Origin of the sequence: Sulfurimonas sp. ST-25, assembly GCF_048079205.1 — a bacterium.
In the GTDB taxonomy this organism is placed as follows: domain Bacteria; phylum Campylobacterota; class Campylobacteria; order Campylobacterales; family Sulfurimonadaceae; genus Thiomicrolovo; species Thiomicrolovo sulfuroxydans.
Map to the genome: position 1 here is coordinate 2,189,507 of NZ_CP182225.1, position 115,343 is coordinate 2,304,849.

Below are 115,343 nucleotides of genomic sequence, written 5' to 3' on the forward strand. Positions count from 1 at the left end.
CATGGAGAGGTAACGGCTCACCATGGCGCGCATCGCCGCGACGTCGCCGCCGCACTCCCGGATAATGGCGATCCCCTCTTTTGAACCGAGCAGGGCATAAAAGACATGCTCGATCGTCAGGTATTCATGCCGCTGATCTTTGGCATACAGCAGCGCTTTTTGAAAGACGGCATTAAGTTCGGCACTGATCATCACGCTTCCTCCATCGTTGCCTTGAGCGGGTACCCATGCTCCCGGGCCAGGCGGCTTACCTGCATCACTTTGGTCTCTGCCACTTCGTAGGTATAGACGCCGCAGATACCGCGGTCCTGGCGGTGGATATCGAGCATAATCTGCTCCGCTTCCTGATAATTTTTATGAAAAATACTCATCAAAACCTCGACGACGAAATCCATCGATGTGTAGTCGTCGTTGAGCAAAATCACTTTATATTGTCCCGGCTCCTTGAGCAGCAGTTCACCCTCAAGTTCAAGCTCTTTTTTGGTACTCAAACATTGTCCTTAAAACGTGCATTCCACTGCTTCTGCGGTGAAAATGCATAAATCGGTCTTGTTCTTTACTAACGCCAGTTAGATTAGCAGGGATTGTGTAAGCAACGACTTAAGAATGCAGATTAACGGCGGAGGCCCCGGGAAAGCCTGCCGCGGGAAGAAAAATCAGAGTTTGACGACGTCTTGCGTGTAGTCGCGCAGGGGAACGGTTTCGGCGCGTTCGGCCACCTTGGCTTTCGCCTTGCGTTTGCTGCCGAACTGCTCTTTGAGCTCGCGGCGGAAACTGCCGAAAAACTCGTGGAATTTGTCTTTGCCCAGGACGCCTACCGCCCAGAGGGTGTTGTCGCTGCCGACTTCGAGCACGATGGCCGCCAGCGGCTGCGGCGCCTTTCCCTCCTTGACCCGGCAGCCGCGCTCCGCGTCGTAGACGGACGTATGCCCGTCGCAGACGATATCCCCCGCAAAACGCTCTCCGGGATTGCGGAACGTGATGAAACTGTCATTTTTGTTGATGTGCGTCAACTGGTGCGGGCAGATCCCGCTGTAGGCGACAATCGTTCCCTTGCTGCCGACACCGCCCTTCCAGACGTATTCGTTCCCGAATTCGTCGGTCAGTTCAACGTCTTTCGCCGTCGGCATCGGCAGATTCACCAGCAGGCATGATGTGCCGGCATAGGGGTAGTTAAAGACGTAATTCTCGCCCGTTTTCAGCGCATCGGCCTTCAAAGGAGCGCCGCTGCCGTCGACAAGCTTCACCTTGGCGTACCGTTTGTAGAGGGCGCCGTCCTTGGCCATCAGGGTCTGTCCGATCGTGGAAGGGTTGATCGCGATCACCGCACCCGTCGCACTGAGTACCTTTAAAAAATTTCTGCGTTCCATTCCTTGCCTCCTATGCGTTGAACATGTCGCGGTACATGCCTTTGGCCCACTCCATCAGGCCACGACCGTTGTTGATGCCGACACGCCCGTCCCATGTCTCGTTGGTGTAGACATTGGCAAACGTAAAGCGTTTGGCCTTCGCATCGTAAGCGTACCCGGCGTTGATTGAAATGGCCAGGACCGGATCGCTGGCAACGGCCGAGTAGCAGATCGTCAGCGGCGATTCCCACGGCGTCTCCTCTCCCCCGTTGATTTTGGCGGCGATCCGTTTGGCGATGTAGACGCCTTCCGTATTGGCGGTGTTACCGGACTTGCTGAAGCCCATCGGGCGGACGTCGCCCCCGCAGTAGATCTCCGGATGGCCGTTAACCTCGTAGGTCAGCACGTTGATATCGGCCTCCATCTTGTTGAAGATGCTGTCCTTCGCGACCCCCGCGACCTCCAGGATCTTACCGCCGCGCACATGCGGATAAAACGCGGCATCTTCAAAGGCGATAACATCATCGTAATCGGTCATCACCTCTTTTTTGTCCAGATCGAAATGCGCGATCTTCGTCCCCGGATGATAGTCGATGTACTCCTTGTAAAGCTTGTCAAAGGCCGAGTGGAACCCTTCGGCCTTGATCGTGATATCGTCATTTTCATCGATCAGGACGACCTTCCCCTCGATACCCTCTTTTTTGAAATAATCCGCGATGAGACAGGCCCGTTCATAGGGTGCGGGCAGACAGCGGTAGTTTCCGCCGGGCACCGTCAGAATGAAGTTGCCCCCTTCAAAATCCAGCACTTTGTTACGCAGGGTGAGGTGCTCCGAACCCGGTTTGAAGCCCGCCGGGAACTCCGTACGGAGCCGACGTTCCAGCGCCGGCTCCTTCGTCCACTCTGAATAGTCGTAATCAATACCGGGGGCAAGGACGAGGTAATCATAGGTAAGATCGCCGTCGCTCGTCATGACCGTTCGCTTTGCCTTGTCCACACCTACGACCGTGGCGTTGAAAAAGGTGTAATTGTTTTCCCGCGCGGCCTGAAGGTAGTCGTGTATCAGGAAGTCAAGCTCCACCGCCTCGACCAGCCAAAGGTTGCTGACCGGGCAGGACATGAATTCGCCGCGCTGTTCGACCAGCACGACGTCGGCGTTCGGCGCATACTTCTTAACGTACTTGGCCACCGTCAACCCGGACCATCCGCCGCCGACGACGACCACCCGCGGTGCATCGGTTTTCGGCAGCGCCGCTTCCGTTCCGACACCGACGCTCCCGGCATTCGTCGTCTCCTCTTCATCCGGCCCGAGTCCCATCTGCGAGCACCCCGCAGCCCCAATCGCGGCAGCGGCGGCACCGGAAAGTTTGAGCAGATCTCTGCGTGACAATCCCATGATTCCCTCCTTGTACAATTCATGTGGCATACTCAACCATTTTTGGTGAACACCCATTGTCACTATTTCAAGCTTAAAGGAAGAAGAAATTATTACTGAAAATAATATATTACATTTTACTTATTATTAAAAATTAAATTATATTGATTTTTATTGTCGTGAAAATTGAGAGAGTGTATACTCCGGCTTCACGGCTCGAGGATGAGCCGGAAACCGGTGGTTTCACTGCGGAAAGTAGGGATATTGACGTCGCGGTAGGAGGGTGAGAGTTCCTCTGCACTGCTCTTGATGGATCCCCCGCGGATGATCTTCATCGCCGCATTGTCGGAGACGAGACTCTCCGCTTTGGAAGGGGCGCTTTTATAATCGGGGGTCGCCCCGTCCTGACACCACTCGGCCACATTCCCGACCATGTCGAAGAGACCGAAAGCGTTGGGCTGCAGCAGGCCGCGGGAGTGCACGAATCCGTGGGCATTGGTCGCCACCCATCCATACTGGGCGGCATTGGCGGCACTGTCACCCCACGCATAAAGCGTATCGCTGCCGGCGCGGGCGGCGTACTCCCACTCCGCTTCTGTCGGCAGGCGGTAATGCTTGCCCGACATCTTGCTCAGCCACTCGGCATACGCCATGGCCTCTTCCCAGCTGACGTACGCGACCGCCGCACTCTCGTTTTTGAGCAGTTTTTTCTTGCGGTACTTCGCCCCCGTTGCCTTCAAAAAGGCGCTATAGGCTCTGTTGCTGACTTCATAGGCGCTCATTTGCAGCCCCGCTTTGACCGTCACCATATGTACGGGTTTGCTGTTTTCAAACTGCTCGGAACCCATCAGGAAAATCCCTTCGGGGATCGCCACCATCTCCGCCGGTTCTATGTATTGGGGGGCTTCATCCGCGGCCTCTGTGCCTCCTACCAGCGCCTGCTGCTCCGCTTTCAGGCGTGCAAGGGCTTCTTGCTGCGCTTTGAGCTCTGCTTCTACCTTCTCCAGCTCCTGGTTCTTGGAAGTGACCGCCCCTTTGTCGGCGGCGGTGCTCTTCTCTTTGGCTTTGAGCGCGTTGATCCGGTTGGCTGCTGTCTGATTATATGCCGACTCGGGATAGGCGATCAGAAAGGCTTCATAGCCGACGACGCTGTTTTTGGCTTCTGCACGCTGCCACGCTTTGTCCGCGGGCGTCAGCAGCTTGGCGGGAACATTGAAGTAGAAATCCGACGCGGCAATACGGGAGTGGACTCCCGCCTTGGAGAGCTTGTCGGCCAGTGCATCCATATCGTCATGGCCTTTTCCGACCGTCTGCATAAGATGCCCGAAAAACGGAGAGCTTACCGATTTACCGTTCCAGCGCACGAGGGTATCCGCCTCCTTGACGTCCTTGACGGCGTCAAGGATCAGCTCTCCGTCCGTCGTATTCGCTTTGCCGCTGTAACGAAACGCATCGACGATGCCCAGGCTGACCCGGGGAGTGTGGCGCTGCAGCTTCTGAAGCAGAAAATCAAAACTGACGGCGGAGAGGCGCAGTTGGGGCAATCCCTCCAATTTCATCCGTGCCGGCATCATCCACGCCTGTGAATCATGGACGACCATCCGTCCGCTGTAGGCAAGGGTAATGACGGCATTGGGAGTGATCCCTTTGTCAAAACTGCGGAAGGTTTTAATGAGCTCCGCCCGGTCAAGATTGAAGGCCGTGACCGTCGTGAAGCCCTTGGATTTCAAAAAAGACGCCAATGCCTGTGCCGACGCAACCGCCTTGTCGTCGTTCGTCTCGGTAGTCAGTCCGTTCGCGATCACCAGAGCATAACGCTTCTCACTCTTCATCTGCTCCACGGTGGCGGAAAAGAGTAACGAAACACCCAGGAACAAAAAGAGGAAAATAGTACGCATCATAAGCCTTGCAGGGGTATCAAAAGGTCTATATTATCATTTCCTTAAGCTTACAATCTAATTAAATCTAACAACCTATGGCTGCTAACGGCTTTTGTGAGCCTCCCTGACGCACCTGCGCGCCGTTACTCGGCCGCCGTGATAAAATCCCTGATCAGGTCATCGGGGTTCTCCAGCCCGACCGATACACGGATCAGACCCGGCGTGATCCCGAGAAACGCGCGCTCATTGTCGCCGAAGTCGCTGTAGATCGTCGACGCCATATGCAGTGCCAGTGTCCGGCTGTCGCCGATATTGGCCGTGATCGTCACCAGTTTCGTTTTGCGCAGAAAATCGTATGCGGCCTCCGCGCTTCCCATATCGATCGTAAAGAGCGGTCCCGTCCCGTTACTGAACTGCGTGGTATAGCGGTCATGGTGCGGGTGATCCCTCAAGGCCGGGTGGTTCACATTCAGCCCCGCCTCTTTCAGGGCGTGCACGACTTTTTCGACACTCTCAATGATCCGGTCCAGACGCAGGGGCAGCGTCTCGAGCCCCAGCATCGTCAGGTAGCTGTTGAACGCCGACGGGCTCATACCGAAGTCGCGCATCGCCCGTTTTTTACCGACGGCGACGAGGGCCATCGCCCCCATTTTGTCGATAAACTTGTGAATCGACGCATAGCGCGGCGTCTTGAACTTGTCTTTGCCCTCGCCGATCGCCCGGAAAACGGCGGCGCCGCCGAGGGCCGACGCGTTTCCGGCGATCAGCTTCGTCGTCGAGTAGACGACGATGTCCGCGCCGAGCTTCAGCGGCTGGATGCTCAAAGGCGTCACGGTATTATCCACCATCAGTGCGATCCCGTGGGCATCGGCGATCGCCGCAACGGCCTCAATATCCGGCAGACGCATGTTCGGGTTTCCGACGCTTTCGAGGTAGATCAGCTTTGTCTTGGCCGTGATAACCGCTTCGACCTCTTCGAGGGCATCGACGTCGAAAAAGGCGGTACGTATGCCGAAGCGTTTCAGGGTCTCCTCAAAAAAGGAGTACGTCCCCCCGAACAGACCGCCGATGCTGATGATCTCGTCCCCGCTCTCCAGCAACGACATGACGGCCAGGGTCGTCGCCGCCATGCCCGAACTTGTCGCGATGGCGCCGACGCCACCGTCCATCTGAGCCAGGAGGCTTTCCAGTTTTCCGGACGTTGGATTGCCCACACGGGCATACAGCGGCTTTTTCACGCTGCCGTTGAAGATCCCCTCCGCCGTCTCCGGATCTCCGTACGCGAAGGCTGCCGAGTTGGCGATGACAGGCGAGATTGCCCCCTCTTTCGCCCCGCTCCCCTGCACGATCTGTGTCGTAAACGCTTCAAAACGATTCATTTCTTTAAACCTGTTGACTGTAAAATAGGGTCACATTATAGCCGAAAGAGGTTTAGGTGGCGCAACACATTTTTATCACAGCGACCAATACGGAGATAGGCAAAACTTATACGACCGTCAAACTGATGCATGCACTGAGTGCACGCGGCCTCCATGTCGGCGTTGTCAAACCGATCGAGACCGGCGTCACCACCGCTCCGGAGGACGGCACCCTGCTGCTGCAGGAGCTCAAACAGCTCAACCCCCAGGCCTGGGCGCTCGACATCGACGATATCGTCCCTGTGCAGTTCCCCCTGCCCGCGGCCCCCTATGTCGCCAAGGGAGAGGCCGCCATCGACTGGCATGCCATCGACCGTGCCGTCGAGGCGATGGACGCGATCTGCGACGTCTGCCTGATCGAAGGAGCCGGCGGACTGCTGGTGCCCGTTGATTCCCAGACCGATATGATCGACCTGATCCCCCGGTACCGGGCTAAAGCGCTGCTCGTTGCCCACTGCCGTCTTGGCGGCATCAACGATCTGCGTCTGAGCCTTGAAGCGCTAAAACGGCGCGGCATCGAATCAGAATGGGTATTGAACTGTCGGAAAGGGGATAACGGGTTCGATGCGACCTCCCGTCCCTGGTTCGATACCGCCGCGCCGGGATGGTTCAATCTCGAAGAGGACATTGGGCAACTTTGCGACGCGCTTTTGCTATAATTCTCCAAAAATAAAGAGGGTCCATGCAGCATCTCATCCGTACCGACGACTTCAGCACTGAAGAGATTCTCTCCCTCTACGATGACGCGGACCTCTACGCCCGGGGCGGTTTTCACCGCATTCTGCAGGACCGTATCATCATCACCCTCTTTTTCGAAAACTCGACACGCACCCGCAGCTCCTTTGAAATCGCTGCAAAACGGCTCGGCGCCGAAGTCGTCCACCTCGATGTCGGCAAAAGCTCCACGAAGAAAGGAGAGACCCTCGTCGATACGGCGATGAACCTTGACGCGATGGGACCGGATGCCATCATCGTCCGCCATGCCAATGCCGGGGTCCCGAAGATCCTCTCCAACCACACCCGTGCCGCGATCATCAACGCCGGTGACGGGGCCCATGCCCATCCGACACAGGCCCTGCTCGATCTGTTTACCCTGCGCAAACATTTCGGGGACGTCAACGGCAAACGCATTGCCATCGTCGGTGATATCAAGAACTCCCGGGTCGCGAACTCCAACATCGAACTGCTGCAGCGCTTCGGTATGAAGGTCACCCTGGTCAGTCCGCCCCAATTCATGCCGCAGACCGACCTGCCCTCCACCTATCACCTGCAAGACGTGATTGACAACGTCGACGCCATCATGAGTCTCCGCACCCAGACGGAGCGCCACTCCCAGCCCAGCTACGCATCGCTGCAGGATTATGCCAGCGACTTCTGCATCACCAAAGAGCTTGTCGGCGACCGTGACATCATTATCCTGCATCCGGGGCCGGTACACCGCAATATCGACATTGATGATGACCTCCTGGCCGATCCGCGCTGCAAAGTCCTTGAACAGGTCTCAAACGGCGTCTCCGTACGCATGGCCGTGCTCAAGAAACTGATCCTTGATGGCAACCGCTAGTCTTAACTCTCTCTGCGAACAGTCCATCCCTTTCTTTTTTCTCTCAGACTTTGAAGGGAAGGAACTTACCTGCTATCCCCTCGATACGTTGGCCGAAGAAGATATCGAATTTGCATTCCATGCGACAGGCACCCCCCACGATTCCAATGTGGAGAAATACCCTGTCAGTTTTAAGAGTTATAGAGAGAAACTTCTGAAGGTACAGGAGCACATTAAAAACGGCGAAACCTATATGCTGAATCTGACCCAGCCCACACCGATAGAATGCAGCGATAGTCTGCATACCATTTACGCCAAAGCCAATGCACCCTTCAAACTGCGATTCCGAGATCAGTTCGTCTGCTTCTCCCCGGAAAAATTCATTGAGATCATCGATGATAAGATCTATACCTATCCGATGAAAGGCACAATAGACGCCGCACTGCCTGATGCAGAGACAACGATCCTTGCCGATGAAAAAGAGATGGCGGAGCACTTGATGGTCGTCGACCTCCTTCGCAACGATCTCGGTATCGTCGCGACCAATATACGTGTAGAAAATTTCCGATATATCGACAGGATAAAAGCCGGTTCCAAAGAACTTCTGCAGGTCAGTTCCAAGATCTCAGGAGAACTGGAAAACGCATGGCCTTCGCGAATTGAGGAGATACTACGTTCCCTTCTGCCGGCAGGGAGTATCAGCGGTACACCGAAAAAACGTACCGTGGAGATCATCAAAGAGATCGAGGGTTATGATCGCGGAAATTTCACCGGCGTTTTCGGCTATTTTGATGGAAATAACCTTTACAGTGCCGTATCTATCCGTTTTATTGAAAAGACAACTGGTGGACTTGTGTACAAGAGCGGCGGCGGCATCACTATAGACAGTGACGTAAAGAAAGAGTATGAAGAGCTTATAGACAAGATCTATATCCCCTAAATACATATCAAAACAGCTCTATGAATTAGACGAAGAGTCTAGACACATAGTTTAGTTTTAGAGATAGTTCAAAGTAAAAAGATTGTTGATTGATTTGATTAAGGAGGAAGTAAATCCGAGAACCAGGCGGCGACCTACGTTCCCAACCCTGAAAGGGTCAGTATTATCAGCGATGAGAGGCTTAGCTTCCGGGTTCGGAATGGGGCCGGGCGTTTCCCTCTCTCTATAGCCACCTGGACAATCGGATCTAAAGGCTCCGGTGAGCGCTTAGATCCGACTGTGTCGGGAAGTTTTCATTGTTAAAGTCAACGTTACAACTACAGGGATTACAGCCTCTCATATTCAGTAAGGCAGTAAGACACTAATTTTAGGGAAAAAAGACGAACGGACTATTAGTACTGGTCAGCTAAATGCATTGCTGCACTTACACACCCAGCCTATCAAGCTTGTAGTCTTCAAGCGTCCTTCAGGGAGAGTTCATCTTGGAGTTGGCTTCCCGCTTAGATGCTTTCAGCGGTTATCACATCCGAACGTAGCTACCCGGCGGTGCCCTTGGCAGGACAACCGGTGCACCAGTGGTTCGTCCAACCCGGTCCTCTCGTACTAGGGTCAGCTCTCCTCAACTCTCCTGCGCCCACGGAAGATAGGGACCGAACTGTCTCACGACGTTCTGAACCCAGCTCGCGTACCGCTTTAAATGGCGAACAGCCATACCCTTGGGACCTGCTCCAGCCCCAGGATGCGATGAGCCGACATCGAGGTGCCAAACCTCCCCGTCGATGTGAGCTCTTGGGGGAGATCAGCCTGTTATCCCCGGCGTACCTTTTATCCTTTGAGCGATGGCCCTTCCACACAGAACCACCGGATCACTATGACCGTCTTTCGACTCTGCTCGACATGTACGTCTCACAGTCAGGCTGGCTTATGCCATTATACTCTACGATGGATTTCCAACCCATCTGAGCCAACCTTTGTAAGCCTCCGTTACTTTTTAGGAGGCGACCGCCCCAGTCAAACTACCCACCAGACATTGTCCTGACAGAGGATAACTCTGCGCAGTTAGCTATCAGAATATTCAAGGGTGGTATCTCAAGGGTGCCTCATATACAACTGGCGTCATATAATCAACGGCTCCCACCTATCCTGCACATGAATATCCCAATAGCAGTGTCAAGCTATAGTAAAGGTGCACGGGGTCTTTCCGTCTTTCCGCGGGTAGGAGGAATTTTCACCTCCACTACAATTTCACTGGATCCCTGGTTGAGACAGCTCCCATCTCGTTACGCCATTCATGCAGGTCGGTATTTAACCGACAAGGAATTTCGCTACCTTAGGACCGTTATAGTTACGGCCGCCGTTTACTCGTGCTTCAATTCACCGCTTCGCAAAGCTAACGGATCCTTTTAACATTCGAGCACCGGGCAGGCGTCACACCCTATACATCCACTTACGTGTTGGCAGAGTGCTGTGTTTTTGGTAAACAGTCGGGAGGGACTCTTTGCTGCGACCCGCTTCTGCTCCACCCGCAGGGGTTTCACATACAACGGGCACACCTTATTCCGAAGTTACGGTGCTAGTTTGCAGAGTTCCTTAACCAGGGTTCTTCCACGCGCCTTAGAATACTCATCTCACCCACCTGTGTCGGTTTACGGTACGGGCGACTGTAGATATGCTTAGAAACTTTTCTCGGCACGACGGCATCAACGATTCTGTTTCTGCTCCGAAGAGCGTCGACAGCCTGTCAGATCTCGGTCTCATGTAAGGCGGATTTGCCTGCCTTACAACCTACATCCTTCGAGCCACTATTCCATCAGTGACCTCGTTTAGCCCTATGCGTCCTTCCATCACGCTCTACAGTCGGTATCGGAATATTAACCGATTTGCCATCGTCTACCCCTTTCGGACTCGACTTAGGTCCCGACTAACCCTACGATGACGAGCATCGCGTAGGAAACCTTGGGTTTACGGCGAAGCAGATTCTCACTGCTTTTATCGCTACTCATGCCTGCATGCTCACTTCCATCCGCTCCAGCACTCCTTGCCGGTATACCTTCAACGCTGAATGGAACGCTCTCCTACCACTTAGTAAAACTAAGTCTAGAGCTTCGGTGTACATCTTAGCCCCGTTATATTTTCGGCGCAGAATCGCTAGACCAGTGAGCTGTTACGCTTTCTTTAAAGGATGGCTGCTTCTAAGCCAACCTCCTGGTTGTTTCAGCAACTCCACATCCTTTTCCACTTAGATGTAACTTAGGGACCTTAGCTGCTAGTCTGGGTTGTTCCCCTCTCGACGATTGATTTTATCACCCACCGCCTGACTCCCGAGGTTAGGCATACAGTATTCGGAGTTTGATAGGGTTTGGTACCGCGGTGAGCAGCCCTAGCCCTGTCAGTGCTCTACCCCTGTATGCTAATAACTCGAGGCTATACCTAAATATATTTCGGAGAGAACCAGCTATCACTGAGTTTGATTGGCCTTTCACCCCTATCCACAAGTCATCCGGAGGCTTTTCAACGCCTATCGGTTCGGTCCTCCACTAGCTCTTACACCAGCTTCAACCTGCTCATGGATAGATCACTCAGTTTCGGGTCTGCAGCATCTGACTAATCGCCCTATTAAGACTCGCTTTCGCTACGGCTTCGCGTTCGCTTAACCTTGCCAGATACCACAACTCGCAGGCTCATTATGCAAAAGGCAGTCCGTCACCCCTCATAAAGAATGGGGCTCCGAATGATTGTAAGCTATAGGTTTCAGGTTCTATTTCACTCCGTTCACCACGGTTCTTTTCACCTTTCCCTCACGGTACTGGTTCGCTATCGGTCTGGTAGTAGTATTTAGCCTTGGAGGGTGGTCCCCCCATGTTCAGTCAAGATAACACGTGTCCCGACCTACTCGAATAACATGTAGATAGTTTTCGCTTACAGGGCTATCACCTTCTATGGCTCCTCTTTCCAAAGGATTCTGCTAACACACTACACGCTTTAGGGCTAGTCCCATTTCGCTCGCCGCTACTCTGGGAATCTCGGTTGATTTCTTTTCCTCAAGGTACTGAGATGTTTCACTTCCCTTGGTTCGCCCCCCGAAGGGTGACACGATTCGCACCGTGCCGGGTTGCCCCATTCGGAAATCCCCGGATCAAAGCTTCTTGGCAGCTCCCCGAGGCTTATCGCAGCCTAGTACGTCCTTCATCGCCTCTACCAGCCTAGGCATCCACCTATAGCTCTTAATATCTTTATTCTAATTAGCGCTTACTGCCTTACTCAATATGAATAAGACTGTAATCTTCAATTGTAGTTGCATATAGTAATTTCTTACTATATTTGTTGACTTTAACAATGATAATTCAATGAACGATTTAGACTCTTATACACTAAGAAGTCTAATATGAATACTTCATCAAGTACTCGTATTAGGCTTCATCCGTGGTGGAGAATAGCGGGATCGAACCGCTGACCTCCTGCGTGCAAAGCAGGCGCTCTCCCAGCTGAGCTAATTCCCCACATAGTGATCCTGGTGGGCCTAGGAGGACTTGAACCTCCGACCTCACCCTTATCAGGGGTGCACTCTAACCAGCTGAGCTATAGGCCCCTTCTCGGCATTTCTAATTCAATAGAACACAGATCACTGAAAACTAAGCAAGCAAGCGGACAGACACAACTCTGTGTGAGATTTTCTCTTCGGGCCCTCAAACGAATGAGGCCCGGTTACTCTAGAAAGGAGGTGATCCAACCGCAGGTTCTCCTACGGTTACCTTGTTACGACTTCACCCCAGTCGCTGATTCCACCGTAAGCGGTAGCCAGTTTGGCATCCCGATTTCGGGTGAAATCAACTCCCATGGTGTGACGGGCGGTGAGTACAAGACCCGGGAACGTATTCACCGTAGCTTAGCTGATCTACGATTACTAGTGATTCCAGCTTCATGCACTCGAGTTGCAGAGTACAATCCGAACTGAGAGACGCTTTATGAGATTGGCTCCACCTCGCGGTATCGCAACTCTCTGTACGTCCCATTGTAGCACGTGTGTAGCCCTGGCCGTAAGGGCCATGATGACTTGACGTCGTCCTCACCTTCCTCCTCCTTGCGAAGGCAGTCTCCTTAGAGTGCCCAGCCGAACTGCTGGCAACTAAGGACGAGGGTTGCGCTCGTTGCGGGACTTAACCCAACATCTCACGACACGAGCTGACGACAGCCGTGCAGCACCTGTTTTCAAGCTCCAGTAAACTGGCACTACCGTATCTCTACAGTATTCTATCAATGTCAAGGCCAGGTAAGGTTCTTCGTGTATCTTCGAATTAAACCACATGCTCCACCACTTGTGCGGGTCCCCGTCTATTCCTTTGAGTTTTAATCTTGCGACCGTACTCCCCAGGCGGAATGCTTAATCTGTTAAGTGCATCACCGAAACTACAAGAGCCCCGACGACTAGCATTCATCGTTTAGGGCGTGGACTACCAGGGTATCTAATCCTGTTTGCTCCCCACGCTTTCACGCCTCAGCGTCAGTTATGTCCCAGCAGATCGCCTTCGCTTTCGGTATTCCTAGTGATATCTACGGATTTTACCCCTACACCACTAATTCCATCTGCCCCTTCCATACTCTAGGTTCCCAGTTTCAAGTGCAGTTCTATGGTTGAGCCATAGGATTTCACACCTGACTTAAAAACCCGCCTACGCGTCCTTTACGCCCAGTGATTCCGAGTAACGCTTGCTCCCTCCGTATTACCGCGGCTGCTGGCACGGAGTTAGCCGGAGCTTATTCATTAGGTACCGTCATTTTCTTCCCTAATAAAAGGAGTTTACACACCGAAATGCGTCATCCTCCACGCGGCGTTGCTGCATCAGGGTTTCCCCCATTGTGCAATATTCCTCACTGCTGCCTCCCGTAGGAGTCTGGTCCGTGTCTCAGTACCAGTGTGGCGGATCATCCTCTCAAACCCGCTATGTGTCATCGCCTTGGTGAGCTCTTACCTCACCAACTAGCTGATACAATATAGGCCGATCCCTCAGCGAAAAACCTTTCCCTGCGAACAGGAGTATCCGGTATTAATCACCGTTTCCAGTGGCTATCCCAGACTGAGGGGCACGTAACCTATACATTACTCACCCGTGCGCCACTCGTCAGCAAAAGAGCAAGCTCTTCCCTGTTACCGTTCGACTTGCATGTGTTAAGCACGCCGCCAGCGTTCACTCTGAGCCAGGATCAAACTCTCCATAATTGAAAAGACGTTTCCGAAGAAACGATTACTGATCCAGCCCAAGATATAAAATCATTGGCTGTATAGTGTCTATCACTATTATATAGTAATAGACGGTTAAATTGTGTCTTATCTAAGTAAGACTTCCAGACTCGCATCTGTCCATCCCACTTGCTTAGTTTTCAATGATCTCAAACTTCCCAAATCTTCAACTCGAAGACCCGGCTGATCGGCTTCTTTCGATGCCTCTCATCGTTTGTGGACGGGAATTATAGGGGATTCCTAAAGCAATGTCAAGAGGTTTCTGCGCAAATTTTCGAATTTTGTGAAATTTCTTCGAATTGGCCAGTTTTTGCTTCTAATTAGTCTTGCCTGACGCCCTAATAATGCACCCGCTCTGTCTTACTTAGGGGACATCCCTTCCGTCTATCGTTGCCACTTTTACAAAACCTGTTTCTTTGGTTATCGTAACCGTAGCATTGTGATCATCTTTCGTCGTCAAAGTAATTGTGCAGTCTGCTGTCAATAGACTGCCAATCGCCCCATACGGTCTTCCTATATGATCAAACGCAATATATTTGTTTGCTGCTCCAGGGTAGCACCCTGCAGAGAACGTCACTGAATCCACACCATACTTTTTCCATAAAAGGACATCATCATTTGTTTCTGCGTCCTCATTACAGTTATTGGAGTAGAGTTTTTTCTTCGTCAACGGATCAATCGCCGCTTCACCTACACTATTGACGTTACCGCCACCGTTACGGTCTGCATAAACATCATAGCAGTCACCATTATGTGCGGCAGAATGTGTAAATGCAATTTGCCACAATGTTGCATTCCAATCTACACCAACAGGCGCATCATTAATGCGGTCCTCAACTAAAGCATGGTGCTGAGCCAAACGAATATGGCGCGCGATCTGATAAGCGGCTTCTCCCGCATTGTCACGTTCAAAACGTGGAATAAACACAGAAGCGAGAATACCGATGACGACGATAACGAATACAAGTTCCAGCATTGTGAATGCAGATTTTTTCATAGAAAACCCTATCGCAAATTTGTATGATAGGTCATTATAACATAAGAAAACAGAAGCGGGGATGGTGAAGATTGTGGGAAGAAATCCGGGGAAGTGCGCGTTGCGCTTCCCCGGAGGCATTACATTTTGTCGAACGGTGCTTTTTAAAGCTCTTCCGCTTTTTCGACGTTGTAAAGAATGTCGTCCATCGGGTGGCGGTACATCGGCATACCGAGACGTTTTTCGTCCAGGATATGACCGATGAAGCCAATCGAGCGGCCGACGACGAAGAATGCATTCAGGGCACCCGCGTCGATGAAGCCGTCGATTTCCTCTTCGGAGTAGCCGAGCGCACGCCACATATCGACCATCAGGATACCGATCGTACCGTCGACGTTCAGGATCAGGTTATCCTTCTTGGACGTCGTCAGCTTCTCGACTTCGAGGGCGAAATCAAGCAGCGGAGTCGCCGGGAAGTTTTCAGCTGCAAACTTCTTCAGACCGGAAACGCGCAGGTCCGGGTTACGGACGGACTTGATACGGTGACCGATACCGGAGATCGTTTTGCCCTCTTTTTTCATGTAGGCGATGAACTCTGCCGGGCTCATACCGTTGTCGTTCGCATACTTGAAGTAGCGCGCCGCGTCATCGATCGCACCACCGAAGCGCGGTCCGATAGTCAGAAGACCAGTGACTAGCGCAGAGATAACGTCTTTGCCGGCACGCGCGGTGACTTTCGCGTTGTGTGCACCGGAAACCGCCGGGCCGTGGTCTGCAACAGTTTTCATAACCGTTTCGATGTAATCCGTCGCCCATTTCGGGTAGCGCTTCTTGAACCAGAGCAGGGAGACGACGTCACCGATACCGAAACCGGTGTCCGGTGTCGCAACGGAGCTGATCGGATGACCCGCATAGGTTGCTTCTTCACCGCGGTCGTCGGAGATCGTACAGATGAACTGTTTTGCACGGCGGACTTTCGGTACTTCGCGCAGTGCCGGCTCTTCGATCTCGCCGATAACACCTTCGGCTTTGAGCTTGTTGTACACCTCGTTGATCTTCGCCGGAAGATCGTTGAAGGATTCCGGTACATAGATACCGGCTTCCGCCATCGCTTTGTTCTTCGCCGCCGCTGTTTCAGCATCGGCATTGGCAGAGGCACCCGCGTGTCCGAACTGGACACCGGAGCTGAAGTGCTTGGCAATCGTACCGATACACCATGCGATGATCGGTTTCGTGATCTTGCCGGACTTCACCGCCTCGATCACTTTGTACTCTTCCGTACCGCCGACTTCACCGAGCAGGATCATGTATTTGACCTGCGGGTTGTTCTGCATACGCAGGAGGTTGTCGATGAAGACGGAACCGACGAAGCGGTCACCACCGATCGCAACACCCTCTGCAATACCGTCGGCATTGATGGAGATAATGTTGGAAAGTTCGTTGAACAGACCGCCGGAACGTGTGACAAGGCCACACGAACCTGCACGGTGCAGTTTGGAGTTGATGATATTCTCGATCGTACCGCCGACGTTCGCGATCTTGAACGCGCCCGGTGCGATACCGCCGACCGTCGCAGGCCCGATAACCGTGACACCGGCATCACGTGCCGCCTGGTTCATACCGCGAGCCAGACGCTCCGGGATACCTTCCGCCGTCACCATGATCGTTTTGAACTGGCCCTTCAGACCGATCGCTTCCATCGTGACGTCATACGCCGTACGGAAAGAGGCGAAGTTCAGCAGAACATCTGCGTTCGGGAACGCGCTCGCCGCATCGGTTGTGTTGCGGAAAACCGGGACCATAATTTCGTCCGGCCCGTAGAAGAACTTCTCGAATTTATTGCTGGAAGTCGGTGCAACGATTGCCGCTACCGACGGTGTCGCACGATTGATGACAAAGTCATAGTCGAGCATGCGCTGGATCGCGCTTGCGTTGTTGTTCCAGAAAATTGCTTGTGTGTCTTTTGTAAACAGTGCACCCATTCTTCTCTCCTTACTTCTCAAGTGCCATACGCACGATATCGGTGACGTGTGTTTCCGGCCCGTAGACTTCGATGGACAGACCGAGACGGTCCGCCGCTTCTTTAATGTCTTTGAGACCTTTTTCGTAGTTCGGTCCGCCGCGGCGTACGTAAATGCGCGTATTGTGCGCTTTCATCTTCTCTGCATACTCTTCGAAGGACTGGATGATACCCGTAAAGGTCTTCGCAACGTCGGTGAAGTTCGCGATCGCCCCGCCGATGATGAGGATTTTATCGCGGCCCTGCGCATCTTTGTGGCGCGTCATCAGGTCAAGGAGCGTATCGGCGTAGAACTTCGTTTCACCCGTCGTCGGACCACCGGAGTATTCACCGTAGTTTGCGAGCTCTTTGACATCACCGGAAAGGTCTGCAATCGTATCCGCATAAACAACAGAAGCACCGCCGCCGGCAACCATCGTCCAGATACGGCCAAGCGGGTTGAGGATCGTCAGTTTCAGTGATGCACCGGATTTGGCATCGGCTTCAGCAACAGCCTTCTCTTCCGGGGACTGGTCTTCCATACCGAATGCGGTCGGATACTCTGCACCGCACCATGCGTCACCCATCATAAAGCCGGCCGTGTCGTCCAGGCGAGCGACGAGGTCAAGGATCGCCATATCATTGTCTTTGAGCATAACGATCGGGTTGATCTCAAGGTAAGCGAAGTTCAGGTCGCGGTAGAACTTGAAGAATGCAATCGCGAAAGATGTAAATGATTCTTTGTTCTCAGCCGGAATGTCTGCAGGTACGTTAGCACGGACCGCATGTTCCATATCCGCATCACTCATATTGATCGGGATATGAACCTCGTTGACTTTTTCGTCCCAGCCCTCTTCGACTTCCATGCCGCCCTCTGCGGACATGTAAAGGACATCGTCTTCGCCGACAGTTGTCGCGGAGATGTAGTACTCCTGCTCCTGGGTATGCGGCGTGAACGGCTCAACGACGAAGTGCGTCAGTCTGCCGTGCTGACCGGAAAGCAGCGTCACGTCATGTGACATCTTCTCATCGATCCATTTGGCGGCATCGTCCAGTGTGACGTCACCAGGCTTGTTCGTTTTAAAAAGAACGAGATCGTTTTTACCGCGTTTACCGAACAGCATATCCGGTTTCGCGACGAGCGGCTCCTGCTTCAGCCATTCGAAACCGTGTTCCTCGGCTTTCGCTTTCAGTTCCGCACCGCTGGTGACAAGAACCGATTTGAATCCATAGTGAAAACCGCTGAAATATTTTTCCCAGTGGCGGGCAAAGATGGCTTTACCGTCGTATTCACGAATCGCTCTTTGAGCCATTTCAACTCCTTGAAAATCTTTTGGCTGGATTATATCACGTATGATCTCCCAGCCCGGCTTGAGACTTTCTCAGCGGATCGTGGAATTAATTTTTGGGTATATTTGTAACACTAAAAACAGCTACTGGAACATTATAGTAACGAATTGTTACACTTTTGGGGTCTGCCAGGCGTTCGGAACGGATAACCGTCCCTTCGCACTCCTCCACCCCGTAGAACCGTACCCGCAGCTGCATGGAGCGGTTATGCGGGAAGGTCGCGCAGGTGATACCCCGCGCCTTGAGTGCATCCGCCAGCTCTTTGGCGACATGGGCGCGGTAGGCAAAATAGCGGGAGGGTTCGTCCAGGAAAAGGTAGGCCGCTTTATTAAAGAAAACAGCCCCCGCATTGATCACAAGCAACGCGGTTGCGAGGGTAAACAGTAGACGGTAACGTTTGCGGAAAGGCCGCAGCCGCACCCGGTAGGAGTGGTAGAAGGTCTGCATACCCAGCGGCAGGGCCGCCATCAGGAAAGGCGCGAACTGTTCGATCTCGATCCGTTGCCTGAAAGAGAGCAGCAGCGAGAGAACCAGCGCCGTCGCTGCGATAGAACAGAGCAGGTCGGCCTGCCCCGTCACGTAACGCCTGTAAAGCACGTAAACAAGGTAGACAAAAACGACAGGAGAAAAGACCGCGGCATAGAGCCCCATCATATCAAGGAACTGATTCTGCGGCAGTCCTCCTGTATTGAAGCCCAATACCCAGACCGTGAGCACGGTAAGGAGCAGATAGGCACCGACGTAGCGGTGGCGCTGTTCCCTGTAGGCCTGTACAGCCAATCCCATGAACAGCAGTGCAAACGCGACATCCATCACTGCCAGCAGCGGCAGCAGCAGGTCTGCCCGCCTGCCGAACCGCTGCTCCAGGAAGAGGTAGAGGAAAAGCCCGAGCGTCACCAGTGCGGCCTCGTCCACCAGGAGCGAAGAGCTGATCACCCCCGGCAGCAGCAGAAAAACCGCCACGAGCCAGACGCGCTCCCGGGCATGCCTGCCGTAGGGTTTCGCCACGTTGTAGAGCAGCAGCGCACTGACAAGGTTCATCACGATCATCGGCAGGCGCAGCGCCACGTCGTTCTGCCCGAATAGTGCAATCGAACCTTGGATGATCCGCGTCATGACGGAAGGCTCATAATCATACAGGAGCCTGGCTCCGTGGAAGGTCAGTGAGAGGGAGGAGGCCTCAAACAGGAGGATGGCGGCATCGATCCCGAGTAGGAGAAAGAGCGCCAGACGAGGGGTCATAGTTTGAGGAAATTGTCCAGAATCTCGTGCCCGAACTCGCTCATGATCGATTCGGGGTGGAACTGTACGCCGTAGATCGGCTTGTCTTTGATCTGCAGGGCCATGATCTCACGATCGTCCTGACTGTAGGCCATCGGTTCGATGGCGTCGGGCAGCCCCGCTTTTTCAACGATCAGCGAATGGTAACGGGTGGCCGTGAAGTACTCCGGCAGGTGCTTGAAGATCGCACAGCCAGGTTCGCACTCCATCACCGACGTCTTACCGTGCATCATCTTCCCCGCTCGCACGACTTTGCCGCCGAAGACCTGAGCGATGCTCTGATGCCCCAGGCAGATACCGAGAATCGGCACCGCATCCTTGAACCGGTCAATGACGGCGAGGCTTACCCCCGCTTCGTCCGGCGTCGCCGGCCCCGGGGAGATGATGATCTTCTCCGGCTGCAGCGCCGCGATCTCTTCCACCGTCATCTCGTCGTTGCGGATGACCTTCAGGTCTGCGCCGAGCTCGAGGCAGTATTGCACGATGTTGTACGTAAAACTGTCATAGTTGTCGATCATTAATACCATGGGCTGATTATACCTTACCAGACTTTCAGTTCGTTATAGAGGCTATCGCGTTCGACAGGGGTGAACCCGCTCTCTTTGATCAGGTGCACGAACTCCTCGAGATCGACGCCGTTGGCGCTTTTGGCGCCGGCGGCAGAGTTGATGGACTCTTTCTCGATCGTGCCGTCGAGATCGTTGGCGCCGAACTCCTGCGCCACCAGGGCCAGATTCACCGTCGAGGTCACCCAGTAGGCTTTGAGGTTGGGGACGTTGTCGAGGACGATGCGGCTGATCGCCATCGTCTTGAGGATCTCGTTGGCCGTGATGAACTCCTTAACGTTGAGGAAGTTGTTCTCAGACTGGTACACGAGCGGGATGAAGCAGTTGAAGCCGCCGGTTTCATCCTGCAGATCGCGGATGCGCATCATGTGGTCGATACGGTGTTTGCGCTCCTCGACATGGCCGAACAGCATCGTTACATTGCTCTTTTTGCCCCGCTGGTGCCATTTGCGGTGGATCTCCAGCCACTGTTCGGAGGTCACTTTCCCCTTGCAGATATAGTCGCGGACCCCTTCGTCAAAGATCTCCGCCCCGCCGCCAGGCATCGAATCGACGCCGTTCTCTACCATCAGGTCGAGGATCTCGTCGTAACTTTTGCCGTACTCCTCGGCGAGGAAATGCACCTCCGCCGCCGTCAGCGCCTTCACGTGCAGCTGCGGGTATTTCTCCTTGATCTTACGGAAGACATCAAGATACCACTGCAGCCCCGTTTCAGGATTGTGGGCCGAGACGATGTGCACCTCTTTGATATCACGCGAAACGATTTCATCGACAATCCCGAGAATCTCTTCGTGGCTCATCGTATAGGGATTCGGGTTTTTGCGGCTGGCACTGTAGGCGCAGAATTTGCAGACATCTTTACAGACATTGGTCGGATTGATATGACGGTTGATATTGAAGTAAGTCTTGTCGCCATGCAGCTCGCGCCGCAGTGCGTCCGCGCTTTCGCCGAGGCTGAAAAGATCTTCATCGTACAGTGCCAGCGCCTCTTCGAAACCGATGCGGCGGTTTGCAATTTTCGTCATGCTTTCTCTCTGCTTTTCTTTTCGCGCATTATAGCCAGATGAGCGCCTCCAAAGGCTAAAATCACTATAATAATAAGAATTCATCAGAGGAAAAGCCCCCTTGAAAACACTAGTAGAAGATATCGAGACCCTTATCGAGACGAACGCCAGCGATTTCGAGATTTCGAAACGGTTCAAACAGGCGATCAGCATCTACCTCGATTCCCTGCCCGACCTCTTCGCACAAACCCAGGGGAAAGACTTCCTTGTCCGCCATACCAAAGCCCTCGACCAGTTCATCATCCAGATGTACAAAACGGTACTTCGACGGATGTTCGGCAACTATCTGCCGATGCGCAACGCCATCCCCATCTCCCTGATGGCGCTGGGCAGCTACGGCCGTGAACAGCTCTCCGTCTACAGCGATATCGACCTGATGATTGTCTACGTCCCCCTGGACGGCTACAATACCGAGGCGATCATCGAAAAGTTCCTCTACCTCGCCTGGGATGCCGGACTGAAACTCGGCCACAGGGTCCATAAGGTCTCCGAACTTTTCGATGCCGCCGACGAGGACATTACCATCCGAACGGCGATGATGGAGGCCCGCTTTATCGTCGGTTCAAACTTTACCTGGCACTCCACCCAGCGGGAACTCGGACGCATCCGCCGCTATGAGCCCCGCCGCTTCATCGAAGCCAAGCTCGCCGAAGCAGAGACCCGACAGGCAAAATACCCCGTCTCCATGCAGCCCAATATCAAAGAGGGTGTCGGCGGGATGCGGGATTCCCAGCTGCTCTACTGGGTGGCCAAGACCCGCTATGACGTCACCAACCTCAAAGAACTCGACGGCACGATTTTCACCGAGGAGTCCTACCGCGCCTACCGGATCGCGCTGGAGCTGATCTTCCGTGTGCGCAGCGCCCTGCACCTCGTCTCCGGCAAGCAGAACGACCAACTCAATCTGGAGTATCTGCCCAAGGTGCGGAAAATGCTGGGCTTCTCCGACGATATGAAGCTCGCGACCCAGGTCATCGAAGCGATGTGGAGGATCCACAACTTCAGCAGCATCTTTGTCACGAAGATGATCCGGCCAATGCTTTACGACGCCTCACGTCTGCCTGCACTGCGGGGTCAATGGGTACAGCGGGGCATCTTTGTCTCTGAAGACAAAGTGTTCGCTTCCTTCCACCTCAAGGCACAGCCCATCGAATCGCTGCTGAACATCCTAGTCAGCCTTGATGACCGTCCCTACTGTTTCGACGACAGCTTTGTCAGCCAGTTTACCTATACATCGGTCTCCCACCCCAGAAGCAACACGGTCAAGCAGCTGCTCCGCAAGCTCTTCGAACGTGAACACACCTACGGTTTTCTTCGCCTCTTTTATGACGCCGGCATCCTTGCGGAGCTGATCCCCGCGCTGAAAAAAGCGCTCTTCCTGCCGCAGTTCGACGGCTACCACCACTACCCCGTCGGCCTGCACTCCATCCAGTGCATCAAGGCATTCGAATCCATCGATGATCCCGATGTCAAGGCCCTCTATGACACGATCAGCCTTGAAGACAGGACCATGCTTAAAATCATCGTCCTCCTGCACGACGCGGGCAAGGGACGGAAACTCGACCACAGTGAGGTCGGGGTCAAGCTGATCCGCCCGGTCATGCAGAAGATGGGCTTCAGTGCCGAAATCACCGACGACGCCGCTCTGCTCGTGCGCCATCACATCCTGATGAGCATCATTGCCCAGCGGCACAATATCCACAGTGAAAAGACACTGTACAAATTCATGTCCATCATCAAAACGCCGCGGCTGCTGACCCTGCTCTACATCCTCACCTACGCCGATATGAGCGGCGTCGGCCCCGGGACTTACAACGCGTTCAATGCGAAACTGCTCAACGAGCTCTACCACTCCTCCCTGGAAGTCGCCCAGGAGAAAGAGCGGATCACCGACGCCGCGCGCCGCCTCAAAGTCGAGCAGCGCATCCAGCGCCTCGACACCTTCAAAGCCCTCCCCCGCCTGCTGCAGAAAAAGATACTCTCGGTTGAATCGAATATCTTCTTCTCCCTTCACAGCCCCGAGGAGATCCTGCAGATCGCACAGCGCGCCCGCGAAGTCAAAGCCTACCAGTACGCTCTGGACTTCAGCACGGGGCTGAGCATCGAGATCCTTCGCAAGATCCCCCTGAACCTCACCTACCTGTTGGGACGGCTCGGCTACCTCGATGTCGTCTCGATGGAGGTCTTTACCCTCTTTGACGATGTCAAGTACTTCAAAATCGACTTCCTTCAGACGCCGACACCGGATATGTACGAAAGCATCAGGGAGGTCGTCGAAGAGTCCTTCGACATGCAAAGAAGCGTCTCTCTCGAAGCGCCCGACATCAAACCCGACCAGATCACCATCGACTGCGAACACTCCAAAAGCCTCGCCGAACTCGCCGTCCATACGGCAAACCAGCGCGGGCTGCTGGCCTTCATCATCCAGTGCCTCGATGCCCTCGATATGCAGATCGTCACGGCCAAAATCCATACGACGAAGCGCCGTGCCCGCGACCATTTCTTAATCGAGAAGACACCGCAGATGTGCAATAATGCGGACCGATTAATCCCCCTGCTCTGTAAAGGAAATGCATAATGTGCGGCATTGTCGGCTACCTCGGAAAACACGATACGAAAGGGATCCTGCTCGACGGCCTCAAAGAGCTTGAATACCGCGGCTACGACTCCGCGGGGATCGCCGTTCTGCAGGCAGAGGAGTTCTCCTACTTCAAAGCGGTCGGCAAGCTGGCCAATCTTGAGGCTAAAACGGCAGACTTCACGACCAGCGGTTTTGCCGCGGGAATCGGCCACACCCGCTGGGCAACCCACGGGAAGCCGACCGAGATCAATGCCCACCCCCACCTGGGCGATGCCTCTTACGTTGTGCACAACGGTATCATCGAGAATTACCAGGAACTCAAGAACGCCCTGATCGCCGAAGGTGTCCATTTTCTGAGCCAGACCGACACGGAAGTGATCGTCCACCTTTTCGAATCCCTGTTGAACGGCGGGATGAAGCCTTTCGATGCCTTCCGCGAAACCGTGAGCCGCCTCAAGGGAGCGTACGCGATCCTGCTCGTCACCAAGCAGATGCCCGAAACGATCTTTTTTGCGAAGCACGGCTCTCCGATGATCGTCGGCGTGAACGAGAGCGATGAAAAGTTCTTCGGCTCCTCCGATGCGGCACTGATCGGCAAATGCCACCGTGTCATCTACCTCGAAGACGGCCAGCTTGGTTTCGTGTCGCGCACGGGGATCCATCTCGAAGATGCCAATGCCGCTGCGGTCGTACCGCGCTTCGCCGCGCTGCCGGAATCGAAGCTCTCCGCGCAGAAAGAGGGGTTCCGTTTCTTCATGGAAAAGGAGATCTACGAACAGAGCGAAGTGCTCTCCGATACCCTGATCGGCCGGCTCGCGGAGGAAGCGATCCTCTTCGAGGAGCTCGATGCTTCCCTGCTCGAAGGGATCAACGAGATCAAACTCTGCGCCTGTGGGACGAGCTACCATGCCGCCCTCGCTTCAAGCTACCTCTTCGAACGCCTCGGCAAGATCCGCACCTCCGTCGAGATCGCCAGCGAGCTGCGCTACAAAGAGCCCCTGCTCTGCACCGACACGCTCTTCGTCGTTATCAGCCAGAGCGGTGAAACCGCCGATACCCTGGAGACGCTCAAGATGGCCAAGGCCGCAGGGCTGAAGACCCTTGTCGTCTGCAACGTCGACAACTCCTCCATGGTCCGCGAGGCGGACGCCGCCATTCTCACCCGCGCCGGAATTGAAAAGGGGGTCGCCTCCACCAAAGCCTTTGCGACGCAGATGGCAGTACTGTGGATGTTCTCCCTCTACGTCGCCCAGACCAAAAACACGATCGATACCGAAACCTTGCGGAAGCAGATTGGTCTGCTGCGCGAAGTTCCGGCCGTCGTCCGGGTCCACGACGACCTGCACGAACGTATCCGCCGTCTCTCCAAACGCTATCTGCACGGCCACGGCTTCTTCTTTATCGGGCGGGACATCTTCTTCCCCCTCGCCCTCGAAGGCGCCCTCAAGCTCAAGGAGATCAGCTATCTCCATGCCGAAGGGTACCCCAGCGGCGAAATGAAACACGGTCCCATCGCTTTGGCCGACCCGGAACTCTTTACGATCGCCCTGATGCCAAAGAACCTGCTCTATGACAAAACGAAGAGCAACGTCGAGGAACTCAGTGCCCGCGATGCCACGATCTGCGCCATCAGCGATGCCCCCTTTGACAAAGCGGACGATTTCATCCCCATTGCCGCACATGACCACTATATGCTCGAATTCTTTGAAACGATGGTCGTCCTGCAACTGCTCTCTATGGAGATCGCCATCCGCCTCGGCAACGACGTCGACATGCCAAGAAACCTCGCGAAAAGCGTTACCGTCGAATAGTAAGGCGAAAAGCGAAAAGCGAAAAGCGAAAAGCGAAAAGCGAAAAGCGAAAAGCGAAAAGCGAAAAGCGAAAAGCGAAAAGCGAAAAGCGAAGCCTGTCAGCGTCCACTTATTTTGTCAAGGTTTTAGAAGATCATTAGCGGGTCGAGCGGATTCGTGATGAGTGGAGGATAACCGAGGGCGGCAGCCCTTTGTGCTTTCTTCTTCCCGGTTCGACTTCTGCTTTGCACAGGCAGAGAAGAAGGGGAACAAAAAAACCTGAAGAAAAAAACGAGTACCGTTTCCGGGGAATGCCCGAAAAGGTTAGAACGCCCGCTTGAACTCCGGGTAGGCTTCAAGACCACACTCGGTGACATCAAGCCCTTCGACCTGCTCATCGTCTCCCGCACGGAACGGCAGGAATCTGTTGATGATATAGATTGCCGCGTACGACACGGTGAAAACGAACACCGCAACGACTGCGACCCCTTTGAGCTGGCCAAGAAGGGTAATCCCCGCTTCGGGCTCGGCGGCGAAGATGCCGACGGCCAGGGTCCCCCAGATCCCGTTCACGAGGTGGACCGAAAGAGCACCGACCGGGTCATCCAGTTTCAGCCTGTCAAACAGCGGGACGGCAATGACGACCAGCGCGCCGCCGATGGCACCGATGATGATCGGCGTATGGATATCGTAAAGATCAGGGCCCGCCGTAATGGCAACAAGCCCGCCCAGCGCACCGTTGAGGATCATCGTGATATCGAACTTTCGGTAGCGCAGATACATAAAGATCCCCGCGATCAATGCCCCCGCCAGGCCCGCGGTATTGGTATTCATGATCGTGAGCGCCACCGTATCCGCGTTCTCTTTGCTGGCAATTGAACCGACGGAACCGCCGTTGAAACCGAACCAGCCGATCCACAGCAGCAGTGCACCCAGAACGACCAGAGGGATGTTCGATGCCGGGATGACATGGATCTTGCCGTCTTTGTAACGCCCTTTACGGGGTCCCATGATCATGATGGCCGCCAGCAGCGCCCAGCCGCCCGTCGAGTGGATGACGGTCGAACCGGCGAGGTCGTACATTGTCAGATCCAGTATGGTCCCGGCCAGTAGATCCGCGCCCCAGGAGACGTTGACAACGAGCGGATAGATAAACCCTCCCATCAGCACGGTAAAGAGGGCTATCGGCAGAATCCGCACCCGCTCGCTCACCCCGCCGCTCATGATATTGACGGTCTTCCCGACGAAGGCCATCTGGAACAAAAAGGCGGCATAGATGCTCATCCCGCTGTTCTCCCAGCCGCCGAAGGCCAGTTGGTAGCCCACGAGCAGGAACATCACCGATGCAACGGCATAGATCATCGTATTGACGGTGAGAACGGAAGTGACGTTTTTCGTACGGACAAGCCCCGCTTCGAGCATGGCGAAGCCGGGCACCATAAAGATGATCAGCGTCATCGCAAAGAGGGCGAAGAGGGTGTCGACAATATAACCGAAATTTTCCATCGCGACGCCTAAATCGCTTCGGAACCGGTTTCACCCGTACGGATACGAATCACCTTTTCAATGCCGCTGACAAAGATCTTGCCGTCACCGATCTTACCGGTACGCGCCGCCTCTGTAATCGTCTCGAGTACCTGCTCGAGTTGCTCGTCACCTACGACCAGCTCCACTTTGATCTTCGGTAGGAAGTCAACAACGTACTCCGCACCGCGGTAGAGTTCACTGTGCCCTTTCTGGCGCCCGTACCCTTTCACTTCGCTCACCGTCATACCGGTAATACCGATATGTGCCAGCGCATCCTTTACCTCTTCAAGACGAAACGGTTTGATAATCGCTTCTATTTTTTTCATGTATTCTCCTCATAAGACTAAATGAAATCTTATCAAGAAAACCATGATCTTTTTTTAGACAAATGATTATTAATTAATCATCAAACCCTTGACAATAGTACTGGATGTACAAAATCAAGGCAGAAATCTCTGCCCTGATGGAAAATGTTATACCGCTTCGGAGCCGGATTCGCCGGTACGGATACGGATAATTTTTTCGATATCGCTGATGAAGATCTTACCGTCACCGATCTTGCCGGTGCGGGCCGCTTCGACGATCGTATCGACGACTTGGTCGACCGATGCCGCTTCGACGACCATCTCCATTTTGACTTTCGGCAGGAAGTCAACGACGTACTCCGCACCGCGGTAGAGCTCGCTGTGCCCTTTCTGGCGCCCGTACCCTTTGACTTCGCTGACCGTCATACCGGTAATACCGATCTCAGCCAGTGCATCCTTCACATCCTCAAGCTTGAACGGCTTGATGATCGCTTCTACTTTTTTCATATTTCAATTCCTTTTTTTGCCGCGAACCGAACAAAGTCCGCTTCACTTTCGCTTGCCGCTATGGCTACTAAAGCACAAAGAAGCTTTCGGCTTCTTCGTAGAAAAGTTTCAAGCATTGTAACACCCTCTCCTCTCGAAGTAGAAGATGTTTGACACCTTCAAGTCCAAGAGCACCAAGGGTGCGCGGGCCCTCCGCCGAGGAGAACCCAGTGTTAACGTAGTCGAAGGGGCTTTGCCCCTTCGGCGTACATCAAGTGGTTCAATTAGAGATTAAATCCGCGCTCGCCGTGGACGGACTCGTCCAGACCCATTGTTTCCGTCTCTTCGTCAACGCGTGCACCGCCGGTGATCGCAGAGGAGATCAGGTAGACAATGACCGTACCGACCAGGGTCCACAGACCGACGATCAGGACAGACTCGAACTGCACAAAGAGCTGACCCATACGGTCGCCGCTTGCTTTGAGCGGACCGTCCCAGAGGAGGTCCTGATCGTTCAGCGCGAAGATACCCGTAGCGATCGCACCCCACAGACCAGCAAGGAAGTGGATACCGAAGGCATCGAGGCTGTCGTCGTAGCCCAGTTTCTTTTTCAGGATCGCGACACCGAAGAAGCCGATGAGTGCACCGACGATACCGACGATGAAGGCACCGCCGACACCGACGAAGCCGGCGGCCGGAGTGATCGCGACGAGACCGGCAACGATACCGGAAGCGACACCGAGCAGGGTCGGTTTCTTGAACATGAACCACTCGATCAGCATCCAGGTGACACCCGCAGCTGCCGTAGCGATCGTTGTTGTCAGAACCGCGAGACCTGCAACAGCGTTCGCACCGAATGCGGAACCGCCGTTGAAGCCGTACCAGCCGAACCAGAGGATCGCCGCACCGGCAGCGGTGAGGATGATGCTCGCCGGTTTCATGGCTGTCTTAGGATAACCTGCACGCTTGCCGAGCATGACTGCCAGGACCAGACCGGCCAGACCGCCGTTCATGTGGACAACCGTACCGCCGGCGAAGTCAAGGGCACCTTCATCGAAGAGGTAGGCACCGTCGCCGCCCCATACCATGTGGGTGATCGGTGCGTAAACCACCAGGCCCCACAGGACAACGAAGAGCATCCATGTTGAGAACTTCATACGCTCGATCGCGGAACCGGAGGCGATGGCAACGGTGATCGCTGCAAACGTACCCTGGAACGCGATGAAGACGAAGGTCGGGTAGCTGCCGGAAAGGTCAGACCAGTTGATACCGGAGAGGAAGACGTTGCCGAAGCCGCCGAACACGTTCTGCAGTGCCGCGCTCTCGTTCGCGCCGAAGGCGATGGAGTAGCCTGCAATGACCCAGACCACAAACGCTACCACGAAGGCACCCATTACCATTGCATAAGTATTGAGTACATTCTTTGTACGCGTCATCCCGGCGTAAAAGAGTGCCAGACCTGCCGGCGTCATCAGCAGTACGAACGCTGTTGACACCATCATCCAGGCCGTATCACCTGTATCGAGCGTATCCTCTGCCAGCGCCAGCGTCGGCAGAAGCATCATCATGGACAAAAGCCACTTCTTCATTGGTTAATCCTTTTTTCGCAACCTCGGCTGCGGAAGTTTCATGAAAATGGTATACAATTTTGTCGGTAATCTGCTCTATAAGATTGTTTAATTTTTAGGCACCCTTCGCTTTCCGCCGTCCATCCCCAGCGCCCCCGTCGTGTTTAAGTATATATAGGTTAATATAAGCGCCAAAAATCTTAGAACATGGGGCCTGCGGGCTCCTGTACGAGGTGGGACAAGCCATGAGCGAACCGTTGGATAACAGCGAAATCGAAAATATCAATATTGAAGAGAGTCTGCAGAGCAGCTACCTCGACTACTCCATGAGTGTCATCATCGGCCGTGCGCTCCCGGACGTACGCGACGGTCTCAAACCGGTTCACCGCCGTATCCTCTACGCGATGGACAAACTCAATCTCTCCGCCGGGGCGAAATACAAGAAATCCGCCCGTATCGTCGGGGACGTTATCGGCCAGTACCACCCCCACGGTGATACCGCGGTTTACGATGCTCTGGTCCGGATGGCCCAACCCTTCTCCATGCGTATGACCCTCGTCGACGGCCAGGGGAACTTCGGTTCTATCGACGGCGACAACGCGGCAGCGATGCGTTACACCGAAGCGCGTATGACCAAGTATGCTGGGGAGCTTCTCAAGGACCTCGACAAAGAGACCGTCAATATGATCGACAACTACGACGCAACGACCCAGGAGCCCGAGATCCTGCCGACCCGCGTCCCGAACCTGCTGATCAACGGTTCATCCGGTATCGCCGTCGGTATGGCCACCAACATCCCGCCGCACAATCCCAAAGAGGTTCTCTCCGCCCTCGTGCACCTTGTCGACAACCCCAAAGCGACCCTGCCGGACATCATGCACTACATCAAGGCACCTGACTTCCCGACCGGCGGTACGATCTACGGGAAAAAAGGGATCATCGACGCCTATGAAACCGGCCGCGGCCGCATCAAAGTCCGTGCGAAGACCCATATCGAACAGACCCGCAAAAAAGAGATCATCGTTATCGATGAACTCCCCTACATGGTCAACAAGGCGCGCCTGATCGAAAGCATCGCCAACCTTGTCAAGGACAAACAGATCGACGGTATCAGCGAGATCCGCGACGAATCCGACCGCGAAGGCATCCGTGTCGTCATCGAGCTTAAACGTGACGCCATGAGCGAGATCGTCCTCAATAACCTTTTCAAGTCGACCAATATGCAGACGACCTTCGGGATCATCATGCTCTCTATCCTTAACCAGGAGCCGAGAGTCTTCCCGATCCTGGAGATGCTGAACCACTTCATCAACCACCGCAAAACGGTCATTATCCGCCGTACGATCTTCGACCTTGAAAAAGCGAAGGCGCGCGCGCACATTCTCGAAGGTCTGAAGAAGGCACTGGACCACATCGATGCGATCATCAAGCTGATCCGCGCCAGCAAGGACACCGAAACCGCCAAAGAGGGGCTTATTTCCGAGTTCGATTTCAGCCCGGTCCAGGCCCAGGCGATCCTCGATATGCGCCTTCAGAAGCTCACCGGGCTTGAGCGCGAAAAGATTGAGAACGAGCTCAAAGAGCTGCTTGAACTCATCGAGTATCTCGAGAGCGTTCTGCGCAGCGAAGATGTGCTCCGCGGCATCATCAAAGAGGAGTTCAACGAGGTGATGGAGGTCTACGACGATCCTCGCCGTACGGACATCGAAGACGACTACGACGATATCGATATCGAGGACCTGATCCCGAACGAGCCGATGGTCGTCACCATCACCCACCGCGGCTACATCAAGCGTGTGCCGCTGGTGAACTATGAGAAACAGCGCCGCGGCGGCAAAGGCAAGACCGCCGTCACGACCTACGAGGATGACTTCATCGAAAGCTTCTTCACCTGCAACACCCACGATACGCTGATGTTCGTCACCGACCGCGGGCAGCTGCACTGGCTGAAGGTCTACCGCATCCCGGAGGGCTCCCGTACCGCCAAAGGCAAAGCCGTCGTCAACCTGATCCAGCTCCAGCCGGACGAAAAGATCCAGTCGATCATCCCGACGGAGGACTTCAGCGAGGAGAAATCCCTGGTCTTCTTTACCGAGAACGGTATCGTCAAGCGTACCAACCTCAGCGAATTCTCCAACATCCGCAGCAACGGGGTTCGTGCCATCGTCCTCGACGACGAGGATACACTCATTACGGCGAAAATCGCCACGACGGAGACGAAGTACCTCTTCATTCTGACGAAGTACGCGCAGTGCATCAAGTTCGAGATCGACAAGACCCGCGATCAGGGACGCAGTACCCGTGGGGTACGCGGTATCAAGTTCAAGCATGACGGCGACCGTGTCGTTGACGCGAACATCATCGACAGCGACGAGCAGGAGATCCTCACTGTCAGCGAGAAGGGGATCGGCAAGCGCACAACGGCGGGCGAATACCGCCTCACCAACCGCGCCGGCAGCGGGGTCATCGCGATGAAACTCAATGCGAAAACCGGCCAGCATGTCGTCGGTTGTGTGATCGTTAACGAAAATATGGACATGATGGCGCTGACAAAAGGCGGCAAGATGATCCGCGTCGATATGGAGAGCATCTCCAAATCGAGCCGTAATACGAGCGGCGTCTACATCGTCAAAGGCGATGATGTCGTCAGCATCTCCCGCTGTCCGAAAAAAGAGCCCGTGACCGACGAAGAGGATGAGGGCGAAGAGGGCGGCACGGAGAGTGTCCAGATCGAGCCCGAACAGCAATCTTTTGATTTAGAATAATTTTACAAGGTAGTAAGCAGTAATGAAACAATACAACGTAGCCGTCGTCGGCGCCAGCGGTGCCGTCGGCGAAGAGATCCTGCGCATTTTTGAAGAGATCGATTTCCCCCTGGCCAAGCTCGTACCGATGGCCAGCAGCCGCAGTGCCGGCAATACCGTTGAATTCCGAGGGAATGAGCTCGTCATCAAGGAGCTGACAGAGACCGTCTTTGATGAAGAGGAGATCGAGATCGCCCTCTTCAGCGCCGGCGGTTCGGTTTCGGCGAAATTCGCCCCCTTCGCCGCCGCGGCCGGTGCCGTCGTCATCGACAACACCAGCCACTACCGGATGGACGAAGAGGTCCCGCTTGTCGTCCCGGAGGTCAATCCCGAAGATATCCGCGAATGGAAGAAGAAAGGGATCATCGCCAACCCGAACTGTTCGACCATCCAGATGGTCCAGGCCCTCAAGCCCCTCGACGACGCCTTCGACCTGGTCCGCGTCGACGTCAGTACCTACCAGGCGACCTCGGGCGCGGGCAAATCCGCCATGGAAGAGCTCGTGCAGCAGATGCAGGACTTCTTCGCCTTCCGCCTGGATGAGAGCGAACACAACAAGTTCCCCCACCAGATCGCGCTGAACCTCATTCCGCAGATCGACGTCTTCACCGACAACGGTTATACGAAAGAGGAGATCAAAATGGTCAACGAGACCAAGAAGATCATGCACAAAGCCGTCGAACTGAGCGCCACCTGCGTCCGGGTCCCCGTGCTGCGCGGCCACTCCGAAGCGATCACGATGACCTTCGACAGCGCCGTTGATGCCGCCGAAGCACGCGAGATTCTCTCCAAGGCCCCGAACATCGTTATCCAGGACGACCCGCAAAACAGCGTCTACCCGATGCCGGCGGCCTGCGTCGACCGCAACGAAACCTTTGTCGGACGCATCAGAGGCGACCTCTACCGCGACAATATGCTCCACATGTGGGTCGTCGCGGACAACCTCCGCGTCGGTGCCGCGACCAATGCCGTGCGCATCGCGCAGAAATGGGTAGAGATGGGAGGTGCGGATGTTTGAGAAACTGTTTGAGTCCGGTCTCTGGAACAGCCGCCTTTTCACCCTTTTTGCCGTTGTCTTTTCGCTGATCGGCGCGATTATCCTCTTCGTCGTCGCCAGCCTCGACATCTGGGGTGTCCTGGTCCTGGTATGGGACGTTGTCGCGCACCACGCCCACCCGGAACACCTGCACGAGGACGTTGTGTCGAGCATCATCGGGGCCATCGATCTCTATCTCATTGCCATCGTGTTACTGATCTTCAGCCTCGGGGTCTACGAGCTCTTCGTCTCCAAGATCGATGCGGCCGAAGATGAGGACGGCAAAAGCTCCTCGGTGCTGCAGATCCACTCCCTCGACCAGCTCAAGGACAAGATCGCCAAGGTCATCGTCATGGTCCTGGTCGTCAACTTCTTCCAGCGCGTCCTGCACACCCAGTTCAACGGGGCGCTGGAGATGCTCTATTTCTCGGGGTCGATCCTGCTGCTGGCGCTCGCCCTCTACTTTCTGCATAAAGGCGATCAGCAACACTGATCGTCCGCAAATTCAATACCCATAGGAATATAAATGAGTAAAATTTTCGTCGATGCCTGCCTCGGAAAAGAGACACCCTATACCCCTGTCTGGATGATGCGCCAGGCCGGCCGCTACCTGCCGGAGTATATGGAAGTCCGCGCCAAAGCGGGCAGTTTTCTCAACCTCTGCCATGACCCGGAAAAAGCGGCGGAAGTCACGCTCCAGCCCCTTGATATCGTCGGCGTCGACGCGGCGATCCTCTTCAGCGACATCCTCGTCATTCCCGACGAGATGGGAATGGACCTTTCCTTCGTCAAGGGCGAGGGTCCGAAGTTCAGCGACCCGATCGAAACGCAAGCTGATGTCGACCGCCTCATCGGCGGCGAGGAAGCAGCGGACAAGCTCACCTACGTTTACGACACGATCAAGCTGCTGCGCAAACAGCTCGACGAGCGCGGCGACGAGAAGGCACTGATCGGCTTTACCGGTGCCCCCTGGACCCTGGCGACCTACATGATCGAAGGCCAGGGCACGAAGACCTACAACATCTGCAAGAAAATGATGTACTCCAACCCGGAACTGCTGCACAGCGTCCTCAAAAAAGTCACCGAGGTCGTCAAGTACTACATGGAGAAGCAGATCCAGAGCGGCGTTGACGTCGTGCAGATCTTCGACTCCTGGGCCGCGGCGATCGAACCGGGCAAATACGACGAGTTCTCCTGGCAGTACATGGTCGAGATCGCCGAGTACCTCAAAGAGAAGTACCCGCACGTGCCGGTCATCATGTTCCCCAAGGGGATCGCGGCCTTTATCGAGCGCGGCCTCGTCTACGGCAATTTTGATGTCATGGGCATCGACTGGGGGACGCCGATGGCCCTGGCCAAGGAGAAACTCGGGGACAAATACGTCCTGCAGGGCAATATGGAGCCGTGCCGCCTCTACTCCAAAGAGGCGACAACGGCCTGCATCGAAGTGATCCAGAAGACGATGGGCGGCAAACGCCACATCTTCAACCTCGGCCACGGCATCCTGCCCGACGTTCCCGTCGAAAACGCCATCCACTTCGTCAACGAGTGCCACCGCGTCAGCACCAAAGCCTGACGCCTAAGAAGCAGGACCCAGGGATGAGTGCGATCTTCGGCCCGGTCAACTCCCGCCGTTTCGGTACCTCCCTCGGTATCGACCTCTCCCCCGGTCTCAAACAGTGTAACTTCGACTGCCTCTACTGCGAGCTCGCCCCCGCCGCTCCCGTCACGGAACAAAAGCAGCGCAGCGGCGTCGACGAGATCATCGCCGAACTACGAAGCGCCCTGGCCGAGCATCCCGGCATCGATGACATCACCGTCACCGCCAACGGCGAACCGACCCTCTACCCCGAACTGGATGCTCTGGTAGACCGTATCGACGCCGTCAAAGGCAATACGAAGACCCTCATTCTTACCAACAGCGCCACCCTGACCGACCCGAAGACCTTTGCGACCCTGCTCAAGTTCGACCAAGTCAAGCTCTCCCTCGACGCGGTTACCCCGGAGGTCTTCCGCAAGATCGACCGCCCGGCCGAAGGGATCGAGATCGATGCGCTCGTGGATGCCGTCAAAAGGTTCGCCGCAGCATACCGCGGCGACCTCTACCTGGAGATCCTTTTCGTCCACGGCCTCAACGACACCGACGAAGAGATTGCGTCACTCGATGCCGTACTGCATGACATCCCCTGCAAACGGGTCGATATCGGGACGATCGACCGCCCACCGGCCTACCCCGTGCAGGGGCTCAGCTACGGCGAGCTTCACGAGGTCGCCTCGAAGTTCGACCCTGATCTGCCTATCCACATCGCCTCGCGGACCCATGCCGAATCGTGCCAGGGATGCTACAGCGATGACGCGATCCTCAACACCCTCGACAAGCGGCCGCTGAGTCTGGAGGATATCGCCCTGCTCTTCGACAGCGAGAGCCAGGCGCGTTTCCGGGGCCTCGTTGAGACGGGCCGGATCGTTGCCGAAGACAGCTCCGGGATCACCTTCTACATCCCTGCCGGAAACCTCCGCCGCAAACGCACGAAAAATTCTTGACTTTTCAGGAAGTTTCTTTTATAATTTCGGCCTCTTAACGATTCCGGATTAGCTCAGCGGTAGAGTAGGTGACTGTTAATCACTTGGTCACTGGTTCGAATCCAGTATCCGGAGCCATTTTCTTCGACGCTTTTTCCTTTACTCTTCGTTGTCACAGCACTCACGTACATAAGTACGCTTCGTACTATTCCGCCTCGATTAAAGAAAAAATCGCCTTCGAAAATTTGAATGGGCTTGCTCTACCCAAATCAACATTTTTTTTGATGCATCATTGTCGACAAGCTCATGTATAGCAGTACACTTCACTTATCTGCCTTGATGTTAGAAAAAATCGCCTATAAAAGTCTTCTCGCTTCAGAACCATCACCCTTCGTAGCTGCGGGCGATGCGCCGGAAATCCTCCGAACGTTCCATCAGTTCCGCGAAAGTGCCCGCGTCTGTGATTTCGCCCGCTTTGAAGAAGTAGAGTCTGTCGGCGTGTTCTACCGTCGTGAGGCGGTGGGCGATCATAATGGTGATCTTGTCTTTCGTGTAGGACGCCAGTGCCTTTTGGATGCGGAGTTCGCTCTCGTTGTCCAACGCGCTGGTCGCCTCGTCGAGGATCAGCACGGAAGCGTTCTTGTAGATGGCCCGCGCGATGGCGATGCGCTGGCGCTGGCCGCCCGAGAGGTTCGCACCCCCCTCTTCCATCAGGGTATGGATCCCCTCCGGCAGCCCCTGGGCAAACTCATAGGCGTCGGCCAGTTTCAGCGCCTCGATGACCCTCGCTTCGTCCAGTTCCAGACCGTAGGCGACGTTTTCGGCGAGGCTGTCCTGCATGACGTAAACGCGCTGGGAGACGACGGCCATCTGCTTGAGCAGGGAGCGGTGGTCATACTCCCGCACGTCCCGGCCATTGACGCGCAGCTCTCCCTCTGATGGATCGTAAAAACGCAGAAGAAGGTTGACCAGCGAACTCTTCCCGCCCCCGCTGTCGCCGACAAGGGCGATCTGCTCGGAGGGGTGGATGGAGAGCGACACATCCCGCAAGGCGCGTGTCTCCCCGTAATCGAGTGCGACATGGCTAAATCCGATCTCCCGGATCGGTTCCTCCAGAAGCGCACTCCCCTCTTCGATCATGCTTTCGCGGTCGAGGACGCTGAAGATCCGCTCGCTGGCGGCGATGGCGTTCTGGATCTTCCCGTAGATGGAGCTGACGCGCCGCAGCGGCTGGAAGGTGAGCCCCACGGCCGTCAGGAACGCCGTAAACTCCCCCACCGTCATCTGGTTGTTGAACACCTGCTGCCCCGCGATAAAGATGACGGCGGCCAGGCCTGTAGCGCCCAGGACCTCCATCATCGGCGAAACGATCTCGTTCGTGTAGACCGCTTTCATGTTCAGCTTGAAGAACTTGTTGTTCTCCGCATCGAAGCGTCCCATCTCGTAGGCCTCCGTCCCGTTGGCCTTGATGATCTCGGCGTTGTTGAAGACCTCGGTTAGGCGAGTAACGACATCGGCATTCTTCTCCTGTGAGCGGTGCGAGAGGCGGCGCAGGCGCTTGGCAATGAGGATCAGCGGGTAGATCGCCAGCGGCAGCACGACCAGTGAATAGAATGCCAGTTCGGCGTTGAGGTAGATGACGTAGACGACGAGGCCAAGTGCCGTCAAAGACTCCCGGACGAGTTCGGGCAGCATATTGGAGACGAAATACTGGACCCGGTTGATATCGTTGGTGATGCGGCTGATCAGCTCCCCACTGCGGTTGGCGTGCAAGAAAGCCATATCCAGGTGCAGCATATGATCAAGCAGCTGTGATCGCAGCCGGGTGATGATGTGCTGGCCGATGTAGTTCATGAAAACGGCCTGAAGATAGCGCCCGACCGATTTGACGACATAGATGCCGATCATCATCAAGGGGATGTAGTAGAGCATCTGCGGGTCTTTCTCGATGAACATCTTGTCCATCAGCGGCTGCATGATCTGCGCCGTCGCCACGGTGGCCAGTACCGTCATGATGATCCCGATAAGAACGATGAAATAGTAGCCTTTATACCCCTTGATATACGGCCAGAACCGCCTAAAAGTCTGTTTCATTCACTCCCCTTTTCCCATACGGGTTTCGCCTGTTCATGCGCCTGCTGCACCAGGTATTCGGTCACGGCCAGTGCGGCGTTGTACTTTTTCTCGCAGGCACGCTGCGCTTCGTTCGATGCATGGCCCTTCTTGAACGCGCCTCCGCGTGAGATGATGACCCCCGCGTCGTTATAGCCGCAATGCAGCGTCTTCGGGTTATAAAGATCCTCCCCCACGGCCGTGTAGGCCGCTTTGGAGAGTGTTCGTCCGTAAAGAGTTGGGAAGAGGTCGTTGTGCGACGCGCTGACGTTGCGGTCGAACGGCTCAGCCTTCAGATACGGCGGCAGGTAGAGATAGAAGGGGATCTGTTTTCCCTCCTGCAGAGGATGATCGTAATGCATAATCCCCTCGATGGTGTTGTTATCCGCGGTGATGGCGACGACGGTCCGTTCGCCGAGTGCCGAGGCTTTGACCCCGTCCATGAAACGCCCCGCCATATCGAGGGCGTACTGGTAGTCCTGCAGCCGACGGTGCGCCAGGTCCATATCCCCGGTAATGTGCGCCCGCAGTTTTTCCGTGAATTCCAGCGGCTTCGAGTCGTAGCTTTTGGAGAGGACATAGGGGGGATGGTTGTTCGTCGTCAGGATAAAGACGAACTGTGGCTTCGTCGCCTGCTCCAGCTTCTGCAGCACGAAGTCGTAGGTATACCGGTCGTAGACGCCGTAATCATGCTCCTCCGCCCCGGGATAGAGGCGTTCAATATCGCTTTTTCCTTCGACATGGTCAAACCCCTGCTCTTTGAAAAAACTGCCGACGTTGCGCCACGAAAGGTCCCCGCCATAGACGAAATTCGTCTCGTACCCTGCCTTTTTGTAGACCCGCGCCGCCGCCTGGGGGAAAGCGGTACGCTGGTAACGGCTCTGCCCGTAGGCGATGCTGGCGGGACGGGCGACGACGTTAAGCAGGAACGGTTCCATCGACGCGATCGTCCCGTTGGCGCCGGAAATGAAATCGGTAAAGAGGATATCCTCGTCAAAGTGCCGCTTGAGCCGGCGCAGGATGTCGAACGTAGGGCTTTGGTACTGCAGGATCGGCGCCCCGAAACTCTCCACCATGACAACGACGACATGGGGCGGTTTCGCCGCTGCCGCTTCATTTTGCTGCGTCGTACGCACGAGGTTCGACGCGAGATCGGCCGTATTGATCCGGTCCCGACCGAGATAGTCCCTGAAGGCTTGCGGCACTCTGCCTTTGTAACCGCTGCGCTTGATCAGATCGTAACCGCCGTTTTTATCCTTCAGATACTGTTTGAGCGCTTTTTCGAAGGCAAAAACGCCGCTGCGCGGGATGGCGTTCACAAAAACGTCCGTCGAAACCTCCGGGACATCCTTGAGCAGGGGAAAAAGCCCGAGGCTGCCCCGCGCACCCACCCCGACCAGCAGCAGCAGCACAAGATAGACGGCTGCCGTTTTCATCGAACCGGTCTTGGCAACGGAAGGACGGAGCTCACGGAAGAATCGGCCGACGAGCCAGACCAGCGCAAGGGTGTAAAAGAGGATCAGCCCTGTGATCAGGGTGACATTGTAGTTTTTGAGCCCGATCTGCACGAGGGCCCAGGTATCGTCGTCGAAGAAGCCGAAGAGCATGATCGTGATGTGCTCGCCGAAGTAGGAGTAGAACCCGAAATCGATCCCGACCAGGGCGCTCACAATCAGGTAGACGGCGGTGAAGTATCCGCGAAAAAGCCGCGGCAGCCACGGCAGCGGTACGACATTGCGGGCCAGGTGGTTCAGGATGATCACCAGCAGCGGCAGTGCCATGAGGTAGCAGACAAGCACCAGGTCGATCCGCAGCCCCAGGAAGAACGCTTCCGCCAACTCCCGGCCGGGGAAGGAAGCCTTCGAAGGCGAAAACTGCCAAAAGAAAAGCAGACGGGAAAGGGAGAGCAGCAGCAGGAAAATCAGCTGGAGTTTCACCGTCTGCCGCAGCAGACCGAAATAGTATTGCGCCGGCGAGTATGTCACGCGTCTATGCCCTTTTTAAGGCGTATTATACAGTGTTGGCCCCCTCTGGTATACTTTCACAAAAAAGTGACACCATGACATCGCAGCATCTTGCCCTCTTTTTCAAAGCCAATCTGCTTCTGACCGGTCTGCTCTCACTGGCTTTTGCCCTCTTCAACAGCCACTACACCCCCTCTGCCCTGCTCTTCACCGCGGCGGCCCTGCTCTCGACGGCGGCGACGCTTTACCTCATCTACTGGCTGCTTCTGCGCGCTTTTTTCCGCCTGACCCGTCTGGCGGCGGTGCTGCTTCTGCTGCTGTTCTTTCTCACCGATCTCCTGCTCATGACCGACTTTGCCATCTACCGCATCTGGAACTTCCATATCAACGGCATGGTGCTCAATATCCTCTTTTCGCCGGCCGCCTACGACAGCCTGCAGATGACGGGCCAGGCCGTCGTGATCGTCTTCATCGTCATTGCCGTCCTGGCGGCGCTGCTGCTCCTTGGACTGAAACGGATCGCCCGGATTCCTGCCCAGAAGGCATTGCGGGTCAACCGCCGGCTAAACCGCAGCTTCGTGCCCCTGCTCTTCCTCGTCATCGTCGGCGAAAAGCTGACCTACGCCGTCGCCAACCTCCACCTGGACGGCAACATCCTCGAACGCACGAAGGTCGTCCCCCTCTACCAGCCGCTGCTGATGGACGACCTGCTCATCGGCACTTTCGGCATGAAAAAAGCCCAAAACGACGGGATCAGCGTCAATATCAAAAAGATCACCAACATCCGCTACCCGCTGCACCCCATCAGCGTCACCCATCCCAAAACGCCCAACATCTTCATCTTCGGCGTCGACGCCCTCCGCCCCGATATCGTCAACGACGACAACATGCCGAACATGGCCGCGTTCAAACGCGAGGCCGTCGATTTCGAGCGCCACTACAGCGGCGGGAACAATACCCGTTTCGGTTTCTTCTCGATCTTCTACGGCATCAACTCCAGCTACTGGTTCGGCTTCCTCAATGCCAAAAAGGGGCCGGTACTCTTCGAGACCCTCAAAAAACTGGGCTACCAGATCAGCATCGACTCCAGCGTCAACACCGCCTGGCCCGAGTTCCGGCAGACGATCTTTTACGACGTCCAGGACGCCATCAAGGATGACTACAACGGCACCAAGACGGAAAACGACCTGGCCACCGTCGCCTATTTCGATGACTGGCTCGGAAAGCAGGAGATGGACAAACCTATGTTCGCCTTCGTCTGGCTCGATTCAGTCCACAGCCGCGCCTACGACGACGCTTTCCGGAAATACACCCCCGACCAGGTTAGCAGCCAGTACCTGACGGCGACCGCCGAGGAGCGGACCGAGCTCTTCAACATGTACAAAAACGCCGCCTACGAAGTCGACGACCGCTTTGCGCGCTTCATTGCCGCCCTCAAGGCAAAAGGGCTCTACGACGACGCCGTCATCATCGTCCTCTCCGACCACGGGCAGGAGTTCTTCGAACACGACCACTACGGCCACAACTCCGCCTACGACCGCGAACAGGTCGGCACACCGCTCTATATCCGCGTACCGGGTACGGCGCCGAAAACGGTGACCCGCCTCACCTCGCATCTTGATATCGCCCCGACGCTGATGGCGATGCTGGGAGCGGACAACCCTACAAGCGACTATGCCCACGGCCACGACCTCTTCGCCCAAGACTATAACCGCGAATGCGCCTTCGTGGGGAACTGGAATGAAAACGCCATCATCTGCGGAAAAGAGACCTTCGTCATCTCCGACGTCATCTCGAAAGCCTTCAATAACGAGATACGGGATACAGAGACCTACAAAAAGATCAAACTTAACGATAAAAAAAGGATGAATGAAATCCTGATCAGAAGTCTGGAGGAGAACCGTCAGTTCAGCCGATAGTTTTCCGTTACGCGGTAGGGTCCTCTTTTTTCATCTGGAGTTTTATCCAGACCTTCGCGCCGTCTTCATCGATAAAATAGCTATTCCAGTAGTCGCCGTGGCTTAGCGCCCGAAGCCGGTCGAGGAACTCCCCCATCGTTCCCTGTTCCTCCAGATCCAGTGCGCAGAGCGCTCTGAAATCCTGAATACTGTTGTAATTCCCCTCCTCGGACGGCAGGCGTGTCTCATAACTGCCCTCCAGCAGCATCGGCAGGTGAGCCTTCAACAGCCTTACTTCGGTTGCCACGACCCGCTCATAAGCACTGAGGGAGGTATCGCTCTGCTCAATCGCCACCTGTTCCTGGAGGATGATCGGTCCGTGGTCGATCGCTTCATCCATCTCGTGGATCGTCACTCCCGCAGGGAGCTTGTTCAAAATGGAGAAGACCTGGGGAAACCAGCCGCGGTTGTAGGGGTTAAGTCCCGGGTGGATGTTGATACAACGGACCCCATTGACGAGTTCTGAGGGGAAAATCTGCTTGGAGTGGCAGGAGACGATCACGTCGTAGCGTGCCGTCAAATCCCCGACGACCGCCTTGATGCGCAGTGGTTCAACGTCTCCTTCTTCATTGAAGAGCACGTTGTTTGGTGTACATGCGTAGGTAAAAGTATACTTTTCCTCCAGCATCTGTTCACTAACGATCTCTCTGAAGCTGTGATAGAGCACCGGATTGTCCGTAAAAATCATGACATCTTTTTTCATGCCAACACCTCCCGGATAGTTTCACAGATCAACGCCGTTTCGTCTTTGGAAAGGTCCGGATACAAGGGCAGGCAGAGGATCCGAGCCGCGACCTCATTGGAAACGGGCATCTCTTCTTGTTCAGGCAGATACTTCAATGTCTCCAAAGAGGGGTAAAAGTAGCGCCGGGGGATGATTTTACGATCATTCAGCGCTACCTGTACACGTAACAGTTCGTCCTCGTCCCGTAAGAGAATAGGAAAATAGCTGAAGTTGTTCGAGCACCCCTTGCGCCACGTCGGTATCGACACCAACGTACCGATAGCTGCAACGTATGCTTCCCAGATGGAGCAACGTGCTGCTGTTACCTTTGCCATGTCATCCAAAACGCAGAGCCCCATCGCCGCCTGGAACTCATTCATCTTCGCGTTGATCCCAACCCCTTCGATCTCCTGATTTTCGAAACCGAAATTAATCATCTGTTTTGCCTGGCGATAGAGAACGTCATCCTTGATAATAAGCGCTCCACCCTCAATGGTGTGAAAGAGTTTCGTCGCATGGAAACTGATCGTGGACACGTCCCCATACTCCAAAATACTCTGCCCATTGTACGTCGTGCCGAAGGCGTGTGCTGCATCATAGACGACCTTCAGCCCGTGCCGTTTTGCAATGCGGTCAATCGCCTCAACATCGCAGCCGTTTCCGAAAACATGTACAGGCACGATCGCAGATGTATTGTCCGAAATCTGCCTTTCTAGCTTCTCAGGATCAATCGTCAGCGTCTCAGGGTCAATATCGGCATACGTCACATCCAATCCCTCCCATACGATACTGCTAGTCGTCGCCACAAAAGAGAAGGGGGTGGTAATAACTTCCCCATCAAGTGCGAGAAGATGATAGGCCAGATTGAGTGCTACTGTCCCGTTGGAAACAAGCAGCAGATTCTTCACACCGAGATGATCACAAAGGCGCTCTTCCAACTCCTGCACAAGCGGACCGTTATTGGTCAGCCAATTGGATGCATAAATCCGATCAACATAACGATCGTATTTCTCCCTTTGAGGCAGATAGGGTTTAGTGACGTGAATCATTCAAAGGTGCCTTCAGAACGTTTTTCCACTGGGTAATACATGCTGCATCGGAGAAATGCGCTTCGATCTGCTGCGCATTCGTCGTTTTCGTCTCCTGATCAAGCGGCTCGAGGGAGAAATCGGCAATATCGAAGGCATGGATACCTTTATCTTTGAGCATCTGCCATGTGGTAATGTCACTGCGCAAATATACTTTTTTTCCGTAGCCGAGCAGAGCGACGATGTTACCAAGCGCCTGCTGGCGGCGGTGGTTGAAGATAGCAATGTCGATTTTCGACAGGAGGTCCATGTAGGCGTCAAAAGGCATAAAATCGACGAGCGGCACAAATTTGTCGCCGAAAAGCGCTTCCCCCGTCTCGATCACTTTTTTACGATACGTTTTGTTATTACCGTAGGATAGAGGACAGTATATTTTTATGTCTTCCGCCGCATACGGTTTTAGCTGCTCGAACGCTTCGATGTGGTGATTAGAGGCTGTCGCTGAGTTGCCCATCTGTATGTAGACAGTCCGCTCCATTTTCTCCGGCAGTTTCATCGGCTTGTAGAGCGGGTAGAAGATGCAGTCATAGAAAGTCCCCTTCGCACCGTACCACTCCCGCGCCAGCTCGTACTCCCCCCGGTTAAACTGAATGATCCCCCCCAAACAGCTGATCACCTTTTTCTTCTTGTACATAAAGAACTTACGGCTCAGCTTGTCTTTTTTCGACAGGTAGTCATAAAGGTCACCGCCCCAGATGATCCAATGCGATTTAGCCGTATAGCGGAGATTAAAAAAGAGGAAATCGATGATATGACGGACGATCAGGCTGTGCAGGAAAACTTTATCTGCCCTGTCAAAATAGGGGCGCAGTTCGCGTGCCAGGGCAAAATAGTTGTGTTTGCGGGTAAGGCTCTGTTTGAGGACAATGACATTCTCCGCCTCGGGAAGAGGATGCTTTTCCAATGATATGCCGCCAAGTACTATGAACAAATGTTCATGCGGGTCAAAATGCGCATTAACAAGCTTGATAAACGGCGCGATGAACTTCTCGTTCTTCATGATGTGCAGGTACTTCATGCCGACGTCTCTTCCTCTGCTTCATTCTCCTGCATCTCGATCAGGATCATGTATTTCATATAGGTATTGAACCCGGAGATGATCGAGACGGTCCAGCCGGGCATGCCGTGGAACATCCCCCCTTTGACGACCAGCTTTTTGAAGAACGTCAGTCCGCCGTGCAGGAACGGGTCGTACCATCGGGCCCGCTTCCCCTTCGCGTGCAGCATACGCGCACCGCGGGCGGCAAACTTTTCGATGTTGTTGATCATCTGCCCGTAGCTCTTATAGGAGTAGTGCAGCAGGTCCGCGTCAAGTTCCTTGACCTTCTCCGCCTCGACTTTCGCATGGCCGATCGCCTGCGTGAACCCGGCGCTGTTGCGGTTGTAGAGCCGTACGAGCCGGTCCGGATACCACAGCTTGATGAAGTGTCTTCCGATAAAACTCTTCCGGCGGAAGGCGTAGGCGTCATACCCGCTGTTCGCCAGGTCAAGGCCGGCGATCGCTTCGACCGCATTTGCGTCAAGCCGCTCATCGGCATCGAGGCTCAAGATCCAGTCGTTCGCGGCCAGCGGTGCGCCGAATGCTTTTTGCGGTCCGTCCCCGAGGTAGGGCTGGACGACGACCTTGGCCCCGAGGGATTCGGCGATCTCCCTCGTTTTGTCCGTGCTCTGCGAATCGACGACGAGGACCTCATCGCAGACGGCCTGAACGGAACGGATCGCATCCGCTATGTTCTCCTCTTCATTCAGTGTAATGATATTTGCTGTAATTTTCTGCTTCATTCGATCCGTTCTTCGTTAATTAGGTAGTGCTTTTTTATAGGCGACAGGGATACCCGCGTAGATGCCCGCATGCTCCAGCGGACGGTTGACGACCCCTTTGGCCGCGACGACGCTGTTCGCCGGAAGCACGCTCCCTTTGAGCACATTGACGTCGTTCGCCAGCCAGCACCCCTCTCCGATCTCAACGCTGCCCAGCGTATAGTCGCTTTTCGAGACCTTCCCGCCGGCAAGCCTGTGATCGTGGTCGTAGATCTTGACGCTCTCCCCGAAAAGGCAGTCCGCCCCGATACAAATCGCGTCGCGGCAGACGATCGTGCAGTTGCGGTTGAAGAAACACCCCTCGCCGATACGGAGCGAAGCGTTTTTGCGGACGCCGATCAGCGTGCCCGACTTCAGGGTGATGTCGCCCTCGATCGTCAGGGTCGCCCCCCTGGCGACTTCGATCGTAAAAAAGCCGTTAGCGTGTATGCGCCCCATCAGCTTTACCCTCTTGGAATAGAAGAGCTTGAGATAATACGAATAAATAAAAGTGTAGAGCCGTGCAATCGATTTCAATCGGTGTCCCAGTCTTGTATAGTGATAGCTAATTTTATCAGATTACCTGCCCAACAATCCTTGCGCAAGCCCTTGTGCGTTTTGAAAACATTCGGATTCAATATTCTTTTCCCCCCCGGTTGTTATAATGCTGCCCATCGTCCGTTATTTCCATCACGGCCCCGCTGTGACGCAAGTCAGAAGCACATCACCATTCCACTCACTTACAAAAGGGTTGCCGTTGTCTGTCCGCTATACGATCCATCCAGACTATGCCGAGTTTGAAACAGAGCTGCTCTCGGTCGAAGCGCAATTCTCCTCCTCGGATGAAAGCATCCACAAAGCGCGCAACGAACTGCGGATCGTCCCTATGCACGGTATCAAGACCGTCATCAAGGCGTTCAAGGTGCCCCACCTGCTCAACCGTTTCGTCTACGCCTATCTGCGCGATTCGAAAGCGAAAAAGTCCTATAACAATGGCGTCCGGCTTCTGGAACTGGACGTGCCGACTCCCCAGCCCATCGGCTACATCGAGTTCTTCCGGGGCGGCCTCTTCGCGCAGAGCTACTTCATCTCCAAATACGAGCCCTACGACTTCACCATCCGCGAAGTGTTGCACCACCGTGTCGAGGACGTCGAAACAATCCTGAAGGCCTTCACCGCCTTTACCCATATGCTGCACCAAAAAGGGGTCTGGCACGAGGACTATTCGCCGGGCAACATCCTCATACGGAAAACGGCGGATGGGTACGGTTTCATGCTCGTCGATATCAACCGGATGCAGTTCCGTCCTATCCCACCGGCGGAGGGAATGAGGAACTTCGGCAAACTCTGGGCCAAAGCGCCCGAACGCACCCTGATCGCCCGGGAATACGCACGACTCAGCGGGATGGACGAAGCCGCGGCCCTGCAGGCCATCGAGACCTGCGCGCGCAAAACCGAGGCCGCCGTTGCCCTGAAAAAGCGGCTCCGGGGCAAAAAGAAAAAAGCCTCCTAGATCCCCAGCGCGGCCAGACGCGGCCGCTTCAGACGCCATGACGGCCGTGACCTTCTGCGCGGATGCGGCGTGCCCGCTTCCAGCTGTCCCGAACGCTCGAAATACTTCTCCAGCACCGACAGGGATACGACCGCTTCGCGTTCCGCATCCCGGAAGCGCGCCACGTGGCGGTGGGCATTGGCGATAATCGCCTTCGCCTCCTCCGGGCGGGCGCTGTAGTAGGCGATCTTCTCCTCCAGATCGGAGTAGTCATCTTTGAGCAGCACGTAGTGGTAATCGGGGATGAGGGTCCCCTCCATAAACCAGGTCTCGTACTTCGGGCGGGCCATCAGCGCCAGGGAGTTGGAGGACATGATCCATTTGAGGTTCGACGCGACGTCGTTTCCTTCGATGGAGATGACGAACTGGTACTGCAGCTGCTCTTTGAGCGTCATCCGCCCCTTCTGCCACGGCACCTCTGTTTCGAACTTCGTATTCGTCTGCCCGATATCGCAGAGCGGGTGGTTATAAAAGCGCTTTACAAAAGCCCTGCGGTGTTCACCGTACGCCTTGCCGCGCCAGACGGCCATGCTTTTTTTTGCCTCGAAGGGGAGTGCATCGTTCACAAAGACGAAATGGCGCACTTTATTGAGATTCATCAGGACGGAATTGCGATTGTCCCCGGCGATGGGGCGGCTCTTGACCAGGGTCGGCTGCGGCGGCACGTGGGTGATGTCGCCGAAGAGGTAGGCGCTGCGGCACTCGGGGCGGAAATAGCGCCACCAGCCGTAAAGGTCGAAAAAGTAGGTCTTTTTTTTCGCTTTTCTGAAGGCGTCCAGCGACTGGGCTTCATTGCCGAGACGGAACGTGGCATCGCACCGGTTGTAATAGTGCAGTCTCTCTTGCACCTCTGTGTCCGTTCTCCCTTTCTCCAGCCGCGCCTCCCGGCGCGGACGGAAGAGAACACCCGGCAGCGGGTAAGCGAGCACGTTTTGAAGATAATAGGTAAACTTGCTGTTCCGGTCCGCGTCGATCCGCAGATAGCGGGAGTTCCACATCGCCATACACCCTTCGGCCCCGTCGGCGGGGCATCGTGATTTTTGGCAATGTTACAGTACCATACGGCATCCTTCCGACACGAACCGGTTACCGTTCGGATACGTCGGAAAAGCGCCGACGAGAGGACTTCCAACCATGACGCATCCCGCCACCGGCATGCTTATCGCCCACGCCAACTTCGCCAAGGGATTCCGCGGCGGCGAGCGGCAGACGCAGCTGCTGATCGAAACACTCTCGCAGCGGGGCTACCGCCAGCGGCTGCTCGTGCGCAAAGGTTCGGAACTGGGACGGCGCTGCCGGGGCATTGCGAATCTTACCGTCATCGAAATCGGCAAACCCTACGCCCTCCACCTGGGCCATCTCAAAGGCGCGGGAGTGCTGCACGCCCATGAAACAAAAGCGGCGCAGTTCGCCCTCTTCGGCAAATGGTTCCTCGGCATCCCGTACATCGTCACGCGGCGGGTCGACCACGCCATCACAAACAACGCCTTCAACCGGTCGATTTACGCCTCCGCCGCGCAGTGTGTCGCCCTATCCGAAGCCATCAAAACGGAGATCCTAAAGATCGTCCCGGGGACCGATGTCGCCATCATCCCCAGTGCCTGGAGCCGTCTGGATACAGATGAAGAGCGTATCCGTCAGCTGAATACCCGGTTTGAGGGGAAATTTATCGTCGGGCAGATCGGCGCGCTTGTCGACGCCCACAAGGGGCAGGCCGTCCTCATCGAGGCGGCCCGCATCCTGGAACGGAGCCACCCCGATATCCATATCATCTTGCTCGGGGGCGGCAGCGACGAAGACGTGCTGAAAGCGGCGGCGGCGGATCTTGGCAATATCACCTTTGAAGGGTTCGTCAACAACGTCGGCGACTATCTGGCATGTTTCGACCTCTTCGCCTTCCCCTCCCGCTACGAAGGGCTCGGTTCCATCCTCTTTGATGCCATGCAGTTCGATGTGCCCATCGTCGCCTCGAATGTCGGCGGCATCCCCGACATCATTCATGATGACGCCAACGGCCTCCTCGTGCCGCCCGGCGATGCCCGTGCGCTCGCCGAGGCCATCAAGCGCCTTTACGGCGATGCTGCCCTTCGCGCGCGGTTGAGCGCCCGTGCCCGGGACGAACTCGACGCCTACTCGCCCGCCGCTATGACCGAAAAGTACGAACGGCTCTATCGGCGCTAAGCGCTGAAAATCAGCGAACCCCAACACCCTTTACTGTATTATTATCATCACACAAACAAGGAAATACTCTATGTTCGGAAACGTCAAAGCAAAGCTCGACCTGCTTAAAGACTACTTTTATACGAAACGGGCGCTGAAAGCCGAGCCGCACCTTTTTGACCATGTCGAAACCTACTGTATGTTCGTCGGCTATCCGCGCAGCAGCCACAGCCTGATCGGCTCGTTGATCGACGCCCATCCCCAAACCACTATCGCCCACGAGCAGGATGTGCTCAAGTATATCAAGTACGGGTTTTCGAAAGAGGCCATCTTTCACCTTCTGCTGCGCAACGCCAAGGCGTTCACCGAGGCCGGCCGCGAGTGGACGGGCTATTCCTATGCCGTCGAAGGCCAGTACCAGGGCAAATACACCGACCTGAAGGTGATCGGCGACAAACGCGGGGGGAACAGCTCCAGGCGTTTCAGCCGGAACCCGGAACTGCTGAAGAAACTGAAAAAGACCATCGACCTCCCGATCAAATTCATTCACGTTATCCGGAACCCCTACGACAATATCAGCACCATGGCCTACCGGGCCGTCGGTTCGGACAAAAGCAAAGTGACGCCGGAAGCGTTAACAGGAGAACTCGAACACTACTTCTCCCTCGTGGAGACGGCGAATTCGGTCTTTAAACAGGTGGATGCGGACGATGTGATCCATATCAAAATCGAAAACTTCATGGAGCACCCGAAAGAGGAGCTGAAAAGAGTATGCGATTTTCTCGGCCTTGAGACGACCGAGGAGTATCTCGATGCCTGCGCGGCGATCGTCTATACGAAACCGCATAAAACCCGTAACGACTATACGTGGGACGACGCGCTCAAAGCACGGGTGGCAGGGGAGATCGAAAAGTATCCCTTCTTCGAAGGCTACAGCTTTACGGCTTGAAAGCGTAGCCGAGCTCTTCCATCTTTTCCCCGGCGATCTCCCAGAACTGCTCTTTCCAATGGCGCGGCCATTCGTCATACTTGGGGAAGAACTCGATCCGGTTGCGGTTGACTTTCTTCTCCAGGGAAGCACGGACCTTCGCTTCGTCATACACCAGGCCGTCAAACTTCGCCAGGATGTCGAAGATGAGCTCTTTGTTCGTCTTAAAGAGCTCCTCGAACTTGATAATCATGTCCGGCTGGGTCTCGATGGCGCGGGTGTTGACTGTTTTCCAGTACCAGGCCAGTTTCTGCAGCGCGTTCCAGTTCTCCCACAACGCCTGCGCCGGGTCGCCGGGAATATGGAAGGGGGTCATGTGGTCGTTCGTGATATAGCGGCCGCGGTTGAGCCATGAGGTCACAACATCCCTGCCGTCGCGGACGATGTGGAACACGAGGGCATCGGGGAAGGCGTCTCGGATCAGCGGAATAGCGGCGAAAAGGTGGTAGTTCGTTTCCACGTACCACTCTTCGGAATGCTTCATGTGCCACCAGCGCCGCGGCAGCGCAAAGTAGTATTTCTCCCACATTGTGTGGGGGCGCGACATCAGCTGGTGCCCCCGCTTTCTGAATGCGGGTTTCGGTTCGTGCAGGCTCCAGGAGTTCTCAACGACATTGTTGAAAAAATCGGTAAAGAAATCGGTCCCGGTCCGTCCCGTAGAAACAAAAAAAGCTGTCTTCAAGCTTTCTCCTTCTTGAATATTAAATAGTCTTCTCTGCACAGCGGTCCTCTTGGTAGAAGGCTTTTTTCGGCAATGCGACGCTATTGCCTGTGCAGTCATAAAGAGCATTGCATTGTAAAAAGATTGTACTCAATGCGATATTAGAAGCGAATAGCACCACTCAGCGACAAGGAGCGTACCCGCTACTTTTAAACGGGCACGTTATTGCGTTTAAGATACCACTCCACCGTCTTGACGATCCCGCTCTCAAAATTTTCGTCTGCTCTCCATCCGAGCTCCGTTTCGATCTTCGTCGCATCAATGGCGTATCGGCGGTCGTGCCCCGCCCGATCCTCGACGTAACGGATCTGTTCCTTGTAACTTCCATCTGATTTTGGTTTAAACCCATCAAGAATCTTGCACACCTTATCCGCAATGTAGTTGTTGGTACGCTCGTTGCTGCCACCGATATTGTAGACCTCTCCGCTACACCCTTTATGGTAGGCCAGGTCGATCCCTTTACAATGGTCGAGTACATAAAGCCAGTCACGGATGTTCTTGCCGTCACCATAGATGGGGATAGACTCTCCCGCAAGAGCTTTACGGATGATCGTCGGAATCAGCTTCTCGTCATGCTGCTTCGGGCCGTAGTTGTTCGAGCAATTCGTGATGACGGTGTCCATACCGTACGTGTGGTGGTAGCTGCGTACGACCATGTCGCTGCCAGCTTTTGACGCACTGTAGGGGGAGTTTGGAGCATAGGGCGTCTCTTCGGTAAAGAACCCCGTTTCTCCCAGGGTGCCGTACACTTCGTCAGTGGAGATGTGGTGGAAGCGGCACCCTTCAAACCCCTCCTTGTAAACGAAGGGTTTGTGCATCCACCGTTTATATGCGACGTCGATCAGGGTAAAGGTACCGTTCACATTCGTCTCGATAAAGACCCCGGGGTTAGCAATAGAGTTGTCGACGTGACTCTCGGCCGCAAAGTGGATGACGCCCCGGATATCCAAGTCCTCGAAGAGCTGCTCGACGAGAGCACGGTCGCAGATGTTGCCTTCGACGAAGGTGTAGCGCTCGTGCCCCTCCACCTCTTTGAGGTTCTCGAGGTTCCCAGCGTAGGTCAGCAGGTCGAGGTTGACAAGGTGATACTCCGGGCACTTCTCCAGGAAATAAGGAACAAAGTTGCTGCCGATGAAGCCGGCACAGCCGGTGACGAGAATCGCTGTCATCTCTCCTCCACCAGTTCGATAAGATACTGACCGTACTCCGTCTTTTTAAGCGGTTCGGCCAGTTTTCTGACTTGCTCGGCATCGATCCAACCGTTGGCGTAGGCGATCTCCTCGATACAGGCGATCTTGTATCCCTGCCGATGTTCGATGGTCTGTACGAACTGCCCCGCATCCAGCAGGCTGTCGTGGGTACCCGTATCAAGCCAGGCATACCCGCGCCCCATCAGTTCCACCTGCAGCGCTCCACGCTCAAGGTACATCCGGTTCACGTCGGTAATTTCCAGTTCACCCCGTTCCGACGGTGTGATACCCTTGGCAATCTCCACGACATCGTTGTCGTAGAAATAGAGGCCCGTCACGGCGAAATTGGACTTAGGCTTTTCCGGTTTCTCCTCGATCGAGATGGCACGTCTGCTCTCATCAAATGCTACAACGCCGAAACGCTTCGGGTCCTTGACCTTATAGCCGAATACCGTGGCACCCTTTTCGCGTGCGGCGGCTTTTCGCAAAATGGTCGTAAAATCCTGTCCAAAGAAGATATTGTCCCCCAGCACCAAACAGACACTGTCATCCCCGATAAAATCCTCTCCGAGGACAAAGGCCTGCGCCAAACCTTCCGGTTCGGGCTGGACAACGTATTCGAAACGCATCCCGATATCGCTGCCGTCACCAAGCAACTCCTGAAACCGCGGCAGGTCCTTTGGGGTGGAGATAATCAGTACCTCGCGGATCCCGGCGAGCATCAATACTGAAAGAGGATAATAGATCATCGGCTTATCGTAGACCGGCAGCAGCTGTTTGGAAACACCCTTCGTAATCGGATAGAGCCGTGTCCCGCTGCCCCCGGCCAAGATAATGCCTCTCAACCTCAGACCCCAATCTGGAAGTATTCGAATCCGAGACGCGCCATACGTTCCTTGTCGAACTGGTTGCGGCCGTCGAAGAAGATGGGGCTGTTGAGGCGTTTGTCGATCTCGTCGAAGTCGGGGCTGCGGAACTCCTGCCACTCGGTGACGAGGATGAGCGCGTCGGCGCCGGTGAGAGCGTCGTATTTGCTGTCGACGTATTCGACGCTCTCGTTGCCCTTGAGATAGTAGCTCTCCGCCTCGTGGCGGGCTTTCGGGTCGTAGGCCTTGATCTTCGCGCCGCGTGCCGTGAGGGCGTTGATGATCGTGATGGAGGAGGCTTCGCGCATATCGTCCGTTTCCGGTTTGAACGCCAGCCCCCAGACGGCGAAGGTAAGGCCCGAGAGCTCCTCGCCGAAACGTTTGATCACCTTGTCCGCCATGACCATCTTCTGATCGTAGTTCACCGCTTCGACGGCGTCGAGGATCCGCGGGGTATAGCCGAAATCCTTGGCGGTTTTGGCGAGGGCCTGCACATCCTTGGGAAAGCAGCTGCCGCCGTAGCCGCAGCCCGGGTAGATGAAGCTGTAGCCGATGCGGCCGTCGCTGCCGATGCCGTGGCGCACTTTGTTGACGTCCGCGCCGACGCGTTCGCAGATATTGGCCATCTCGTTCATAAAGCTGATCTTCGTCGCGAGCATCGCGTTCGCGGCGTATTTGGTCATCTCGGCGCTTTTGATATCCATCCCGATAAAACGGTCGCTCTTTTTCATGAAGGGGGCGTAGAGGTCGTGCATGACCTGCATCGCCGTCTCGCTCTCGGCACCGATGACGACGCGGTCTGGGTGCATGAAGTCCTCGATGGCCGCGCCCTCTTTGAGGAACTCCGGGTTGGAGACGACGTCAAACGCCAGGTCGACGCCGCGCTTGTCCAGTTCTGTCTGGATCGCGGCTTTGACCTTGTCGGCCGTACCGACGGGAACCGTCGATTTGTCGACGACGACCATGTAATGCTGCATATGCTCGCCGATGCTTTTGGCGACGGCCAGCACGTACTGAAGGTCCGCGCTGCCATCTTCGCCCATCGGGGTACCGACGGCGATAAAGGCGACATCCGTCGAAGCGATCGCCTCCTGGATATCGGTCGTGAATGCCAGGGTGCCCTTCTCGTGGTTCTCCAGGACCATCGTCTCCAGACCCGGTTCATAGATCGGGATGATCCCCTGGCGCAGTTTCGCGATCTTTCCCTCATCGATGTCCACACAGGTGACGCTGTTGCCCATCTGCGCAAAACAGGTCCCGCTGACCAGGCCGACATAGCCCGTGCCGATGACGGATATTTTCATCTCTTCGCTCCTCGCGGTTTTCTTGGAGGTGATTGTACCCAATGGGGTATTAGAAATAGGATACAATAGGGTTACATTCTGACAACAAAACAGCGCATTCCGGGGAGAACGTCCCCCGTACTCCCCCGATGCCGGTAACCGGGGAGAGGGTAGTCCATGATTTTTTTGCGCAACTACTTTACGCTGTTTGCACTCGCCTATCTGCTGCTGGCGGCGACCAAACTGCTTTTTCTCGCCTTCTACGCCGATCGTTTCGGCGGCTACCCCTTTGCATCCCTGCTGCACGCCCTTGTATGGGGGTACCGTTTCGATTTCGCCGCCGCCGCCATCGTCACGCTGTTTGCGACGCTGGGGCAGTTTAATGCCCGGCTTCTGCACATCGGTGCCGCGCTGCTTCTCGGTTCGCTCGTCATGCTGCAACTCTCCGACATTCTCTACTTCGAAGATGCCTCCCACCATATCGCCTACGAGATCACCGATGTTTTCAACGATGCCGGCGGGCTTTTTATGACGGCGCTCGGGCAGAACACCCTCTTCACCCTCACCGCACTGACCGCCGTGCCGCTGATGGTATGGGGCTTCTACCGTTTTGGCCGCGCCCGGCTGCACCCGGTTCCCCTCGACCGCTACTACCTTCCGAAAACCCTGCTGCTGTTGGGCCTTTCCGTCTTCTTCATCCGCGGGATGTTCGCGCACATCCCCCTGACCCCCTGGCAATCAAGCCAGATCGGAGACGCCCGCCTGGCGCAGCTGGCACTTAACGGGAGCTACAGCGCCCTCTTCTCCCTCGTCGACACGGAAGGGCGTCTCCTGCCCCGACGCGTCGCCAAGCTTTCGCCGCGGGAAGTCAAACGGGGGTTTGCCGAAATCTATAACGACGGCAGCACCGCGAACGGCATGGACGCCGCGCCGAACGTCATCTTCTTCTTCCTAGAAGGGTGGAGCGGCGTCAATATGCAGCCCTACGGGCATGCGCTCCAGACGACACCCTTTTTCGACAGTATCCTTCCCCGTTCGCTCCGTCCGAAAGCCGCGATTGCCGGCGGTCACCGGACGACGGAAGGGATGTTCACCACCCTCGTCTCCTATCAGAACCCCCTTGCCAGGAGTGTCGCGAAAACCCAGCTGCAGAACTTCCGCTACCGTTCGGTCATCGACCTCTTCAATGCCCGCGGATACCGCAGTATCTTCTTCCAAGGGACAGCCAAGGAGACCAGCGGCACGGGCGCGCTGGCACAAAAACTGGGTTTTCGAGAAAGCTACGGCAAAGAGGACGTGACCGAACGCCGATTCGGAAGCAACTTCTGGGGCGTCTACGACCAGGACCTCTACGCCTTTACCCTGCAGAAACTCGGGGAGAGTTCTTCGCCTTTCGTGCTCGGTATCAACGGTGCCACGACCCATGACGACAAGCTCCCGGAGGGGGTCGGGAAAACCCGTTTCGCCGATGATGAAAAACAGAACAACCGCCTGAATGCGCTGCATTTTGCGGACGCGGCCCTGGGAGAGTTCGTCGCGGCGGTGCAGGTACGCTACCCGAACACGCTCTTTGTCTTTTTCGCCGACCACTGCGGCGGAGGCGTCGACGGCACCTTTGAGAACTTTATGATCCCCCTTGCCTTCTACGGTGCCAGCATTGCACCGCACTACCTCGACCATTATGTGTCGCAGCGTGACATCGCCCCGACCGTCGTCGACATCGTCTTCGGGGATTACAAAAAACTGATGCCGGATTTCAGCGGAAAATCGCTTGTCAGCGATCACCATTTCGTCGCCGATTATTACCGCAACGGCATCTTGGGGTGGGTCGAGGGGATGCAAGCCGTCGAGTACCTTGCTGACACGGGAGAAGTCACCTGCTATGACGTCTCCCGATACAGGGCAAAACCCGCAGCGTGCGAGCGCAATTCCGAAGACTATACCCTGCGCGCCGCCGCCTTTACCGACGTCTCCCAGCGACTGCTGTTTGCCGGGGAAACAGGCCGTTTCCATACCTACCGCGCAACCCGGCCGGCGTACGCCTCTCTGGCGGGCAGACGCTGACACCCGCTTCGCTATAATACGTCCCATGAAACCGCCGTACGCATGGGATTTCCACTCCGATCAGCCTTATCAGCTCAAAGACCGCGCCCTCAAACACAGGCTGCGCAAAGCGCAACGTGCCTCCCTCGTCAAAACGGCGCTCTCGGGCCTGCTATGGCTGCCGCTGGCCCTCCTGGCCATGCCCTTCCTGCGCCGCCACCCTATTGACGCCCCCCGCTTTGCCGGGCTGGTCGTCGACCCTTTGCGCGCGCCGGACGCCACGTTGAAAGCGGTCGCTTCGCTCGGTGTCGAGGAGCTGTTGATCCGGGTCAAACTCTGGGAGCGCAGCGAACTGGACAGTATCGTCTCTTTCGTCAGGCAGCTTGAGGGGAAACAGCTCTTTTTCGTCCTGATGCAGGACCGCGAACACATTGAGGACGCCGCACTGCGAAAAGAGACGCTCGAACAGACCTTTACCGCCCTTTCCCCCTTCGGGAACCGCTTTCAGATCGGGACCACCCTCAACCGTGCCAAATGGGGGTTTGCCAGTGTCAACGAATACCTGGATTTTTTCAAAACGGCGCAGCATCTCCGTGACGATGCTTTCCCGGAGCTGCAACTTATCGGCCCGGGCGTCATTGATTTTGAATACCACTTCGCCGCCCACGCCCTTTTCAACCTCCGCGGTGTTCGCTTCGATGCCGTCAATGCCCTGCTCTACGTCGACCGCCGCGGGGCGCCGGAAAACACCCAGGCCGGGTGCGACCTCCCCTGCAAGATCAACTTTCTCTCCTCCCTGGTGATGCTCTCCCCCCGTGCAAAGCGTCCCCTTTACCTCACGGAGGCGAACTGGCCGCTGACGGGGACGGCCCCTTATGCACCGACCAGCGAAAAGGAGTGCGTCGACGAGGAGACCTACGCTTCGTACATGGTGCGCTACTACCTGCTCGCCCTGGCCACGCAGCAGGTCGCGACCGTCTACTGGCACCAGCTCGCCGCCCCGGGCTACGGTCTCGTCGATACGCGGGAAGGCTGGCGGGAACGCCCGGCATTTCACGCCTTCAAAACCATGACTTCCCTGTTGAAAGAGGCGCGGCACATCGCCCTTCAGCAGCGCCGCGAACGGTTCGAAATGGTGCTGCAGCGCCCCGAAGGCCTGCTGCGCATCTTCTGGACGAACGGGACCGAGTATACCCAGCACTTTGCCGAGCCCCGCCACTTTATCGGCCGTGACGGCAACCCCTTTACGACGGATGCCCTCACGGTCGCCGGCGCCCCGGTCTATCTGATTGAAAAGGACGAAGCGTGAAACTGCTGATCATCCTGCCCAACTGGCTCGGCGACGCGCTCATGGCCACGGCCGCCATCGAGTCACTCTGCGAATGCTACCCCCAGGCGCGGCTGACCCTGGTCGGCTCCTATGTCGCTATCGAAGCGCTCAAACACCACCCGATGTGTGTCAATGCCTACGTTGACGAGACAAAGAAGGGCGGGAACCGCCTTGCCAACACCTACCGCTTCGCCAAAACGATCGGCCGCCATGACGCCGCCGTCAGCTTCCGCAACCAGCTGCACGCCTCGCTACTGCTGCGCTGGACGGGGACCCCCAGAAGCGTCGCCCGTGCGAGCTGGCATGCGCGGCTGCTGCTCAGCGACGCCGTCGCCCTTTCGCGCGAGGAGCATCTGACGGCGCAGTACCAGCGGCTGGCCGACCGCCTCTGCGGCACCGAAACCGTGCCGGGGCCGCTGCGCCTCTTCATCCCGCCCCACACCTTTGAACGGCCGACGCTCGGCATCAACCCGGGGGCGACCTACGGTTCGGCCAAGCGGTGGTACCCCGAAAAGTTCGCCGCCGTCGCCGCCCACTTCGCCGACCGCTACGACATCGTCATCTTCGGCGGTCCCGGCGAAACGGCCATGGCGGAGGCGATTGAAAAGGATCTGCAGGCACGGGGGGTGGGGAACTACCGCAACCTTGCCGGAAAAACGACCATCACCGAACTCTGCGCCGCTGTCGGGGGACTTTCGCTCTTTGTCACCAACGACAGCGGTCCGATGCACGTCGCGGCCGCCTACCGCGTCCCCACCGTCGCGATCTTCGGCCCGACGCGCCACAAAGAGACCTGCCAGTGGGGCAACCCCAAAAGCGCCATCGTCCGCCACGACATGGAGTGCGCCCCCTGCATGAAACGCGAATGTCCCCTTAAACACCATGAATGTATGAAATCGATTGAAGCGTATGAAGTCATTGAGGCAGCAGAAAAACTTATTGTCTGATTCTGCCTTGTCAAAGGCTAGCTTCAGTGCCACAGCGGCCAGCGTAGCTTATGGGACTTTGTTCCATGAGCGTGTTCATCAATGGTGACACCATGAATGTATGAAATCGATTGAAGCGTATGAAGTCATTGAGGCGGCGGAGCGTCTGATCGTCCAGCCCCGCCGAGAAAGAAAGTGTTTAAAAGCGGAACTTGACGCCGACGTACCACGCCTCGTTGAAGGTGAAGTCCCCGCCGGGGAGATCGAAATCCGTATCGATTTTCCGGTAGCCCGCCGTCACCGCGGCGCGGTCGATGATCCGGATATCGAGGGAGAGGTCGTATTCGAGGTAGTTCTTCGCATCCTGCCACGCCAGCACCTCCGGTGCGTAATAGAGCGCCCCGCCCACGATAAAGGGAACCGGCAGGTTCAGCGGCAGCTCGTAACGCGCAAAAACACCGATCGGCAGGGCGTCAAAATCGTACCCTTCGATCGAGGTATAGACGAATTTCACCCCGAGCCCGAGGGTCAGGGCATCGGTGCCCGAGAGACGCTGCGCTACGGCAAAGTGCGCATCGAAGAGATCGTGGTCCTTGTCGCGGAGTTCGTCGCTGTGATGATAGGAGCCGCGGAGGTAACGGGCCCCGAGAAAGACCGTCTCCGGATCGACGGCATCGTTGAACTGTCCCATGTCAAAGTCGAGCTTCGCATTGAGATCGTAGTTGTTCAGGTTCAGTTCCGCTTCGTGCATCGCGAACAGCGAGCAGCCGAGCGCCAGCGTGGTTACCAAAGTTTTCAGCATGTTGTTCCCTCCTGGATTCTTGCTATGGTCTTCGTCGTACTTTTGCCTTCAACGAAATCGACGAGTTTCAGCTCGCCTGCAAATTCGGTTCCGACGACGGCTTTACCCTCATAGTCCCCCCCCTTGACGAGGACGTCGGGGCGGAGCATCTTGATCAGCTCGTAAGGCGTGTCGTCGCCGAATTTGACGACATAGTCCACCGACTCGAGGGCGGCGAGGATATAGGCGCGGTCGTCTTCGCTATTGACCGGGCGTGAGGGGCCCTTGAGCGCACGGACGGAGGCGTCGGCATTGAGCCCGACGATCAGGATGTCGCCGAAGCTCTTGGCGACCTGAAGGTACTTGACGTGGCCGACGTGCAGAATGTCGAAACAGCCATTGGTAAAGACGATGCGTTTGCCACCGGCCCGGCAGCGGTTGACGATCCGGTCGATCTCCTCGAAGCTCTTGATGTGCGCATCGGAACTGCTCTGGTGCAGCATCGCCTCGTACTCTTCGATCTCATCCAGGGTTACCGTCGCCGAACCGATCTTGCCGACGACGACCCCGGCAGCGAGGTTCGCGAAACGGGCCGCGTCGTCGATGCTGAGCCCCGAGCTCAGCGCAAACGCGATGGAGGCGATCACCGTATCGCCCGCCCCCGTCACGTCGTAAACCTCCTGGGCTACGGTCGGGAAACGCTTGAGCTTTTCGTCGAAGATCGCGATCCCGTCTTCGGAGAGAGTGATCATGGAACGGTCGAGGCCGCACTCGCTTTTCAGCCACAGCAGCGCCGCCTTGAGACTTTCGTCGTCTTTGATCTCGATGCCGGTCGCCTCGATCGCCTCTTTTTTGTTGGGGGTGAGCAGGTGCGCGCCGCGATACTTCGTGTAGTCGCGCCCTTTCGGATCGACGAGCACCTTCTTGCCCCCCGCGCGTGCGCGGGTGATGACCCCCTGTGCCAAGGTCGGGGTGAGCACCCCTTTGCCGTAATCGGAGAGAATAATGATGTCGTAGAGGAAAAGGTCCTTCTCGACTGCGGCGAGGATCTTCGCCTCGGAGCCCTCCGTAATGGCGTCCTTGGACTCTTTGTCGTAGCGCAGGATCTGCTGGTTCGCGGCGATGACGCGGCTCTTTTTGCTCGTCTTGCGGCCCGGCTGCGTCACCAGTCCCTCCGTCTTCACCCCGATGCTTTTGAGCATCAGCGTCAGCTCCTTGCCGTTGGCGTCGTCCCCGATAGCCGAAGCGACGCTGACGGAGGCGCCCAGGGCGATCAGGTTGTTGATGACGTTGCCCGCCCCGCCCAGTACCGTCGTCTCGTTAGCGACGTCGACGACCTGCACCGGCGCCTCGGGGGAGATGCGTTCCGCCCGGCCCCAGAGGTAGTGGTCGATCATCAGATCGCCGACGACGAGGATATTGGGACGGCTGTTACGCAGCAACTGGATCATTTGACCTCTTCTTCAAAGAGGCGCTTGATCTCGGGAATGTAGGCTTTGATCCCGTCTTCGAGCTCATAGCGCGGCTTGTAACCCAGCCCCCGCATCGTGCTGCCGATGTCCGCCTCGGTGTGGAACTGGTAGCGTCCGACAAAGGGGTTCGGGATGTACTCGCACGGCAGCGCTGTCCCCAGCTCTTTTTGGAGCGTGTCGACGATGGACTGGAAGGAGCGCGCCTTCCCGGTCCCGACGTTGTAGATGCCGTTCTCTTTGGGGTGCATCGCCAGGACGTTCGCCTGGATGATATCCTCGATGTAGATGAAGTCGCGCACGATCTTGTCCGAGCCTTCGAAGAGGCGCGGGTTTTTGCCCGAGAGGAGCTGGTGGCCGAACTGTACGACCATCGAGGCGGTCTTGTTCTTGAAGAACTCCCGCGGGCCGTAGACATTGAAATAGCGCAGGCCGACGATGCCGATCTTCTCGCGTTTCATGTAATCGCGGCTGAGATGGTCCATCATCAGCTTGGAGAAGCCGTAGACGTTCTGCGGCGCCTCGACCCCGACGCGCTGCGGCGAAGGGGCGTCACCGTAGGTCGCGCCTGAAGAGGCGTAGATCATATTGGCCCCCTGGCGCACCGCCATGTCAAGGAGGTCTTTATAGGCGTTAAGGTTGGTGCGGATCATTAGGTCCTGCTCCAGCGCCGTCGTGTCGGAGATCGCCGCTTCGTGGAAGATGTAGTCGAAATCGTAATCTCCCTCCAGCTTGGCCAGCAGCGCCTTGTCGTTGATGTCGCCGCTGATCACCTCGCCGCGGAAGCCGATCAGGTTCTTGAAGTGACCGAAGCTTTTAAGGTTGCCGTTGCTGAGCGTCTCACCGCTGCGGAAGCTGTCGAGGACGACGACATGGGCATCGGGGTGATTCTCCTGAAAATAGAAAGCCAGGTTCGCGCCGATAAAGCCCGCGCCTCCCGTGATCAAAATCGTCTTGTCTTTCAGGTCGTCATCAATATAGCGCATCGTTTTCCCCATGTTAAAAATAATGGGGATTTTACCATTTTGAACGTAACAACCCTCTAAGAGCCTGTTTATTCAACAGAAGTGAACATCTCGTTAAGCGAAACTAATAGGAATGATTAACAATGTTTAAGAGTCAAATCTGTATAATGAACCCCGAAATTTTCACTTGGAGACCTAAAAATGAAAAAAATCGCTCTGACTCTGCTTGTTGCTAGCGTATCTCTTATGGCGGCTGACGGTGCTGCTCTGTACAAAAAATGTGCTGCATGCCACGGTGCAAACGGCGAGAAAAAAGCCCTCGGCAAATCTCAAGTCATCAAAGGCTGGGATGCTGCTACGACTGAAGAAGCGCTCAACGGTTACAAAGCCGGTACACGCAACATCCACGGTATGGGTGCACTGATGAAAGGTCAGGTTGCTCCGTACTCTGAAGCAGACATCAAAGCTGTTGCAGCTTACATCGCTGGCCTGAAGTAATTCCGGCCCCGTTCCGCATCCCTGCGGGACACCTCTTTTCTAGACGCAATTTTCCACCCTACCCCGCTTTAACAAAACGTTCAACCGCATCCATACGGACATCAGCTATATTCTCACCGGACTGACAGCGATTACCCCTAGCAGTTTCAGCCTCAACGGCCTAGCGCATCCACTGGTCCAGAATGATCAGCACCAGGAAAACGATCCCGAGGTAGCCGTTGACGGTAAAGAAGGCGCGATCGATCTTCGTAAAGTCCTTGCGGACAAGGTAGTGTTCATACCCCAGCATCAGCGTACTTGCTGCCACAGCCATCCAGGCAAAAAAGCCCAGCTCCGCCGCCCAGACGAACATCCACCAGAACAGCACCGTATTGAGGTGAAAGAGGGTCGAGATGAAGAGGGTCGCTTTCGGGCCGTAGACGGAAGGCACGGAGTGCAACCCGTGAAGCTTGTCGAATTCGATATCCTGCAGCGAATAGAGCAGATCAAAGCCGGCGACCCAGAAAAGGACGCCAAGGGAGAGCAGCACCGACCACTGCGGCACACTTTCGCTCACCGCAACCACCCCGGCCAGGGGCGCAAGTCCCAGGGAAATGCCCAGCACGACATGGGCCAGCTCGCTGAAACGCTTGAAATACGAATAGCTTCCCAGTACCGCCAGGACGGGAATCGCCAGCATAAAGGCCAGGTCGTTGATCAGGTAGGCGACAATGATAAAGACGAGGGCGTTGACAACGGAAAAAAGCAGGATCGTCGTGCTGTCAAGACGGCCGTCGGCATTGGGGCGCTCCTGGGTCCTCGGATTCAGCGCGTCGATATCGCGGTCGGCATAGCGGTTGACCCCCATGGCGAAGTTGCGCGCCGATATCGCCGCAAGGATCCCCAGCAGCAGCAGCGAAAATCCGAACCATCCCCCGGCGGCGACGATCATCGCGATAAAGATGAACGGAAGAGAGAAGATGGAGTGCTGGAACATCACCAGCTCATTGAAATCATGCAGTTTGGCGACGATGCGTTTCACCCGGCTACTCACTTTTTTGTTTAATTGTATCAAAAATCAGCATAGCCGAGGCATCCTGGTCAAAGAGAGGCCTGCGCAGAAACGACAAAAAGCGCTGCCGGACCCGGGGATGGGCGAAGGCGTTGATATGCCCGGCATCCGTCACGAGCCAGAAGGCGCGCGGCCGCGCCGACGCATCAAAGAGCTGCCAGCTGTGGTTGGGGGAGATGATGCCGTCTTTGGAGCCGGCAAGGTAGAGCTTCGGCACCGCCAGCGACGGGGCGATCCCGATGGGATCAAAGCGGTCCGTCAGGGCCAGCGTCGCGCTCCACTGCACCGGCCACCCCACGACGGAGCGGTCAAGTGCCTCCCTGCCCGCCTGGGGCAGCGAAGCGAAGGTACTGTCGAAGACGGCCAGCGCAATCCGCTCCGTCCCCCGCCGCGCCAGGGCATTAAACAGCAGCGCACCCCCCAGCGACTGCCCGATGACGGTCACCTTTCCCCCGCGCCGGGCCAGCACGTATCCCAGGGCGGCTTCGGTGTCCTCCACCGCCCCCTCCAGCCCCGGGGTGCCCTCCGAGGTGCCGTACCCCCGGTAATCGAAGATAAATACCTCGTACCCCGCCCGTACCAGCCAGTCAAACCCGGTAAAGTGCGCCGAGATGTTCTGCGCGTTTCCGTGCACAATGATCACCGTTCCCAGCCGTGCGGATGGCGGTTCGAGCCACCAGCCCGACAGCCGCGTACCGTCTTTCGAATCGAAGTGCGCTTCCCGGTAACTGAGGTTGAGATCCGAGGGCGTCGTGTAGAGCCGCGAATCGGGCTGGAACACCATCGCTTCGCACCCCCATAACGCCAACAGCGTCACGATCGCAACCGCATAGCCCGCCAGTTTCATCCTGCTTCTCCTTGTACCCGTTGCACACAACTTTAACAGCGATTGTAGCGTATACTGTCGTCATGAAAACGATCGCCCTCATCGGACCCACGGCCTCGGGCAAGAGCGACCTCGCCCTGCAAGCCGCCGCCGTCACGGGTGCACGTATCCTCTCCCTTGATTCCCTCAGCATCTACAAAGGGATCGACATCGCCTCCGCCAAGCCCACCATTGAAGAGCGCGGGGAGATCATCCACTACGGCATCGACGTCCTGACGCCGGACCGGCCCTTCGACGTCACGACCTTCGTCGACCTCTACCGGCAATCCCGCCGCGACTGCGAAGCCGCCGGTGTGCCGCTGATCATCGTCGGCGGCACCTCCTTTTATCTCAAGGTGCTTTTCGAAGGGATCTCCGAAACCCCCGTCACCGATGAAATAACGCGGCAAAAGGTCGCGGCAATGCTGCAGGACCAGGCGAAGGCGTACGCCCTTCTTCAGAGCGTCGACCCCGCTTATATGGCCGGGATCGACGCCAACGACCGCTACCGCACCGAAAAGATGCTGACGATCTACCTGCAGACGGGCACTGCCCCCTCGGCATGGTTTGCGGCCCACCCCCCCGAACCGATCCTGACCGATGTCCCCCTCTTCGCAATCGACGTCCCCCGCGACCTGCTGCGCGAGCGTATCACCCTGCGCACCCACAAGATGATCGCCTCCGGGCTCATCGATGAAGTCGCCCGTCTCGAGCAGCAGTACGGGCGTGTACCCAACCCCATGAAGGCGATCGGCATCATCGAAGTGCTGGCGTTCCTTGACGGGAAAGTCTCCAAAGAGGAGATGACACAACAGATCATTACCCACACGGCGCAGCTTGCCAAACGGCAACAAACCTTTAACCGCAACCAGTTTGCCTCACAAACCCTGCTGCCCTACGAAGCACTGCTGGAGCCCATAATTTCCGCTCTTTCCGATTAACTTTTACGCCCATTTCACCTTAATTCCCTCCGTGTTATAATAGATAAATATACACTTAATAATATCGATCAATCAGGGAGTGCAATAATGAAAGGTAAAATCGCCTTACTCGCAGGCGGCTGGATATTAGTTGTCCTTTTCTCATGGACATGGGAGTTTTACCATAACAAAAACCTTGAGGAGGACGCCATGCTCAAAAGCGGGCGGGCCTTCTTCCAGCAGATTGTACTGACCCGCGAGTGGAATGCACGCCACGGCGGGGTCTACGTATTCGCCGACGAATCAACACCGCCTAACCCCCACCTCAAGAATGTGCGGCGGGACATCCCTCTGCCGGATGGGCAGCTGCTGACCCTCGTCAACCCAGCCTATATGACCCGCCAGCTCTCCGAACTGGCGGAAAAGTACGACGGCCTGCAGATCCATATCACCAGCCTACGTCCGATCCGTCCCGAGAATGCACCGAAAGCCTGGGAGCGCACGGTACTTGAATCCTTTTACCACGGTGCAAAGGAGTACGGCGCCTTTTTCGACGGCGGGTACCGTTACATGGCACCGCTCTATACGGAGAAAAGCTGCCTGAAATGTCACGCCTCCCAAGGCTACAAGGTCGGTGATATCCGCGGTGCTGTCAGCGTCACCATCCCCCATATTACCGCCCCGCAGCTTCCGCTGGGCGGAGGCCATCTTCTCATCGCCCTAAGCGGGTTAGGGATTATCCTGCTGGTCGGCTGGCGCCTGCGACGCGCCTACCAGACCGTCAAAGAACAGAGTATGATCGATCCGCTCACCGGCATCGCCAACCGCCGCCACTTCATGAAGCGTCTGAAAGAGGAGTACCAACGCTCACTGCGCGAACAGCATCCTGTCGCGCTGATCATGGCGGATATCGACTCGTTCAAAGCCTACAACGACACCTACGGCCATATCGAGGGGGACCAGTGCCTACTGAGCGTGGCCCATACAATGCAAGAGGCCCTCAAACGCCCCGGCGACTGCATCGCCAGATACGGGGGCGAAGAGTTCATCATCATGCTTCCCAATACCCCTCTTGCCAACGCCGCGCATTTTGCGGAGGAGCTGCGCCGTCATATCGAAGCGCTGAAAATTCGCCATGAAAGCTCCGCCGGCGGAGACGTCGTGACCGCCAGTTTCGGGATCGCCGAAACAGAACCCGGCGACCCCGACTATGAAGCCGTTATCCGGCGGGCCGACGCCGCGCTATACGCGGCAAAAGCGGCGGGACGGAACCGCGTCAACGCTGTCGTCTGACGCTGCGCCATCCCCAGACCGCCATCGCGGCGAGGGCGATCCCAAGGGCACCGTAAAGGGCATAACGGTGCGCCTCGGCGAAAAAGAGCGTCATGGTGTGCCCCAGCAGGTAACCCGCCAGCGCAACAGCAACGGCCCAGAGCACCGCACCGGCGGCATTGAGCAGCATAAACTTCCCCGGGGCGATCCCGCTTGCTCCGAGCAGAAAGGGGGTGACCGTCCGTAAGCCGTAGAGGAAACGGAAGCCGACGATCAGCGCGTTCTGTCGGCGATGCAGCAGCGCGCGTATCCGTTCGGACTTTTCCTTCCAGCGCGGGCGTTTCTCCAGCAGTGCCGTCCCCCGGCTGCGCCCGATGAAAAAGTAGAGCTGGTCCCCGACAAAACTGCCGGCAAACGCCGAAGCGATCACCCAAGGAAGTTCCAGGTAGCCTGCGTGGGCAAGGTAGCCGCCGATCACAAGGACCGTCTCCCCTTCCAGGAAGGTGCCCGCGGCGATCATTGCATAGCCGTACGTCATCACCAGCGCTTCAAGCATGACCTTCTCCTAGATAATAAACGCCACGCCCACGGTCGACATCCCGAGCAGCAGCAGCCACAGCGCGGCAATCCGGCCAGCGGCAAAACCTCCGAACCAGACGGCATAGATCGCTTTGAGCAGATTGTTGCTGCCTGCGGCGATCATCACCGATGAGACGATCACCGGCGTTTTCAGCGCCTCATGGCCTGTCAGCAGTGACAGGACAAAAGGGTCGATGTCGGTAAAGCCGACAGCAAAGGAGAGCAGTTGCAGCCCGCCCGTGCCGAAATGGGCCGTCACGAGCTGCGTCGCCGCCATCATTACGACAAACAGGGCGGCAAAGAGGAATGCGGTCCCCAGCTCCAGCGGGTTTCTGTCAACACTCCCTTCCACGGGCACCGTCTCCCTGCTTTGCCGCAGGGCATAAGGTGCGGCAATCGCAAAGGCCGCCAGGGCGAAGAGCATAAAAGGGAGCAGAAGCGCCCGCGCCACCTCCGGGGTGAAAATCAGGGCGATCACGATCAGGCGCAGGTACATCATGGCTGAGGCGGCGACGATGGCCCCCGTCATCAGGCGCCGGTTCCCGATCTCGGCGGCCTTGCGCGAGAGCACGACCGTTGTCGCCGTACTGGAGTAGAGCCCGCCGATCAACCCGGCGATCAGATACCCTCGCTGGCGAAAGATGTATTTTTGGGCCAGGTAGCCGCCATACGAGATCGATGATACGATCACGACCGCGCTCCAGAGCTCGAAAGGCGACAAGGGCAGGAACGTCCCGATGCGCTGATGCGGCAGCAGTGGCAAAATGACGGCCGAGAGTAGTACCATTTTGCCGACGGTCTCCAGCTCATTGGCATTGAGGCTCTTGGACAACGCCTGCAGGCGCGGTTTGGCGTTGAGCAGAAAGATCATCAGGACGAAAACCAGTGAAGGGAGCCAGATGGCAAAACGTTCCGACAGCGGCCCGAGGGTATAAACAAGCAGCGCCGCGAGGTAGAAGAGAATCGACGGGCGACCTTTGTTGAGCTGCTGGACGTAAAAGAGCGCGAACAGCAGGGTCACCCCTCCCATCGCGGCAAGATAGGGGGCCATACCGAGCAGCCAGCAAAGATAACCGAGGATGCCGAGAAACGTATAGGTCCGTGCCGAGCCGAACGTATGCTCCTGGTCGGTGGGATGGAACCGGAGCCGGTAGGTCTTGATCTCCAGACCGATCAGGAAACTGAACATCGCCGTCAGGGCAAAATCCGCCAGCCGGCTGTCAAAGTACTCTTCCATCTATCGACTCCTCAAAAAGGCATCACCCCACCTCAGCGTCCTGTGTTCCGTCTGTCTGTCCCTCAGATCACTGCGATGCCGAACCGTTTACGATAATAGCGCAAAACCGCCATTTTTACGACATCGTTGAAGATGAACCAGATGAAAGCGTATGCCCCGACGGCGGCGGCGGCCCCCCAACCGATCGGTACCATCACGCCGAATCCGTAAACGCCGACGACGGTCCCGGCGGCGGCGCTGAGCAGCGAGGCCGACAGCAGCGGTGCCGAGGGGAAAGGACGGCGGAAAAACCACTCATCGATACGCGTATTGAAAATCGTGCCGTGCCCGGCGATGATGAGCTTGACGAAAAAGAGCGACTGCACGAAATCGAGCGGCAGATGCATCAGCGACATCGTGATCCAGAAAAGGGTGAACGAGGAGAGCACCCCGGCGATCCCCAGCCAGCTCGCCAGGACGAACACCTCCCGCATATCCCACCGTACCGGTCTCTGCCTTACTTTGGTATTGTCGTAGGCGATGGTCATGATCGGGATGTCGTTGAGCAGCGCCAGGATGATGATCATCAGCGCCGTCACGGGGTAGAAGTCGTAGAGTACGATGGCCAGCGTCATGAAGATGATGACGCGGATTGTCTCGGCGATGCGGAAGATCGTATAGCTCTTCATCCGTTCGAAGATCTGCCGCGCCTCTTTGATGGCGTCGACGATCACGTGCAGGCCCGGCGCCGTCAGCACGATATCGGCCGCGGCGCGCGCCGCATCCGTCGCCCCGTCGACCGCGATACCGCAGTCCGCCTTTTTCAGTGCCGGAGCGTCGTTGACCCCGTCGCCGGTCATGCCCACGATATGGTCTGCCTTCTGCAGTTCGTCGACGATGAAATACTTATCCTCCGGGTAGACCTGGGCAAACCCGTGCGCCGCCTCGATCAGGGCGATGATCTCCGATTCGTGCTTCTTCACCGCCCCCTTCGGTATCGGCATGTTGTAAAGCTCGCGCTGTACCTTCTGCAGGATCTCCCTCACTTTCGCATCCACTTCGGCTGTAGCGGCATGCGGCATCACCGCCTCGGTGATGGCCGAGGTCAATACCTTCGAGAGGTAGAGGTACTCCTCGATGGATTCCCCCTTCAACGCCCGGACGTCCTCGATCTGTTCCCCGATGGTCAGCAGCCGGGCGATATAGGTCGCAACGGCGATATTGTCCCCCGTCACCATCTTGACGTCGATCCCGTTCGCCTCCGCCTCCGTCACGGCCAGCTTGGAGTCGCTCCTCGGCGGATCGAAAAAGGGAAGCAGGCCCACGAAGTGATAGACATCCTCTTCGCATTTGCGGAAAGCGACCCCCAGGGTGCGGAACCCCTTTTCCGCAAACAGCCTCACCCCCTCGTACGCCCGCTCGCGGTCAAATTCGTGCGCGTCACTCTGTTCAATGATGATCTGCGGCGCCCCCTTGGTGACGATCAGTTCGCACTCCCCGCCCTCGTAGATCCCCTCGGTACGTTTGTGGACGGGATCGAACGGGAGAAATTTCTTCAGTTCCCATGGCGTCAGCCGCTCCCGCAGCCCCCGGGTGTCGATCATGTCAAAAATCGGGCGTTCGATCGGGTCGCCGTTCTCCTCCCTGCTTGCCAAAGCGGCGTAGACATACAGTGCCTCTTCGTCGAAACCGTCGGCAATGTAGGGGTCGGCCAGGCTCATGCGGTTCTGCGTCAGCGTCCCCGTCTTGTCCGAGCAGAGCACATCCATGCCGGCCAGCTCCTCGATCGCCGCAAGCCTGCTGACGATGGCCTCCTTCAACGCCAGGACATGTGCCCCGATAGCCATCGTCACGGTGAGGACCGCGGGCATGGCCACGGGGATGGCCGATATCGTCAGCACCAGTGAAAAGATCAGCAGCTCGACCGTCGGTTCGTTGTTCTGCACCCCGTGGTAGACGATGACGGCAATCATCGCCAGTGTCAGTAGAATGAGGAAGTTCCCGACCCGCACGACCATTTTCTGAAAGTGGCTCCGCCCTTCGCGTTCCGCCTTGGCAACGAGCCCGACTGTTTTTCCGAAATAGGTGTGCGATCCGGTGCCCGTGACATGGGCGATCAGCTCCCCCTGGCGGATGATCGCGTTGGCGTAGAGGTCGTCACCGACCTCTTTTTCAACGGGGAGGGACTCCCCCGTCAATGCGGACTGGTCGACCTGGATATAGTCGCTTCCGCTGAGCAGTTTGGCGTCGGCGGGGATGATATCGCCGATCTTGATCTTGATGATGTCGTCGGGGACGAGCGCTGAGGCATCGATCGTTTTCCATGCCGCGTCCCGCAGGACCAGCGCTTTTCGGGCCAGCTTCTTTTTGAGCACCTCGATCGCGTTCAGCGCTTTCGACTCCTGGTAGAAGTCGACCGCCGCATTGACGATCAGCATGACCATAATGATGGTGAACTCTTCCCAGCGCCGCACGCTCAGCGCCAGAACGGCGGCGGTCTCGATCATCCAGGGAATAGGGCCCCAAAAGCGTTTGAAAAGACGGGCCGCCCAGGAGGCCTGCTTCTCCTCGATCGTATTGGGTCCGAACTGCGCAAGACGGGCTTCGGCCTCTTCGCTGCTCAGACCGCGCTGTAGTGAGTCGGGCGTCTCCGTATCCATCGTAGCTCCTTCTCAGGAATTCCGGTTGCCCCAAGCATGCCCATCGCATATTCAGAGCCTCATGGCATCATTGTAGCACTTTAATAAAATCGGTAGTAAACGGAAACAGAACGGCGAAGCGCCGACAAAGAAGAAAAGGCGACGGCTACGCCGCCCCGGGGTCAGTACCCGGAGTTGTAGACGAGGGTCGCGATAAATTCGATGAGCGGGTTGACCGCGATGACGGCGAAGATCGTCACGAAGGCTGCCACCCCAATGATCGTCTTGAGCGAGAGCGAGGCGTTCATCATGTAGTACTCGTGTACGCCATGGATGACCGGCTCTTTCATGAACATATAGATGATCAGTTTAAGGTAGTAGTACCCGGCAATGGCGGAGTTGAGCGCCATGATAAGCGCCAGGACCGTATAGCCGCCAGTGACCGCGGAGCTGATCATGTAGAGTTTACCCCAGAAGAGGCCGAACGGCGGGATCCCCGCCAGCGAGAGCATGAACAGACCCATCAGGACCGCCGCAAAAGGCATAATCTTGACCATACCGGCGAACTTCTCGTACGGATGATCCGAGCTCTGGCCCGGCAGCAGGTGCTTCTGGCGGTTGACCCACAGCATCGTAAAGGCACCGAGGTTCGTGAAGCTGAAGAGCACCCAGTAGAGGAAGAGCGCCGTATTCGCCTGTGTCGTACCGATCAGGATCGCCGCGAGGACGAAACCGGCGTGGGAGATGGAGCTGTAGGCCAGCATCCGTTTGACGTCGGTCTGGACCAGCGCCCAGATGTTCGCCGCGGTCATCGTCACGACGACGCCGCCGTAGAGGATCACCTGAAGCCAGACGACTTCGCTGTGGACCATGAACTCGAACAGACGCATGACGACAACGAAGCCCGCGATCTTCGGTACGATGGACATATAGCCCGCCAGTGCCGCGCTGGAACCCTCATAAACGTCCGGTGTCCACGTATGGAACGGTACCAGGGAGACCTTGAAGCCCAGCGCCGCCAGCATGAAGACGGTACCGACAAGGGCGTAACCGATGTTGGCGAAGCTGTCCGCCGCCATCACTTCGGCGATCGTATGGATCTCGACCGAGCCGCTGATCGCGTAGAAGATCATCGCACCGAAGGCGTAGAAGCCGGCGGCGAGCGCACCCATTGTAAAGTACTTGACCGCCGCTTCAAAGGACTTGGAACGGTTATGCAGGGCGATCAGCGTATAGAGCGCCAGCGACGCCGTCTCGAGGCCGACGAAGACGAGGATCAGGTTGTCCGTCGCGACCATGAACTGGAAGCCCGCGATCATGAACAGGAACAGCGAGAAGTACTCCGGGTAGTTGTACTCGTGGAAACGCTTCGACGTCAGGGCCAGCGGAATAAAGAGCATCGACGCACCGACGATGATGAGCTGCGACAGGATGGAGATCCCGTCCATCAGCATCACGTTGAAGAAACCGAGCATCGTCCCGTTTTCCGTGAAGATACCGGCGAAATCGACGAGGGAGCCGAAGTCGAGCAGCAGGAACAGCAAGGAGACCATAACGTAGAAGGACTTGTGCAGCCCGCTCTTTGCCAGGTCGACAACCAGAATAGAGAGCGCGCCCGTGATCGCGATGAGCATCGGGGCGAGGGTGGCGAGGTTCAGCTCACCGAAAGATACATTGACAGCTTCCAACATTATTCTGCCTCCCTTTCAACGTCCACTTCGACTTCCGTGACGGAAGCCATAGCGATTTTTGTTTCGGCCGGGTTCGGGATCGCTGCTTTTGCCTCCGGCGTGATCGCCTTCTCGTGCATCAGCTGAACGATGGATTCGACCGAGTTATTGATCGGCGTCAGGACCGGTTTCGGGTAGACACCGAGCCAGACCGCGATAATGGCCAGCGGGATCAGAGCGACCAGCTCTTTCTTGTTGACGTCCTTGAGGGTCTTGTTCTCCTCTTTGGTCACGTCGCCGAAGAACGCCTTCTTATAGGCGGAAAGCATGTAGATCGCGCCGACGATGATCGCCGTACCGGCGAGCAGCGTCATCATATGCGACTGGGAGTAGAAGCCGAGCAGGCTCAGGAACTCCCCGACGAAGTTAATCGTGAGCGGCAGGCCGACGGAGGCCATCATCATGATCCCGAAGATCGTCGCGTAGCGCGGCATCACCTGCGCCAGACCGCCGAACTCGCTCATCAGCTTCGTATGGCGGCGGTCGTAGATGACGCCGACCAAAAGGAAGAGCGCGCCGGAGACGACCCCGTGCCCGATCATCAGGAAGACCGAACCGCTGATCCCCTCGACGTTCATTGCGAAGGTACCGAGGATGATGACACCCATGTGGGAGATGGAGCTATATGCAACGACCTGTTTGATGTCCTCTTGCGCATAGGCGACCATCGCCGTGTAGATGATCATGATGATCGCGATGACCGCGACCGGGACCATAAAGAAGACGGAAGCGTCCGGGAACATCGGCAGGGAGAAACGTACGAACGCATAGGTCCCCATTTTCAGCAGGATCGCCGCCAGGATGACCGAACCGATCGTCGGCGCCTGCCCGTGGGCGTACGGCAGCCATGTATGGAACGGGAACATCGGGACTTTGATCGCAAAACCGATGAAGAAGGCTACAAAGAGCCAAAGCTGCAGGTTTTCCGGCAGGACCAGGCGGTACCACTCGAGGATAGAGAAGCTCCACTGCCCTGTCGCCTGGAAGTAGAAGTAGGCCATGAAAAGCATACCGACGAGCATGACAAGCGACCCTGTAAAGGTGTACAGGAAGAACTTGATCGACGCGTAGATGCGCAGCGGCCCGCCCCAGGCACCGATGATATAGAGCATCGGGACCAGAGAGAGTTCCCAGAAAACATAGAAGACAATCGCATCAAGGGCCGCGAAAACACCGACCATCGTCATCTGCAGGAACAGCAGGGTGATGATCATGTCCTTGACACGGCGGGTCTCCGTCAGTGACGCAATGCCGATCAGGGTAAAGAAAGCCGCCAGGATGATAATGAACAGCGAGATCCCGTCAACCCCCAGGAGGTAGTTGATGCCGAACGCCGGGACGAGAGCGAACTGTTCCATGAACTGCATACCCGAAACACTCGGGTCGTAGGCGTACCACAGTACCAGGGAGAGCACGAACTCGATGGCGCTGACCGTGATCCCGTAGGCGCGGATGCTCTCTTTGGACACGATAAAGCCCAGCATACCGGCCAGTGCCGGGAAGAAAATCAGAATCGAAAGAATATGATCAAACATCGGTTAAGCTCCTAAACCTGGGAATACCATCTGCATCAACGCCAGGATGTCGTAGCGTTTGACGTAGAGGACTGCAAGCACGAGAAGGCCAACGGTACCGATGACCATCCAGCGCAGCATGGATGAGAGGTTCCCGTTTTGCATCGTGTGCGTCCCCTCACCTGTTTTGTAGATCGTCGTCGCAATGAAGTCGACGGTGGCGTCAACGACCTTGAGATCGATCTGTTTCCAGAAGATCTTCGAGAGCTCCGCATACGGCTTGGAGAAGAACTCATCGTAGAACTTCGGAATGTAGTACTGGTTGAACAGCATCTTGTAAACCGCCGTCTGCTGCAGTTTCGGGTTAAGCAGACCGTTGCGGTAGAGCAGGATCGCGACGACGATACCGCCGATGGCCATCAGCGACGTGACGGCAATCAGCATCATCTCGACGTGGTGCGTATGGAACGTGAACGTCGGCAGCAGCTCCGTCACAAAGTGGACGAACTGATGCTCGAACCAGCCTGCAATGACGGCCAGGACCGCCAGCGGCGCCATCGCCCAGAGCATGAACTTGTACGCTTCATGCGGATGGAAGCCGTGCTCTTTGTAACGCTCTTCGCCGGAGAAGAACGTCAGCATGATCAGACGGAAGGAGTAGAACGCCGTCAGACCCGCCGTGATCCAGAGCACCGCCCAGATGACATAGTGCTCGCTGCTGAAGGCGACTTCGAGGATCTTGTCCTTGGAGAAGAAGCCCGCCAGCGGCCAGATACCGGCCAGGGCGACGGAAGCGAGGATCATCAGGATCGCCGTCCACTTCATCACTTTGTAGAGCCCGCCCATCTTGAACGGGTCGAGTTCGTCGCTCATCGCGTGCATGACGTTACCCGCACCGAGGAAGAGGAGCGCTTTGAAAAAGGCGTGCGCCATCAGGTGGAACAGTGCCACCCAGTAGGCACCCAGGCCCGCCGCGACGAACATGTAGCCCAGCTGCGACAGCGTTGAATAGGCGATGATGCGCTTGATGTCGCGGTTGACCAGTGCCATCGTTGCCGCGAACATCGCGACGAAGGCGCCAAGACCGGCGATGAAGTAGCCGACGTCCGGGATCAGGCTGTAGAGCGGATTGGCACGGACGACGAGGTAGACCCCCGCCGTAACCATCGTCGCCGCGTGAATGAGCGCGGAGACCGGCGTCGGACCTTCCATCGCGTCCGCAAGCCAGGTGTGCAGCGGGAACTGCGCCGATTTACCCATTGCACCGACGAAGAGGAAGATCCCCATCATCGTGACGACGGCGGTGTCGAGGTTCGGCACCGCGGCAAAGACGGCGTCATACTGCAGGCTGCCTGTGTGCCAGTAGAGCAGGAAGATACCGATGAGCATCCCGAGGTCGGCGATACGGTTCATGATGAACGCTTCGTTCGCCGCCCAGGTCGCAGACTCTTTGTGGTACCAGAAGCCGATCAGGGCCCAGGAACAGAGACCGACGCCTTCCCAACCGATAAAGAGACCGGCGAAGTTGTCGCTCATGACAAGGATCATCATGGAGAAAACGAAGGCGGAGAGCCACGCGAAGAAGCGGTTGAACGCCTTGTCGTGGTCCATGTAGCCGATGGCGTAGACGTGAACGACCGTCGAGACCGTCGTAACGACGATCATCATCGTCGCGCTCACCTGGTCGACGACGAAGCCGAACGGGATGTAGAGGCTTCCCGTCTCCATCCAGGTCATCAGTTCCGTATGGATCGGTTCACCGCCCTGGAGCAGGTAAACAAACAGTGTGACGCTGGAGACGAACGATGCAAAAAGCAGCGCCGAGGTGACGACCCCCGTCCAGAGCGTTTTCGGTGACGCACCGAACAGCGCCGCGAAGAGCGAGCCGACAAATGGTGCGAACAGTGCAATATAGAGATACATTTCCATTCTTATTACCCTCGCATCGATGTCATAGTATCAAGATCGATCGTACCGGTACGCTTGTACCAGATGATCAGCAGGCCGAGGCCGACCGCGACTTCGGACGCCGCGATGGCGATGACGAAGAACGCGAACATCTGCCCCGTCAGGTCGCCGTAGTAGTGACCGATGGCGGCAAAAGCGACGTTAACGGCGTTGAGCAGAATCTCCGACGCCATAAAGAGCATCAGCAGGTTCTTGCGGCGCATCACGCCGACCAGGCCGATCGCGAACAGGATCGTCGCGAGTACCAGGTAATGTGTCAGTCCGATTTCCATCATAACGTCACCTTCTGCTCTGTCTCTTCTTGGCGGATCATCGTGATCTCCTCCTCTTTCATCTTCGTCAAGCTGCGGTCCATCTTTTTGCCGGCCATAACGATACCGGCGATCATCGCGACGAGCAGCATCACGGCGGCAACCTCGAAGGGGACGAGGTACTTGGTAAAGAGGACGATACCGACCGCTTTCGGGTTCTCGACACCCACCGGTACCGGGAAGGCCGCGCTGATGTTCTCCGCCGCGATCGGCATCGCGAAGATCGCGACGACCAGCAGGGTTGCCAGGACGCTCAGCGTCAGGACGATCACTTTGGAGGTGTTATGCTCTTTGACCGCGCGCGTCGTATCGAAGAACATCATACCGAAGGCGTACAGGGCCATGACCGCACCGGTGTAGACGATGATCTGGACGACGCCCAGGAAGTCCGCGTTCAGCAGGAAGAAGAACGCCGAGATCATGATCATCCCCGCCGCCATGGAGCTCAGTGCGTAAAGGGCCTGGCTGCTCATAACGGTGTAGGAGAACATCGCGATGGTCAGGACCGCGAAAAGGTAAAATGCAATTGTTTCCATTCAGGCTCCTTAATACGCCAGCGGCGTCTTCTTGACACGCGCATCTTCGTTCGGGGTAACGGCACCGAATCCCGGGTACTCTTTCTGCTCGCCCTTGATCGCCATGTCAATCGGGGTCAGCATATCCTCGAACAGGATGAAGTGCTCGCGCTGCTCCGAGGTGTTCTCGTAGCGCGGCCCGTGGACGATCGCCAGTTCCGGGCAGACTTCGGCGCAGTAGCCGCAGAAGATACAGCGGCCGAGGTTGATCGTATACTCCGTCACCGCTTTGCGGCTGTTCTCGTCGATGCGCGTGTCCATACGGATACAGTCGGAGATACAGATCTTTTCGCACAGCCCGCAGCCGATACAGCGCTCCGTACCGGATTCGAAGAGGCGCTGCATCTCGTGGACGGCGCGGTAGCGCGGCCCGATCGGCAGCTTCTCTTTCGGGTACTGCACGGTATGGATGTCAAATTTGATCATCTCGCGCATAACGACCCAGAGGCCGACGAAGAGCTCACCGCTGAGCCCGCGTTTGACCACCTGTTTGAACCGGTCCCATCCTGTCTCCGGATAGTCCTCGATATCGACCTTGAAGTAGTGCTGCTGCACGTTTCTGTCAGTAAATTGTTCCAGACTCATCACGACCCCTTAAAACATCATCACAATGCCGGTGACGACGACATTGATAACCGCGAGCGGCATCAGCACTTTCCAGCAGAGCCACATCAGTTGGTCCGGACGGACATCCGGCCATGCCGCACGCGTCCAGAGGAAAAAGAAGAAGAAGAACGCCACTTTGAGCAGCAGCCCCAGCGCGCCCATCACCGTACCGTCGCCGTAGCCACCGAGGAAGACGATCGCCATGACGAAGGAGATGAAGAACATGTTCGCATACTCCCCGATAAAGAAGAGGCCCCAGCGCATCCCCGAATACTCCGTACCGAAACCGTCGATGATCTCGTGGTCGTTGGCAACGAGGTGGAACGGTGTCCGTCCCGTCTCGGCGAAGGCCGCGATCCAGAAGAGGATAAAGGAGATGAAGCCCATCGGGTGCGCGAAGGCCATCCAGCCGTTTGCGGCCTGGTACTCGTTAAAGTCCAGCAAGGAGAGCGACCCGATGATCATCAGCGGCACGAGCAGCGCCAGACCGGTGACCACCTCGTAGGAGATGAAGATCGCCGCGCCGCGCGCCGCGGAAATGAGCGACCATTTGTTGTTCGACGCCATACCGCCGAGCAGCGGGCCGTAAAGACCGATCGCCATCACACCCAGGATATAGAGGATCCCGATGTTAACGTCGGCGATGATCGGGTGAACCGTGTAGCCGAAGAGCGTGAATTCCGGCAGGAACGGGATCGCCGCCGCCGCCATGAATGCCGTTGCCGCCGTGATGACCGGCGCGATCTTGAAGATCGGTCCGACGACGCCCGACGGAACGATATCCTCTTTGGTAAAGAGCTTGATCCCGTCGGCCGCGATCTGCAACAGACCGTACGGTCCGACGTGCATCGGTCCCAGACGGCGTTGCATAAATGCGAGCACTTTACGTTCGAAATAGGTTCCGAAGCCGGCCAGTGCCGAGAAGACCAGCAGTACCACGACGATCTTGACGAGCGTCTCGATAATGAATGCTGTATCCATTTACCCCTCCTTATGAATGGATGCTGTCGCAAAGCGGTATGCGCTGAACAGCTCCTCTGTTTTGATGTTTGGATCGAAGGTCGTGACGCACATGACACTGCCGTCGATCTTGTTGTCCTCGACGACGTTCAGGTTCAGTTCGCCCGATGCCGTTGTGACGCGGACGGTGTCGCCTGCCGCCAGTCCCGTCGCTTCAAGCTGCGCCGGCGAGAGGTAGATACCGCTCTCTTCGTTCAGCTGGTGCGGCTTCATCGTAAACGCCGTGAACTGGCGTACCGGGTTGGCCGCGTAGATGACGTTTTCGCCCTCAAGGGCGAGCGCCTCGTCGATCTTCAGGGCAGAGGCATCGCCGGCGGCAACGGCGACGTTGTTCAGCGCGTAGCCGCGGACTTCCGTGCCGTCGTTGTCGAAACGGTTCGGCAGGCTGTCGAACTCGCGCGCTTCGAATCCGGCAGTGGCCGGTAGCTGCGCCGTGTAGTCGATCGTATAGCGCGCATTGAGGCCGAGGGCGTTGGCGATGTCGTTAAGCACGTACCCGCCGTACGGCAGCGCCGCATTGGTCGGGTTGACGCGCTTCTCGATTCCGGTCAGCGTTCCCTCCTGCTGGTTCATCGCCGGCATGTCGAGGTCGCCTCCTCCCAACGCGCTGAGGACGAAGTCGCCCGCCGTGTTGTAACCGATGCTGTAATCGCCCGCTTCCGCGTCCAGGTCGCAGATGAGTGCGACGCCCAGCGTATTGGAGAGCGGTGGGATCATCGTGAGGCTGAAGTCCGTAAACTTCTCGACGAGGGCCAGCAGGCGCGCCAGGTTCTTCGCGTTCGGGTGCGTATAGAGGTCCGGACCCGCGATGAGCGCGAAGGCGTCTTTTTTCTTCAGGTTTTTATCCAGGAAGTCTTCCCACGCTTTCGTGTCGATATCGAGCAGGTCGAGCAGGCGGTTCTCGTCGACTTCGACCTCTTTGGAAACTTTCTTCGGCACCATGGTCGTCTTCTCTTCTTCGACCTCTTCCTCTTCGCCCGTCTCCTCGTTGACTTTCTTGACCATCACTTTCTCAACGACCTTCTCTTTGATCGTCTCTTCGACCGTGATCGTTTTGAGCGTATGGAAAGAAGCGAGGTACTCCGTAACGTCGGCAGGCATTGTCTCTTTGTCCCCGAAGAGATCGAGGATCAGGTAGAGCGCCGCCTCTTCGCGCAGCGGTTTGTGGTAGACAGGGAAGACCCCCTTGCCGATCCCTTCGATGACCGGGTCGGCGAGCGGGTGGAAGTAGAGACCTGCACCCTTGTTCATCTTGATGGCGTTGTTGAAAGCGTAGCGGGCGTTCGGGTTGTCCGATTTGAGGGCCGTACCGACGGAGACGACGAAGTTCGCGTCGTGCGCCAGCTTCAGGTCGCCGCCGTAGAGCTGCTGACCGCTGACGTCGGCGTAGTCATCGAGGAAGGCTTTGAAGGTGCGCGCCTCTTCATTTATCAGACGGTACCCTTTACGCTCCTTGAGCTTCTGCAGGATGAGCGCCTCTTCGTTGCTGATCGTGCTGGTGAAGCGGATCGTGTCCGCTTTCTCGAAGGCCGCAAGCGCCGCGCCGAAGGCCGCTTCGTCTTTTTCGACACCGCGGTTTTCGAAGTCGTAGCCGTAGCGTCCGGCGCCGCAGAGGGAGACATAGTTCCACTCGTTGCTCGTACGGTAGATCTTCTCCTCATTGCTCGCGACGGAAGTGTGCTTCACTTCGTAATTGAGCTGGCAGCCTGCCGAACAGTGCGAACAGGTCGCCGGGATCTTCTGCTGCTCCCATGCGTTGGTTGTATAGACGAAGTCCGTATCGACGAGGGCGCCGACCGGACAGACCGCCGCACACTCACCGCAGGAGGTACAGTCAAGCATCTCTTCACCGGAGGTGAGACCGATAACGGATTTGTTGAGCTTGTTCCACATCGCGTAGGCGTCTTTGGGCATCGTCTCTTTGAACTCGGCATCGATCGGTCCGCCGCCGCGGGGAACGGTTTTGAGGGAGTTGTCGCCGATCATGTCCTTACAGACGGTGACACAGCGCTCGCAGACGATACAGAGGCCCGGATCGTAGTGGAGGTGCCCCCAGTCTTTGATGGGGCGCTCGACGTCGGCGATGCTGTAGCTCTGCGAATCGACGCCCAGCTCGAGGGTGTAGTTCTGCAGTTCGCACTCGCCGGACTGGTCACAGACCCCGCACTGCAGCGGGTGGTTGACGTCGTAGACCTCCATGATAGAACGGCGTTCCGTTTCGATGTTGTCGGTCGTCGTCGTAATGTCCATTCCGTCTTTGGTCTTGGCGTTACAGGCGTAGACCTGCTTGCCATCGGCCTCTACCAGACAGATCCGGCATGCCAGGGTCGGGCTGCAGCGCGTCAGGTAACAGATGGCAGGGATGAAAATACCGTTGGCCCGGGCGGCATTGAGGATATATTCGCCCTCTTCGCACTCAATCGGCCGCCCGTCGATGGTGATAGTGATTTTACTCATCATTGCTCGCTTTCATAATATTGACTTTCTCAAACCTGTAGGCCCCCGGGTCCACGGAGAGACCGCGATCGAAGGTCGGTTCAAGGGCAATCGTCCCCTTCAGGCTGGAATCGATGACAAAACGGCGTTCGCGGGCCGCGTCACCGCTGCCGATCACGACAAGGTCGCCGTCTTTAAGACGTGCCGCAACCGCAAACTGTTCGCTGCCGCGCAGCTCCGACGTTTTCTCCAGCTGCGCCGTACGCGCCGTAAACTGGTTGAACTGCAGGACCGGGTTGCAGGCGTAAACGACTGTCCCGTTGAACTCCGGAAGGTCCTCGACCTCGTCGCACTGCTGCGCCGCCGGTTTCTTGACCTTCTCCAAACGGTACCCGCGCGTGTCCTCGCCCAGTGGAGAGTAGAAGTTCTCCAGGGCATCGAAGGCAACCCGCTTGAACCCTTTTTCCGCCGGGAGTTCCGGCGTGAAATCGATGGTGTAGCGTTTGCCGACACCCAGGGCATTGGCCAGGTCGTTGAGCACGTAGCCGTCGAATCCGACCGCGACGTTCATCGGCAGGAGCTGACGGTCGAGGTTGACCACCGTTCCCTCCTGCTGATTCATCGCCGCCACCGTCAGATCCGCATCGCTATCCGCCCCGATCACAAAGTCGCCGGCCGCGTTGTAACCGACCACACCGCCGTTGCTGCCGCTGTCCGCATCAAGCTCACACACCAGCGAGGCCCCGACGCTGTTGACCTCCGCCGCCGCGACGACGACTCTGTAGCCGCCGAAACGCGCCAGCAGTCCGGCCAGTTTCGCGATGTTTTCCGCACGCGGATGGGCGAAGAGGTCGCTGCCCAGGACAAGGGTTTTCGCCTTGGCACGCTTGAACTGCTTGCCGATCAGGGCCAGCTCCTCTTCGCCGACGTTGCTCTCGGCGCTGAGGTAGCCGTCATCGAGCGCCGCGAGGAAGGCCTCGGTCGTCTTGTTCGTTTCGGCATCCGCGAGCAGCGCCTGCGCCAGCAGCGCCATGACACCCTCTTCAGTTCCGACTTCGTACTTGATGAACTGCGTCACGATGTTCTGCATCAATGCATCCTCGAGCGGATGCATGTAGACGATTTTCGCCCCGCGGTGGCGGGCCGCCGTCGTCATCGCGTAGCGCAGCGCCGGGTTGTCGGTCCCGATGCGGCTGCCCAGCACGATAATGCCGTCGCTGGCTTTGAGGTCAGCCATTGTAGCGAGTTCCGCTTTGCCATCCGCCGTCGAACCGAAGGCGTCGACAAAGGCGCCGTAGCGGCGCGCATCCTCGTTATAGAGCTTGAGGCCCGTCTTCTCCTTGATCCGCTGAAGGATCAGCGCCTCTTCGTTGGTGATGATCGAGGAGAAGCGGATCGCTTCGGCGCCTTTGATGGCCTCAAGGGCCGCCACGAACGCCTTGCCCTCTTTTTCGCCTTTGACATCGAAGTCGAAGCCAAAACGGCCCGCCCCGCACAGGGAGGCGAATTCGAAGTTGTTCGTAACGCGGAAGATCCGTTCTTCGCCCGGCTTGGCGGCGCCGGAGGTCTTCACTTCGTATTCCAGGGCGCAGCCTGCGGAACAGTGGGCACAGGTAGAGGGGATACGTTCCAGTTCCCAGGCGTTGGCCTTGTACTGGAAATCCGCACTCACCAGCGCGCCGACCGGACAGACGGCGATACACTCGCCGCAGAAGGTACAGTCGAGCTGCTCGCTGTTTTTCGGGATGATCGTCGATTTGTAGCCGCCGAACTTGAGTTCGATGGCATCGTCGCCGATCACTTCGTTACAGACGTGCGTACACTTCTCGCACATGATACAGAGGTTCGGATCGTAGTTGACCAATCCCCAGTGCTCGATCTTGCGCGACTGCTCCTTCGCCGTAAAGTTCTGGGAGCCGACGTTGAACTCCAGCGTCTTGTTCTGCAGGTCGCACGCACCCGATTTATCGCAGACCCCGCACTCCAGCGGGTGGTTGACGTCGTAGAGGCGCATGATGTTCGTACGCTCTTCGTGCAGGACATTGTTGTTAGTAATGACGGCCAGCCCCTCTGTCGGAGGTGTCTGGCAGCTCAGGACCATCCCGTCGACGCCCTCGGCTTCCACGACGCACAGTCGGCACGACGCCGCCGGGTTCGTTTTTTCCAGGTAACACATCGTCGGGATATAGATCCCCTCGCGGCGGGCGACTTTGAGGATCGTCTCGCCCTTTTTCGCACGGACTTTGCGGCCGTCAATGGTAAAGTTGATCATTTCACTCATCCGGCCTCCTTAGTTCGCGACCATCGCGATATAGTAGCAGCGCATACAGCGTTCAGCTTCGCTGATCGCCTGCTCCTGCGTGAAGCCGAAGTTGACTTCCATGTTGTTGACCTTGCGGATATCGACGTCGACGACCTCGCTGTGCTGGCGCGGCAGGCCCGGCAGCCAGCCGGTGACCTTTTCGTTCTTGTCATAGACCCGCATCTTGCGCAGCTGGTCTTCCATCACCTCTTCGTCGGTCAGGGTGATCTCGCCGTTCTGGACGTAGCGGGCGATGACGGAAGCGGCGCGCTTCGCCTGCCCTACGGCGTTGACGATCGTCATCGGGCCGTATTCGCAGTCGCCCGACGCAAAGATCCCTTTGCGCGAGGTCATGTAGTCCTTGCCGTTGGTCTTGATCGTCGCCCAGGAGGTCATCTCGATCTCCCACTCCTCCGGGAGCAGGTCGAGGTCGGCGCTTTGGGAAACCGCCGGGATCAGGTAGTCGCACTCCATATCGAAAGAGGCGCCTTCGATCTTGACGAGCTGCGGACGGCCGCCATCGGGGTCGGGGACCAGTTCGAATTTGTCGACGACAAGGGATTTGAGGACATCGTTTTCATCCACGATCGCATTGACCGCGGAGTGGAAGATGAACTCGACACCCTCTTCGACCGCTTCGTGGTACTCCTCGTAGGTCGTATTGCGGATGATCGTCTTCTCATCGCGGCGGTAGAGCATGACGACACGCTTCGCGCCGGCGCGGATGGAGCAGCGGACGACGTCCATCGAGGTAAAGCCGCCCCCGACACAGACGACGGTTTTACCCGTCAGGTCGACGTAGTCGCTGTCGATGGCGTACTCTTTTTTCTGCTCCTCGGTGAGGGTGATCCCGAACTTGACATAGAGGTTCACACGGTCGAGGAAGTCGATCGCTCCCCAGTAGCCGGTGATCTCCGGGCGCTCGTTGTCACAGCGCACCTTCTTGGAGATCCGTGTGCCCGTCGCGACCATCACCGCATCGTATTCCTCTTCGAACCCGCGCATCATCTCCGCGCTGACGCGGCTGTTGGTGATGAAGTTGACGCCGAGGTCCTTGACAGCCTCGATATCCTTCTCGTACTTGTCCCACGGCATACGGTACTCCGGGACGCCGACGGTGACTTCGCCGCCGAGAACCGGCAGCTCTTCGTAGACATCGCAGTGCACCCCTTCGAGGGCCAGGTAGTATGCCGTCGTGAGACCCGCCGGGCCCGCACCGATAACGGCGACTCTCTTGCCCGTCGATGGCTTCTGCTCTGAAGGGTGGAAGAAGCCGAAACCGTGGTCCGTCTCGTAATCGGCGCCGAGGCGCTTGAGCTCCATGATCGCAATCGGTTCGTCCAGGTTCGTGCGACGACATTCGTCTTCGCACGGGTGCGGACAGACGCGGCCGCAGGTGTGCGCCAGCGGCATCGTCTGGCGCGTGGCCATCAGGGAGTCGTCGAAGCGGAGGTCGCGGACGCCCTCGATGTAGGCCGGGATGTCGACGTGCGCCGGACAGGCGTCCGTACACGGCGCCGTGATCTTGGCGATGTAGCCGACTTCCTCATTGTAGTGCTTGGAAGGCTTCTGCCCGTCGATGCACGCCAGGAAGTCCGCTTCGAAATGCGTCATCAGGTCCAGCAGCGGGTTCGGCACGGTTTTGCCGATCTCGCATTTGGAAGTGAGCTGCATATTGCGCGCAACCTCTTTGAGGTGATCCATGTCACTAAGCGCACCTTCGCCCCGGGCAATTTTGTCCAGCAGGTCGTACAGGATCCGTCCGCCCCAGCGTCCGGGGGCACAGCGCCCGCACGCCTCGGAGTAGACCTGGTACTGCGCGGCGTACTCGGTCGCCAGGCGTACAACATCCACTTCGGGATCGTACAGCGCCACGCCGTCCCAGCCGATAAAGGCCTTGGCATCGCTGTGCTCGTTGTACTGCATCGGCAGCTTGTACGCACTCTCTTCCCACGCCGCTTCGGATTTGCCGATATTATTGATCTGCTCCGATTTCCACGTGGAGAAATAGACTTTACTCAACTCTTCTTCCTCTTATTTACGGACAACCAGGGTCCAGTCGACTTCGTTGAACTTCAACGAATTGAGCAGTTCGTAGCCCTGCTCTTTCATCAGGTCGGCACTGCGCTGTACCGGCGAGAAGTCACCCACTTCGAACAGGAAGATGATCACTTCGCCCGCAGGAGCCGTTTGCATGATCTCCATCATGCGGCCATCAAACTCATTATGCAGATGTCTAAGGTCGTAACGTAACATTCATGCGCTCCTTATTAACGGTCGACTTCGCCGAAGACGATATTGGTCGTTCCGATGATGGAGACGACGTCCGGGATGTAGTGGCCCGGGAGAAGATCGGTGAGGATCCCCGTGTGCCAGAACGACGGCGCGCGCAGTTTCAGGCGGTACGGGTATGCACCGCCCTGGCTGTTGATGAAGTAGCCCAGCTCTCCCTTCGGAGACTCGGTCGGGACATACACCTCGCCGACCGGCGGGCGCATCCCCTGCGTGACGAGGACGAAGTGCTGCATCAGCGCGTAGTTCTGCGTCATGATGTCGAGCTTCGGCGCGGAGATGTACTGCGGCGCATGGGCCATCAGTTCGGTCTGGTTATTCTTGACCGTCTCCTCGTACATGTCGATCGTCTGGTAGAGGATCTTCGCGGATTCGCGCATCTCGGCCATGTAGATCTTATAACGCGCGTAGTTGTCGCCCTTGTCGGACCACGGGACGTTGAACTCGACTTCGTCGTAGAGTTCGTACGGCTCCTCTTTACGGATATCCCACTGGACGCCCGAAGCGCGCAGCATCGGCCCCGTACAGCCCCAGGAGAGGGCCATCTCCGTCGAGATCGTCCCGACGTTTTCCATACGCATCTTCCAGATACGGTTCTGGTCGAGCAGGTCCTCGTAGTCCTTGATGTTCTGCGGAAGCTTATCCAGGAACTTTTTGAGGTCGCCCAGGAAGTTGTCCGGAATGTCAAGCGGCACGCCGCCGATACGGATCGCCGCGTGCGTCAGGCGCGCCCCGCAGTAATCCTCGACGAGGTCCATCAGGTATTCGCGTTCGCGGAAGGCGTAAAGGAAGACCGTCATCGCCCCGATATCGAGCGCCGTCGTCGCCAGCCAGAAGAGGTGGGACATCAGGCGGTTGACCTCGAGCAGCATCATCCGGATGACTTTCGCGCGGCGCGGCACTTCCAGGCCGATCAGTTTCTCAACCGCCAGGGCGAAGCCGTAGTTGTTGGATGAGGAGGCGATATAGTCCATACGGTCTGTCGTCGGCATGAACTCGTTGTAGATCATGTTCTCCGCCATCTTCTCCATCCCGCGGTGCAGGTAACCGACATCCGGGTGCGCCTTGACGATCTGCTCCTGCTGGAGGTGCAGCATCAGTCTCAGCTGTCCGTGCGCGGAGGGGTGCTGCGGTCCGAAGTTGAGCACGAGTTCGTTGTCGTCACGCTCAAAGGTGATATTTTCAAAAAACGGTCGTAATCGGTTCGTCTGTTGCATAGCTCGCCTTATCTGTCTCTGTCTTCAATAACGACAGATTTTTCTTCGTGGAATTTCGAAATCATGAAGACGCCGCCCTCTTCCTGGAGTTCGAGGCCCCGTTTCGTTTCGCCTTCGGAGATATCCGTCCCTTTCGGCACTTCATAGCCGAGGCGGGCGAAACGCGTCGTATCGTAGCGGTTGACTTCCGCCGGATCGCGCAGTTCCGGCCCGATGACGTCGCGGTACTCTTTGCCGAAGATCTTGTCGACTTCGTACCATGCCGCGAACTCGTCGCCCTGCAGCGGGTAGGTCTTGCGCAGCGGGAACCCTTCCCAGTCGTCGGGCATCAGGATGCGTTTGGGGAACGGGTGGTTGTTGAGCTTGATGCCGAACATGTCGTACATCTCGCGCTCGCTCCAGTCAGCGCTGCGGAAGAGCTTCTCGACGCTGTTGACCGCTTCGGTCTCGTCGATGAACATCTTGATGCGCAGGCGCTTGCGCTTGGACATGCTGAGCATCTGGTAGAAGACCTCGAACTGCCCTTTTTCTGCGAGCCAGTCGATGGCACTCAGCTCGGAGAGCTGGGTATATCCCAGCGCATCGCGCAGCAGTTCGAGCACGCCGTAGTTGTCCTCGGGTTTGATGTAGACGACCATCTGCTCGACCTGAATATAGGCCTCGCTGACGTCGAATTTCGCTTTGATCGCTTCGAGGTCCGCCGCGAAGATCTCATCTTCGCTGACGTCGCTTTTCGCGACCTGCGGTGCGACCCAGTAGCGGTCCGTATAGTAAGGCTTTGCCTGTACGTCGTCTTTCGGGGTATAGCGTCTCATCACAGCAGCCTTTTCGGTTTCTGGGCTTTGATCGCCTTTTCGCGGCGGATCTTCTTCTGCAGCATCAAAACCGCATACTGCAGTGTCTCCGGACGCGGCGCACAGCCCGGCAGGTAGAGGTCGACCGGGATAACGCGGTCACACCCCTGCACGGTGGCGTAGGTATTGAACATCCCGCCCGTATTCGCGCAGGAGCCCATGGAGATGACCCATTTGGGTTCCGTCATCTGGTCGTAAAGACGGCGGATAAACTCCGCGTGCTTCTTTGTCAGCGTTCCCGCGACGATCATGACTTCCGACTGGCGCGGCGAAGCGCGGAAGATCGTACCGAAGCGGTCGAAGTCGTAGCGTGACGCCCCCGAGGCCATCATCTCGATCCCGCAGCAGGCCAGACCGTACGTCAGCGCCCAAAGCGAGTTCGAGCGCCCCCAGTTGACCACCTTGTCGACGGTCGTCAATGCGACGGGAAGCCCGCCGTCTTGCATGAAATTTACTTGATGTTGTGCCATTCAAGCGCTCCTTTCTTCCAAGCGTACACGAAACCGATGGCCAGCAGCAGGATGAACAGCATCATCTCCGCAAAGCCGAACCAACCGAGCAGTTTGAAGTCGATTGCCCACGGGAACATGAAAACGATCTCCACGTCAAACAGCAGAAACAGCAGCGCGAACAGGTAAAACTGCGGCGAGATTCTGTTGGGCTGTTTGGTCACTTCCGGTCCACATTCGTAGATGGAAAGTTTGATCTTCTCCGTATCTTTTGCCGCCATTGCGCGACTGGCCCATCGCGCCAGGACCGTCGTTCCGTAGAACGCACCGAAGGTCAGCACGAAGAGGATAAAGACCCCAAAATAGGGGTGAGCAACACCTACATGTTCCATGTATCCTACCTTTTCTAGTGGTATCACACCGGACAAATCCCCGAAAATCGGGGCTTTCTCCAAGCGAGATTCTATATCAAAACAGTTGCAAGCAATATAGCGAAAAGGTCATTAAATCCCCTAAATTCGGCCTTCCCAATTGGAGGGCATGTCACCGATGGAAACAGGTCAAAAATGGGGGTGCGGGAGGTGTTGTTTCTTTTTGTAGCAAAGAAAAAGAGGGGTATGATGAAAAATTCACCCCTGCAGGAATCCCATCGCTTTTTCCGTATCGAAGGTACCCCGTTTCTCTTTTTCGATCTCCTCGACGAAAGCCTCCAGGGTAAAAAGCGGCTCCTCCATCGTCGCGACGTTGAAGGCCGTATTCTTGATGACAAGGCTGATCTGCCCGCCGCTGAGGTCGTACCCGGCAAGTTTTTCGATGTCGAAATCTTCTGCATAGGGTGCTTTCACCGGCAGCATCTTCTCCCAGAGCGTGCGGCGCTGTTCGCGGTCGGGGCGCTTGAACTCGATCTTGTAGTTGAAACGGCGCGAAAAGGCGCTGTCGATGTTCTCCAGCAGGTTCGTCGTCGCGATGAGGATCCCCTTGAAGCTTTCAATCTGCTCGAGAAAGATGTTCTGCATCTGGTTGTGCATCTGCTCGGCGCTGCTGCCCGTGCCGGAGGAGCGCGCGCTCAGAAACTGGTCGGCCTCGTTGAGCAGCAGGACCGGTTCCGTCTTCGTCTTCTCCGTCAGTTCCTTGTAGGTATCGAAGATCTTCCGCACGTTCTTCTCGCTCTCGCCGACGTACATGGAGAGGATCTTCGAGCAGTCGAAACTGAGCACCTGGCGCTTGAGCGACTTCGAGAGGGAGTAGGCCGTCATCGTTTTACCGGTACCCGGGGGGCCATAGAAGATGATGCGTGCATCCACGCCCTGCTTCTTGTTCTTGACCCCCCACTCCACAAGCCGCTGCACGACACGCTTGTCCATCTGATGCATCAGGTTATCAAGCACCCGGCGCGTCGAAGGGTTGAGGACGACGTCGTCGAGGGAGGTGATGGGATCGATCAGTTCGAAGATCTCCTGCTCCTTGATGAGCATGTCGAGTTTGAGCTTGTGCACCTTCTTCTTTTTCTGGGGATGCATGATGTTCTGCAGCACCTCGTCGACGATATAGAAGGCCCGGGCGATCCCGCCGAAGGGGTTGAGCATCTCTTCGTAGTCGATGATCTCCTCGGTGAGCAGTTTGGAGCCCTCTTCGAGCAGGGCGCGGTTGCGGATACGGTCGTACTCGTCGCTGCTGATCAGGTCGATCAGTGCCGTCATTTCGCGCAGGGAGTTGTCGCCGGCACTGTACTCCTCTTTGAGCAGCGCCAGGAAGATCACCTCCTCCTTGCCTTCGAGCTCGCTGGTACGGAGGTACTTCTCCAGAGCGATCTCCGACGTCGTCTGCGCGATCCGCTCCCCGATCCGTTTTTCGAGGATCTCCAGCTTGTTCTGCAGCCGATGGATGGAGAGGGACTGCTCGTTGCCCTGGTGGCGGACGGTACTGATCTTCTGGTAGAGCTCGATGCGGAAGAACTGATCCTGGAGGTACTCCAGGTGGTCTTCGTAGGGTTTGATCTCGGGCAGCGTCATCTCCAGCGACCCCAGCTCCAGCAGCCGCAGGAACGGGGTGCTCAGCGCGACCTGCGTATTGAGCAGCTCCAGGTTGCACGCCTCGCTGACCTTGAGCGGCGTGAAGCTCTGCTGGGCGATCCATCCGAGCTCCAGCAGGTTCTTGATCTGATCGAGGTGGGCGAGGTAGCCGTACTCCTCCTCCCCGAAAAGCTCCTGCAGCAGCTCCAGCACCCCGCTGTCCTCCTGCCCGGTGATGTAGCGGCGCGCCATCGTCTGAAGGATCTTGGCCTCTTCAACACCGCACTTGAGCTGGGCGAAGATGGTGCTCTGCTCCACCTCCCCGCGTTCGACGAACTCCACCAGATATTTCACTTCAGTCACTTCCTTTGTTGTGTTCGGAACCTAGAAACGGTATTCCGCGCCCAGTGTCACCAGGATGGCGGCCGTATTCGTGAAGGTCCCGTCGATATTGTTGTCGTTGACGGTGCCGTCGATTCTGCGGTCCTCTTTGTGGTCATAGAGGATGCCGCCGCCGAGGTTCCACGCGTCGTCCATGCGGTAGCGCGCCCCCGCGGAGAAGATGACGGCATTGGCATCGGGCAGCTCGAAGTTGAGCGTCTTCTCGGGAATAGGGGTCTCGTCGATCGCGATGCCCGCCATCAGCGTCCACGCGTCGAGCCCCTGCGTCACGCCCAGGCGGTAGACGTTCGTATCTTTCCAGTTCTTCGGGATCGGGTCGTCGAAGTACATGGCCAGCGCCCCGATGTCGGTGTCGTAATCAAAGTCCAGGTCCTTGAAGGCGGACCAATAATCTTTTTCATACACGAATTCGACCGTCGTCGCCTGCGACGTCCCCTCGTTGAAGGTGTACGCCGCCGCCACCTGCAGGACCGCCGGCAGCGGCAGGCTGACCGAACCGCCGGTGTCGTAAAGCAGGGTACCGTTATAGGCGCCGTCGTCGGGGAAATAGAGTTTTGCATCCCCTTCGATATTGAATTCGATGCCGCTGCGGTAGGTCGCCGCGAGTTTGAGCGCCTCCGTCGGACGGTAGCTCAGCGCCAGGTTGTACCCGAACGCGAACCCGTCGCCCGCCATGTCCCGTGAACCGATGGAACCGCTTTTCACGACGCCCTGCACGTAGAGCGCCCGCAGGCCGCCCCCGACGGAGAGCTCAGGGCTGATTCGGTAGGCGACCGTGGGGTTGAACTCGATGGTCTGCACGGTCACTTCCCAGGCGTAGCTTCTCGCCGGCTGGTCGTTCCAGCGCTTGGAAAGCCCGCCCGGCGAAAGCATGGAGGCACCGAAGCGCCAGTCGCCGAAGGCCGGGGAGATGTAGTGCAGCGTCGGGACGAAGAAGTGTTCAGGTTCCGCATCGGAGCCGCTCGTATCCGTGCCGACGACCCCAGCCTGGGGCGCGGAGCCGTTGAAGTGCACCCCGGTCAGGCCGATATAGGTCAGGGCCGCTTCCGCCTTCTGCGCGGCATCGCCGAAGACCATATTCGCCGGATTGTAGTAGGTCGCATCTGCCCCGTTGGCGTTGGCGGCATAGGCCGCTGCCAGCGCCAGGCTGTTGATTGAGTTTTCGGGAATGCGGTATCCCCCGGCCGTCAATGCCGTAGCCGCCGTCGCCAACAGAAGCGCTCTCTTCATCTATCCCTCTCCTCATCCCTAGAGTCTATCTATAAGCTTATGGTATCCAATTGCCCCATAGAATTATCATAATACCGTGGTGCGCCGCCGCTAATCGTGGCTCGCTGTTTTGATGCGTTTAATCTCATTTTATAGCGATCTCCTCTATAGTAACAGCAGCACTAACAACGAAGAGAGGGAATGACCTATGGGAAGATTGCGTCTCCATCCGCTATACAGCGCCGCGGCGCTGCTGCTCGCCACGGCGGGCGCACAGGGTGCCGGGTTCGGCATTATTGAGAATTCCGCCTCGGGCATGGGCGTGGCCTATGCATCGGGCGGGGCGGCGGCAGAGGACGCCTCGACCGTCTGGTTCAACCCCGCCTCGATGACGCTGCTTGGGGGCCAGAACGTCGTCGGGGCGATCAATGCCATCCTCCCCTCGGCCGATTTCAGCAACAACGGCTCCACCTTCGCCGACGGCAGCGCTCTCGGCGGCCCCGATGCGAACAGCAACACCCCGGCCCTGATCCCGACCTTCTACTACAGCGGGCAGATCGATGATCAGCTCTTTGTGGGGCTCAGCATCAATGCCCCCTTCGGGTTGGTGACAGAGTATAACGACGACTGGGTCGGACGCTACCACGCCGTGGAATCCGATCTCAAAACCGTCAACATCAACCCGGCGATCGCCTACAGAATTGACGAACACTGGAGTCTCGGTGCCGGGGTCAGCGTCCAGCTGCTCGACATCACCCTCACCAGCGCCGTCGACTTCGGTGCCCTGCTCGGAACCCCCGGCAGCGCGGACGGCTTTGCCGACCTGACCGGCGACAACTACAACGACCTGGCCTTCGGCTGGAACGTCGGCGTGCTCTACAACGTCGACGCGCATACCCGGATTGCCCTCGCCTACCGCTCTGCTGTTGACCAGCATGTCGAGGGCAAGGCCGACTTCCGCGTCCCCGCGGCGGCGGCCCCCGTCGTGAGCACCGGCGCCTTTACCGATACGACCCTCAGCGCCGACGTTACCCTGCCCGCCTCCGCGTCGCTCAGCCTCTTTCACAACTTCGGGCCGCTCGACCTGATGGCCGATCTGACCTGGACGCAGTGGAGCAGTTTCCAGGAGCTGCGCATCAAGTACGACAACCCGGCCCAGCCCGATTCCGTCACTACAGAGGATTACCATGACCAGATCCGCATCGCACTCGGCGAGCGCATTCATGTCAGCGAGAAGTTTCTGCTCCGGACGGGGATCGCCTATGACCAGAAGGCCGTCAAGAACCGCTACCGCCGCACCCCGCGCATCCCCGACAACGACCGCTTCTGGCTCTCGATCGGGGCGGGCTACGCCTTGAACGGCATGCTCAGCATCGACGCGGCCTACAGCCACCTCTTCGTCGCGAGTACGAAGATCGAGAACACCTTTGAATCCAACATCCCGGAACTCAACCACACCCTCAAAGGGACGTATGATTCCAGCGTCGATATCCTCAGCGTCCAGCTGAGCATGAAATTTTAGGAGGCAACGATGCGCCCTTACCGACTTACCCTGACCGCGGCGGCTTTCGCGCTGCTGTTCGCCGGATGCGGCGGCGACAAGAGCACGGACCTGCAGGACAGCCTGAACGGCCAAACCGTCGACGACCTCATCGCAGGCTATACGCTCTTTGACCCAACGACGGGAACGATCCCCTATCCCAACAACATTCTCTTTGCCCCCAACAGCAGTACGACAAACGATTACGACTTCGGCCAGACCCTCAACATCCCCTATGAACCTTCTGACGACGACGCCAACGTCAAGCGCCAGCTCAATACCCTGACAGGCTTCTCGACAACGATGCCCATCACCGCGCCGATCAGCGAGGGGGTCATGCTCGACGCCACCTCCCTGCCCGTCGGCGTTCAGCTCTACAAGGTTGATGTCAATGCGACGACCGGGGCGGTGACAGATATTAACACCACCCTCGTCTACGGTGTCGATTTTGCCGTCGCCCAGAGCGGCAGCAGTATTGCCATCGTGCCGATGAAACCGCTGGAGCCGCTGACGAACTACATGGCCGTCCTCACCAACGACCTCAACGACAGCGACGGCCGCGTCCTCGCCCCGGATTACGCGACGGCCCTGACCCTTTCGCCGAATCCGGTCGAGGCCGGCGGCGCAATCGACGCCGAAAGCGCCGCGGCCCTCGAAGCGATCCGCCAGGGCAACCAGGCCATGCTCTACGCCCTGGCCGTGGCCGGCAAAGACCCGACCAAAACGGTGCAGATCTGGACCTTCCGCACCCAGATGATCGGCGCCGTGCAGAACAGCATCGCCCAGTATGCGCAAAATGACACCAACGCCGCCCTCGCCATCCAGGATGTCAATATCACGACCAAGGCGCTTTTTGCACAGCTGGGGATGGATACCACCCTCATGACGGGCAGCGCCGAGATCTATGCCGGGACCCTCTCCAACCTCCCGCAATATATGCCGCAGGGATCTCCGCTGAACCCCCTGCCCGTTCTGGCGGGAGAGTTCAGCTACAGCGCACCGTTTACGCCGATCATCGAAGCCAACATCACCGTACCGGTCGTGGCGACGGTCCCGAGTGCCGCTTCGGGATGCACAAAACCTGCAGCCGGCTGGCCGGTCGTGATCTACCAGCACGGCATCACCCGTGTGCGTACCGACCTTTTCGTCTACGGCGAAACGCTGGCCTCGGCCTGCTACGTCGGCATTGCCATCGACCTCCCGCTGCACGGTGTCACGGAGTCTAATACGACGTTCAACCCCTTTTACATGGGAGCGCTGGAGCGCACCTTCAATGTCGACCTGGTCACGGAAAACCCCTACGGCACCGTCGTCGCCTATGCACCGGACGGCGTGATCGACTCGACGGGGATCCACTTCATGAACCTCGCCAACGTCACGACCACACGGGATAATCTGCAGCAGACGACTTCGGACCTCATCGAACTGACGAACAGCATCGCCTCGGCGGTAGTCCTGGAACTGAACGCGACGCTGAGCAACCTTGATAGTTCGCGCGTCAGCTTCCTGTCACACTCCCTTGGCAACATCGCCTCCATCGGCTACCTCAACCAGACCGACGCACTGCAAAGCGCCGTCATGATGATGCCCGGACAGCAGATGATCCCCTTCCTCATCAGCTCGCCCGTCTTCGCGCCGGAGATCAATGCCGGGCTGGCTGTCTACGGCATCATGCCGGGTACCTCGGAATACAGCGCCTTCCTCCATGCGACGCAGACGATCATCGACGACGCGGACCCGGCAAACTATACGGCAGGCATCGGGGCAGCCAACACCTTCCCCATCCTCGAAATGCAGGCGATCGGCGACGGTACCGAGGGAAGCGGCGACCAGCATATCCCTGCCGCCGTAGCAGGCTACCCACTGGCCGGCGGCAACCCTTTTATCGCCTTCACCCAGGCCAAGGACCTCAATACGAGTGCCCTGCTTCCGGGCAACATCTACCTGCCCGATACGAACAGAACCGTCACCCGGGTCACCGCAGGCGAGCACCGCTCCCCGCTTGACCCGCAATATGGACTGAACGCCTTCCTGGAATACCACACCGAGCTGATCTCTTTCATCTACAGCCACGGGACCGCGATTCAGGTCAACAACCCTGCGATCATCAAGTAGCAGCGGCCCCTGGCCGTTATAGTCTCTAGCTTCTTTGCCACTTTTTTAGAAAAAGTAGTGATAAATCAAAGTGAGCAATTGTCTTTGCTGAGTGCAGGGGATCATCCGCTTCTTTTGTTAAGTCAGAAACGGTCATTAGCGTGTCCGTGGGATAACCGGAGAATGGAGTGTCCCGAATGCGACAGCCTTTCGCACTTTCTTCTTTCGGGTTCGGTTTCTTCTTTGTGCGCACAAAGAAGAAAGGGAACAACACCTCATGCTTCTTCAAGCAAATAGAATCGCAATAAAACATCCTGTTCATTCTTTTCTTTTTACCAAGAAAAGAACCAAAAGAAAATCGTCGTTGCGCGAATCGCTCGCCCTTCTCGGCTTTATGCCTTCAGGGCGGCTTTCAAAGCACGCTTAACGACAGGTCGCCTATTGATTCATGCGCTTCGATAAATCGAAGCTAGTAAAAGGAAGAGAGCTTCGACACATCGAAGCGCATCAATAAAATAGACCCTTGGGCCTTGAGCGCGATCCTTATAAGCCATCCCGGAGGCACAAAGCCGGGAGGGGCGAGCGATTCGCGAAAGGCCGCTTTTTGCACTACTTTTTCTAAAAAAGTGGCAAGGGAGGTATAGGGAGAATGATACTGACGATTGACGTCAGCGCTCTTCCAGCGAATAAAGCAGCTTGATCTCCTCTGCCCAGATCGTCTCGTCGATCGTCTCCAGAATGAGCGGGATGTCGTCCATACGCGGGTCGTTCATAATGTAGCGGAACGCCTCAAGCCCGATCTTGCCTTTGCCGATGCTGTCGTGGCGGTCGACGTGGCTGCCGAGGTCCGGCTTGGAGTCGTTGAGGTGCATCCCGCGCAGGTACTTGAAGCCGACGATGTTCTCGAACTCCGCCATGGAGACATCGTAGGCCTCCTTGGTGCGGATGTCGTAGCCCGCCGTGAACATATGGCAGGTGTCAATACAGACGCCGACGCGTGACTTGTCCTCGACCTTGTCAATGATGTGGGCAAGATGTTCGAACTTCCAGCCGAGGTTGCTCCCCTGTCCCGCCGTATTCTCCAGTACAAGCGTCACGCCGCTGGTCGCGTCCAGCGTCCAGTTCATGCTCTCGGCGATCCGGTTGAGGCACTCGTCTTCGCCGATCTGCTTGAGGTGCGAACCCGGGTGGAAGTTGAGACGGTCGAGCCCCAGCTGCATGCAGCGCTCGACTTCGTCCACAAAGGCGTCGAAGGATTTCTGGCGCTTCTCCTCTTCAGGGTGGCCCAGGTTGATCAGGTAAGAATCATGCGGCAGCACGTGCTTGGGTGCGATCCCGCTCTCGTCGAGCAGGCGCTTGAAAGTATCGATGGTCTCCGTATCGAGGTCCTTGGCCTTCCACTGGCGCTGGTTCTTCGTAAAGAGGGCGAAGGCCTGCGCCCCGATCGCCTCGGCATTCGTGATGGCGTTGTAGACCCCGCCCGAGGCCGACGTATGTGCACCGACAAATTTATTGCTCATGATAAAAATTCCTGTTTTTAGGCAGAAGCATAGCCAAACGCGCGTTAAACCAGACGAAAGGGGTGCAGGTAGTATCAGGGACTAAGTGCCATTGGTTATTGAGAAACGGCACGCTTCGGGAACCGAAGCGCATTCAATCAATAAAGAGCTGGCCCTGAGCGCTCCTTATAAGCCATCCCGGAGGCACAAAGCCGGGAGGGATGAGCGTTTCGCGAAGGGCCGATTTTTGCGCTACTTTTTCTAAAAAAGTGGCATGAACATTCTTCTCTATCTTTTCTTTTTACAAAGAAAAGAAACAAAAGAAAATCGTCGTTGCGCGAATCGCACGCCCTTCTCGGCTTTATGCCTTCAGGGCGGCTTTCAAGGCACGCTTAACGACAGGTCGCCTATCGATTTTATGCGCTTCGGGAACCGAAGCTCATAGCACTGTTGGTTTACTGCAACCGTTTGAACTTGATCAGTATCCCGTGTTCTAGGTCCCTGAAGTATATCTGCTCCGTTGTCACCCGGTAGACGATCTCCCCGATGTTCTGTTCAAAGCCCGCGTCGGTATGCACGAGGTTCTTGCGCTCCATGATCGCCTCGCCGCGCAGCAGGTGATAGAAGAGATCATCCGGATAGGCGGCGTTGAGGTATTTTGCATTGAAGGCCGATTTGGCGAGGCACCCCTCCCCCTCCATACAGACCAGGCTTTCAATCTGCAGTCGCAGGATGCGCTGGCCCGCCTCGAAGACTTCCAGCTCCGCCACCCCGTCGCCCTTGCGGATGTAGCCCGTGTCGGCAAAACGCCACTGCGGCGTCTTGAACACGACAACATAAGCCGCCGTAACCGGGGGTTTTTTCATAACACAGCCGCCGAGCAGTACGCCTGCAACGATGGGTAAAAGCCACATTGTCAATCTGCTGATCGTCATCTGATCCTTCTTGTCGTCCAGTAGTGCCGTTTCCAGTAGGGCTTATCCATACTCGAGATCATCACCCCATACTTGGTGGAAACGTGCATGAACTTCCCCGCTTCGAGATAGATGCCGACATGGCGGTCGCGCCCACTCGTGCGGAAAAAGACGAGGTCCCCTGCCTGCAGCTGCTGTTTGGGTACGGCACTGCCGCAGCTTGCCTGCTGCCGGGTCGTCCGGGGCAGCCTGATGCCGAAGAGTTCCCGGTAGGCCTGCTGCACAAATGCGGAGCAGTCTATCCCCCGCGGCCCCGTGCCCCCGTAGCGGTAAGGGACATGGTGCCACTTCGTCTGGAATGGGTAGAGTTTGGCCAGAGCCGGATCCTGGCTTACCGGCTGCTGCGCCGGAGCCGTCTCCTCATCTTCCTGCAGCAGCCACACCTCCTCCATCGGCGGCAGCGCCGCAAAGGTCCTGTCGGCGGCATGCACGACCGGGGGCGGCGACGGCCTGCGGTCGACGTAACGGGTGGAGCAGCCGCCGAGCAGCAGCGCTGCCACGATACCCAGACCACCCAGTTGCCGCACCCTGTCCCACATCATCGTTTCAACGCCCTTTTCAGCCCATCGGGTAGAGGATGTCCGCGTGCACCGCGTTGCAGGCTGCCATTACCTCTTCCGTGAGGGTCAGCTCCATGGCCGCGAGCGACGCGTCAAGCTGCTCGGGGCGGGTCGCGCCGATGATCGTGGAAGCGACAAAGTCATGCTGCTTGCTCCAGGCCGCCGCCATCGTGACCGGGTCCAGTCCCGCGTCGGCGGCGATTTTGAGGTAGCGCTGCGTGGACGCGAGGGTCTTGTCGTTGACGAAGCGCGCAGCCATCAGGCGCTGGCGTGCGTTGGGGGATTTGAAATAGTCCGCGAAACGCCCCTCGCTTATGTCCGCCTGATTGTATTTTCCGCTGAGTACCCCGCCGCCCAGCGGCGAATAAGGCAGCAGGGAGATCTGCTCTTGACGGCAGAGGGTGGCAAGCTCGTCCATGAAACGGCGGTTGAGCATGGAGAAGTTGTTCTGAATCGACTCAAAGCGGGCCAGCCCTTTGTAGTGGCTGGCGGCCAGGGCCTTCGCCGTCCCGTAGGCCGTGTCATTGGAGGTACCGATATAGCGCACCTTGCCGCTCTGTACCAGCCGGTCGAAAGCCTCCATCGTCTCCTCGACGGGCACAACGGTATCGGGCCAGTGCATCTGGTAGAGGTCGATGTAGTCCGTCCCGAGCCGCTTCAAAGAGCCTTCGACCGCCCGTTCGATATGGAAACGATCCATGGCCGTCAGCCCGTGGCGCACCGGGGGTACGAACCAGCCCGAGGCCGCCCCGGCGACCTTGGAGGCAAGGATAATGCTCTCCCGCGGCTTCGTTTTAAGCCAGCGTCCGACGATCTCCTCGGTCTGTCCCGCCAGGTCCACACGCGGCGGAACGGGGTAGAGTTCGGCGGTATCATAGAAGTTTACCCCCGCCGCATAGGCCTTGTCCATAATGGCGAAGGCGCTCTTCTCGTCGCACTGCCCGGGAAAGGTCATCGTCCCCAGACAAATCGGGCTGACCCGCAGGCCGCTTCGGCCGATGTAGCGGTATTGCATCTTTTTTCTCCTAGAAGCGTTGCGTTCCCAGCACGCTACTCAATAAGTTCTTTCATCTCTTCCGCGCAGACAAGCACCAGCGTGTCGCTGCGCATCGCATCGAGCTCGTTGGAAAAGCCCCGTTTCGCGAAGAGCCAGATCTGCTCTGGCTCGAGCCCCACAAGAGAGCACTTCTCCTGCAGCTTCTGCAGTTCGCCCCGGTTAACCTTGGTATTGGTCCATTTACACTCACCGACAATGAAGCCGCCGCCGGGGGCGCGGGCCAAAATGTCGAGCTCGATCACCCGGTCCCAATAACTGCCGCAGCGCAGGTAAGGGTCGTTTCCCAACTGATGCCGCAGATAGAGCTGGGATATCTCCTCGAAGACCAGCCCCGTGAAGGCCGTATCCTGCTCCTCAAAACGCGAAAGGACGCTTTCATAATCCCCCCGCTCGATCCGGCGGTGCTGCGGTGAGACGAACCGGAACCAGAAGCGCAGGAAAGGCGAACGGAAACGCAGTTTGTGCGAGATGCGGTGACGGGCGACCTCACGTTTGAGCTTCTGCTTCGGGTGGCTCTTCTCCGGCGGCGCTTCCCGCGAGGCTTCCAGGTCGAGGATACCGATGGTACGCAGGTGATCGACGATCTCGCCCCCTTTGGCCTCGCTGATATGCGCCCGGCGGCAGGCGGAGTGGATGCGGCGGTCCCCCTTGGCCACGGCCTGCAGCAGCGCAATCACCTGCCGGTCCTCGAGAAAGCCTGTATGAATGCGGTTGTAGTGTTCGCCGTAGTGGTCCAGTATCTTCGTTTCGATCAGTTCGGGAAGCGGTACCGCCGTATCGATCTCGATGCCGCTCTCGCCGAAAACGGCAAAGTAGGCAATGAGGGTCTCCATCGAATCGGGGAACGTCTCATCATGGAAACGTTGCAGTTGGTTCAGCAGCAATGGGGGGCCTTGGACAACATAGAGGGATTATAGCACATACACATACGGTATGCCATGATTGGTAATTCGTAAAAAAAGAGCTTCGGCACGCCGAAGGGCCGCTTTTTGCAGCGGTTCATTCTTTTCTTTTTCATGAGAAAAGAACCAAAAGAAAATCGTCGTTGCGCGAATCGCATGCCCTTCTCGGCTTTTTGCCTTCAGGGCGGTTTTCATGGCACGCTTAACGACCTTCTGCCTATTTTACTAATGCACTTCGAATATCCGAAGCTAATACAAAAATATTCAACTACGGTTTTTTGCAGAGTACAGCATACATCTCCGGCCTTCTGTCGGCGAAGAGCGCCCAGTAGTCTCGCTGTCTCGCAATCTCGCTCAGGTCGTATTCGGCATAGATGACCCCTTCGCTCTCACGGTCGGCCTCGGCGATCTTCCTGCCGGTATAGTCCGTCGCGAACGAAGAGCCGTAAAAGGTGAGCGTACAGCTCTCACCGGCTTCCTCCCCGATGCGGTTGGCCGCGATGACCGGGACGGTATTGGCGGCACTGTGCCCCTGCTGGACCCGCTGCCAGTGATCCTTGGAATCGACGTTGATCTCCGGTTCGCTTCCGATCGCGGTGGGATAAAAGATCAGCTCGGCACCCATGAGTGCCAGCGAGCGCGCCGTCTCCGGGAACCACTGGTCCCAGCAAATGCCGACGCCGATCTTGCCGAAACGTGTCTCCCACACTTTGAAGCCGGTATCCCCCGGTTCGAAGTAGAACTTCTCCTCGTACCCCGGGCCGGAGGGGATATGGGTCTTTCGGTAGTTCTCCAGGACGGTTCCGTCGCTGTCGATCATCACCAGGGAGTTGAAGTAGCGCTCGCCGTCGCGTTCGAAATAGCTCAGCGGCAGCACGACGCCGAGCTCCTTCGCCAGCGCCGAAAAGCGGGCAATCATCGGGTGACCTTCCCGCGGTTCGGCCCACGCAAAATACTTTTCGTCCATATCCTTGCAGAAATAGAGCCCTTCGAAAAGTTCCGGCAGCAGGACAATCTGTGCGCCCCCTGCCGCCGCTTCGCGTACCAGTGCTTCCGCCCGGTTCTTATTGGCCTCTTTATCCTCACCCATGCACATCTGAACAGCGGCGACTTTCACCATGGTTTTCTCCCAATCAAACTAAACCGAATTATACCGCTTTCGCGCACTGCTGTACTGCGAAAGTGATTCATAATACAGGCACAGAGCTTCGGCCCATCGAAGCGCATAGAATGAAATCAAACATTGGCCTTGAGCGCTCCTTGTAAGCCGCCCTGGAGGCAAAAAGCCGGGCAGGGCGAGCGATTCGCGAAAGGCCGCTTTTTGCGCTACTTTTTCTAAAAAAGTGGCAAAGAAAGGATCTTCTCTATCTTTTCTTTTTACAAAGAAAAGAAACAAAAGAAAATCGTCGTTGCGCGAATCGCACGCTGCTCCCGGCTTTGTGCCTCCGCAGCGGCTTTCAAGGCACGCTTAACGACAAGTTGCCTATTAATTACATGCGCTTCGGAGGACCGAGGCTAATTGGGGAAGAAGTGACTTAAACACGTCGAAGCTTTTTTTACGGAAGAAGAAAGCAACGCATAGCACAGGATGACACGCCATGACGCCGGGGCAGTTCTGGAGACCCTGTGCGGTGTGCCGAGCTTACAGGCATCAACCAACGAGGAGAACGGTTCCGCCGGTAAATGCCCTGGCACACCGCATAGGGTTTCCACAATCGCCCCTATGCTTACTGCCGGGAACTGTCCCGGCAACGCAAGGGTTAGACCTCGAGATCATCCTTGATCTTCAGGAAGGTTTTTTCGCCCACCCCCTTGACGTTCATGATATCCTCGATGCTGTTAAAGCGGTGCTCTTTGCGGTACTCAATGATCTTCGCCGCCGTCGCCGGGCCGATCCCCTTGAGACTGGACAACTCCTCCGCCGTCGCCGTGTTGAGGTTGACCCCCGCGAACAGAGGTATGCTGATCACCAGCGCGGCAAGCACCGCTGCGGTTTTCTTCATGAATCCCATTTCAACTCCTTTTTAGTGAAAAGTTCCGGGTACCCTTCTGCAATCCTACTGAAATAGTATTAAATATTTTTTAACTGATTCTATTTCACAGTGCAATATTATTATTTTTTACTGTTTTTTATAGATATTCTATATTCCTCATTAATTCGTAACAAGGAGTCACTCATGTACCAGACCATGACCCAGATCGGCAAAACCTACGGCGTCGACGCCAAGACCGTCGGCAAGATACTCTATACGCTGAAGATCCGCGATCCCGACCATCCGGAGCAGAGAGGTTTCCCTTTCGAACAGGCCGTCGTCCACGGCATCGCCAAAGCCTATACAGGACGTACCGGGGAACCCTACTACCGTTACGACATCGAACGGGTCAAAGAGGAGTTCGAAGCGGAACTGAAACGGCTACCACCCGAGCAGCAGAGCCCTCCATACCAAAAAACCATGACAGGGGATGTAGCAGGGAGAGGGACGATCGAAGCAAAACTGCAGGAGATGTTAACGGCACTGAATAGCGTCCTGCAGACGGGAGAGATCGACGGACTTCACCGCCTGAAAGGTGATATCACGGATATCTACGGGATATTGGCTCGGACCCATACTGAAAAGCAGAATTTAGCAGAACCATAGACCGCATGCGGTCGTCCTGATAAGGGGTTTTTATTGCTTCCGCATCGCGCTGTTCCTTTGCGCGATACGGACATCGGTTTCATGCCTGCCTAGCTTGCACCCTCACGGACAAGTACGGTCTTGATCGTTTTGAAGAAGATGACAAAGTCCATCCACAATCGCCAGTTCCGTGTATAGTAGACGTCCATTGCCACGCGGGAGTGAAAATCAATGTCGCTGCGGCCGCTGACCTGCCAAAGACCGGAGATTCCAGGCTTGACCGCCACGACCAGATCGATATCGGCACCGATCTTCTTTTTTTCGTTAAGCATATAGGGTCGCGGGCCTATGAGCGACATCTCGCTGCGCAGCACATTGATGATCTGCGGTAGTTCATCCAGGGAGGTACGGCGCAGAAATGCCCCGATCTTCGTAATGCGGGGGTCATTCTCGTATTTGTGGTAGACCTGGTAGTTCTCGACCTCTTCAGGGTGCGTCTGCAGATACTCTTCCAAGACCATGTCTCCGTCTTCACGCATGGAACGGAACTTATAGCAGACAAACGTACGGCCGTTCTTGCCCAACCGCTCCTGTTTAAAGAATACACTCCCTTTCGGCTCCTCCCGCTTGATCAAAAAGGCGATCAACGCAAAAACCGGGACAAGCAGAGGCAGCAGCAGAATGCTCATTACAACATCGGAACTGTTCTTCAAAATAATGTTCGAACGTTTCTGCAGCGCGTTTTCCAAAACGATCATATTGGTACGGGCATTGAAGACATTGACGATCCCCGCACGCGTGTAGTCGAAACTGTTAAGCAGCGGGATAAAAATGATCTTCTTTTTCTGACGCACCAGTTTGGAGAGGCGTGCCTCGATATGGTCTTTCGCATTGCCGGAGGTATCCATAAAGACGACATCCGAGTGTGCCGGGCTTGTTTTGACGTACCCCAGGTAGCGATTACCGAAGATAATGTCCCCAATCTTCGAATTGCCCGAAATGACAGAGGCTTTTTTCGGCCACAGGCCGAAAACGTTCCAGTAGCGTTTCAAAACAAACTTGGTCGAGGGAAGCACGAAGCTCATGAAGGCAAATGAGAGAAAAATAATCCCGTCTGAATAGTCCGCTACCGATTTGTTCAGCGCCAGCACGGAGAGGACCATAAAAAACGACAGCCCGAGCCCTTTGAGAATGAGGCGGGTTTCGTCCCAAAAGTCGCGGCGAAAGCGGTAGAGTTTCAACCCGATGAACGTCAAAATCACAAGGATGTAGACGATAAGTTTATCCGTATAGTGGCTGAGATCCCCGGGGACAGTATTTGGTTCCTCTTCTAACCACCAGACAAGGATATACGCAAGAGCGATACTGACATAGACTCCGATGACATCAAAAAGCATCAAGACTAGCCGCGCAGAATCCTCTCTCATACAATACCTCTTATTTTTATCTATTTTTTAATATTTAAAAACTAAAAGGGCATTTATACAATCAATTCACTTAGTTTTCACCCATAAAAACCGCTGCACACTTTTACGTCAGCGATGCCAAAAGAGCAAGTATCTTCTGCTCGTATGTTTTGCAAAGCTCCGGCGTTGCTGCTTCGTAACGGGTTACCAGCACCGGGGTTGTATTGCTGGCACGTACCAAAGCCCAACCGTCATCAAAAATGACGCGGATACCGTCGACGGTGATGATGTCTTTAATCTTTGGAAAATCCACTGGAGGGTGTGCCAGCGCTTCTTTTAGTGCTTCGATCGTCTTGAACTTTTCCGCCTCGGTCGTATTGATCTTGATCTCTTCAGTTGAATAGACCTTCGGCAGCGCAGCAATTTCTGCATCGAGATCGGCACCGCCATGAACCAGCTCGAGTACCCGCAGCGTCGCGTAAAGGGCATCGTCGTAACCGAAATAGCGGTCATTAAAGAAAATATGCCCACTCACTTCCGCTGCGAAATCCGCGCCTGTCTCCTTGATCTTGACTTTGAGATTACTGTGTCCTGTCTTGTACATGATGCCCCGTCCTCCCAGACGTTCCAACTCATCGTACATGACCTGTGAGCACTTCACCTCCCCGATAACCGTCGGCTTCTCCATCCGCCGGGCAAAAAGGATGGCGAGAATGTCGCCTTTAATGTTGTTCTCCTGCGTCAGAACGGCGATGCGGTCTGCATCGCCGTCATAGGCGAAACCGAGTTCCGCCCCCTCAGAGAGCTTCTCCTTGATAGCGTCGAGGGTCTCAACGTCGGTCGGGTCGGGGTGATGGTTGGGGAAGTTACCGTCGGGCTCGCAGAAGAGCCCTTCGTAGTTCAGCTCCAGCCCCCTGAAGATCGCCTCGATGACCGGTCCGGCGGCGCCGTTGCCGCAGTCGATGACAAGTTGCTTGTCCATCCCCTTCAACGGTGCGAACGCTTTGAGCATATAGTCGACATAAGGGGTAGCAACATCGATCTGCGTGCAGCGGGTGTCGTCTTCGATCACCAGTTCCGTCGCGGCAACGACCTCATCGCCCAGGCTGTAGATATCATCTCCGAAAAAGGGTTGTTTGTCTACCGTGATTTTGAAGCCGTTGTACTCCGGGGGATTGTGCGAGCCGGTGATCATGACGCTTGCAGAAGGCGTTACTCCACCGAAGGCATTAAAGTTGGAGAAGTAGTTGACCGGTGTCGGAACCATCCCCATGTTGAGCACCTCAAGCCCTGCCTTGTTGAAACCGCTGGTAAGGTACTCGCTCAGTTTGGGCGAGTGAAGCCGCGCATCGTAACCGACCGCAACAATGTTTCCTACCTTTTTAATGCGTTGCCCGAGGAAATAACCGATCTTCTTGACCGTCTCCTCATTGAGCTCCTTTTCAAAAATCCCCCGTATGTCGTACTCACGAAAAATTGATTTCATACATTTCCCCCTAACACCGTTTAAAATCATCACTGAGACGCACAATGTCGTCCTCGCCCGTGTACTCGCCTACCTGGGCCTCGATCAGAACAACAGGGATCTTGCCTTCATTGGCCAGACGATGCACTTCGCCCATTTTGATATAGGTACTCTCGTTCGGACGGACAAGCCGCGTCTCTTCGCCAACAGTCACTGTCGCCGTCCCGCTGACGACGATCCAGTGCTCGTTGCGGTGGAAGTGCTTCTGCAGACTCAGACGCTTACCCGGTTTGACCTCGATGCGCTTAATCTTGTAGCCGTCGGAGTCCTCCAGGACCGTATAGGAGCCCCAGGGCCGATAGCCAGTGAGGTGAATGTTGTGCAGTTCGCTCCCCTGCTCCTTGAGTTTCGCGACGACCTGCTTAACTTTTTGGGAAGACCCCTTTTTCGAGATCAGCAGAGCATCCCCCGTATCGGCAACTATGAGGTCCTCGACGTCTATTGTCGCGATGGTACGGCGTGTACCGTAAACGAGGTTGTTTTTCGAATCAAGGGCGATATGGTATTCATTGAGCGTATTGCCGCTTTCGTCCTTGGGCAGCTCGTCATAGAGTGCATCAAAGCTCCCAAGGTCCGACCAGTCGATGTTTGAAGGAACCACTTTAACCTTATTGGATTTTTCCATTACTGCATAGTCAATACTGTCGTCCGGAATCGCCATCATCGCATCATACGTGATGCGGATCATCCCGTCATCTTTTGCACTCTCATATGCACTCATACACGCCTCGTAAATCTCCGGGGCGAGCACTTTCAGTTCCTCGAGGAAAACCCCCGCCTTGAAGCAGAACATCCCGCTGTTCCAATAGTAATTCCCCGCGTCCACATACTGCTCCGCCGTCGCAGCATCGGGCTTCTCATGAAAGGCCAGCACCATCTCGCCGTCGGCTTCAATGTAGCCGAAACCCGTTTCGGCGTATTGCGGCGTAATGCCGAAGGTCACCAAGCTCCCCTCCGCCGCCAATGCTTCCGCACGGGTGATCACCTGTTCATAGGCTACCTGATCCTTAATAAGGTGGTCTGAAGGGGTGACAAAGACAAGCTCGTCATAATCCAGTGCCAGGCAGGCCAATGCAATGGCCGGCGCTGTGTTGCGGCCGACAGGCTCCAACAGGTACTCCGCTTTGTAGTGATCCTTTAGTTCCAGCTCTTCGAGCTGATCCATCGCCAGAAAATATTGCTCGGCATTGGAAACGATAAACTGAGAATGGCACACTTGTGCATTGCGCTCCACCGTTTTTTGGAAGAGAGACCTGTCCTCAAAAAGCTTGACAAACTGTTTTGGCATCAAATTTCGGCTCAAGGGCCAGAGCCTGGTGCCTGAACCTCCACAGAGTATGATATTGATCATCGGATTCCTTTTTCATTGTTAAAATAGTCTTTTGTATTCTGGTGTACTTCGGGATTCATAAGCAGTTCATCGATCTTAAAAAACCGGTAGCATGAATGCTGCATTTGCGGCAATTCTGGCAGGGGCTCTTCTAGAATCACTTCGAAACCAAGCACGACATAGTGTGTTGAATGTTCATCTCCAAAAACATTATCATCATAATGATGCTCATAGATCCCCCGAAATTTGCACTCCCCGAATGTCAAGGCCTTGCCCAGTTCACTGAATGAGATCCGCTTCAATGCCTCATCCAGACGTTCATCCTTATAGATGCGACCTCCTGGAACGAACCAAAACCCTTGTGCTGGTCGGTTCAGTCTTTCACCCAGCAATATAAGGCCATTTTGTTTTACGATCAAGTCAATGGAGATCAATGGTGCATTTTTTATAATGTTCGCAAATATGTTTTTTAACAACATTTTTAGGTTCTTTCCTTGGTGACCTACTCTTCATATCCCAATCTTTTATTGGAATGGCTTTTCCCAAACTCAAAATCTCTAAAGTACTTTTATTATTTTAGTGAAGAAGTGTTTCTTAAATAGCTTGAATTCAACAAGCGGATTGTAACATATAAGCACATTAGTTCTATTCAAAATCAATAACGTTTATGGCCAAATCATGTAACCTCCACGATAAATGGGAGTGAAAACCATCGAGGAATGCCTGAAGCACAATATGACGAACAAGACTTAAAATACATAACAAAGATAAGCCAAAAAGCGACTATTCGATTGCATCTATGATTGGCTTTATGGATTAGATAGAACACTTCATCCACTTTTTGGTGTGGCATCATTAAAACAAGAAATGTCCATTTGAATCTGGTCTATCTTTGTGGGAATGCGTATAAAAGAAATAACTGATTTCTTCCTTGACATGTAGCCAATTAAAAAGAAAACAGTCTACCATCTCTTTGATATAAGACAAAGTATTCACCGATAATAAAAGATCAAATTAGTGATCTAGTATACTCCTTTACAGAAAAAATTTTCACAACGTACAAAAGAGGTTTGTCGTGTTAAAGAATTCGTCCCTTCACTTACAAAGAATAGTTCTTATCTTGTTTATATTTCTTGTTTATATATCCACAGATTTTCTTGGCTTGTACAACAGTTTTGAAGCGAATGGAGATGAGCTACTACATACTCAAAAAAGCATTGACAATAAACACAAAATATTAGATTGGTTAAATCAACTACACAATAAGGAAAAAAGACGTGTTCTTTCAGGCCAATATTTTATATTTAATGAGAATGATGTGGAAAACATATATCAGAAATTAAATACTTACCCTGCTCTCGTTGAAACATACCTATGGCAAACTAATTGGGGAACGGGCAAAAAACAAAATGCTGGAAATGGAGGACTTTACTGGCCCAGAGCAGAAATCCATCGTAAACTACTACTAGAATATTGGCAAAAGGGGAGTCTAATAAGTATTCATATGCCAATACCTAATCCAAAAAATATGAGTTGGCAAAAGGATCTCGATCTAACCCTTAACGAGTACTCAAGAATATATACTGAAGATGGGAATCCAATAAATGAAAATTACAGAAAATGGCTTGACAAACTAGCCGAACACATCATGTGGATAATAACAAACTCAGGCAATAAGGCTGTAATTATAATAAGGCCCCTTCATGAAAGATCACCTTATTTTTGGTGGGGCTATATAAATTCGGCACATGACCAATGGACCAAGACAAAAATACCTGCGAATAAGTATATAGCCCTTTTTCGATATACTGTCGACTATTTAAAAAAAGAAAAAAATCTTGTGGACCACTTAATTATCACTTATTCAATGCATGAAAAGTATATCGAAGATAATTATTACCCAGGTGATAATTATGTAGATCTTATCGGCTTGGATATATATAATGGTAAAGCCTTTTCAAAGCAATCTGGTTATGCTGCAATCTTGGACAATTTATACTTGAAGTACCACAAGCCAGTTTACGCAAGTGAACTCGGTTGGCATTGGAATAATGCCAACGTCAACGCGCAAACAAAAAATGCAGAGGAGGATGTTATTCTTGAACTGCTTAACAATTCACAGTATTCATTTGGTTGGTTGTCATGGTGCAAGAATAATAGCCCTATTGCGCAGAAGAATGCAAAACAACTTTATGTCAATCCATATGTCATCACACAAGATAAAATGAACTGGAAATAAATTAGTGCAAAACCATGCAAGAATCATTTCACACCCTACAACTTCTTACGATCTTGTCTTAATATTGTTACTCGTACTTGGTGGAGGTAGTTTACTAAAACTGTCTAATACACTGTCACTTATACTTTTAAGTTTAACATTTACCTTCATTATCATCATATTGTTTCTAAAAAAGCCACCTCTTAAAAAACATCTATTTTTTACACATTTTTATGTTTTTATTTCTATTCTCATACTTTTCTTTTTACAAATGTTTTTTTTACCAAACAACTTGTTAAGTAATCAATACTTTACTTATTCATTCCAATATTTGACAGTCATCTTAATTCTTTACTATATTAGTAGCCAAAATATCGACTTCCAATTTCTCCTATTCAAAATTTTAAAACTCGTTCTCTATCATGCTTTCTTTTCATTTCTAATTTGGTTTTTAATAAGAAATCAATTATTCCCAATTTCTATTGGCAACTATACTTTGGATACTTTCTATTATCTTTTTTATTACCAAAACCTTTCAAATGATAGTATCATGGCCTGGAAGTATGTCTATTTATTCGACATTCCTCTCTTTATACGTAATCAAGGAATCTTTTGGGAGCCTGGAGTCCTTCAGATTTTTTTGAATATCTTATTGTTTCAATCATTGTTCATTTATCATAAAAGAAAAATTACATTGCTTTCTATTTTTGTACTGATTACAACGTGGTCTTCAACGGGAATGGTCATTATGTTATTACAACTTGTTGTCTTTTATGCAACGAACATAAAGAAAAAACGTTTTTTGGTCTTCATACCAGTATCTTTATTGATAGCTTTTGGAATGATATATATCCTGCAAAGTAATCTTCAAGAGAAGCTTGAAGGGGATAAAGCCAGTTCATCGGTACAAAGAAGTATAGATACATTAAGCACTTTGTATCTAATCAAAGAATATCCTTGGTTTGGGATTGGCTTAGATTCAAACAACTATACTAATCTACTTTCAAAACATACAATATTTATTACTGGCCGTCTTGGTGCCTTAAGAGAATCTGCCGGTATTAGCAATTCTTTACTTTACTACTTTGTTTTTTTTGGCATACCCATAGGACTATTCTTCCTTTATGCACTATATCGACAATTCTTAATTAGAACAAAGCAATGGCTCTTTTTCCTAATCGTGACTACATCCTCTTTAACTGAGCCTGTGTTATTGCTGACATTTTTTTCATTATTTATGATTTCTGGCCTTATTAATATGATTAAGCCTAGGGTTAGAATTTAAATCGTTGATAATACCAATGTTTCAATGGCAAATAAAAAATATAGAAGTTTTTTAAATACCTTCTAGCATGTGCTAAGCTGAATAGTGATCTAAACAACCATTCGAGTTTCATATCCCTAATTATTTTTGGGGCACGCTTATAAACTCCGCTACAAAAATCGAAGTATCCACCAACACTGATTACAGTCAAATTTTTTTCACTAATTTTTTCTCTATTGTCAAAAACAAACTTCTCCTGTTTTGGAGTACCTAACCCCACAATGAGCATTGAATTATTCTCAACCCTATCCCAATTAAGTGGAGAAAACCCATCTTGGTAATAATCAATAGAACCATGTTTCTCAGCACATTTTTCAACACTAGATTGTGAAGTACCATAAAACGATATAGGGCATTTTTGTTCATATGCCGCTTGTATAAGCTTTGGCATAAGATCCGTGCCATTTAAGTTTGAGAGTGATACTCCATTGAGACATTTGAAATATATTTGCATACCAATGCCATCGAGAAGGACTAAATCTAAATGTTGAAGTGCAGCAAGGTAGTTTGGATCACTATCCAAATCAACAAATCGGCTGAAGTATATAAAGCCTACTGTTTTAATACACTTATCAGTTAAAATCTTTTCAACTGCTGCTGCATCATTTTCAAAATCAAACAAATTCAAGTTATATATGTTATCAACTTTACGCATTTATGTTCTCACTCATTATTCAATGGCTCTCAATCGCATGTTTCAAATTGCTATACACGACATTCCAGTTATATTTACCATCAATTTGTTCTTTTGCTAGCTTTGACATTTTCGTTGAGATACGTGCATCGGTTAACAGTGTAATAATTGAATCTACCATTTGATCTGCGGTATCACAAATCGCAAGATGTTTCATGTGTTCAACGTCTAAGCCTTCTGCACCTACTGTTGTAGTCACCACAGGAAGACCTTGCCCCATAGCACTAACAACTTTTACTTTCATTCCACTTCCAAAACGCAGAGGGGCTATAAATATTTTACATTTTGAATAATAATCAGTAAGGTCTTTTACAAAACCAGTAAAAACTATCCCATCTCTTGAATTTGCAGCATTTGAGATTCTTTCATCCGGATTTTTGCCAACAATATATAATTTAAGGTCTGGAATCCTGGCTTTCAAGGTATCCCATGTATTTTCTATAAACCACACCAACCCTTCTATATTCGCTTCCCATGACAATGTCCCAACATACAATAGGCTATCTTCACGTTCATAAAAATCATAAGGAATTTCACCAACGCTTTCTTCGTTACCTAAATGATATGTAATGTAAAACTTATTTCTGTCAATTCCTAGCTTTGACAAGATGTCAATATCATTTGGTGCGGCCAAAATAGCATCTGCTTTCTTACAAATATTTACCTCATACTTCTTAATACGTCTTGCTTCCATAAAGAGCAATCTACTTTTCATCGAGTTCTCTGATAATTCAGCGAATCGTTCCCACATCACATATTCAGCATTATGTTGATGCAATATTACTCTGGATGCCACATAGTCTGGAATATACTGAAACATTAAATAATGATCTACTATTATGACGTCAAAATCATTTATAATTTTTTGTACTTTTTCCATCATTTCAGTACTACGGTTTCTGTATATGTTGAGCGGTACCCTCAAGAACAAACTTTTTAAATAATTAAGCGTATTTCTTTTTTTGTCAATTTCCATCGTATGACATGAAGACAGTCTAACATCTTTTCTAAAGTCATCAACGTGTTCTTCATCATTATTTTTTAATAAAATAACAGCTGATGTATCATACTCTCTTGAAAGATACTTAATCAGTTTATAACTTTTAATAGTTCCACCGCTATTCGGAGGATAAGGCAACTGTGGTGTCAAAAACAATATTTTCAAGTTCAGCTCCTATATATATTCATACGAATTAAAATATATTTTAAAAAATATTTTCCATAAGTTGGAGAATTTTTAATGACTTGAAATAATCCAAAATTTTTATAAGTCAATCTCATATATTCACGTGCATTCGTTATCAAGTACTTCGCTGACAATCCTTCATGATCATACAAAGCTAATATACTATTAAGATACCTAATTTCACTCTCATCTACCGATTTAACAATATCAATCACCCATTGATAGTCCGCTTTAATTCGATAACTTTCGTCATAGAATGGAAGTCTTTCATTCTTCACAAATAACGATTGATGGCATATATAAAAGTTCTTCTGTAATGTGCCCTTTAAATCTGTTGTGGCTTTCATATATTCAAATAATCCATTTCTGTCAATATTTGCCCAATCACCATAAACAAGTTTTAACTTTGGATCCATCTGTGCAAAAATTTTCTTTAATGTATTTTCATCACGATAACTGTCCCCAGCATTGAGGAAGGTTACCCACTCTCCTTTTGCCAGCTTCAATCCTTTGTTCATCGCATTGTATATACCACTGTCTTTTTCAGATATAACAATATCTATATATGCATTATATTGATCGATAATATCCAGTGTTCCATCGCATGAGTTTCCATCAATGATTATGTATTCATAATCTTTAAATGTCTGATCCTTAATACTTTGGAGAGTATCTTTTAGATAATCCTCCGCATTATATGTAATCGTAATAATAGATAAATATGGTTTATTCATCTTTTCCACGCTGACAAATCTTTATTAATAACCTTTTCCAACTCGCACACTTCACTATAATATTCTTTGTAAAGTTCTTCAGTTAATAAATCATCATTATTTTTTAGTTTACCCTTAATATTCAAATGTCGTGCCGTGCGAGCCCAATCTCGGAGCTTCCTTCTTGGAATAACACCTGATAAAATGGTGGCTAAAAATGATTTAAAAGGATTATTTTGATTTAAAAATTTAGAAATAAATTGAAAGCGGGGTATTCCGGACGGGTTAAATACCTCATTAAAATCTAATGGAATATTTTCTAAACCCAAAAAAGCAAAAACTTTCTCCATAGTGTGTTTTGGATCTTTTTTTAATTCATGTGTCAACACTATGTGCACATTATCAAATGCCTTCAAATATGCTTGTACTTGATTCAAATAATGCGATTGCCCACGATAAGCGAAAATTGAACTCCAATTATTTCGCAATCTTTCTTCCTCCAAATCTAATGCCTCTCTAAATGACAATGCTTCATATCCGAGCTCACAAGCGTAAGCATAATTCGAAAAAGTTCTCTCGACAGGATCTCTCAAGATGATCAAGATTTTTACATCTGCACCCAGATATTTCTTGATTTTTGAAATGGCCTCTTCATACTGGTAAAGATATGTAACCGTAGCTTCACCTATCATTTTTTTATTTACCACGCCATTAAAAAGTTTTTGATAACTATCAATATCATAAATCATGCGTCTCGTATCATCCAAATATGATGGGCACATAGTATTAGTTTTTCTTTGATAATCAGAAACCAAAAAATTGGGTTCCTTGTTATCAGGCATATATACTTCTGGATGCTGATTTATGTAATGATACAAACTGGTTGATCCACTTTTTCCAGCACCTACGATTAAAAAGTTCGGTAATACTTGACTCATTATTTTTTCCTCCAGATATCAAGATCTCTTTGCAGCAAATTCTCCAAATTTGAAATATCTTCCTCAAAAAATTTCATGTACTTCTGCCGTTCATTAATTTGAAGTTGATATTTTTTCTTACTGGTGAATACCCTATGAAAAACTTTTTGAGCCAATTTATAAATGAAAATATTATGAGAAAGAATCTTTTTAGTAAAGTTTTTGAAATTGCTATCTGTTGTAAAAAGACGAGTATATTTTTGATTATATTTCCAATCATTCTCATTGGCATTATGAATGCTATCAGTATCAAAATCAAAGCTGTCGTCAATATTTAAAAATCTGCATATTTCTTGTATATCCTTATTCTTTTCATTTAAAAATTCCTCAAATATAATGACTTTTACATTGTTGAAATTTTCCATATACGCCTTTACTTGCTCGTAATATAGGCTGCACGAAATATATTGCATCATAGGTGTAACATCCAGGTCTTTTCTACCTTCTTCCTTTCGAAGGGACTCTGAAAATGAATGAGGTTCCTTACCTGCCTTTCTAACGTAGCGCCAAGCAGAAAAGGCCCTGTCGAGAGGATTTCTTAAAACAATTAAAATTTTGGTCTCCTCTCCAATATATTTCTTAATATTTTTAATGGCCTCATCAAAAAAATAGAGATAAAAGACGCTAGCTTCACCTTTTATCAAATTCCCCTCCAGAGTCTCAAACAATGCGATATATTCTCGTTCTGTATCCGTCCAATTATCTATTTTTCCCGCAATCTTGTTCTTTACTAAAAAATGGGGCTCTTTACACTCTGGCATAAAAATAGCAGGATGCTGAATGAGATAATTATAAATTGAGGTTGTTCCTGATTTGGCTGCCCCTACTATTATGAAGTCCAATAGATTTTTTTTACTCATGTTATTCCATTTGAAAAAGCTTTTCTAGATTGCAGACTGATACGGTTAAATACTTTCGAAAATGCTGACAATATATTTTTGTTCATATTTTCATAATTCTCCATCTCTTTCTTTTCACAACACAACAAAATCTCCTTACACTGTTTGTAATATAATCCATATAGAAAATTGAAAATGAGCATATATATTTTATTATGTTTATACAAACTTTTTTGATTGTAAAAAACACTGTCCAGCAATAAACTTTCAATTATTAATACCTTCATAATTTTGAAGCTTTACTAAATGCCGGTATATAGATTGTCAAAAATTTAAATTTTTTCTTGATCAAATATACCAATATTAAATTCCAAATTACCATACTAATCATACTTGAGAATGCCGCTCCATAAATACTATAAATTGGAAT

General features: G+C 54.9%; 98 protein-coding genes, 3 tRNA genes and 3 rRNA genes (2 of these 104 running past the window's edge). 27 read left to right on the forward strand and 77 right to left on the reverse strand.

The annotated features are described in order from the left end of the window. The 6 genes from clpA to ACM66T_RS11390 form a co-directional block, all read right to left on the reverse strand. On the reverse strand, positions 1–192 hold the beginning of the coding sequence (clpA, locus tag ACM66T_RS11365) for an ATP-dependent Clp protease ATP-binding subunit ClpA (RefSeq protein WP_231021242.1). It extends 2,013 nt beyond the left edge of the window; 192 of the gene's 2,205 nt are visible here — the first part of the coding sequence; its start codon is at positions 190–192; its stop codon lies off the left edge, out of view. Next, positions 192–491, reverse strand: coding sequence for an ATP-dependent Clp protease adapter ClpS (gene clpS, locus ACM66T_RS11370; RefSeq protein ID WP_231019129.1), 300 nt, complete (start codon positions 489–491; stop codon positions 192–194). The genes clpA and clpS overlap by 1 nt, the downstream gene beginning before the upstream one ends. Before the next feature lie 165 nt (positions 492–656). Then, entirely contained in the window at positions 657–1,370 is a 714-nt protein-coding gene (locus ACM66T_RS11375) for a Rieske 2Fe-2S domain-containing protein (RefSeq protein WP_416768564.1), read from the reverse strand. A gap of 10 nt (positions 1,371–1,380) precedes the next feature. Then, positions 1,381–2,745, reverse strand: coding sequence for an FAD-dependent oxidoreductase (locus ACM66T_RS11380; protein WP_231019132.1), 1,365 nt, complete (start codon positions 2,743–2,745; stop codon positions 1,381–1,383). Positions 2,746–2,933: 188 nt separating this feature from the next. Next, the gene (locus tag ACM66T_RS11385) at positions 2,934–4,622 is read right to left on the reverse strand and encodes an SUMF1/EgtB/PvdO family nonheme iron enzyme (RefSeq protein WP_231019133.1); all 1,689 of its coding nucleotides are present in this window, start codon (positions 4,620–4,622) and stop codon (positions 2,934–2,936) included. 125 nt (positions 4,623–4,747) lie between these two features. Next, entirely contained in the window at positions 4,748–5,983 is a 1,236-nt protein-coding gene (locus tag ACM66T_RS11390) for an aminotransferase class I/II-fold pyridoxal phosphate-dependent enzyme (protein ID WP_231019134.1), read from the reverse strand. A gap of 56 nt (positions 5,984–6,039) precedes the next feature. Here ACM66T_RS11390 and bioD point away from each other — a divergent pair, with 56 nt between their 5' ends. Genes bioD through ACM66T_RS11405 form a run of 3 tightly spaced genes read left to right on the forward strand, consistent with a single transcriptional unit; the run spans position 6,040 to position 8,505 of the window. After that, a complete protein-coding gene (bioD, locus tag ACM66T_RS11395; RefSeq protein WP_231019135.1) occupies positions 6,040–6,681 on the forward strand; it encodes a dethiobiotin synthase in 642 nt (213 codons plus the stop codon). A 23-nt stretch (positions 6,682–6,704) separates the two neighbouring features. Next, positions 6,705–7,586, forward strand: coding sequence for an aspartate carbamoyltransferase catalytic subunit (locus tag ACM66T_RS11400; RefSeq protein ID WP_416768565.1), 882 nt, complete (start codon positions 6,705–6,707; stop codon positions 7,584–7,586). After that, the gene (locus tag ACM66T_RS11405) at positions 7,573–8,505 is read left to right on the forward strand and encodes an aminodeoxychorismate synthase component I (protein WP_416768566.1); all 933 of its coding nucleotides are present in this window, start codon (positions 7,573–7,575) and stop codon (positions 8,503–8,505) included. The genes ACM66T_RS11400 and ACM66T_RS11405 overlap by 14 nt, the downstream gene beginning before the upstream one ends. A gap of 121 nt (positions 8,506–8,626) precedes the next feature. Here the strand turns inward: ACM66T_RS11405 and rrf are convergent. From rrf to mqnE, 11 genes are all read right to left on the reverse strand, one after another. Continuing rightward, positions 8,627–8,742: ribosomal RNA gene (gene rrf, locus ACM66T_RS11410) — 5S ribosomal RNA — on the reverse strand. Between the two features lie 134 nt (positions 8,743–8,876). Continuing rightward, positions 8,877–11,743: ribosomal RNA gene (locus ACM66T_RS11415) — 23S ribosomal RNA — on the reverse strand. Positions 11,744–11,929: 186 nt separating this feature from the next. Then, a tRNA-Ala gene (locus ACM66T_RS11420) sits at positions 11,930–12,005 on the reverse strand. A gap of 12 nt (positions 12,006–12,017) precedes the next feature. Beyond that, positions 12,018–12,094, reverse strand: a tRNA-Ile gene (locus ACM66T_RS11425). 125 nt (positions 12,095–12,219) lie between these two features. Next, positions 12,220–13,723: ribosomal RNA gene (locus ACM66T_RS11430) — 16S ribosomal RNA — on the reverse strand. The 16S, 23S and 5S rRNA genes sit together here with 2 tRNA genes alongside, the layout of an rRNA operon. A 385-nt stretch (positions 13,724–14,108) precedes the next feature. Then, positions 14,109–14,741, reverse strand: a complete 633-nt coding sequence (locus tag ACM66T_RS11435; protein WP_231019138.1) for a prepilin-type N-terminal cleavage/methylation domain-containing protein — start codon at positions 14,739–14,741, stop codon at positions 14,109–14,111. A 143-nt stretch (positions 14,742–14,884) separates the two neighbouring features. Continuing rightward, entirely contained in the window at positions 14,885–16,702 is a 1,818-nt protein-coding gene (locus tag ACM66T_RS11440) for a citrate/2-methylcitrate synthase (RefSeq protein WP_416768567.1), read from the reverse strand. Between the two features lie 10 nt (positions 16,703–16,712). Further along, positions 16,713–18,032, reverse strand: coding sequence for an ATP citrate lyase citrate-binding domain-containing protein (locus ACM66T_RS11445; protein WP_231019140.1), 1,320 nt, complete (start codon positions 18,030–18,032; stop codon positions 16,713–16,715). Between the two features lie 85 nt (positions 18,033–18,117). Next, on the reverse strand, positions 18,118–19,311 hold the full coding sequence (locus ACM66T_RS11450; protein ID WP_231019141.1) for a hypothetical protein: 1,194 nt from the start codon (positions 19,309–19,311) through the stop codon (positions 18,118–18,120). Continuing rightward, positions 19,308–19,877 carry an aminodeoxychorismate/anthranilate synthase component II gene (locus tag ACM66T_RS11455; protein ID WP_231019142.1) on the reverse strand — a complete coding sequence of 190 codons (570 nt, stop codon included), beginning with the start codon at positions 19,875–19,877 and terminating at the stop codon, positions 19,308–19,310. Before ACM66T_RS11455 ends, ACM66T_RS11450 begins: the two co-directional genes overlap by 4 nt. Positions 19,878–19,891: 14 nt before the next feature. Further along, positions 19,892–20,941, reverse strand: a complete 1,050-nt coding sequence (gene mqnE, locus ACM66T_RS11460) for an aminofutalosine synthase MqnE (protein WP_231019143.1) — start codon at positions 20,939–20,941, stop codon at positions 19,892–19,894. Between the two features lie 100 nt (positions 20,942–21,041). Here mqnE and ACM66T_RS11465 point away from each other — a divergent pair, with 100 nt between their 5' ends. Both ACM66T_RS11465 and glmS read left to right on the forward strand, forming a co-directional pair. Beyond that, positions 21,042–23,558, forward strand: coding sequence for an HD domain-containing protein (locus ACM66T_RS11465; RefSeq protein ID WP_416768568.1), 2,517 nt, complete (start codon positions 21,042–21,044; stop codon positions 23,556–23,558). Next, positions 23,558–25,372: a glutamine--fructose-6-phosphate transaminase (isomerizing) gene (gene glmS / locus ACM66T_RS11470; RefSeq protein ID WP_231019146.1), complete on the forward strand. Its 1,815-nt coding sequence runs from the start codon at positions 23,558–23,560 to the stop codon at positions 25,370–25,372. The genes ACM66T_RS11465 and glmS overlap by 1 nt, the downstream gene beginning before the upstream one ends. A 303-nt stretch (positions 25,373–25,675) precedes the next feature. Here the strand turns inward: glmS and ACM66T_RS11475 are convergent, their stop codons facing one another. The 4 genes from ACM66T_RS11475 to ACM66T_RS11490 all read right to left on the reverse strand — a co-directional run bounded on the left by ACM66T_RS11475 (position 25,676) and on the right by ACM66T_RS11490 (position 29,258). Further along, complete coding sequence (locus ACM66T_RS11475; RefSeq protein WP_231019147.1) at positions 25,676–26,857, reverse strand: ammonium transporter; 1,182 nt, start codon at positions 26,855–26,857, stop codon at positions 25,676–25,678. 8 nt (positions 26,858–26,865) lie between these two features. Then, entirely contained in the window at positions 26,866–27,204 is a 339-nt protein-coding gene (locus tag ACM66T_RS11480; protein WP_231019148.1) for a P-II family nitrogen regulator, read from the reverse strand. Positions 27,205–27,351: 147 nt separating this feature from the next. After that, on the reverse strand, positions 27,352–27,690 hold the full coding sequence (locus ACM66T_RS11485; RefSeq protein WP_231018425.1) for a P-II family nitrogen regulator: 339 nt from the start codon (positions 27,688–27,690) through the stop codon (positions 27,352–27,354). A 263-nt stretch (positions 27,691–27,953) separates the two neighbouring features. After that, complete coding sequence (locus ACM66T_RS11490; RefSeq protein ID WP_231019149.1) at positions 27,954–29,258, reverse strand: ammonium transporter; 1,305 nt, start codon at positions 29,256–29,258, stop codon at positions 27,954–27,956. 224 nt (positions 29,259–29,482) lie between these two features. On the opposite strand from ACM66T_RS11490, the gene gyrA reads away from it, so the two are divergent. From gyrA to ACM66T_RS11520, 6 genes are all read left to right on the forward strand, one after another. Continuing rightward, positions 29,483–32,002: a DNA gyrase subunit A gene (gene gyrA, locus ACM66T_RS11495; protein ID WP_231019150.1), complete on the forward strand. Its 2,520-nt coding sequence runs from the start codon at positions 29,483–29,485 to the stop codon at positions 32,000–32,002. Between the two features lie 22 nt (positions 32,003–32,024). Continuing rightward, the gene (locus ACM66T_RS11500) at positions 32,025–33,059 is read left to right on the forward strand and encodes an aspartate-semialdehyde dehydrogenase (RefSeq protein WP_416768569.1); all 1,035 of its coding nucleotides are present in this window, start codon (positions 32,025–32,027) and stop codon (positions 33,057–33,059) included. Continuing rightward, entirely contained in the window at positions 33,052–33,570 is a 519-nt protein-coding gene (locus ACM66T_RS11505) for a YqhA family protein (RefSeq protein ID WP_231019152.1), read from the forward strand. Before ACM66T_RS11500 ends, ACM66T_RS11505 begins: the two co-directional genes overlap by 8 nt. 33 nt (positions 33,571–33,603) lie before the next feature. Continuing rightward, positions 33,604–34,653: a uroporphyrinogen decarboxylase gene (gene hemE / locus ACM66T_RS11510; protein ID WP_231019153.1), complete on the forward strand. Its 1,050-nt coding sequence runs from the start codon at positions 33,604–33,606 to the stop codon at positions 34,651–34,653. Between the two features lie 23 nt (positions 34,654–34,676). After that, positions 34,677–35,621 (forward strand): radical SAM protein, encoded by a 945-nt coding sequence (locus ACM66T_RS11515; RefSeq protein ID WP_416768570.1) that lies wholly within the window; start codon positions 34,677–34,679, stop codon positions 35,619–35,621. 42 nt (positions 35,622–35,663) lie between these two features. Next, positions 35,664–35,738 (forward strand) — tRNA-Asn (locus ACM66T_RS11520). Positions 35,739–35,984: 246 nt separating this feature from the next. Here ACM66T_RS11520 and ACM66T_RS11525 read toward each other — a convergent pair. Both ACM66T_RS11525 and ACM66T_RS11530 read right to left on the reverse strand, forming a co-directional pair. Then, a complete protein-coding gene (locus ACM66T_RS11525) occupies positions 35,985–37,694 on the reverse strand; it encodes an ABC transporter ATP-binding protein (protein WP_416768571.1) in 1,710 nt (569 codons plus the stop codon). Further along, a complete protein-coding gene (locus ACM66T_RS11530; RefSeq protein ID WP_416768572.1) occupies positions 37,691–39,697 on the reverse strand; it encodes an LTA synthase family protein in 2,007 nt (668 codons plus the stop codon). The genes ACM66T_RS11525 and ACM66T_RS11530 overlap by 4 nt, the downstream gene beginning before the upstream one ends. 74 nt (positions 39,698–39,771) lie before the next feature. On the opposite strand from ACM66T_RS11530, the gene ACM66T_RS11535 reads away from it, so the two are divergent. Then, on the forward strand, positions 39,772–41,595 hold the full coding sequence (locus ACM66T_RS11535; RefSeq protein ID WP_416768573.1) for a sulfatase-like hydrolase/transferase: 1,824 nt from the start codon (positions 39,772–39,774) through the stop codon (positions 41,593–41,595). A gap of 7 nt (positions 41,596–41,602) precedes the next feature. Here the strand turns inward: ACM66T_RS11535 and ACM66T_RS11540 are convergent, their stop codons facing one another. Genes ACM66T_RS11540 through ACM66T_RS11560 form a run of 5 tightly spaced genes read right to left on the reverse strand, consistent with a single transcriptional unit; the run spans position 41,603 to position 45,705 of the window. Beyond that, the gene (locus tag ACM66T_RS11540) at positions 41,603–42,337 is read right to left on the reverse strand and encodes a dTDP-4-amino-4,6-dideoxyglucose formyltransferase (protein ID WP_416768574.1); all 735 of its coding nucleotides are present in this window, start codon (positions 42,335–42,337) and stop codon (positions 41,603–41,605) included. After that, the gene (locus tag ACM66T_RS11545) at positions 42,334–43,407 is read right to left on the reverse strand and encodes a DegT/DnrJ/EryC1/StrS family aminotransferase (protein WP_416768575.1); all 1,074 of its coding nucleotides are present in this window, start codon (positions 43,405–43,407) and stop codon (positions 42,334–42,336) included. The genes ACM66T_RS11540 and ACM66T_RS11545 overlap by 4 nt, the downstream gene beginning before the upstream one ends. Then, positions 43,391–44,464, reverse strand: a complete 1,074-nt coding sequence (locus tag ACM66T_RS11550; protein WP_416768576.1) for a TDP-N-acetylfucosamine:lipid II N-acetylfucosaminyltransferase — start codon at positions 44,462–44,464, stop codon at positions 43,391–43,393. The genes ACM66T_RS11545 and ACM66T_RS11550 overlap by 17 nt, the downstream gene beginning before the upstream one ends. Continuing rightward, complete coding sequence (locus ACM66T_RS11555; RefSeq protein ID WP_345972413.1) at positions 44,461–45,228, reverse strand: glycosyltransferase family 2 protein; 768 nt, start codon at positions 45,226–45,228, stop codon at positions 44,461–44,463. The genes ACM66T_RS11550 and ACM66T_RS11555 overlap by 4 nt, the downstream gene beginning before the upstream one ends. A 15-nt stretch (positions 45,229–45,243) precedes the next feature. After that, on the reverse strand, positions 45,244–45,705 hold the full coding sequence (locus ACM66T_RS11560) for an acyltransferase (protein WP_345969856.1): 462 nt from the start codon (positions 45,703–45,705) through the stop codon (positions 45,244–45,246). A gap of 298 nt (positions 45,706–46,003) precedes the next feature. Between ACM66T_RS11560 and ACM66T_RS11565 the strand changes: the two genes are divergently transcribed. Then, a complete protein-coding gene (locus tag ACM66T_RS11565) occupies positions 46,004–46,759 on the forward strand; it encodes a lipopolysaccharide kinase InaA family protein (protein WP_416768577.1) in 756 nt (251 codons plus the stop codon). On the opposite strand, the gene ACM66T_RS11570 is transcribed toward ACM66T_RS11565, so the two are convergent. Then, positions 46,756–47,802, reverse strand: coding sequence for a glycosyl transferase family 90 (locus ACM66T_RS11570; RefSeq protein ID WP_231019164.1), 1,047 nt, complete (start codon positions 47,800–47,802; stop codon positions 46,756–46,758). The genes ACM66T_RS11565 and ACM66T_RS11570 overlap by 4 nt on opposite strands. A gap of 130 nt (positions 47,803–47,932) precedes the next feature. On the opposite strand from ACM66T_RS11570, the gene ACM66T_RS11575 reads away from it, so the two are divergent. Both ACM66T_RS11575 and ACM66T_RS11580 read left to right on the forward strand, forming a co-directional pair. Further along, positions 47,933–48,979, forward strand: a complete 1,047-nt coding sequence (locus ACM66T_RS11575; protein WP_231019165.1) for a glycosyltransferase family 4 protein — start codon at positions 47,933–47,935, stop codon at positions 48,977–48,979. Between the two features lie 70 nt (positions 48,980–49,049). Next, the gene (locus ACM66T_RS11580; RefSeq protein ID WP_231019166.1) at positions 49,050–49,907 is read left to right on the forward strand and encodes a sulfotransferase family protein; all 858 of its coding nucleotides are present in this window, start codon (positions 49,050–49,052) and stop codon (positions 49,905–49,907) included. Here the strand turns inward: ACM66T_RS11580 and ACM66T_RS11585 are convergent. The 4 genes from ACM66T_RS11585 to ACM66T_RS11600 form a co-directional block, all read right to left on the reverse strand. Next, positions 49,897–50,628, reverse strand: a complete 732-nt coding sequence (locus ACM66T_RS11585) for a sulfotransferase (protein ID WP_231019167.1) — start codon at positions 50,626–50,628, stop codon at positions 49,897–49,899. The genes ACM66T_RS11580 and ACM66T_RS11585 overlap by 11 nt on opposite strands. Before the next feature lie 188 nt (positions 50,629–50,816). After that, on the reverse strand, positions 50,817–51,836 hold the full coding sequence (gene rfbB, locus ACM66T_RS11590) for a dTDP-glucose 4,6-dehydratase (protein WP_231019168.1): 1,020 nt from the start codon (positions 51,834–51,836) through the stop codon (positions 50,817–50,819). Next, positions 51,833–52,702, reverse strand: coding sequence for a glucose-1-phosphate thymidylyltransferase RfbA (rfbA, locus tag ACM66T_RS11595; protein ID WP_231019170.1), 870 nt, complete (start codon positions 52,700–52,702; stop codon positions 51,833–51,835). Before rfbA ends, rfbB begins: the two co-directional genes overlap by 4 nt. A 2-nt stretch (positions 52,703–52,704) precedes the next feature. Then, positions 52,705–54,027 carry a UDP-glucose dehydrogenase family protein gene (locus tag ACM66T_RS11600; protein WP_231019171.1) on the reverse strand — a complete coding sequence of 441 codons (1,323 nt, stop codon included), beginning with the start codon at positions 54,025–54,027 and terminating at the stop codon, positions 52,705–52,707. Between the two features lie 156 nt (positions 54,028–54,183). Between ACM66T_RS11600 and ACM66T_RS11605 the strand changes: the two genes are divergently transcribed. From ACM66T_RS11605 to waaF, 3 genes are read left to right on the forward strand one after another with little or no spacing between them, the layout of a single operon-like run. Continuing rightward, the gene (locus tag ACM66T_RS11605; RefSeq protein WP_231019172.1) at positions 54,184–56,070 is read left to right on the forward strand and encodes an LTA synthase family protein; all 1,887 of its coding nucleotides are present in this window, start codon (positions 54,184–54,186) and stop codon (positions 56,068–56,070) included. A 25-nt stretch (positions 56,071–56,095) separates the two neighbouring features. Next, positions 56,096–57,358, forward strand: coding sequence for a glycosyl hydrolase (locus ACM66T_RS11610; protein ID WP_231019173.1), 1,263 nt, complete (start codon positions 56,096–56,098; stop codon positions 57,356–57,358). Further along, on the forward strand, positions 57,355–58,326 hold the full coding sequence (gene waaF, locus ACM66T_RS11615) for a lipopolysaccharide heptosyltransferase II (RefSeq protein WP_231019174.1): 972 nt from the start codon (positions 57,355–57,357) through the stop codon (positions 58,324–58,326). The genes ACM66T_RS11610 and waaF overlap by 4 nt, the downstream gene beginning before the upstream one ends. A 178-nt stretch (positions 58,327–58,504) precedes the next feature. Here waaF and ACM66T_RS11620 read toward each other — a convergent pair whose 3' ends face one another. Genes ACM66T_RS11620 through rfaD form a run of 3 tightly spaced genes read right to left on the reverse strand, consistent with a single transcriptional unit; the run spans position 58,505 to position 61,541 of the window. Beyond that, positions 58,505–59,107: a YfaZ family outer membrane protein gene (locus ACM66T_RS11620; RefSeq protein ID WP_231019175.1), complete on the reverse strand. Its 603-nt coding sequence runs from the start codon at positions 59,105–59,107 to the stop codon at positions 58,505–58,507. Beyond that, positions 59,101–60,537: a D-glycero-beta-D-manno-heptose-7-phosphate kinase gene (gene rfaE1, locus ACM66T_RS11625; protein WP_231019176.1), complete on the reverse strand. Its 1,437-nt coding sequence runs from the start codon at positions 60,535–60,537 to the stop codon at positions 59,101–59,103. Before rfaE1 ends, ACM66T_RS11620 begins: the two co-directional genes overlap by 7 nt. After that, positions 60,534–61,541 carry an ADP-glyceromanno-heptose 6-epimerase gene (gene rfaD / locus ACM66T_RS11630; RefSeq protein WP_231019177.1) on the reverse strand — a complete coding sequence of 336 codons (1,008 nt, stop codon included), beginning with the start codon at positions 61,539–61,541 and terminating at the stop codon, positions 60,534–60,536. The genes rfaE1 and rfaD overlap by 4 nt, the downstream gene beginning before the upstream one ends. Positions 61,542–61,721: 180 nt before the next feature. Between rfaD and ACM66T_RS11635 the strand changes: the two genes are divergently transcribed. Continuing rightward, on the forward strand, positions 61,722–62,018 hold the full coding sequence (locus tag ACM66T_RS11635) for a c-type cytochrome (protein ID WP_231019178.1): 297 nt from the start codon (positions 61,722–61,724) through the stop codon (positions 62,016–62,018). Between the two features lie 160 nt (positions 62,019–62,178). Here the strand turns inward: ACM66T_RS11635 and mqnP are convergent, their stop codons facing one another. After that, complete coding sequence (gene mqnP / locus ACM66T_RS11640; RefSeq protein ID WP_231019179.1) at positions 62,179–63,039, reverse strand: menaquinone biosynthesis prenyltransferase MqnP; 861 nt, start codon at positions 63,037–63,039, stop codon at positions 62,179–62,181. A 4-nt stretch (positions 63,040–63,043) separates the two neighbouring features. Then, a complete protein-coding gene (locus tag ACM66T_RS11645) occupies positions 63,044–63,916 on the reverse strand; it encodes an alpha/beta hydrolase (protein ID WP_231019180.1) in 873 nt (290 codons plus the stop codon). A gap of 62 nt (positions 63,917–63,978) precedes the next feature. On the opposite strand from ACM66T_RS11645, the gene miaA reads away from it, so the two are divergent. Together miaA and ACM66T_RS11655 are read left to right on the forward strand one after the other, a co-directional pair. Further along, entirely contained in the window at positions 63,979–64,875 is an 897-nt protein-coding gene (miaA, locus tag ACM66T_RS11650; protein ID WP_231019181.1) for a tRNA (adenosine(37)-N6)-dimethylallyltransferase MiaA, read from the forward strand. A gap of 87 nt (positions 64,876–64,962) precedes the next feature. Continuing rightward, entirely contained in the window at positions 64,963–66,147 is a 1,185-nt protein-coding gene (locus tag ACM66T_RS11655; protein WP_231019182.1) for a diguanylate cyclase, read from the forward strand. Here the strand turns inward: ACM66T_RS11655 and ACM66T_RS11660 are convergent. The 20 genes from ACM66T_RS11660 to ACM66T_RS11755 form a co-directional block, all read right to left on the reverse strand. After that, positions 66,131–66,682, reverse strand: a complete 552-nt coding sequence (locus ACM66T_RS11660; RefSeq protein ID WP_231019184.1) for a DedA family protein — start codon at positions 66,680–66,682, stop codon at positions 66,131–66,133. The two genes, ACM66T_RS11655 and ACM66T_RS11660, sit on opposite strands and share 17 nt — an antisense overlap. A 9-nt stretch (positions 66,683–66,691) precedes the next feature. Further along, complete coding sequence (locus tag ACM66T_RS11665; RefSeq protein WP_231019185.1) at positions 66,692–67,942, reverse strand: MgtC/SapB family protein; 1,251 nt, start codon at positions 67,940–67,942, stop codon at positions 66,692–66,694. A 62-nt stretch (positions 67,943–68,004) separates the two neighbouring features. Next, entirely contained in the window at positions 68,005–70,581 is a 2,577-nt protein-coding gene (locus tag ACM66T_RS11670; protein ID WP_416768578.1) for an HAD-IC family P-type ATPase, read from the reverse strand. Positions 70,582–70,742: 161 nt separating this feature from the next. Beyond that, on the reverse strand, positions 70,743–72,251 hold the full coding sequence (gene nuoN / locus ACM66T_RS11675; protein WP_231019187.1) for an NADH-quinone oxidoreductase subunit NuoN: 1,509 nt from the start codon (positions 72,249–72,251) through the stop codon (positions 70,743–70,745). Beyond that, entirely contained in the window at positions 72,251–73,825 is a 1,575-nt protein-coding gene (locus tag ACM66T_RS11680; RefSeq protein ID WP_416768579.1) for an NADH-quinone oxidoreductase subunit M, read from the reverse strand. Before ACM66T_RS11680 ends, nuoN begins: the two co-directional genes overlap by 1 nt. A 3-nt stretch (positions 73,826–73,828) precedes the next feature. Then, positions 73,829–75,733, reverse strand: a complete 1,905-nt coding sequence (nuoL, locus tag ACM66T_RS11685; protein ID WP_416768580.1) for an NADH-quinone oxidoreductase subunit L — start codon at positions 75,731–75,733, stop codon at positions 73,829–73,831. A 5-nt stretch (positions 75,734–75,738) separates the two neighbouring features. Continuing rightward, positions 75,739–76,047 (reverse strand): NADH-quinone oxidoreductase subunit NuoK, encoded by a 309-nt coding sequence (gene nuoK, locus ACM66T_RS11690; protein WP_231019190.1) that lies wholly within the window; start codon positions 76,045–76,047, stop codon positions 75,739–75,741. Then, positions 76,044–76,619 carry an NADH-quinone oxidoreductase subunit J gene (locus tag ACM66T_RS11695; protein WP_231019191.1) on the reverse strand — a complete coding sequence of 192 codons (576 nt, stop codon included), beginning with the start codon at positions 76,617–76,619 and terminating at the stop codon, positions 76,044–76,046. The genes nuoK and ACM66T_RS11695 overlap by 4 nt, the downstream gene beginning before the upstream one ends. A 9-nt stretch (positions 76,620–76,628) precedes the next feature. Next, positions 76,629–77,243, reverse strand: a complete 615-nt coding sequence (nuoI, locus tag ACM66T_RS11700; protein ID WP_231019192.1) for an NADH-quinone oxidoreductase subunit NuoI — start codon at positions 77,241–77,243, stop codon at positions 76,629–76,631. 9 nt (positions 77,244–77,252) lie between these two features. After that, positions 77,253–78,245, reverse strand: coding sequence for an NADH-quinone oxidoreductase subunit NuoH (gene nuoH / locus ACM66T_RS11705; protein ID WP_231019193.1), 993 nt, complete (start codon positions 78,243–78,245; stop codon positions 77,253–77,255). Next, positions 78,246–80,741, reverse strand: coding sequence for an NADH-quinone oxidoreductase subunit G (locus tag ACM66T_RS11710; protein ID WP_416768581.1), 2,496 nt, complete (start codon positions 80,739–80,741; stop codon positions 78,246–78,248). Then, a complete protein-coding gene (locus ACM66T_RS11715) occupies positions 80,734–83,001 on the reverse strand; it encodes a 2Fe-2S iron-sulfur cluster-binding protein (protein ID WP_231019196.1) in 2,268 nt (755 codons plus the stop codon). The genes ACM66T_RS11710 and ACM66T_RS11715 overlap by 8 nt, the downstream gene beginning before the upstream one ends. A gap of 9 nt (positions 83,002–83,010) precedes the next feature. Next, entirely contained in the window at positions 83,011–85,044 is a 2,034-nt protein-coding gene (locus ACM66T_RS11720; RefSeq protein WP_231019197.1) for an FAD-dependent oxidoreductase, read from the reverse strand. Between the two features lie 12 nt (positions 85,045–85,056). Beyond that, complete coding sequence (locus ACM66T_RS11725; protein ID WP_231019198.1) at positions 85,057–85,278, reverse strand: NADH-ubiquinone oxidoreductase subunit E family protein; 222 nt, start codon at positions 85,276–85,278, stop codon at positions 85,057–85,059. Positions 85,279–85,292: 14 nt separating this feature from the next. After that, positions 85,293–86,531 (reverse strand): NADH dehydrogenase (quinone) subunit D, encoded by a 1,239-nt coding sequence (nuoD, locus tag ACM66T_RS11730; RefSeq protein ID WP_231019199.1) that lies wholly within the window; start codon positions 86,529–86,531, stop codon positions 85,293–85,295. Positions 86,532–86,539: 8 nt separating this feature from the next. Then, entirely contained in the window at positions 86,540–87,346 is an 807-nt protein-coding gene (locus ACM66T_RS11735) for an NADH-quinone oxidoreductase subunit C (RefSeq protein WP_231019200.1), read from the reverse strand. Beyond that, the gene (locus tag ACM66T_RS11740) at positions 87,346–87,855 is read right to left on the reverse strand and encodes a NuoB/complex I 20 kDa subunit family protein (RefSeq protein WP_231019201.1); all 510 of its coding nucleotides are present in this window, start codon (positions 87,853–87,855) and stop codon (positions 87,346–87,348) included. The genes ACM66T_RS11735 and ACM66T_RS11740 overlap by 1 nt, the downstream gene beginning before the upstream one ends. Next, complete coding sequence (locus tag ACM66T_RS11745; RefSeq protein ID WP_231019202.1) at positions 87,837–88,226, reverse strand: NAD(P)H-quinone oxidoreductase subunit 3; 390 nt, start codon at positions 88,224–88,226, stop codon at positions 87,837–87,839. The genes ACM66T_RS11740 and ACM66T_RS11745 overlap by 19 nt, the downstream gene beginning before the upstream one ends. Positions 88,227–88,463: 237 nt before the next feature. After that, the gene (locus ACM66T_RS11750; RefSeq protein WP_231019203.1) at positions 88,464–90,200 is read right to left on the reverse strand and encodes an ATP-binding protein; all 1,737 of its coding nucleotides are present in this window, start codon (positions 90,198–90,200) and stop codon (positions 88,464–88,466) included. Positions 90,201–90,230: 30 nt separating this feature from the next. Beyond that, positions 90,231–91,478: an OmpP1/FadL family transporter gene (locus ACM66T_RS11755; protein ID WP_231019204.1), complete on the reverse strand. Its 1,248-nt coding sequence runs from the start codon at positions 91,476–91,478 to the stop codon at positions 90,231–90,233. A 187-nt stretch (positions 91,479–91,665) separates the two neighbouring features. Here ACM66T_RS11755 and ACM66T_RS11760 point away from each other — a divergent pair, with 187 nt between their 5' ends. Then, positions 91,666–92,979, forward strand: coding sequence for an OmpP1/FadL family transporter (locus ACM66T_RS11760; protein WP_231019205.1), 1,314 nt, complete (start codon positions 91,666–91,668; stop codon positions 92,977–92,979). A 9-nt stretch (positions 92,980–92,988) separates the two neighbouring features. Then, a complete protein-coding gene (locus ACM66T_RS11765) occupies positions 92,989–95,112 on the forward strand; it encodes a hypothetical protein (protein ID WP_416768582.1) in 2,124 nt (707 codons plus the stop codon). A 25-nt stretch (positions 95,113–95,137) separates the two neighbouring features. Here the strand turns inward: ACM66T_RS11765 and ACM66T_RS11770 are convergent, their stop codons facing one another. Together ACM66T_RS11770 and nfo are read right to left on the reverse strand one after the other, a co-directional pair. Continuing rightward, complete coding sequence (locus ACM66T_RS11770) at positions 95,138–95,413, reverse strand: hypothetical protein (RefSeq protein ID WP_231019207.1); 276 nt, start codon at positions 95,411–95,413, stop codon at positions 95,138–95,140. A 346-nt stretch (positions 95,414–95,759) separates the two neighbouring features. Next, positions 95,760–96,611: a deoxyribonuclease IV gene (gene nfo, locus ACM66T_RS11775; protein WP_231019209.1), complete on the reverse strand. Its 852-nt coding sequence runs from the start codon at positions 96,609–96,611 to the stop codon at positions 95,760–95,762. A gap of 253 nt (positions 96,612–96,864) precedes the next feature. On the opposite strand from nfo, the gene ACM66T_RS11780 reads away from it, so the two are divergent. After that, positions 96,865–97,035 carry a hypothetical protein gene (locus ACM66T_RS11780; RefSeq protein ID WP_231019210.1) on the forward strand — a complete coding sequence of 57 codons (171 nt, stop codon included), beginning with the start codon at positions 96,865–96,867 and terminating at the stop codon, positions 97,033–97,035. 10 nt (positions 97,036–97,045) lie between these two features. Here ACM66T_RS11780 and ACM66T_RS11785 read toward each other — a convergent pair whose 3' ends face one another. The 7 genes from ACM66T_RS11785 to ACM66T_RS11815 form a co-directional block, all read right to left on the reverse strand. After that, positions 97,046–97,525 (reverse strand): hypothetical protein, encoded by a 480-nt coding sequence (locus tag ACM66T_RS11785; protein WP_231019211.1) that lies wholly within the window; start codon positions 97,523–97,525, stop codon positions 97,046–97,048. Then, positions 97,522–98,106, reverse strand: coding sequence for a C40 family peptidase (locus tag ACM66T_RS11790; protein WP_231019212.1), 585 nt, complete (start codon positions 98,104–98,106; stop codon positions 97,522–97,524). Before ACM66T_RS11790 ends, ACM66T_RS11785 begins: the two co-directional genes overlap by 4 nt. Positions 98,107–98,122: 16 nt before the next feature. Beyond that, on the reverse strand, positions 98,123–99,139 hold the full coding sequence (locus ACM66T_RS11795; RefSeq protein WP_231019213.1) for an aldo/keto reductase: 1,017 nt from the start codon (positions 99,137–99,139) through the stop codon (positions 98,123–98,125). 35 nt (positions 99,140–99,174) lie between these two features. Beyond that, the gene (locus ACM66T_RS11800) at positions 99,175–100,065 is read right to left on the reverse strand and encodes a DUF234 domain-containing protein (protein ID WP_231019214.1); all 891 of its coding nucleotides are present in this window, start codon (positions 100,063–100,065) and stop codon (positions 99,175–99,177) included. Between the two features lie 27 nt (positions 100,066–100,092). Next, positions 100,093–100,278 carry a hypothetical protein gene (locus tag ACM66T_RS11805; protein WP_416768583.1) on the reverse strand — a complete coding sequence of 62 codons (186 nt, stop codon included), beginning with the start codon at positions 100,276–100,278 and terminating at the stop codon, positions 100,093–100,095. Between the two features lie 73 nt (positions 100,279–100,351). Continuing rightward, on the reverse strand, positions 100,352–101,203 hold the full coding sequence (aguB, locus tag ACM66T_RS11810) for an N-carbamoylputrescine amidase (protein ID WP_231019216.1): 852 nt from the start codon (positions 101,201–101,203) through the stop codon (positions 100,352–100,354). 640 nt (positions 101,204–101,843) lie between these two features. Then, the gene (locus ACM66T_RS11815) at positions 101,844–102,095 is read right to left on the reverse strand and encodes a ComEA family DNA-binding protein (protein ID WP_416768584.1); all 252 of its coding nucleotides are present in this window, start codon (positions 102,093–102,095) and stop codon (positions 101,844–101,846) included. 165 nt (positions 102,096–102,260) lie between these two features. Between ACM66T_RS11815 and ACM66T_RS11820 the strand changes: the two genes are divergently transcribed. Beyond that, a complete protein-coding gene (locus ACM66T_RS11820) occupies positions 102,261–102,722 on the forward strand; it encodes a hypothetical protein (RefSeq protein ID WP_231019217.1) in 462 nt (153 codons plus the stop codon). Positions 102,723–102,811: 89 nt separating this feature from the next. Here ACM66T_RS11820 and ACM66T_RS11825 read toward each other — a convergent pair whose 3' ends face one another. The 4 genes from ACM66T_RS11825 to ACM66T_RS11840 form a co-directional block, all read right to left on the reverse strand. After that, positions 102,812–104,098, reverse strand: a complete 1,287-nt coding sequence (locus tag ACM66T_RS11825) for a sugar transferase (protein WP_416768932.1) — start codon at positions 104,096–104,098, stop codon at positions 102,812–102,814. A gap of 133 nt (positions 104,099–104,231) precedes the next feature. Next, the gene (locus tag ACM66T_RS11830; protein ID WP_231019220.1) at positions 104,232–105,593 is read right to left on the reverse strand and encodes a phosphomannomutase/phosphoglucomutase; all 1,362 of its coding nucleotides are present in this window, start codon (positions 105,591–105,593) and stop codon (positions 104,232–104,234) included. A gap of 10 nt (positions 105,594–105,603) precedes the next feature. Then, the gene (locus ACM66T_RS11835; RefSeq protein WP_231019221.1) at positions 105,604–106,983 is read right to left on the reverse strand and encodes a mannose-1-phosphate guanylyltransferase/mannose-6-phosphate isomerase; all 1,380 of its coding nucleotides are present in this window, start codon (positions 106,981–106,983) and stop codon (positions 105,604–105,606) included. Further along, positions 106,980–107,441 (reverse strand): GDP-mannose mannosyl hydrolase, encoded by a 462-nt coding sequence (locus ACM66T_RS11840; protein ID WP_416768585.1) that lies wholly within the window; start codon positions 107,439–107,441, stop codon positions 106,980–106,982. Before ACM66T_RS11840 ends, ACM66T_RS11835 begins: the two co-directional genes overlap by 4 nt. A gap of 641 nt (positions 107,442–108,082) precedes the next feature. On the opposite strand from ACM66T_RS11840, the gene ACM66T_RS11845 reads away from it, so the two are divergent. Together ACM66T_RS11845 and ACM66T_RS11850 are read left to right on the forward strand one after the other, a co-directional pair. Beyond that, entirely contained in the window at positions 108,083–109,201 is a 1,119-nt protein-coding gene (locus ACM66T_RS11845; protein ID WP_416768586.1) for a glycosyl hydrolase, read from the forward strand. Between the two features lie 529 nt (positions 109,202–109,730). Further along, positions 109,731–110,465: an O-antigen ligase family protein gene (locus ACM66T_RS11850; RefSeq protein ID WP_416768587.1), complete on the forward strand. Its 735-nt coding sequence runs from the start codon at positions 109,731–109,733 to the stop codon at positions 110,463–110,465. Here ACM66T_RS11850 and ACM66T_RS11855 read toward each other — a convergent pair. The 6 genes from ACM66T_RS11855 to ACM66T_RS11880 form a co-directional block, all read right to left on the reverse strand. Beyond that, entirely contained in the window at positions 110,455–111,159 is a 705-nt protein-coding gene (locus tag ACM66T_RS11855) for a WecB/TagA/CpsF family glycosyltransferase (protein WP_416768588.1), read from the reverse strand. The two genes, ACM66T_RS11850 and ACM66T_RS11855, sit on opposite strands and share 11 nt — an antisense overlap. 19 nt (positions 111,160–111,178) lie before the next feature. Next, on the reverse strand, positions 111,179–112,363 hold the full coding sequence (locus ACM66T_RS11860; RefSeq protein ID WP_416768589.1) for a glycosyltransferase: 1,185 nt from the start codon (positions 112,361–112,363) through the stop codon (positions 111,179–111,181). A 2-nt stretch (positions 112,364–112,365) separates the two neighbouring features. Continuing rightward, a complete protein-coding gene (locus ACM66T_RS11865) occupies positions 112,366–113,118 on the reverse strand; it encodes a glycosyltransferase family 2 protein (RefSeq protein WP_416768933.1) in 753 nt (250 codons plus the stop codon). Continuing rightward, positions 113,115–114,035 carry a sulfotransferase family protein gene (locus ACM66T_RS11870; RefSeq protein WP_416768590.1) on the reverse strand — a complete coding sequence of 307 codons (921 nt, stop codon included), beginning with the start codon at positions 114,033–114,035 and terminating at the stop codon, positions 113,115–113,117. Before ACM66T_RS11870 ends, ACM66T_RS11865 begins: the two co-directional genes overlap by 4 nt. After that, the gene (locus tag ACM66T_RS11875; RefSeq protein ID WP_416768591.1) at positions 114,035–114,934 is read right to left on the reverse strand and encodes a sulfotransferase domain-containing protein; all 900 of its coding nucleotides are present in this window, start codon (positions 114,932–114,934) and stop codon (positions 114,035–114,037) included. Before ACM66T_RS11875 ends, ACM66T_RS11870 begins: the two co-directional genes overlap by 1 nt. A gap of 262 nt (positions 114,935–115,196) precedes the next feature. Next, positions 115,197–115,343 carry the final stretch of a flippase gene (locus tag ACM66T_RS11880; RefSeq protein WP_416768592.1) on the reverse strand. Its footprint extends 1,218 nt past the window's final position, so the window shows 147 of its 1,365 coding nt (coding positions 1,219–1,365); its start codon lies beyond the right edge, outside the window; its stop codon occupies positions 115,197–115,199.

Excerpts from the sequence above, each read along its gene's own strand:
- ACM66T_RS11375 (WP_416768564.1), bottom strand. The coding sequence starts at position 1,370 with ATGGAACGCAGAAATTTTTTAAAGGTACTCAGTGCGACGGGTGCGGTG.
- ACM66T_RS11380 (WP_231019132.1), bottom strand. The coding sequence starts at position 2,745 with ATGGGATTGTCACGCAGAGATCTGCTCAAACTTTCCGGTGCCGCCGCT.
- ACM66T_RS11385 (WP_231019133.1), bottom strand. The coding sequence starts at position 4,622 with ATGCGTACTATTTTCCTCTTTTTGTTCCTGGGTGTTTCGTTACTCTTT.
- ACM66T_RS11390 (WP_231019134.1), bottom strand. The coding sequence starts at position 5,983 with ATGAATCGTTTTGAAGCGTTTACGACACAGATCGTGCAGGGGAGCGGG.
- ACM66T_RS11400 (WP_416768565.1), top strand. The coding sequence starts at position 6,705 with ATGCAGCATCTCATCCGTACCGACGACTTCAGCACTGAAGAGATTCTC.
- ACM66T_RS11405 (WP_416768566.1), top strand. The coding sequence starts at position 7,573 with ATGGCAACCGCTAGTCTTAACTCTCTCTGCGAACAGTCCATCCCTTTC.
- ACM66T_RS11435 (WP_231019138.1), bottom strand. The coding sequence starts at position 14,741 with ATGAAAAAATCTGCATTCACAATGCTGGAACTTGTATTCGTTATCGTC.
- ACM66T_RS11440 (WP_416768567.1), bottom strand. The coding sequence starts at position 16,702 with ATGGGTGCACTGTTTACAAAAGACACACAAGCAATTTTCTGGAACAAC.
- ACM66T_RS11445 (WP_231019140.1), bottom strand. The coding sequence starts at position 18,032 with ATGGCTCAAAGAGCGATTCGTGAATACGACGGTAAAGCCATCTTTGCC.
- ACM66T_RS11450 (WP_231019141.1), bottom strand. The coding sequence starts at position 19,311 with ATGACCCCTCGTCTGGCGCTCTTTCTCCTACTCGGGATCGATGCCGCC.
- ACM66T_RS11455 (WP_231019142.1), bottom strand. The coding sequence starts at position 19,877 with ATGGTATTAATGATCGACAACTATGACAGTTTTACGTACAACATCGTG.
- mqnE (WP_231019143.1), bottom strand. The coding sequence starts at position 20,941 with ATGACGAAAATTGCAAACCGCCGCATCGGTTTCGAAGAGGCGCTGGCA.
- glmS (WP_231019146.1), top strand. The coding sequence starts at position 23,558 with ATGTGCGGCATTGTCGGCTACCTCGGAAAACACGATACGAAAGGGATC.
- ACM66T_RS11475 (WP_231019147.1), bottom strand. The coding sequence starts at position 26,857 with ATGGAAAATTTCGGTTATATTGTCGACACCCTCTTCGCCCTCTTTGCG.
- ACM66T_RS11480 (WP_231019148.1), bottom strand. The coding sequence starts at position 27,204 with ATGAAAAAAATAGAAGCGATTATCAAACCGTTTCGTCTTGAAGAGGTA.
- ACM66T_RS11485 (WP_231018425.1), bottom strand. The coding sequence starts at position 27,690 with ATGAAAAAAGTAGAAGCGATCATCAAGCCGTTCAAGCTTGAGGATGTG.
- ACM66T_RS11490 (WP_231019149.1), bottom strand. The coding sequence starts at position 29,258 with ATGAAGAAGTGGCTTTTGTCCATGATGATGCTTCTGCCGACGCTGGCG.
- gyrA (WP_231019150.1), top strand. The coding sequence starts at position 29,483 with ATGAGCGAACCGTTGGATAACAGCGAAATCGAAAATATCAATATTGAA.
- ACM66T_RS11500 (WP_416768569.1), top strand. The coding sequence starts at position 32,025 with ATGAAACAATACAACGTAGCCGTCGTCGGCGCCAGCGGTGCCGTCGGC.
- ACM66T_RS11505 (WP_231019152.1), top strand. The coding sequence starts at position 33,052 with ATGTTTGAGAAACTGTTTGAGTCCGGTCTCTGGAACAGCCGCCTTTTC.
- hemE (WP_231019153.1), top strand. The coding sequence starts at position 33,604 with ATGAGTAAAATTTTCGTCGATGCCTGCCTCGGAAAAGAGACACCCTAT.
- ACM66T_RS11515 (WP_416768570.1), top strand. The coding sequence starts at position 34,677 with ATGAGTGCGATCTTCGGCCCGGTCAACTCCCGCCGTTTCGGTACCTCC.
- ACM66T_RS11525 (WP_416768571.1), bottom strand. The coding sequence starts at position 37,694 with ATGAAACAGACTTTTAGGCGGTTCTGGCCGTATATCAAGGGGTATAAA.
- ACM66T_RS11535 (WP_416768573.1), top strand. The coding sequence starts at position 39,772 with ATGACATCGCAGCATCTTGCCCTCTTTTTCAAAGCCAATCTGCTTCTG.
- ACM66T_RS11540 (WP_416768574.1), bottom strand. The coding sequence starts at position 42,337 with ATGAAAAAAGATGTCATGATTTTTACGGACAATCCGGTGCTCTATCAC.
- ACM66T_RS11545 (WP_416768575.1), bottom strand. The coding sequence starts at position 43,407 with ATGATTCACGTCACTAAACCCTATCTGCCTCAAAGGGAGAAATACGAT.
- ACM66T_RS11550 (WP_416768576.1), bottom strand. The coding sequence starts at position 44,464 with ATGAAGTACCTGCACATCATGAAGAACGAGAAGTTCATCGCGCCGTTT.
- ACM66T_RS11555 (WP_345972413.1), bottom strand. The coding sequence starts at position 45,228 with ATGAAGCAGAAAATTACAGCAAATATCATTACACTGAATGAAGAGGAG.
- ACM66T_RS11560 (WP_345969856.1), bottom strand. The coding sequence starts at position 45,705 with ATGGGGCGCATACACGCTAACGGCTTTTTTACGATCGAAGTCGCCAGG.
- ACM66T_RS11570 (WP_231019164.1), bottom strand. The coding sequence starts at position 47,802 with ATGGCGATGTGGAACTCCCGCTATCTGCGGATCGACGCGGACCGGAAC.
- ACM66T_RS11575 (WP_231019165.1), top strand. The coding sequence starts at position 47,933 with ATGACGCATCCCGCCACCGGCATGCTTATCGCCCACGCCAACTTCGCC.
- ACM66T_RS11580 (WP_231019166.1), top strand. The coding sequence starts at position 49,050 with ATGTTCGGAAACGTCAAAGCAAAGCTCGACCTGCTTAAAGACTACTTT.
- rfbB (WP_231019168.1), bottom strand. The coding sequence starts at position 51,836 with ATGACAGCGATTCTCGTCACCGGCTGTGCCGGCTTCATCGGCAGCAAC.
- ACM66T_RS11600 (WP_231019171.1), bottom strand. The coding sequence starts at position 54,027 with ATGAAAATATCCGTCATCGGCACGGGCTATGTCGGCCTGGTCAGCGGG.
- ACM66T_RS11605 (WP_231019172.1), top strand. The coding sequence starts at position 54,184 with ATGATTTTTTTGCGCAACTACTTTACGCTGTTTGCACTCGCCTATCTG.
- ACM66T_RS11610 (WP_231019173.1), top strand. The coding sequence starts at position 56,096 with ATGAAACCGCCGTACGCATGGGATTTCCACTCCGATCAGCCTTATCAG.
- ACM66T_RS11620 (WP_231019175.1), bottom strand. The coding sequence starts at position 59,107 with ATGCTGAAAACTTTGGTAACCACGCTGGCGCTCGGCTGCTCGCTGTTC.
- rfaE1 (WP_231019176.1), bottom strand. The coding sequence starts at position 60,537 with ATGATCCAGTTGCTGCGTAACAGCCGTCCCAATATCCTCGTCGTCGGC.
- rfaD (WP_231019177.1), bottom strand. The coding sequence starts at position 61,541 with ATGCGCTATATTGATGACGACCTGAAAGACAAGACGATTTTGATCACG.
- ACM66T_RS11635 (WP_231019178.1), top strand. The coding sequence starts at position 61,722 with ATGAAAAAAATCGCTCTGACTCTGCTTGTTGCTAGCGTATCTCTTATG.
- ACM66T_RS11645 (WP_231019180.1), bottom strand. The coding sequence starts at position 63,916 with ATGAAACTGGCGGGCTATGCGGTTGCGATCGTGACGCTGTTGGCGTTA.
- miaA (WP_231019181.1), top strand. The coding sequence starts at position 63,979 with ATGAAAACGATCGCCCTCATCGGACCCACGGCCTCGGGCAAGAGCGAC.
- ACM66T_RS11655 (WP_231019182.1), top strand. The coding sequence starts at position 64,963 with ATGAAAGGTAAAATCGCCTTACTCGCAGGCGGCTGGATATTAGTTGTC.
- ACM66T_RS11660 (WP_231019184.1), bottom strand. The coding sequence starts at position 66,682 with ATGCTTGAAGCGCTGGTGATGACGTACGGCTATGCAATGATCGCCGCG.
- ACM66T_RS11665 (WP_231019185.1), bottom strand. The coding sequence starts at position 67,942 with ATGGAAGAGTACTTTGACAGCCGGCTGGCGGATTTTGCCCTGACGGCG.
- ACM66T_RS11670 (WP_416768578.1), bottom strand. The coding sequence starts at position 70,581 with ATGGATACGGAGACGCCCGACTCACTACAGCGCGGTCTGAGCAGCGAA.
- nuoN (WP_231019187.1), bottom strand. The coding sequence starts at position 72,251 with ATGTTGGAAGCTGTCAATGTATCTTTCGGTGAGCTGAACCTCGCCACC.
- ACM66T_RS11680 (WP_416768579.1), bottom strand. The coding sequence starts at position 73,825 with ATGTTTGATCATATTCTTTCGATTCTGATTTTCTTCCCGGCACTGGCC.
- nuoL (WP_416768580.1), bottom strand. The coding sequence starts at position 75,733 with ATGGAAATGTATCTCTATATTGCACTGTTCGCACCATTTGTCGGCTCG.
- nuoK (WP_231019190.1), bottom strand. The coding sequence starts at position 76,047 with ATGATGGAAATCGGACTGACACATTACCTGGTACTCGCGACGATCCTG.
- ACM66T_RS11695 (WP_231019191.1), bottom strand. The coding sequence starts at position 76,619 with ATGGAAACAATTGCATTTTACCTTTTCGCGGTCCTGACCATCGCGATG.
- nuoI (WP_231019192.1), bottom strand. The coding sequence starts at position 77,243 with ATGAGTCTGGAACAATTTACTGACAGAAACGTGCAGCAGCACTACTTC.
- nuoH (WP_231019193.1), bottom strand. The coding sequence starts at position 78,245 with ATGGATACAGCATTCATTATCGAGACGCTCGTCAAGATCGTCGTGGTA.
- ACM66T_RS11710 (WP_416768581.1), bottom strand. The coding sequence starts at position 80,741 with ATGAGTAAAATCACTATCACCATCGACGGGCGGCCGATTGAGTGCGAA.
- ACM66T_RS11715 (WP_231019196.1), bottom strand. The coding sequence starts at position 83,001 with ATGAGTGAAATGATCAACTTTACCATTGACGGCCGCAAAGTCCGTGCG.
- ACM66T_RS11725 (WP_231019198.1), bottom strand. The coding sequence starts at position 85,278 with ATGTTACGTTACGACCTTAGACATCTGCATAATGAGTTTGATGGCCGC.
- nuoD (WP_231019199.1), bottom strand. The coding sequence starts at position 86,531 with ATGCAACAGACGAACCGATTACGACCGTTTTTTGAAAATATCACCTTT.
- ACM66T_RS11735 (WP_231019200.1), bottom strand. The coding sequence starts at position 87,346 with ATGAGACGCTATACCCCGAAAGACGACGTACAGGCAAAGCCTTACTAT.
- ACM66T_RS11740 (WP_231019201.1), bottom strand. The coding sequence starts at position 87,855 with ATGGCACAACATCAAGTAAATTTCATGCAAGACGGCGGGCTTCCCGTC.
- ACM66T_RS11745 (WP_231019202.1), bottom strand. The coding sequence starts at position 88,226 with ATGGAACATGTAGGTGTTGCTCACCCCTATTTTGGGGTCTTTATCCTC.
- ACM66T_RS11755 (WP_231019204.1), bottom strand. The coding sequence starts at position 91,478 with ATGAAGAGAGCGCTTCTGTTGGCGACGGCGGCTACGGCATTGACGGCC.
- ACM66T_RS11760 (WP_231019205.1), top strand. The coding sequence starts at position 91,666 with ATGGGAAGATTGCGTCTCCATCCGCTATACAGCGCCGCGGCGCTGCTG.
- ACM66T_RS11765 (WP_416768582.1), top strand. The coding sequence starts at position 92,989 with ATGCGCCCTTACCGACTTACCCTGACCGCGGCGGCTTTCGCGCTGCTG.
- ACM66T_RS11770 (WP_231019207.1), bottom strand. The coding sequence starts at position 95,413 with ATGAACAGGATGTTTTATTGCGATTCTATTTGCTTGAAGAAGCATGAG.
- nfo (WP_231019209.1), bottom strand. The coding sequence starts at position 96,611 with ATGAGCAATAAATTTGTCGGTGCACATACGTCGGCCTCGGGCGGGGTC.
- ACM66T_RS11780 (WP_231019210.1), top strand. The coding sequence starts at position 96,865 with ATGAACATTCTTCTCTATCTTTTCTTTTTACAAAGAAAAGAAACAAAA.
- ACM66T_RS11785 (WP_231019211.1), bottom strand. The coding sequence starts at position 97,525 with ATGACGATCAGCAGATTGACAATGTGGCTTTTACCCATCGTTGCAGGC.
- ACM66T_RS11790 (WP_231019212.1), bottom strand. The coding sequence starts at position 98,106 with ATGATGTGGGACAGGGTGCGGCAACTGGGTGGTCTGGGTATCGTGGCA.
- ACM66T_RS11795 (WP_231019213.1), bottom strand. The coding sequence starts at position 99,139 with ATGCAATACCGCTACATCGGCCGAAGCGGCCTGCGGGTCAGCCCGATT.
- ACM66T_RS11805 (WP_416768583.1), bottom strand. The coding sequence starts at position 100,278 with ATGAAAACCGCCCTGAAGGCAAAAAGCCGAGAAGGGCATGCGATTCGC.
- aguB (WP_231019216.1), bottom strand. The coding sequence starts at position 101,203 with ATGGTGAAAGTCGCCGCTGTTCAGATGTGCATGGGTGAGGATAAAGAG.
- ACM66T_RS11815 (WP_416768584.1), bottom strand. The coding sequence starts at position 102,095 with ATGGGATTCATGAAGAAAACCGCAGCGGTGCTTGCCGCGCTGGTGATC.
- ACM66T_RS11820 (WP_231019217.1), top strand. The coding sequence starts at position 102,261 with ATGTACCAGACCATGACCCAGATCGGCAAAACCTACGGCGTCGACGCC.
- ACM66T_RS11825 (WP_416768932.1), bottom strand. The coding sequence starts at position 104,098 with ATGCTTTTTGATGTCATCGGAGTCTATGTCAGTATCGCTCTTGCGTAT.
- ACM66T_RS11830 (WP_231019220.1), bottom strand. The coding sequence starts at position 105,593 with ATGAAATCAATTTTTCGTGAGTACGACATACGGGGGATTTTTGAAAAG.
- ACM66T_RS11835 (WP_231019221.1), bottom strand. The coding sequence starts at position 106,983 with ATGATCAATATCATACTCTGTGGAGGTTCAGGCACCAGGCTCTGGCCC.
- ACM66T_RS11840 (WP_416768585.1), bottom strand. The coding sequence starts at position 107,441 with ATGTTGTTAAAAAACATATTTGCGAACATTATAAAAAATGCACCATTG.
- ACM66T_RS11850 (WP_416768587.1), top strand. The coding sequence starts at position 109,731 with ATGGCCTGGAAGTATGTCTATTTATTCGACATTCCTCTCTTTATACGT.
- ACM66T_RS11855 (WP_416768588.1), bottom strand. The coding sequence starts at position 111,159 with ATGCGTAAAGTTGATAACATATATAACTTGAATTTGTTTGATTTTGAA.
- ACM66T_RS11865 (WP_416768933.1), bottom strand. The coding sequence starts at position 113,118 with ATGAATAAACCATATTTATCTATTATTACGATTACATATAATGCGGAG.
- ACM66T_RS11870 (WP_416768590.1), bottom strand. The coding sequence starts at position 114,035 with ATGAGTCAAGTATTACCGAACTTTTTAATCGTAGGTGCTGGAAAAAGT.
- ACM66T_RS11875 (WP_416768591.1), bottom strand. The coding sequence starts at position 114,934 with ATGAGTAAAAAAAATCTATTGGACTTCATAATAGTAGGGGCAGCCAAA.